Raw genomic sequence first — 112,310 nt, 5'->3', positions numbered from 1 at the left:
CCGGCGAAGCGGTTTTCGAGCGTGCCGACCAGGCGCTGTATCGAGCCAAGCGCGCCGGCCGGGACCGCCTGGAAGTGGCCTGAAGGGCGACCAGCGCACATTCCGACGACTCGGGACGGGCTCGCCTGCAGGTGTTGCCGCGGCTCGCTAGAATGGTCCCGCCCGGTAGAATGACCGGCTGTCCCGCTCTGGAAACTCCCATGGATATGTTCGGCGTCGCCGTCCTGATCTTTCTGGTCACCGACCCCTTCGGCAACATCGCCGTGTTCCTCGCCGCGCTGAAAGGCGTCGCACCTGGGCGCCGCCTGCGCGTGGCGTTTCGCGAGCTGGCTTTCGCCCTGGGCCTGCTGCTGCTCTTCCTCACCCTCGGCGAGCACATCCTCAGCGGCCTCGGCCTGTCCCGCGAGGCGACCGGGATCGCGGGTGGCATCATCCTGTTCGTGATCGCCATGCGCCTGATCTTCCCGTCGCCACAAGGGCTGCTCGGCGAAGTGCCCGACGGCGAGCCGCTGCTGGTACCCCTGGCCACCCCGGCGGTGGCCGGGCCCTCGGCGCTGGCGATGCTGATCACCCTGCGCACCACCTTCGACGGTCCGCTGTGGGAGCTTTACCTGGCGGTGGTGCTGGCCTGGGCCGCTACTGCGCTGATCCTGCTGCAGGCGGCGTTCCTCCAGCGTTTCCTCGGCCCGCGCGGGCTGACCGCCATCGAGCGGCTGGCCGGCATGCTGCTGATCATGCTCAGCGTCGATATGCTGTTGGACAACCTGCGCAGCGTGTTGCACATCGCCGCCTGACCGCGCTGCCCATTTTTTTCGGAGTCATCATGCGTTCGTTCGTTCTACTGGCTTTCACCCTGTCGCTGCTGGCCGGCTGCTCCAGCGGCCCGCGCCTGAACACCGACTACACCTCGGCGAACCAGGACAGCCGCGTCCAGTTCATCGTCCTCCACTACACCTCCACCGATCTGCCGCATTCGCTGGGCATCCTCACCCACGGCGGCGTCAGCGCGCACTACCTGATCGGCGACGACGAGCCGGCCACCGTCTACCGCCTGGTGGATGAGAACCGCCGCGCCTGGCACGCCGGGGTCAGTGAATGGCAGGGCCGGACCTGGCTGAACGCCACCTCGATCGGCATCGAGATCGTCAACCAGGGCTATCGCGATACACCCCAGGGGCGGGTCTGGTATCCGTTCAGCGAAGCACAGATCCAGGCGCTGATCCCCCTGCTGAAGGACATCGCCAAGCGCCACGGCATCACCCCGGACCGGATCATCGGACACAGCGATATCGCGCCGGGCCGCAAGGTCGATCCGGGTCCGCTGTTCCCCTGGAAGCGCCTCGCCGACGCCGGCCTGGTGCCCTGGCCGAAGCCCGGCGAATTGGCGCGCCGGCTCGCCGAACTGAACGGCCAGCTGCCGGATGTGCGCTGGTTCCAGCAGCAGTTGGCGCGGCACGGTTACCTGGTGCCGCAGACCGGCGAGCTGGAGAAGGACACCCGCGACGTCATCGGCGCTTTCCAGATGAAATACCGTCCGGCCCGCTTCGATGGCGAGCCGGACCTGGAAACCGCCGCCCTGCTGCTGGCGGTGCCGACTTCCTGAGGCCTGTGGAAAAGCCTGCCGGGAGCGGCCCCGGTCACACCGGCAGCAGCATGTAGAAGCGCGCGCCCTGGCCCGGTTGCGAGCGCACCGCGATGCGCCCGCCATGCAGCTGGATGATTTCCTTGCACAGCGCCAGGCCGAGGCCGGCGCCGCCCTTCTTGCGTCCGACCTGGACGAAAGGCTCGAAGATCCGTCCTTGCTGGCTGAAGGGAATGCCTTCGCCATTGTCTTCCACCGCGATCAGCACCCGGTCGCCCTGGCGCCGGGCCTGCAGGTGGATCTGCCCGCCTTCGCTGCTATGGCGCAGGGCGTTTTCCAGCAGGTTGTCGATCACCCGCTCGATCTGCAGGCGATCGAGCTGCAGGCGCGGCAGCTCATCGCCCAGCTCCAGTTGCAGCGAGACCCGGCGGGCCTCGCCCTTGGGAATGAAACGCTGCTGCGCCTGGGTGAGCAGGTCGACGAGGTCGCAGGAAGCCAGTTCGAGCTTCTGCATGCCGGTCTGGTAGCGCGAGAAGTTCAACAGGTCGTTGATCAGCAGGACCAGCCGCGACATCTCTTCGTCCACCGTCTGGATCAGGTCCGCTTCCCGTGACTCCGCGGGGAAGTCCAGGCGTTCGCGGAGCAGGCTGAAGGCCATCTGCATGCCGGTCACCGGCGTACGCAGTTCGTGGGAGGCGCGCAGGACGAATTCGCTGCGGACCCGTTCGAAGGCGCGCTGCTCGGTCACGTCGCGGACCACCAGCACCGCGCCGACGCTATGCCCGCCGGGATGGGTGACCGGATACAGCGACCAGGCCAGCAGGCGCGACTCGCCGGCGACGTCCACCACCAGGTCGGGCATCGCCTCGTCCTGGACTTCGCCGAGCAGGGCCTTTTCCACCGCCTCCTGGACATCGACATCGCTGAGTATTTCGTCGATCCGCTTGCCATGGGGGTCGTTGGAGACGAACAGCTGGCGGATTGCGACCGGGTTGGCGTGTTCGATGCGTCCCTGGTTGTCGAAGATCACCAGGCCGTCGTCGATGCTGTCGAGTACCGCCTGCAGGCGCCGCTCGCCGGAAAGCACCTCTTCGACGCTGGTCTTGCGATACTGCCGCAGGGCCTCGGCCATCAGGCCGAAACGCCGGGTCAACTGGCCGACCTCGGCGACGTTGGTCATCGGCAGGGTCACGTCGAAATCGCCTTCGCCGATCCTGTCCGCCGCCCGCGCCAGGGTTTCGATCGGCGCGCCGAAGCGCCGGGCGATGCTGTGGGCGGTGACGAAACCGATCAGCAGGATGGCGACGCCCACCAGGCCAAGCAGGCCGGCGACCAGGTAGGCACGATGGCGGGCGCTGGTCTCGGCTTCGCTGATGCCGGCCAGCGCCAGTTGCTGCAGGTCCTGCAGGCGCAGGCGCAGGCCATTGAAGGCTTCGCTGAAGCCGTCGTTGTCGGCCATGGGCGCTTCGAGCAGGGCCGGGGTGTGCGCCTGCAGTTGCAGGTAGGCGTTGCGGACGCCATCCAGGGCGGCCTGCTCGGCGCTGTCGACGGTATTCGCCCGGCCCTGTTCCAGGACTCGTCGGAAGTCGTTTTGCGAGCGCTCCAGGGCCTGCCCGTCGGGGGTTTCGCGGAGCAGTATGACCAACTGGTCGCCGAGCAACTGGCGCAGTTGCTGGCTCACCTCGATGGTCGCGTAGTGGTGCGACATCCGTTGTTCCTGGGCGCGGCCGAGCTGCATCACGCTGAACAGCCCGAGCAGCAGGCCGAACAGCGAGACGGTGATCAGCGCGGAAATGCTGAGGAACAACCGGGTCCGGAGCTTCATCGGCAGCGGCATGCTCATAGGCCGTACTGCTTGCGCTTCCGGTACAGGGTCGAGGCATCGATACCGAGGGTCTTGGCGGCCTGGTCGAGGGTCGCGCTGGAGGCCATCACCGCCGTGATATGGGCTTTCTCCAGGTCTTCCAGGCTCAGCGATTCGCCGATCCGCGGCGCGCTGCTGGCAGATTGCGCAGCGCTGAAACCGAGGTGGTCGACATCCACCAGTTCCTGGTTGCAGATGATGCTGGCGCGTTCGATCACGTTGCGTAGCTCGCGTACGTTGCCCGGCCAGGGGTATTGCCGCATGGCCTCGCGGGCGGCTTCGCTGAAGCCGCGGGCGGGGCGGCCGTAGTCCTTGACGAAGCGGGCGAGGAAACGTTCGGCCAGGCCGAGGATATCCTCGGCGCGTTCGCGCAGGGGAGGCAGGTTGAGCACGATCACGTTGAGGCGGTAGAGCAGGTCCTCGCGGAACTGGCCCTGGGCGACCATCGCGCCCAGGTCGCGGTTGGTCGCGGCAAGGATGCGTACGTCGGCGCGGCGGGTCACCGGATCGCCGACGCGTTCGTATTCCTTGTCCTGGATGAAGCGCAGCAGCTTGGGTTGCAAGGTCAGCGGGAAGTCGCCGATCTCGTCGAGGAACAGGGTGCCGCCGTCAGCCTGGCTGACCCTGCCCAGGGTGCTTTCGGTGGCACCGGTGAAGGCGCCGCGACTGTGCCCGAACAGTTCGCTTTCCATCAGTTCGGCGGTCAGCGACGGGCAGTTGATGGTGACCTGGGGCTTCTTCGCGCGTTTGCTCCAGGTGTGGATGGCGCGTGCCAGTTCGCCCTTGCCGGAGCCGGATTCGCCGAGGATGAGGATGTTGGCGTCGGTCGCCGCTACCTGGCGCGCGGTCTCCAGTACCGCGGCCATGGCCGGGCTGTGCGATTCCAGGCCGTCGCCCTGGCGGCGCACTTCGTCCTCCAGGGCCTCCAGGCGCGCGGTCAGTTGGCGCACCTCCAGTTGCTTGGCGGCGGCCAGGCGCAGTTGGTCCGGGCTGCAGGGCTTGACCAGGTAATCCACCGCGCCGGCCTGCATGGCGTCGACCGCGGTATCCACCGCCGAATGCGCGGTGACGATCACCACGCGCATCCATGGCGCCTGGACGCGCATCTGGGCGAGAACGTCGAGCCCGTTGTCTTCGCCCAGGCGCAGGTCGAGGAAGCACAGGTCGAATACCTGGCGCTGCAACAGGGCCTCCGCCTGCGGCGCGCTGCTGGCGGTGGCCACGCTGTAGCCTTCGTCTTCGAGGCAATAACGGAAAGTGCGCAGGATCGCCGACTCGTCATCGACCAGCAGGATGCGCCCCTGTTTTTCGGAAGTGGTTTCCATCGTTGCTTTTTATCCTCTAGGGAATTCACTGCCATTCGGCTTCTGGGTTAGTCCCCGGAAAGCCCATGCAAGTTGCAGAGCGCCCCGCCGCCCATCCGGGCGGCCAGGGCGGCGTGCAACCTGCCGATGTCTGTTCTTGGGTTTTCGGGAAGCCGTGGCGGCTCCACGGATGGCTCCGGGTAGCAGGTGCCGGGTCGCTTCCCTGTTGCATGTGACAGCGTACCGCGCCGATCGTGCAAAACGCCCGGAATAATTTGTCGCGTCGTGCAGGATGAACTGCGCAGACTACCTGGGTTGTTTTATAACTTATTGAATTAAAAGTGTTTTTATTTTTCAGAAAGGCTGGCATGCGGCGTGCAATGAGGTAGTCACGGTCTCCCTGAAGAAAAAATGGACACAGGCCGGTTCGCTACCCCGATGGGCCTGGCCCCGAGGCGGTACCGACAGTTCCGAAGGCACACAGGAGAAAACATCATGCTTAGTTGGGCTATCACCTTTCTGATCATCGCCATCATCGCTGCCGTCCTCGGGTTTGGTGGCATCGCAGGTGCCGCCACCGGAATCGCGAAGATCCTCTTCGTGCTGTTCCTGGTGCTCTTCGTGGTCTCGTTCTTCTTCGGACGCCGTCGCGGCTAACCGGATGCCAAGGAGAAAGCGATGCGACTCATGCGTAACCTGATGAACGCACTGCTGCTCGGTGCCGCCGCCAGTTCGCTGGCGGTGGCGGCCGACAGGGACGGCGAATACCGCTTGAACGAACTGCAGAGCACCGATGCCGGATACCGCAAGGCCTGGCAGAACCTGGTGGAAGACGAGAGCCGCTTGCCCGACTGGGTGATGAATCTCTCGGGAACCGCTACGCCGATGCATGCCGTCGACGACCAGGGCGACAAGTATCTGGTTGGCGGTCTCTGCGAGAAGTCCGATTGCAAGGGCCAGCGCCTGCTGGTCGCCTTCGATTGGGACAAGAGTCATGCCTACGGGCTCTACGTGCAGGTGCCCGAAGGGCTGCCGCAGGACAAGTCGCCGAGCAAGCACGCCAGCTTCCGCTGGCTGGGCAAGCCGGAACCGGCGGTACAGAAGATCCTCGACGAACAACTCAAGGCCGATCCGAACTGGTACTGAGGCGGAACGGGCTTGCGTGACACCGCCCCGCCCGCAGCGGGGCATGGCCAGGGGACCGGGATGCGCTGGGTGAGGTCGATCCGGCGGGTTCCAGGGGTACAGGGAGTACCTCCTTCGGGGTCGGGCCAGGCGAAAACGCGCCGGAGGGGAGCCACCGATGTCTCGCTGCCTTCCGGCGCGCTTCTATATATAGAAGGGGTACGATGCTCCGCCGTCCGGCGGAGCGTCGGCTTCCGCAGCGATACTCCGCGAACTTCCCTGATATCGATCAATGCCTGTGGATGGCGGAGTCGTTTTACAATCGACCGCCCGCGCGTTCCGAGGCGCCCTCCCAGAAGGGCTTTACCGCGCGGTTATCCACAGAATGCCGCTTATCCACAGCCGGCGATGGCGTGCCGGACGGCCTTGCGTGTCCTGCGACCATGCATCGCAGCGATGATGAGCGACTTTCAACTTCCCAGGATGGGCACGAGGCTCCCGGGCCTTGCACGGAGTGCCTTCCGCTCCCTGTTCTTGTACGAAAATCAAGGGCAATTTCCTGTGGGACGGACGTTTCATTAGTGATTTCTCATGCCGATTCGGCATGGGGCAGTCACTTACGGCATTAGACGGGGTAGGGGAGCGCATGAATCATTGCGCCCTTTCGCCTGTCGGGAGCGACTCTCCCGTTGGAGCGACTCCCGACTTCCACAAGAATTAAGGGTGACGAAACATGGGTAAAGCCAAGCTAAGCCTCGCCTGGCAGATCGTGATCGGTCTGGCACTCGGTATCGCCGTCGGCGCAGTGCTCAACCATTTCAGCGCCGAAAAGGCCTGGTGGATCGCCAACGTGCTGCAACCGGCCGGCGACATCTTCATCCGTCTGATCAAGATGATCGTGGTGCCGATCGTGATTTCCTCGCTGGTGGTCGGCATCGCCGGCGTCGGCGACGCGAAGAAGCTTGGCCGCATCGGCCTGAAGACCATCATCTACTTCGAGATCGTCACCACCGTCGCCATCGTCGTCGGCCTGCTGCTGGCCAACCTGTTCCAGCCCGGCACCGGCATCGACATGAGCACCCTGGGTACCGTGGACATTTCCCAGTACCAGAAGACCACCCAGGAAGTGCAGCATGACCATGCGTTCATCGCGACCATCCTCAACCTGATTCCCTCCAACGTCTTCGCCGCCATCGCCCGTGGCGAGATGCTGCCGATCATCTTCTTCTCGGTGATGTTCGGCCTCGGCCTGTCGAGCCTGCCCAACGACCTGCGCGAGCCGCTGGTGAAGGTGTTCCAGGGCGTTTCCGAGACCATGTTCAAGGTCACCCACATGATCATGAAGTACGCCCCTATCGGTGTCTTCGCCCTGATCGCGGTGACCGTCGCCAACTTCGGCTTCGCCTCGCTGCTGCCGCTGGCCAAGCTGGTGATCCTGGTCTACGTGGCCATCGTCTTCTTCGCCCTGGTGGTGCTGGGCCTGATCGCGCGGATGTTCGGCTTCTCGATCATGCGCCTGATCCGCATCTTCAAGGACGACCTGGTCCTCGCCTATTCCACCGCCAGCTCGGAAACCGTGCTGCCGCGCATCATCGAGAAAATGGAAGCCTACGGCGCGCCGAAGGCGATCAGCAGCTTCGTGGTGCCCACCGGCTACTCCTTCAACCTCGATGGCTCGACCCTGTACCAGAGCATCGCGGCGATCTTCATCGCGCAGCTCTACGGCATCGACCTGTCCATCGGCCAGCAGATCATGCTGGTGCTGACCCTGATGGTGACCTCCAAGGGTATCGCCGGCGTGCCGGGCGTATCCTTCGTGGTGCTGCTCGCCACCCTGGGCAGCGTCGGCATCCCGCTCGAGGGCCTGGCCTTCATCGCCGGCGTGGACCGCATCATGGACATGGCGCGCACCGCCCTCAACGTGATCGGCAATGCCCTCGCGGTGCTGGTCATCTCCAAGTGGGAAGGCATGTACGACGCGGCCAAGGGCCAGCGCTACTGGGATTCGCTGCCGCACCTGCGGCAGGCGGTCGGCGAAGCCAAGGGCAAGCAGGCCACCCTCGAATAAGGCGGCTTCCCGCCCAGGAGGCCCCGGCATCGTCCGGGGCCTCGGCGTTTCTGGCGCCGGCACCGCCTGCGCCGCTATCATCCGCGCAACGCGGGGGATTCTGAATGCTGAACGGCTTGTGGTTGGGTTTTTTCCTGGTGGCGGCGGCGAGTGCGCTGGCGCGCTGGTTGATCGGCGGCGATGCGACGGTGTTCGCGGCGATGGTGGAGAGCCTGTTCGCCATGGCCAAGCTGGCGGTCGAGGTGATGGTCCTGCTGTTCGGCACCCTGACGCTCTGGCTCGGTTTCCTGCGCATCGCCGAGAAGGCCGGGCTGGTGGAGCGCCTGGCGGTGCTGCTCGGACCGCTGTTCCGCCGGCTGATGCCGGAAGTGCCGCCGGGGCATCCGGCGATCGGCCTGATCACCCTGAACTTCGCCGCCAATGGCCTGGGTCTGGACAACGCCGCCACGCCGATCGGCCTGAAGGCGATGAAGGCGTTGCAGGAGCTCAATCCCAGCAGCACCACCGCGAGCAATGCGCAGATCCTCTTCCTGGTGCTCAACGCCTCGTCCCTGACCCTGCTGCCGGTGACTATCTTCATGTACCGCGCGCAGCAGGGCGCGGCCGATCCGACCCTGGTATTCCTGCCGATCCTCCTGGCCACCAGCGCCTCGACCCTGGCCGGCCTGTTGTCGGTGGCGCTGATGCAGCGCCTGCGCTTGTGGGACCCGGTGGTGCTGGCCTACCTGATCCCCGGCGCGTTGCTGCTGGCCGGCTTCATGGCGGTGCTCGGCACGCTCTCGGCCACCGCGCTGGCGCAGCTGTCCTCGCTGCTGGGCAACCTGACGCTGTTCAGCCTGATCGTGCTGTTCCTGATCGTCGGCGCGCTGAAGAAGGTGCCGGTCTACGAGAGCTTCGTGGAGGGGGCGAAGGAAGGTTTCGACGTCGCCAGGAACCTGTTGCCGTACCTGGTCGCAATGCTTTGCGCGGTTGGCGTGTTGCGCGCCTCCGGGGCGCTGGAAGTGGTACTCGGCGGGATACGCTGGGCGGTCGAGGGGCTGGGCTGGGACAGCCGCTTCGTCGAGGCGCTGCCCACCGCGCTGGTCAAGCCGTTCTCCGGCAGCGCGGCGCGGGCGATGCTGCTGGAGACCATGCAGACCCACGGCGTCGACAGTTTCCCGGCGCTGGTCGCCGCCACCGTGCAGGGCAGTACCGAGACCACCTTCTACGTGCTCGCCGTCTATTTCGGCTCGGTCGGCCTGCAGCGCGCGCGCCACGCGGTGGGCTGCGCGCTGACCGCGGACCTGGCCGGGGTCATCGCCTCCATCGGCGTGTGCTACTGGTTCTTCGCCTGAAGTCGCCAGGCTTCGACGTCACTGGGTGACGTCGAAGCGCAGGGTACCGATCATCTGTCCGGCCTCGGTGAGTACCTTCACCTGCCAGTGGCCGACCGGGTCGCCGGGGAAGTTCTGCTTGTGGGTCCAGGCCCGGTAGCCCTCCTTGCGGCCGCCGTGGATATCCAGGGCGATGCGGTCGAACTCCTTCCCGTTGAACATCCACACGTGATAGATGCGCTCGTCGAGGCCGCGCGGCGCGTTGATCGCGGTATAGGCGAACAGGCCCTGGCTGCGCAACTGGCTGGCGCCGACCTGCTCCAGGCTGTCGCCGGGCGTGCGGCTCTGGTCGTCGAACTGGCTGCTCACCGCCACTTCGGTCAGCCACAGGGTGGCCGGCGGCACCCAGGTACGGCCGAACCAGCCGGCCAGGCCCACTGCCAGGGTCAGGCCGAGAAGCAGGAAGCCGCGCCACCAGTGCTGTAGCGGGAAGGTCACGAGCAGGCTGGGGAAGGACAGCACGACGGCGATGCCCAGCGACAACCGGTAGCTTTCCGGGGTGGTCAGGTGCAGCAGGATCGGCAGCGAGGTCAGCAACACCGCGAACAGGGTCAGGGTGTGGTAGGCGAGGAACACCCAGCGACGCCTGGACAGCCAGCGATAGTAGAGCGGATCGGTGATGGAGATCAGCGCCGCGGCGGCCAGCGTCCCTGTGAACAGCGCCTGGCCGCTGTTCCAGGTGGTGGTGATGAGAAAGAACGGCAGGACGAAGAACAGGCTTTCCTGGTGGATCAGTTGGGTCGCGTAGCGCAGCAGCGGTGCCGGGATCTCCCAGCCGAAGCGGCGGGCGAAGGTCTCCCGCAGGAGGTTCTCGAGGATCAACCAGACCCAACTGACCAGCATGATGATCGCCAGCACCTGGGCGAAGCCCTTCTGCCGGTCGACCATGATGAAACTGAACACGCCCGAACAGAAGCCGAACAGGGCGATGGTGCGCGGATAGCGGGCCATCAGGCCGCCGACCAGGGCGATCAGTTGCTCCAGGCGGGCCTTGAGGACGGGGCGTTGTTGGTTGGGCATGGGGACCAGCGGGTTCTCGATCGGAGCTGCTCGGCCAGCCGGCCGGGGCGCGCAGCATAACCCCGGCCGGGTTTCCTGGGTATGAACGAAGGACAGCTGCCGCGTGGCGAATGTTTCCTTCGCCCGACAGAGGCTCCGCTCTCCTTTCTGGAGGTCGACCAGGGAAAAAGGCGTCGCTTTCCCGACCGATGGTCGCGAAGCTTTCGACAGTCTTTCAAACCCCTTCCATTCGCACCTTTCGGGCAATTTTAGATTGTTCGACAGGAGTTTTTACACATATGGTTACAACTCGGTCGATGGATGACGTACCCGCCTGCGTGGCCATCGACGCCGCCATGGACCGCTTCCCCGTGTCTGCCTGAGTGTGTGTCCCATGGCCTCTAATAAATCCAAAGGTGTCGCCATTTTCCGTGTGGTCAGTGGCAACTTCCTCGAGATGTACGACTTCATGGTGTATGGCTTCTACGCCACCGCCATCGCCAAGACCTTCTTCCCCGGCGACAACCCGTTCGCCTCCCTGATGCTGTCCCTCGCCACCTTTGGCGCCGGCTTCCTGATGCGGCCGCTGGGTGCGGTGTTCCTGGGCGCCTACATCGATCGCCACGGCCGCCGCCAGGGCCTGATCATCACCCTCGGCCTGATGGCCATGGGGACCCTGCTGATCGCCTTCGTTCCCGGCTATGCCACGCTGGGCGTGGCGGCGCCGTTGCTGGTGCTGTTCGGCCGGCTCCTGCAGGGTTTTTCCGCCGGCGTCGAGCTGGGAGGGGTTTCGGTCTACCTGTCGGAGATCGCCACGCCAGGACGCAAAGGCTTCTTCGTCAGTTGGCAGTCGGCCAGCCAGCAGGTCGCGGTGGTCTTCGCCGGCCTGCTCGGCGTGCTCCTCAACCAGTGGCTGAGCCCGCAGGACATGGGCGAATGGGGCTGGCGCGTGCCGTTCTTCATCGGCTGCCTGATCGTTCCGGCGCTGTTCGTCATCCGTCGCTCGCTGGAGGAAACGCCGGAGTTCGAGGCGCGCACCCACCGACCGTCGCTGTCGCAGGTGCTGCGCTCCATCGGGCAGAACTTCGGCGTAGTGCTGGCCGGTACCGCGATGGTGGTGATGACCACCGTATCGTTCTACCTGATCACCGCCTACACGCCGACCTTCGGCAAGAACGAACTGCAACTGTCGGACCTCGACAGCCTGCTGGTGACCATGTGCATCGGCCTGTCCAACTTCATCTGGCTGCCGGTGATGGGCGCGTTCTCCGACCGCATCGGGCGCAAGCCATTGTTGCTGGGTGCCTCCGCGCTGGCACTGCTGACCGCCTACCCGGCGCTGTCCTGGCTGGTCCGCGAGCCGAGTTTCGCCGGCCTGCTCGGCGTCGAGTTGTGGCTGTCGTTCCTCTACAGCAGCTACAACGGCGCGATGGTGGTGGCGTTGACCGAGGTGATGCCGGCGGACGTGCGCACTACCGGTTTCTCCCTCGCCTACAGCCTGGCTACGGCGACCTTCGGTGGTTTCACCCCGGCGGTCTGCACCTGGCTGATCCACACCCTGGACAACCGCGCGGCCCCGGGCATCTGGCTCAGTGGCGCGGCGCTGCTGGGGCTGCTCGCCACCCTGGTGCTGTTCCGCCGGCGCGGCAAGGAGATCGCCGAGGCCGAGCTGGCCAACGCCTGAGGCGTTTCGCCGCATGCCGTGCGTCGGCTCCCGCCGGGGCTGCGGCGGCGGCGTTGATGTCGATCAACCGGAGCTGCGCCAAACCGCGTAGACAGGAAGGAAGTGGTTGTACCGACTTCCTTCCCTTCCTGGAGATCGCATCATGTCCAATGTACAAAATGCCAGCCGGTCTTCCGCGTTCGCGGCGGTAGAGGGCGACCATTGGGTCGAGTCCCTCGACGATGGCCGCCACGTGCTGATCCGTCCCCTGCGCGAGGAGGACCGGGAGCGCGAACGCCAGTTCATCAACCGGCTGTCCCCGGCGACCCGCCACTTCCGCTTCCTCGGCGAGATCAAGGAAGCCAGCCCGGCGCTGCTCGATCAACTGATGGACATCGACTACCAGCAGAGTATGGCCTTCGTTGCCCTGGTGCACGAGGACGGTGAGCTGCGCGAGGTCGGGATCAGCCGCTACGCCGCCTGCTGCGAGGAAGGGCAGTGCGAATGCGCGGTAACCATCGCCGACGACTACCAGGGTCTGGGCCTCGACGCCGTGCTGATGCGCCATCTGATCGACGTGGCGCGGCGCAACGGCTTCCGCCAGATGTATTCGGTGGACTCGGCGGCCAACCGGGCGATGCGCGACCTTTGTTGCGCACTGGGCTTCGTCGGCCAGCGCGACCCGGACGACTCGACCCAGGTCATCCACCGCCTGGCCCTGTAGCCCGGTCAGGCGCGCCGGCGGCGCAGGCCGAACCAGAGCAGGCCGCTGGCCAGGAGACCGGCGGCGAGCAGCAATGGGTAGAGCATGTCGTCGTCGAATAGCGGCTTTTCGATGCGCAGGTAGCCTTCGCCGTCGAACAGCCGCTTCGCCAGCGCGTTCGCCTGTTGCAGGCTGACCTTCGCCAGGCGGCGCTCCTCATTGGGGAAATGGCCGTCCTCGTAGTCGGCCAGCGAGCCCCAGTAATAGTCCGCCAGCGCCGCGTTGCCCTGGGTGCTCCAGGCCAGCCTGGCGCGCTCGGCGAATTGCACCCGCTTGAAACGCCCCGGGTCCAGGCCATGCTGGCGGATGCCGCCGAGCAACTCGCGCAGGGCGGCCTCGGTGGCGGGTAGGTCGCTGCGCTCGACATCCGCGTCGAGGCTGAAGAAGCCCTGGTTGGCGAACACCTGGCGATCGGTCGATGGCCCGTAGGTGAGTCCGCGACGCACACGCAGGTCGGCGTACAGCGCGTCGTTCATATAGGCCTGGAGCAGGACCATGGCGTCCGGGTCGGCGTCGTCCGGCTCCGGATAGATCCAGTGCAGCATCGCACCCTCGCCGAATGGCCGGGTGATCAGGGTGCGCCTGGCCTCGGCATGCCCGTTGGCCGCCGGCAGCTCGCGGCGCTCGGGGAGCTCGTGGTCTTCCAAGGTGCCGAAGGTCCGGGTCAGATAGGCCGGCAGGCGCGGATCGAGGTCACCGACCAGGATCAGGGTCATGTTGCCCGGTACGTACCAGTCGCTGCGCAGCCGCTCCAGCTGCTCCGCGCCAAGCGGCGCCAGCGGCGCGCGCTGGGAGCAGGCCAGGCCCAGTTCCACCGCCAGTTGGTCCATGGCGCCACGGCCCAGGTTCTCGCGGTCGAGCCAGCGCTGCAGGTGCGAGTAATGGCCGCCGCCTTCGCGCTCGATCACTCGCTTGGCGGCGGCGATGCGCGGCTCGTCCAGTTCGGTGCGGGTGATGGTGTCCAGCAGCAGGTCTAGGACCTGCCGCTGGGTGGCGGCAGGTGCCTCGATGACGAAGGTGGTGTCGCCTTCGCTGGTGTAGGCGTTCCATTGTCCGCCGAGGGCCTGCATGCGGGCTTCCAGGTCGGCCTCGTCGCCGCCGTCCAGGCCGCTGAAGAACAGGTGCTCGAGCAGGTGCGGCAGCTGCTTTTCACGGCACGAGAAGTCGGCGAAACCGACCCCCACCACCAGCCGGATCGAGACGTGTCGGTGCTGCTCGGTGGGCTTGAGCAGCACGCCCATGCCGTTTTCCAGCTGGAAGGCTTCGACCTCGCTGCGCTGGTCGGCGTACGACCAGGGGCAGAGCAGGCAGAACAGCAGCAGGGTGGACAACGAACGCATGGGCCGAGCCTGGAACTAAAAATACCGAGAATAGCGGATGCTTCATGACGAACCTACCCGCAGAACGGCTAATGTCGCGAACGGCGCGTTTCCGCTCGCTCCTCGGCGAGCGCTGGCTCGGCCAGCGGCGCCGAGGTCATGTCGTCGACTTCGTCGGCCCAGTCGTCCTCGTCCCGCCGAGTGCCCTCGTCGGCCGCGCTGCTCGGCGCGTCTGGATTGTCCAGCACGGCGTAGGCGATGGCGCAGAACAGCGAGTTGAGACGCTTCATGTCGCTGATCAGGTCCAGGTGCAGCGAGCTGGTCTCGATGCTCTGTACCACCTGCTGGTGCAGGCGGTCGACATGGGCATGGGCGTAGCGCCGTTCCTGCAGACGGAAGCGCTGCTTGGCCCGGCGCAGGCGCTTGGCGCTGTCGAGGTCGCCGTTGAGGAACACCGAGAGACCCAGGCGCAGGTTGGAGACCAACTGCTGGTACAAGGTGCCGATCTCTTCCAGGCCGGTGTCGGAGAACGAGCGGCTGCGCGAGGTCTTCTTGTCCTGCACGGCGGCGAGCATGTGCTCGATGATGTCGCCGGCCTGCTCCAGGTTGATCGCCAGCTCGATGATCTCCGCCCAGCGCCGGCTGTCGCGTTCGGACAGGTCCTCGCGCGGCATCCTTGCCAGATACAGCTTGATCGCGGTGTAGAGGGCGTCGACGTCGTCGTCGAGCTTGCGGATGTCCTTGCCGAGCAGCGGATCGCCGCCGCGGATGATCTGCATCAGATTGTTCAGCATCTGCTCGACGGTGTCGCCCATGCGCAGGGTCTCGCGCACCGCGTTGGCCAGCGCCAGGCTCGGCGTGTCGAGGGCGGCGGGGTCGAGATGGCGCGGCCGGGCGACGTCGTCGGGAAGGGCACGGTCGGGCATCACACGGGTGCAGAAGCTGGCCATGGCGTTGGTCAGCGGCAGGCAGGCGAGGCAGCGCGCGGCGTTGTAGAGCACGTGGAAGGCGATCACCAGTTCGGCTGTGCTGAACTGCCAGTGATCCATCCAGTCCGCCAGCGGCCCCACCAGGGGCAGCACCAGCAGGCAGCCGGCGACCTTGAACAACAGGCTGCCGAGGGCCACCCGGCGACCGGCGGCGTTTTGCGCGGTGGCGCTGAGCATGGCCAGGATGCCGCTGCCGAGGTTGGCGCCGACCACCAGGCACAGCGCGACTTTCAGCGAGATCACCTTGGATGCGGCGAGGGTCGCGGTAAGCAGCACGGCGGCCAGGCTGGAATAGGAAATCATGGCGAACAACGCGCCGGTCAGCGCGTCGAGCATGATGTCGCCGGTCAGGCTGGAGAACAGTACCTTGACGCCCTTGGCTTGGGTCATCGGCTCGGCGGCGGCGACGATCAGCTGGAGCGCCAGGATGATCAGGCCGAGGCCGATGAATACCCGGCCGAGCTGGCCGAGGCGGGTCTGTTTGCGGCTGAGGAAGAAAATCACGCCGAAGAAGATCAGCAATGGCGAAAGCCACGACAGGTCGAGGGTCAGCACCCGCGCCATCAGCGCGGTGCCGACATCGGCGCCGAGCATGATCGCCAGGGCCGGCGCCAGTGCCATCAGGCCCTGGGCGACGAAGGAGGTGGCCAGCAGGGCGGTGGCGTTGCTGCTTTGCACCAGGGCGGTGACGCCGATGCCGGCGGCGAACGCCAGCGGGCGTTTTTCCACGCTGCGACTGAGGATGCGCCGCAGGTCGGCGCCGTAGACCCGGAGGATTCCGGTGCGGACGATATGCGTGCCCCACACCAGCAGGGCGACGGCAGAGAGCAGGTCGAGCAGTTTCAGCATGGCGTGGCCCCCCTGGCACTACGACGAATGGCCAACCTCGCGCCAGGTTCCGCGTGCGTTGCGCCGCGGAGCCCGGACAACGGCGCCAACGGCCACGATGGAAAGGCAGCGTTCAGGCGAGTTGTAACACGAACGTCATATTTGGACAGGCGCCCCCCGCGGGAGTTCGTCTCGGCAGCCCGAGCGGCAGGGCGCCTACCCTTCATTCAAGCGTGCGCGCCGCGAAACGGCGAGGATTTTTTCGCCTTCCGTTCGATGCATGCGTTTGCGCCACAGGCCATGGAATTAGCCGACAGGAAGGGTATCCTTTGCACCTTTTAAAAAGCCCCGGTCTAGAGGGATACAGAGGAGTGGTGCGGATGCGATTTTCGGGGATCAGTGGCTGCCTCTCGGCAGCGGTGTTGGCGCTCGGGGTAGGGGGAGCGCCGGTGGTTCAGGCCGATGCGCTGGGCGATAGCCTGGAGCAGGCGCACATCCGCAAGGCGACCTTCGCCGCGCCGGCCTGGGAAGGCTATACCAACGCCGACGGCAGCGGTCTGTACTGGGACCTGCTGAAGCAGGTCTATGCGCCCTACGGGCTCGACGTGAAATTCATCAACATGCCCTGGAACCGCGCCAACAAGCTGATGACCGCGGGCTCCATGGTCGATGGCGTGCCGGGCGAGATCCCCGGCGTTGAGGGCAAGCTGTACGCCCAGTTGCCGATCGACATCGAGTACCACGGCGTGATGCATGCGGCGAAGACGCCCTTTTCCGGCCGCGCCAGCCTCACCGGCAAGCGCGTCGGCTGGCGCCACAGCTACAACCTGATCCCCGCGGAGCAGCGCGACTTCACCCTGGTCGAGTGCGTCCGCCCCGAGCGTTGCACCGAGCAGGTCCAGAACGGCGAGCTGGATTTCTTCCTCGACGAGCCGGACGAACTGGAAAAGCAGCGCAGCGAAGCGCATCTGCCGGCCGACGCCTACCCGATCGCGCAACTGCCGCCCGGCAAGGAGTCCTTCATGACCTTCGCCGACAGCGCCAGCGGCCGGCTCCTGCGCGAGGTCTACGACGCGCGGGTACGGCAGATGGCGGCGTCCGGCGAGCTGCGGGCGCTCTACCAGCGCTGGAACAGCGAGGTGCCCGGCGCCGTGCAGGCTCTTTCGGCGCAGTGATGCGCCGCTCATTTCCATCGCGAAGCCTTTCCGGGGCTTGCGCGGTGGGAATGAAACGCCTAGGATTCGCCCTTCATTTCCCCCACTTACGCACCGCAAAGGAGGTTACATCGATGATTCAGTTCTCTACCCTTTGCAGGCTGCGCCTGGCCTAACGGCCACCGAAACCTACCGCTCGACCCCCTGCACCGCTGAACGATTCCCGCCCTTGCGTCCGCGCAAGCTTCCGGCGAGAGGTCATCGGCTGCCGCGGTCACCGCTCCCCAGGTTTTCACTTCTCCGTTAGACGCCCTTCGCCCTTCCGCGAGTGCCCGCTCGGCTTCGGTCTGCCCCCCGGATCTACCGTTTCAATCACATGGATTGGATTATGGGCAACTACATCAAGCCTTTGTCCGCGGGCGTCGCACTGATCGCCTCGGACAGCACCTGGATCGAAGGCAAGGCGATCCAGCAACTGCAAACCACCGCCGAACTGGACGGCATGTGCCGCGTCGTCGGTCTCCCGGACCTGCATCCCGGCCGCGGCTATCCGGTCGGCGCGGCGTTCTTCTCCGTCGGTCGCTTCTATCCGGCGCTGGTCGGCAACGACATCGGCTGTGGCATGGCCCTGTGGGAAACCGGCCTGGCCCCCGGCAAGCTGTCGGCGGACAAACTGGAAAAGCGCCTGGGCAATCTCGACCTGCCGCTGGACGAGACCTGGAGCGACTGCATCGAAGCCCTGGATCTACCGGCCCGCGAGCACTGGCGCGCGCTCGGCACGATCGGTGGCGGCAACCACTTCGCCGAGCTACAGCAGGTCGAGACCGTGTTCGACCAGGCCGCCCTGCACGCCCTCGGCCTCGATGCCGGCCGCCTGCAACTGCTGGTGCACAGTGGCTCGCGCGGTCTCGGCCAGGCGATCCTGCAAGAGCAGGTCAGCCTGCATGGCCACGCCGGCCTGCTCGACGGCAGCCTGGAAGCTTCCGCCTACCTGGCGCGCCACGCCGATGCGCTGCGCTTCGCCGAGGGTAACCGCCAGCTCATCGCCCGGCGCATTCTCGAACGCTTGCGCTGCGACGGCCTGGAACTGCTCGACATCAACCACAACCTGGTGGCGCCGGCACAGGTCGATGGCGTCGACGGCTGGCTGCACCGCAAGGGCGCCACCCCGGCCGACCAGGGCGTGCTGGTGATCCCCGGCTCGCGCGGCGACTACAGCTACCTGGTGGAGCCTGTGCCGAGCGCGCAGAGCCTGTTCTCCCTGGCCCACGGCGCCGGTCGCAAATGGCAGCGCGGCGAGTGTCGGGAGCGTCTGGCGGCGCGCTTCAGCGTCGACCAGTTGGGCCGTACGCGCCTTGGCAGCAGGGTGATCTGTGGCGACCGCCAACTGATCTACGAGGAAGCGCCGGAAGCCTACAAGGGTATCGACTCGGTGGTCGGCGCGCTGCTCGAAGCCGGCCTGCTGCGCCTGGTCGCCCGCCTGAAGCCGGTGCTGACCTACAAGACCCGTGGGGAGTGCTGCCGATGATCCTGCTGCAACTCTCCGCGGCCCAGGGGCCGGCGGAATGCTGCCTGGCGGTGGCGAAGGCGTTCGAGCGGCTGTGCCTCAAGGCGGCGCAAGCCGGCGTCGAGGTCGAGGTAATCGAGGAGGTGGCCGGCGAGCGTCCGCGCACCTGGCGTTCGCTGCTCCTGGGGCTGCGCGGCACTGCCGCCGAAGCGCTCGCCGAGCGCTGGTGCGGCGGTATCCAGTGGATCTGCCCCAGCCCCTACCGGGCAAGGCATGCGCGCAAGAACTGGTTCATCGGCGCGGAGCGCTTCGCCGCGCCGCCGGCCAGTCTGGAGGGCGAGATCCGTTTCGAGACCCTGCGCTCTTCCGGCCCCGGCGGCCAGCATGTCAACACCAGCGACTCGGCGGTGCGCGCCACCCACCTGGCCAGCGGCATCAGCGTCAGGGTGCAGAGCCAGCGTAGCCAGCACGCCAACAAACGCCTGGCGATCCTGCTGATCGCCCGGCGCCTCGCGGACCAGGCGAGCAGCGCGGCCGACGCGCTGCGCGCGGAGCGCCGCCGGGCCCACGGTCGGATCAGTCGCGGCGCGGCTCGCCGGGTATTCCGCGGCGAGCGTTTCGAGCCGGCCTGAGCGGCTCAGTCGCCGAGCACTTCCTTGCGCAGCTTCACTGGCTCTTCGCCCCGCTTGCGCGCGGCAGCGCCGCGCATGCGGATGTTCAGCGCCTCCACGGCCAGGGAGAAGGCCATGGCGAAGTAGACGTAGCCCTTCGGCACATGGACTTCGAAGGCTTCGGCGATCAGCACCGTGCCGACCACGATGAGGAACGACAGGGCGAGCATCTTCAGCGACGGGTGCTTGTCGATGAAGTCGCTGATGGCGCCGGCGCAGAGCATCATCACCAGTACCGCGACGATGATCGCCGCGACCATCACCGGCACGTGGGAGACCATGCCGACGGCGGTGATCACCGAGTCCAGGGAAAAGACGATGTCGATGATCGCGATCTGGATGATGGTGCCGATGAAGCCGCCCGCCGACCCCTTCGGTTCATCGCCGCTTTCTTCCTCGCCTTCCAGGCCCTGGTAGATCTCCGAGCTGCTTTTCCAGAGCAGGAACAGGCCGCCGAAGAACAGGATCAGGTCGCGTCCGGAGATGCCCTGGCCGAACAGGTGGAAGAGGTCGGCGGTCAGGCGCATGACCCAGGTGATCGACAGCAACAGCAGGATCCGCGTCACCATCGCCAGGGCCAGGCCGAAGAAGCGGGTGCGTGGCTGCAGGTGCTTCGGCATGCGCCCGACCAGGATCGAGATCATGATGATGTTGTCGATGCCGAGGACGATCTCCAGGGCGGTCAGGGTGAAGAACGCAATCCAGATTTCCGGGCTGGTCAGCCATTCCATGAAGCGGTCACTCGTCTCGGTCAGTTACTGAACAGGGGGAACAGGCCCAGCAGCAGGGCCATGGCGAGGATTGCCAGGCACACCAGCACGGCCCATTTCAGGGTGAAGCGCTGGTGGTCGCCGAAGTCGATCTTGGCCAGCCCCACCAGCAGGTAGGTGGAGGGCACCAGCGGGCTGAGCAGGTGCACCGGCTGGCCGACGATCGAGGCGCGGGCCATTTCCACCGGGGTGATGCCGTATTCGGCGGCGGCCTGGGTGAGGATCGGCAGGACGCCGTAGTAGAAGGCGTCGTTGGACATGAAGAAGGTGAACGGCATGCTCACCAGCGCGGTGATGGTCGCCAGGTATGGGCCCAGCGCCGGCGGGATCACCGCCAGCAGGCTCTTGGACATGGCGTCGACCATCCCGGTGCCGGAGAGGATGCCGGTGAACACCCCGGCGGCGAAGATCAGCGAGACCACTGCGAGAATGTTCTCGGCGTGTGCGCCGATGCGCTTCTTCTGCTCCTGGATGCACGGGTAGTTGACGATCATGGCGATGCCGAAGGCGATCATGAACAGCACCGGCATCGGCAGCAGGCCGGCGATCAGGGTCGCCATCAGGACCACGGTGAGAATAGCGTTGAACCACAGCAGCTTGGGCCGGCGCGCCTCCGGATACTGCGACACGCTGATCTCCGCCAGGTCCTCATGGTCGGTGGGCAGGTGCAGCTCGCCGAGGCGGGCGCGCTCGCGCTTGCCGTAGATCCAGGCGATGGCGAAGATCGCCAGCAGCCCGGCGATCATCGCCGGGATCATCGGCACGAAGATATCCGCCGGGTCGACGTGCAGGGCACTCGCCGCGCGGGCGGTGGGGCCACCCCAGGGGGTCATGTTGAGCACGCCGCTGGAGAGCATGATCAGGCAGGCCATCACCAGCGGGCTCATGCCCAGGCGGCTGTACAACGGCAGTACGGCGGCCACGCAGATCATGTAGGTGGTCGAGCCGTCGCCGTCGAGGGAGACGATCATCGCCAGCGCCGCGGTGCCCAGCGAGACCTTCAGCGGGTCGCCCTTGACCAGCCGGAGGATCTTGCGCACCGCCGGGTCGAACAGCCCGGAGTCGATCATGATGGCGAAGTAGAGGATCGCGAACATCAGCATCACGCCGGTCGGCGCCAGGGTGCGGATGCCGTCGAGCATCATCGGGCCGAGGCCGGCGGCGAAACCGCCGATCAGGGCGAAGGCGATCGGGACCAGGATCAGCGCGATCAGCGCGGACAGGCGCTTGGTCATGATCAGGAACATGAAGGTCGCCACCATGGCGAAGGCGAGCAGGGTCAGCATGGGTTCACTCCGGGGAAGACGGCGGACGGGCGTGCGGCGTGCGGTCAGCAGGCGGCGGGCGGGTGGCGTCGCGCGGACGGAGTGCGGCTGTAGGCGTGTGCGGAACGGGGCATGGCAATCACCATTGTTGTTTTTGTACGGGTAAGCGGGCGTCTCGTGGGCGCGCCGTCGTGTCCGGTCTTCTGCCGGTGGTGGGCGGATGCTACGGCGGGAAGCTTTCAGGCAGCTTTCGCTGGATAACGGCGGGAAACGTGCGGGTAATTTCGGATATATGGTCGATCAGGGCTGCCGCGCGAGGAGCGCCGCGGCCAGTTGCAGGTCGCTGTACCCGGCGTATTCCGGGGCTTGGCGCAGGACCTGCAAGGCTGCCTGGAGGTACGCGCCACGGATCGCACCGTCGCTGGCGACGAAGCTGGCGGCGTCGTCCCGCGCCTGGACGAGCTTGTCGCCCTCGTCAGCGCTGGACTCCTGTGCGCTGACGGTGCTGCCGATGAACGGGCCGACGGTGGTGACGGCCGCCCAGAAGAAGGTGGCGGCGCCGGGTTCGTCGTCGAATTCGGGAAACACCTTGATGAAACCGAAGGCCGGTTGGCAGAGCAGGCAGAGCGCCGTGAGGGCGGCGGCGACGCGTCCTGTCGTCATGGGCTTCCTTGCAGCACGAGGAGTACGCCGACCAGAGTGGCGCCGGAAAGCAGCGTTTGCAAGGTAATGATGCCCGCCATCAGGTGGCCGTCGCCGCCCAGTTGGCGGGTCAGCACATAGGCGGTGGGCGCCGTCGGCAGGGCGAAGAACAGTACCAGCACGGCGCTTTCCATGCTCGGCAGGCCCAGCCCGCGAGCGATGGCGAAGGCCAGCAGGGGCATCGCCAGCAGCCGCGCCGCGCAGTTCCAGCCAAGGGCCGCGACTTCGCCGCCGAGTTCCTGGGGTTTCAGCGCCGCGCCGACGCACAGCAGGCCCAGCGGCAGGCTGGCCACCGCCAGCAGGTTGAGCAGGCGATCGCTGCCGCCGGGCAGGCCGACGCCGGCCAGGTTGACCAGTGCGCCGGCGAGGCAGGCGAGGATCAGCGGGTTCTTCAGGATCGGCAGCAGCAGCGCGCGCAGGCTGATGCCGCGCTCGGCGGTCAGCGCCCAGACCGACATCACGTTCACCGTCGGCACCATCAGCGCCAGCATCAGCGCGGCCAGGGTCAGGCCCGGCTTGCCGTACAGGCTGCCGACCGCGGCCAGGCCGAGATAGGTGTTGAAGCGCAATACGCCCTGGGCGATGGCGCCGAAGCGCCCGGCGTCCCAGCCGCGCCAGCGCTTGCAGAGCAGCAGGGCGAGCCAGGCGACGCCGAGCCCGAGCAGTACGGCCAGGGCCTGGCGGGCCAGGCCGGGGTCGTCCAGCGGCGCGGTCGCCAGGTTGCTGAACAGCAGCGCGGGAAACAGGATGAAGTAGTTCAGGCGTTCTGCGGCAGGCCAGAAGGCTTCGCCGGGAAAGTCCCAGCGGCGCAGGGCGTAACCGCCGACGATGAGGGCGAACAGCGGCCAGAGGGAGTAGAGCAGAGCGGTCACGGGCACCCCCGGATAGTGGAATCCGCTCATCTTGCGAGGTGGCTGCGGCACAGGGCAAGTCCGGCTTATGCTGGCACTCCCGCGAGGAGGATTCGCCATGCCCGAGACCCATACCGGCGGTTGCCATTGCGGCTATCTGCGCTACGCCGTCGCCGCGCCGCTGGACGATGTCGCTCACTGCCACTGCTCGATCTGCCGGCGCACCACAGGCGGCATCGTCACCACCTGGGCCACGGTGCCGCGCGCGGCGTTCCGCTGGCTGGCGGGCGAACCGGCGGAATATGCCTCGTCGGCCAGCTGCACGCGCTACTTCTGCCCGCGTTGCGGGGCCAACCTGGCGTTGTTCACCCGGCTCAGCGCCGATACCCTGGACTTCACCGTGGCCAGCCTCGACCATCCCGAGCGCGCCCCCGCCAACCGGCACATCTGGGTCGGCAGCCGCCTGCCATGGCTACACCTCGACCCGCAGTTGCCCGAAGAGGACGAGGAGTTCATCGCCGGAGCGGACGACCCGTGAGCGAAGACCGGAGGTGGCACCTGTAGGGCGAATAACGCAGAGCGTTATCCGCCGTCTGCGAGGCGCTGAAAGAGCGCTCGGGACCATGCGTCCTGCAGGCGCCTCCCTCAGGGCAGCATCAGCCCGCCGGCCGCCTTGTGCAGCTCGCGCAGGTGCGCGCCGACCTCCTTGATGTTGGCCTCGTTGGCTTCCAGCTCGGCGCGGCGCTCGGGATCGAGCAGGGCGCGGACCTCGCGGTCGAGGTCGTCGCTGAGCCGGCGCAGGCGCGCCTGGCGTTCGCGGGTCTGCTCTTCCAGGTGCTTCCACTCGGCGGCCTGCGGCAGGCCGTAGCCGCCCTCCAGGAGTTCCGCCGGACGACTGAGGAAGCCGCTGTCGTCGAGGATCTGCTGGAAGGTCTTGCCGGCCACTTCCAGGCGCTGGTCGCCGGCCGGCTTGTCCAGGTGGCCGAGGTACAGGCGCTTCAACTCGTCCTGGGCGAGCAGCAGCTGGCGCCGCAGCGAGGCCTGCTCGAGCAGCAGCAGCGCCGCGCTGGCGCGCAGGTCGGCCTTGGCGAACCAGGGCTGGCGCTCCCTGGCCGGCAGCGCCAGCCAGTCCTCGACCTTGTCCTGGGGAATGTGCAGGCGCTGCTTGAGCACGTCGAACATCGCCTGGTAGCGGTCGCGGAAGGAGTCGAAGCGGTAGCCCAGGCGCAGGGCTTCCTTGGGGTCGTCGAGCACACTGGGATCGGCCAGCTTGCGGTTCTCCAGCATCTCGAGCACGCCGTAGGGGGTGATGCTGTCCAGGCTTTGCAGCGGTCGCCGGGGGATGCCGCTGCGCAGAAGCTTGAGGGTTTCCACCGCGCAATTGTTGGAGATGAAGTAGTACTGGCCGTCGTAGCTCCAGTGACTCTGCGCGGCGCGCTCGACCAGGCTGGCGACCTCCTCGCGGTCCAGCTTCAGCGGCACCGAGGCGAGGCTGCGCAGCTCGACCTTGGTGTATTCCTCGATCACCTGCGACAGCGGCAGGACGAACAGGCGCGACGGATAGGCGCCGGTCAGGCCGTCCCAGCTGGACAATTGCAGGTCGCCGACGAAGGCGCGGTAGGACAGCACGAGATGCTGGTCGAGGTCCAGCCGGCAGTCCGGACCACGCGGCCGGCCGGGGGCGCAGATCACCAGGCGGAGCATGGTGTGGCCCCAGCGGCTGACCAGGTTGTCGTTGGCCTCGGCCAGCAGGTAGTCGACCTCGTAGACCCGCTCGGGGTCGAGCTGGCCCAGCGGCTGCTGGCCGAAGTCGCGGCCGGCGTTGAGGTAGGCGAAGCTCTGCGCACAGGCACTGTGTTCCGGCGCCCAGCCGAAGCGTTGCTGGTAGTAGCGGTAGAGCGCCGGGCGGCGGCAGGCGTAGCTGGGATCGAGGAGGAAGTACTCCATGTTCACCGCGACGAACTCGCGCGGATTGCTCAGCTCGTAGACGTCCGGGCTGCGCAGTACGAAGCCATTGTGCGCCTCGCGCCGCCCGCGCTGGCCGGCGCGCTGCGGCCAGCCGGCGAGATCGAGCAGGCGCGGGTCGTCGGAGAGCGTGAAGCGGCGACCGCTCTGCCCGCGGCAATCGGTGGGCTGGGCGATCCGGCCGAGGGTTTCTTCCTGGCGCGTGCAGCGGCGGATCTCGCGTTTTTCCTCCGCCGACCACAGGCGCGCGCGATCGTAGACGTGGGTCAGCTCGTGCAGCAGGGTCGCCAGCAGCTCGCGCCGCTCGGTGCCGTGCACGCGCCCGGTCTGGCGGCTGGCGGCGCTGCCGTCGGTGAGATCGGCCAGGTACTTGCGGTTCAGCGCGATGCGCTGCGGGCCACGGGCCTGGCCCATGCCGTTGGCGGGCAGGTCGTCGCGCCACTCGACCTCGATCTCGCGGTCCAGGCGTTCGCGGAAGGCCGGCGGCAGCTTGTCCGCGGCATCGTCCAAGAGTTGCTGGCTGGCCTCGCGCTGCGCAGGGTCCAGCCCAGGCGCGTCGAGTTTCAGGCGCAGGGCCGCCGTCGCGTTGCCGGCTCCGCAGAGGGCCAGCGCCAGCAGCCAGGCGCAGGCCTTCCTCACAGGGCGAGAATGGCTTCGGCAAGTACCTGGTCGGAGGCTTCACGGGCTTCCGGCAGACGGCTGCGCAGGGTCCGCATCGCGGCTTCCAGCTGGGCGCCGCGAATGGCGCCGTCGCTGGCGACGAAACTGGCGGCGTCGTCGCGCGCCTCGGTGACCACTTTCATGTCGCGCACGGAAGTGGTGGTGTCGGAAGTGAAGTCGATGCTGCGGTCGAGGGCGCGGACGATGATATTGCTGGTCGCGACCACCGAGCGTGCTTCCGCGGCCGTGGCGCAGAGCGCCAGCAGCAGGGCGGCGAACAGGGGGCTATGACGCATGGAGCTACGGCGCATGGAGGTTCTCCGGAACGGTGGTGATCGCCTATTGGGCAAGAATTGCTTCGGCCAGTTCCTGATCGCTGGCCGCCAGCTCGGGGTGCGCGACACGCAACCAGCGCAGCGCCGCTTCCAGGCGCGCACCACGGATGCTGCCATCGCTGGCGACGAAGCTGGCCGCATCGCCCCGGGCATCGCGTAACAATTTGTTCTCGAACGGCGTGCTGGTCAGCTTGCTGGTGACGTAAAGGGACTTCGCGGTGAACGCCGTCGTGGTATCGAAGGCGTGCGCAGCGGGCGCCAGCAGGCAACAGAAGAGCAACGAGAACCGGTAACGCATGGGGTTGGGCGGAATAGGACTGGAACAGCCGCCAAGGCTAACGGAATGTGCGGCGCGGAGCCAGTGTGGCCGGTCGGCCAGGTCATCGCCGCAGCCGGGCGGCTGCGGCGGCGGGGCGGGCGACTCAGATGGTCAGGATCGCCTGGGCCAGTTGCATGTCGTTGGCGGCCAGGCTCGGCAGCTTGCCACGGATGTGGCGCAGTGCGGCTTCCAGGTGCGAACCGCGGATGTCGCCCTGGCTGGCGACGAAGCTGGCGGCGTCGTCGCGCGCTTCGAGGACGATCTTGTCGTCGCGGAAGGAATTGGTGATGTCCGAAGTGGCATTGGAGGTCATGCCGGTGGCGCGGACCAGAGTATCCGTGGTGACCACGAAGCTGCTGGCGAACGCGCTGGAGGCGCAGGCGAGCAGGGCAGCGGCACCGATCAGGCGCAGACGTTTCATGTGAGTTGCTCCGAACGAAGTCAGCGTAGACGGCCGCATCCGCGCGGCCGTGTCAACGCTGAGACTAACCAACTGTGCGCCACGTCACCAGCGGCTCAGCGCCAGAAAGGTTTCGAAATCTCTACGTAGCGTTCGCTCGGGCTGATCGCCAGGTCGGCGAGGTCGTGTTCGGACATTTGCGCAAGATGCTTGCGCGATTGAGCGTTTTGTCGCCAGGAATTCAATTTTTCCAACAGGGCGGCGAGATGTGGATGGGCGGCCGGGAGACCGCTGGAACTCCCGGCGTGCGGGTGCGGGGATGTCCTCATCGTGCGTTCCTTCCCATCCCGGGGATGGGGGCGGGGTGTGGAACCTCATGATGCGCCGGGACCGCTGGCTTGCTCAGGGGCAACCACGCGGGAGTTGGACGGAACAGTTCGGTGGCCCCGGCAACTGTTCCGCCCGGCTGTAGCGGAACTGTTCCGGTGGTTCTACGCCTGGGCGGGCTTGCGCGCGATGATCATCTGGCTCTTGGCGACCACGGCGTCCAGGGCCTGCTTGATGGCCGGGCCGCGCGGCGAGTCGAGCAGCGCCTGCCAGGTCCTGGCCCAGTGTTCGAGGAGGGGATGGTCGGGATTGCCGAAATCGACCTTGGCCTCCCAGAACAGCAGCATCCACAGCGACCAGTAGAAGCCGTAGCGGCTGTGGCTGAGGATTTCCAGGCCGGCTTCGCGCACCAGTGCGGCGAACTGCTCCTCGCCGAGCACGCGGATGTGGTTGGGCTTGCGGAAGTATTCGTCGGCGGCGAAGTCTTTCTGCAGGTCTTCCGACGTGGGATGCGGCACGCTGAGCAGATAGAGTGCGCCGGGCTGGCCGACCCGCACCAGCTCGGCGAGGAACTGCCGCGGATCGTCGACGTGCTCGATGACCTCGGTGGAGACCACCCGGGTGGCCGTGGCGTCAGCCAGGGGCAACGGGTCGCAGTCGCTGACCAGGCATTCCAGTTCGCGGGCCGGGGTATCGGCCAGGCGCTCGCGGGTCCTGGCGATCTTTTCCGCGTCGATGTCGGCGATGATGATGCGAGCGCCGCGCATGGCGCAGAAATGAACGTTGCCGCCGTCGCCGCACCCCACGTCGAGCACGGTGTCCTCGGCGGAAATCGGAAAGCCGCTGAACAGCTCGTCGGTCTCCTGGTTGAACCAGCCGCTGAGCACCGCGTCGCGCAACCCGAGCATGTACGGGTCGACCGGCGCGGGTGCGGGTGGCGCGGCGACGGGCTCGGTGGCGGGGCTGGGCGGCGAGACGATCTTCTTGAGGAAGTTCAGCATGAGGTGGCTCCGGAAGTGGTGGCGACGCGGCGGGCGGCGCTCAGGCGCTTGACCAGGCGGGAGCCCAGGTCGCGGCAGGGGCTCTCGACGAAGCGGTAGTTGAGCTCGCTGAGTACGACGATCAGGACCAGGCTGATGGCGAGCAGCGACAGGGGCCGCTCGCCGGCGTCCCAGCCCAGGCGGAAGCAGAGTTCGCGACTGAGATAGAACGCCGGGATGTGGATCAGGTAGATCGCATAGGAGCGCGCGCCGACCCAGACCAGCAAGCGCTTCAGCGGCCCGTTGGAGAGCAGGTAGTCGCGGTCGTAGGAGGCTATCCACACCAGCAGTCCGCACAATAGCGCGATGGCGCCGATCCGCACGGTGACCAGGCTGTACGCTTCGCTGGCCAGCACGCCCAGGGCCGCGGCCACGGCGGCCAGCAGCAACGGCCCGCTCCAGGCGCGGCCCAGCAGGGTGGGGTTCCAGCGGGCATAGCCAGGCTGCAGGGAGGCGAGGGCGAGCAGTACGCCGATGGCCAGGGCGTCGGTGCGCAATACCATCAGCAGCGGCGTGCGCAGGCTGAAGAACTGGACCAGCACCAGCGCCAGGAGGGCCCAGCCCAGGTAGCGACGCAGGCAGAGGATCAGCAGCGGCAGCAGGAGGTAGAACTGTTCCTCCAGGGAAAGGCTCCAGTAGACGAAGCTGGCACCGTATTCGTAGCGGTAGAAACTGTCGGCGAAGCGGAAGTTGGCGACCTGGAGGAAACCGGCGAGGCTCGCCGCGAGGTTGGCCGACAGGCTGCCGAAGGCTCCGGAGCGGTTCAGCAGCAGGCAACAGGCCAGGATCAGCGCCAGCCACAGCCAGGCCGAGGGCAGCAGGCGGAAGGCGCGGCGGATCCAGAAGTACCGCGCCTGTTCCCAGAATGCCTGGCGTGTGGGCGCCTCGCGCAGTTGCGGGATGAGGGTGCGGGCGATGACGAAGCCGGAGATGGCGAAGAACAGGTCCACGCCCCACCAGAACTGGACGCGCTGGTTGATGCCGTCCAGCAGTGCCGGGGAGCCGCTGAACAGGTTGCCGTGCAGATGGTGGAATACCACGCCGAGCACGGCCAGCCCGCGCAACAGTTCGATGTCGAGGATGCGTTTGCCGCTCATGTCCGCGACGATCCGGGGTCGAGCGGCTTGCGCGCGATGATCACCTGGCTCTTGGGCATGAAATGGTCGAGCAGGTGCTTGATCTCCAGACCGTCGGGACGGGCCAGGAGGTTTTCCCAGAGCCGTGCCCAGTCTTCCATCAGCGCCGGGTAGGGCGGCTGGATACGGTCGCGGACGGCGCCGCCGAGCTCACGGCCGGCGGCCCGTTCGCTGGCCCAGAAGAAGATCATGCCCATCACCCAGAAGAAGCCGCTGGCCTGGCGGTGCTCGATGACCAGCCCGGCGTCCTGCACCAGGCGCGCGAAGTCGTCACGGGAAAAGATGTGGATGTGGTTGGGCGCCCGGAAGTAGTCGGCCGGGGCGATGCCCTGCTGCAGGTGTTCGCCGACCGGGTCCGGCACGCTCAGCAGGTACTGCGCGCCAGGGCGGCCGAGACGCACGAGTTCGGCCATCACCCGCGCTGGGTTGGCCACGTGTTCGAGCACTTCCATGCACACCAGCTTGTCGGCGCAGGCGTCGCGCAGCGGCAGCGGGTCGCTGTCGCTGACCAGGCCGGTGAAGGGCCGCCGGGCCACCGCCTCGACCTGCTGCGCCAGGCTCCGCACCTTGTCCTCCTCGCTGTCGGTGAAGATCACCGAAGCGCCCTGGCGGGCGGCGAAGAGGGTGGCGACGCCTTCGCCGCAGCCGAGATCGAGCAGGGTGTCCTGGGCGCCGATGGCGAAGCCGGCGAGCAGTTCGCCGGTTTCGCTGCGGAACCAGCCATCCAGCACCGCATCGCGCAGACCGCACATGCGTGGCGACACCGGTTCGCTCGCCGCAGCGGGACGGGAACGCCAGCGTTGGAGCAGGGCGCGGATCATGCCGGGATGCTTTGCAAGGCGGAGGGGTCGCCTTGTGCCGCTTCGTCGAGGAAGCGACGCAGGCGCTCCACGGCCAGCTTGCGGCTGCAGAAGCGTTCGAGGCTGGCGCTGGCATGCGCGGACATGCGTGCGTAGCGCTCCGGCTCCTGGCGAGCGACCTCGAAACTGGCCCGGTAGGCCCGGCACAGCGACTCCCAGTCGGTGATGTAGCGCAGCGTGCGGTAGGCCGCGCGCGGGTCGTGGGGCCAGGCGGTGGCTTCTTCCGAGGAGTCGACGATGAAGGCGTTGTCGGCGTCGATGTAGTCGATCATCGCGGTATTGCGCGGAGCCACGGCCGGCTTGCCGCTGGACATGAATTCCATCAGCGGCAGGCATTGGCCTTCGCCGTAGGAGGTGTTCACCACGTAGCTGGTGGCCTCGACCAGCCGCTCGTAGTCCGGGTCGGCGAGGTAGCCGTGGATCAGCACGATGCGGCAGCGGTAGGACTGGTTCTTGTACAGGTGGTGAAGCATGTCGGCCAGCGCTTCGCCGACGTTGTGGTGGGTCAGTTTCAGCACCAGGGTGGCGTCGGGCTCGTCGCGGAAGGTGGCGCAGAACGCGCTGATCATGTCCTGCCAGTTCTTGCGCCCGTCGTAGGGGTTGAACACCGAGGTGTAGATGACCCCGTCGAGGCTCAGCTCGACCTGTTTCGCCGCGCGGTCCGGCAGGGCCAGGACCTCCGCCGACGGCTCGGGGTCGGCATGGACGGCCAGGTCCAGCTGGCGGCTGTCCACCAGCAGGCCGTCCAGGCGCAGGCGCACATCCCGGGCTTCGGGACGGCCCGCCTGCTGCGAGGCGCGGTTGGCGAAGCGATCCCAGACCGGCGCCGGCACGCTCAGTACCGGGTAGTCGCGACCCATGGCGGCGCGCACCACGTCGACCGTGAAGCTGGAGTGGGTGATGGCCCGTCCGCTGTGGCGCAGCACATGTCGCCAGTCGTGGCGCGGTTCGCCGTGCCAGGTTTCGCTGGGGAGGGTGCTGAACTCCCAGGCGAACACCGGGATGGTCGGGCAGGCATGGTGGATCGGCGTGCGATGGGGCGGCGAGAAGGAGAGGAAGACGCAGGGTTCGCCGCGCTTGCGGCAGTCGTGGTAGAGGCGGTCCACCAGTTCGTCGGGATCGCTGACTTCGACCACCTGGCCGATCTCTTCCAGCAGCGGACGGAATTCCTTGAGGACGAAGTAATAGCTGTACTCCGGGCGCCCGAGGTTCTGCCGGATGGTGGTCTTGTTGGTCTCGGAGTGGATGATGATCAGCATGGAACGTTGCCTGTGGCGGTGGCCGCCAGTTCGACGCCGGGCGCAGGGGTTGCCTTGCGGGCGGAAAGGAAGGGTTCCAGGCGCTGGCGGACCACGTCGCCGGCGCAGTAGCCGCGCATGCGTTGGTTGGCCGCGGCGGACAGTTGCCGATAGCGCTCCGGCTGTTCCCGGGCTACCCGGTAGCTCTCCAGGTAGGCCTCCTTCAGGGACTCCCAGCTCGGCCGGTAGCGCCGGGTGCTGTACAACCGGCGCGAATCCTGCGGCCAGGCCGCGGGCTCCTGGCTGGAGCGGACCACGAAGCCCACCTGGGCGTCCATGTAGTCGGCCATCGCCGAATGGTCCGGAGCGATCGCCGGAGTGCCGCAGGACATGAATTCCATCAGCGGCAGGCACAGGCCCTCGCAGCGCGAGGCGTTCACGTAGTAGCTGGCGGCTCCGTACAGGCGGGCGTACTCCGCGGCATCGAGATAGCCGTGCAGGGCGATGACCCGGCAGGCGAATGGCGACAGTTGGGAAAGCAGGGTGAGCAGTTCGACGTGGTAGGTCGTCAGGTCGCTCTGGGTCATCTTCAGCACCAGCGTGGCATCGCTGGTGTCGCGGAATGCCCAGCAGAAGGCGGTGATCAGGTGATGCCAGTTCTTGCGCCCGTCCAGCGGATTGAACACCGAGACGTAGACCACCCCGTCCACGACGACCTGCTGGTGCTGGTCGACGTCCGGCAGCAGCGCCGGCGGATGCTCGGGCTCGGCGGGCGGTATCGGCTCGATGGCCTGGGGCAATGGCTCCGGCAGCGTTTCCAGCGCCGTTGGCGGGGGCGGCAGCGGCCGGCGCAGGTGACGGAACAGCCAGCGGCGTACCGGTATGGGTAGCAGGTCGCTGACGGCTTCCCGGTACCACAGCAGCAGGTAGTGCTTGCTGATGACCAGTCGGCGCCTCCAGTCGAGAGGAACCGGCTCTGGCTCTGGTTCTGGCTCAGGGACCGGTTCGGGCTCGGGCTCGGCGGGCGTCTCGGGGAGGACCTCGAAGATCTCATCCTCGGTCTCTTCCCTGATCGGTGCGATGAGGCCGTCGGCGGAAAGGCCCAGCAGGCGGCTGTCGATGACGCAGCCCTTGAGTTGCAGGGTCTCGCCGGACTTGACCGGATTCCGTTCGCCTTGCTGGCGGATCGCGGCGAAGTCCTCCCAGATCGGCGTCGGCAGCGCCAGCACCGGAAAATCTTCGCCCAGCACCCGGCGAACCGCGCGGGCAGTCTGCTCGGAGAGGGTGATGGCTGCGCCATGGCCGGCCAGGACCTGGCTCCAGTCCTGCGCCGGATCGCCGTCCCACGCCACGTCGGGAATCGACTCGAACTCCCAGGCGACCACGCACAGCATCGGGCATTGCAGGCCCCGCGCCGCCTTGTGCGGCGGGGTGAAGGAGAGGAACAGGCAGTCTTCGCCCTGTTCATGCAGTTGCCGGTAGAGCGGGTCGACTTCGTCCGTGCTCTGTACCAGGTGGACCTGTCCCAGCGATTCGAGGATTGGCCGGTAGGCCTTGAGGACGAAGTAGTAGCTGTATTCGGGGCGACCGAGGTTGTGGCCGATCGAGCGCTCGTTGATATCCGAGTAAAGGATGAAATTCATGGCATCTCGTGATGAAACTGCCCGTTCGACAGCTTGGTGGTGATGAGCGAGGCCAGGCGCTGCTTCGTTGTCCGGAAGCCTTCCCGGCGGACTGGTCGACCCATCGTGTTCTTGTTCTGTTATCGCGACCGCGACCTCTTCGATCAACAGAACAGGAGGCAGTCAAGCACGAAATCGAGAGGCATTCTAAACATACCTTTCGCAAAAACGTGAAGGCTGACGGAGAAAACGTCATGCCGTTCGAATGAGAACCTACCGGTCACGAATAAGCGGTTGAAATCGGCGCATTCTTGGCACAGATTGGAGCGCGATAATCAGAACAACACGCTATCCGGCATGACCTCTTGAACGTCGTATTCCTAGGAAGAGCGTCGCCGAGCGTAGCATCAGATAAAAGGCCCGCTTCCTTGACTCAGCGTCTGTTCGTCACCGGGCTCTCCGGTTTCGTAGGCAAGCATCTTCAAGCTTATCTGGCAGCGGCCCACACGCCGTGGGCGCTCCTTCCCGTACCGCATCGTTACGACCTGCTGGAGCCGGATTCGCTGGGCGACCTCTGGCCGGAGCTGCCGGATGCGGTCATCCACCTGGCCGGGCAGACCTACGTGCCGGAGGCCTTCCGCGATCCTGCGCGGACCCTGCAGATCAACCTCCTTGGCACCCTGAACCTGCTCCAGGCGCTTAAGGCGCGGGGTTTCTCCGGTACCTTCCTGTACATCAGCTCCGGCGACGTCTACGGCCAGGTGGCCGAGGCGGCGTTGCCGATCCACGAGGAACTCATCCCCCACCCGCGCAATCCCTATGCGGTCAGCAAGCTGGCGGCCGAGTCGCTGTGCCTGCAGTGGGGTATCACCGAAGGCTGGCGGGTGCTGGTGGCGCGACCGTTCAACCATATAGGGCCGGGGCAGAAGGACAGCTTCGTGATCGCCAGCGCCGCGCGGCAGATCGCCCGGATGAAGCAGGGCTTGCAGGCCAATCGGCTGGAAGTGGGGGACATCGACGTCAGCCGTGATTTCCTCGATGTCCAGGACGTGCTGTCAGCCTATCTGCGCCTGCTCTCCCACGGCGAGGCGGGCGCCGTCTATAACGTCTGTTCCGGGCAGGAGCAGAAGATTCGCGAGCTGATCGAACTGCTGGCGGACATCGCCCAGGTCGAGCTGGAAATCGTTCAGGACCCTGCCAGGATGCGCCGGGCGGAACAGCGGCGGGTTCGCGGCAGCCATGCGCGACTGCACGACACCACGGGCTGGAAGCCTGAAATAACCATAAAACAGTCCCTGCGGGCGATCCTGTCCGACTGGGAGTCACGGGTACGAGAAGAATGACAAGAAGTGCACTGGTAACTGGGATCACCGGTCAGGACGGAGCGTACCTGGCCAAGCTGCTGCTGGAGAAGGGCTACCGGGTCCACGGCCTGGTGGCGCGGCGCAGCAGCGACACGCGCTGGCGCCTGCGCGAACTGGGGATCGAAGGCGATATCCAGTACGAGGACGGCGACATGGCCGATGCCTGTTCGGTGCAGCGCGCGGTGATCAAGGCGCAGCCGCAGGAGGTCTACAACCTGGCGGCACAGAGCTTCGTCGGGGCCTCCTGGAACCAGCCGGTGACCACCGGCGTCGTCGACGGCCTGGGCGTGACCCACCTGCTCGAGGCGATCCGCCAGTTCAGCCCGGAAACGCGCTTCTACCAGGCTTCCACCAGCGAGATGTTCGGCCTGATCCAGGCCGAGCGCCAGGACGAGAACACGCCCTTCTACCCGCGCAGCCCCTACGGCGTGGCCAAGCTCTATGGCCACTGGATCACCGTCAACTATCGCGAGAGCTTCGGCCTGCACGCCTCCAGCGGCATCCTGTTCAACCACGAATCGCCGCTGCGCGGCATCGAGTTCGTCACGCGCAAGGTTACCGACGCGGTGGCCCGCATCAAGCTCGGCAAGCAGCAGGAATTGCGCCTGGGCAACGTCGACGCCAAGCGCGACTGGGGCTTTGCCGGGGACTACGTCGAAGCCATGTGGCTGATGTTGCAGCAGGACAAGGCCGACGACTACGTGGTGGCCACCGGTGTCACTACCACCGTGCGCGACATGTGCCAGATCGCTTTCGAGCATGTGGGCCTGGACTACCGCGACTTCCTCAAGATCGACCCGGCGTTCTTCCGGCCCGCCGAGGTCGACGTGCTGCTGGGTAATCCGGCCAAGGCCCAGCGTGTGCTCGGCTGGAAGCCCAGGACCAGCCTGGACGAGCTGATCCGGATGATGGTCGAGGCGGACCTGCGACGCGTTTCCCGGGAGTAAGCCATGCTGATTCCCGTGGTGCTTTCCGGCGGCGCCGGTACCCGCCTTTGGCCGGTGTCGCGTGAAGGACAGCCGAAGCCGTTCATGCGCCTGCCCGATGGCCAGACCCTGCTGGGCAAGACCTACCGACGTGCCGCCGGGCTCCTGGCCGGGCATGGCGAAATCGTCACGGTGACCAACCGCGAGCATTACTTCCAGAGCAAGGACCAGTTCCAGGCGGCCCGCCTGGGGCGGCATCGGGGACATTTCATCCTCGAACCGACCGGACGCAACACCGCTCCGGCGATTGCCGTCGCCGCCCTGGCGCTGCAAGCCGAACATGGCGACGCGGCGGTACTGGTGGTGATGCCGGCGGATCACCTGATCCGCAACGAGGAGGCCTTCCGCGAGGCGGTGGGGCATGCCGCGCGTCTCGCCGTCGCCGGGCACCTGGTTACCTTCGGCGTGGTGCCGGACGCAGCGGAAACCGGTTTCGGCTATATCGAGCTGGGCGACCGGCTGGACGAGCAGGGGGCGGCCAAGGTGCGCCGCTTCGTCGAGAAACCCGATGAGGAAACCGCCCGTCGCTACGTGGAAAGTGGCGGTTTCCTGTGGAACTCCGGGATGTTCTGTTTCACGGCCTCGACCCTGGTCGACGAGCTGGCGCAGCATGCCCCGGCCCTGCTGGAGCAGGCCAGGGCCTGCCTGGCCGCCAGTGCGGCGGTGAAGATGGCCGATGGCATCCAGCATGAGCTGGCGTGCGAAGCCTTCGCCGCGCTGCCGGACATTTCCATCGACTATGCGCTGATGGAGCGCTCCGCGCGGGTCGCCGTGGTGCCGGCGGCCTTCGACTGGAGCGATATCGGTTCCTGGGGCGCGATGAGCGCGCTGCTCGACGCGGACGCAGAGGGCAATCGCGGCAGCGGCGACACCCTGTTCGTCGACACCCGTAACACCTTCGTGCAGAGCGACGGGCGCCTGGTCGCCACGGTCGGGGTCGACGACCTGGTCGTGGTGGATACTTCCGATGCGCTGCTGATCGCCCGCGCCGACCGGGTCCAGGAGGTGCGCAGGGTGGTGCAGCGGCTGAAGGACGAGCGGCACGAGGCCTATCGGCTGCATCGGACCGTCAACCGTCCCTGGGGCAGCTATACCGTCCTCGAGGAGGGGCCGCGCTTCAAGATCAAGCGAATCGTGGTCAGGCCGGGAGAGCGCTTGTCGCTGCAGATGCACCATCACCGCAGCGAGCACTGGATCGTGGTGCAAGGCATGGCCAGGGTCACCAATGGCGATGGCGCGCGGCTGGTCAACAGCAACGAGTCGACCTACATTCCCGCGGGCCACCGGCATCGCCTGGAAAACCCGGGGGTCATCGACCTGGTGATGATCGAGGTGCAGAGCGGCGAATACCTGGGAGAGGACGACATCGTCCGCTTCGAGGACCAGTACGGCAGGGTGGTCTGATGCTTCTTGGCTTGTCTCGTTCCTTGTGGGGCTATCGTGGCTTCGTTCTCGGCAGCGTCAAGCGCGAGTTCCAGTCGCGCTACCGCGGGTCGTTGTTCGGCGCGTTGTGGACGGTGCTCAATCCGCTGTCGATGATCGTCGTCTACACGGTGATCTTCTCCCAGGTGATGCGCGCGCGCCTGCCGGGGGTCGACGACGGCCTGGCCTACAGCGTCTATCTCTGCGCCGGCCTGCTGACCTGGGGCCTGTTCGCGGAAATCACCTCGCGCAGCCAGAGCATGTTCATCGAGAACGCCAACCTGCTGAAGAAGATCAGCTTCCCGCGCATCTGCCTGCCGGTCATCGTACTGCTCAACGCCGGGGTCAATTTCGCCATCATCCTCGCCTTGTTCCTCGGCTTTCTCGCCCTCAGCGGGCGCCTGCCGGGCGCGGCATTGCTCGCGCTGGTGCCGCTGCTGGCGATCCAGGTGCTGTTCGCGGCGGGACTGGGGATGATCCTCGGGGTGCTCAACGTGTTCTTCCGCGACGTCGGCCAGTTGTTCGGCATCTGCCTGCAGTTCTGGTTCTGGCTGACGCCGATCGTCTATCCGATCGGCATCCTGCCCGAGGGTATCCGCTCGCTGATCGAACTCAACCCGATGACCGCGCTGATGCGCAGCTACCAGCAGCTGTTCCTCCACGGGCAATGGCCGGACTGGCCTTCATTGCTGCCGATCACCCTGCTGGCGCTGCTGCTGTGCGCGCTCGGCCTGCGTCTGTTCCGCCAGCGGGTCGGCGAAATGGTGGATGAACTCTGATGGGACAGATACGCGTATCCGGCCTCGGCAAGGCCTACAAGCAGTATCCCAATCGCTGGAGCCGGTTGTTCGAATGGCTGGTGCCTTTCAGTCCTTCGCGCCACCACCTGCACTGGATCCTGCGCGAGGTCGAGTTCACCATCGAGCCGGGCGAAGCGGTCGGCATCGTCGGGGTCAACGGCGCCGGCAAGAGCACCTTGCTGAAGATGATCGCCGGCACCACCCAGCCGACCTGCGGCGAGATCCGCGTGGCCGGCCGGGTCGCCGCGCTGCTCGAGCTGGGCATGGGCTTCCACCCGGACTTCACCGGCCGGCAGAACGTCTTCATGGCCGGGCAACTGCTGGGCATGCAGGTCGAGGAAATCCAGGCGCTGATGCCGGATATCGAGGCCTTCGCCGAAATCGGCGAGGCCATCGAGCAACCGGTGCGCACCTACTCCAGCGGCATGCAGATGCGCCTGGCGTTCAGCGTGGCGACTGCCCGGCGGCCGGACATCCTGATCGTCGACGAGGCCCTGTCGGTCGGCGATGCCTATTTCCAGCACAAGAGCTTCGAGCGCATCCGCAGTTTCCGCAAGGCCGGCACCACCCTGCTGATCGTCTCCCACGACCGCTCGGCGATCCAGTCCATCTGCGACTCCGCGATCCTCCTGGAGCAGGGACGGATGGCCATGCGCGGGCGGCCGGAAGAGGTGATGGACTACTACAACGCCCTGCTCGCCGAGCGCGAGGGGCAGACCGTGCGCCAGGAAATGCTCGCCGACGGCCAGGTGCGGACGATTTCCGGCACCGGCGAGGCAGCGATCCTCGACGTACGGATGGTCGACCAGCGGCAGCGTGCGCTGGAGGTGGTCGAGGTAGGCCAGGCGGTGACGCTGGAAGTCGAAGTCGAGGTTCGCCAGGACATCGAGCGGCTGATCCTCGGCTTCATGATCAAGGACCGCCTCGGCCAGCCGATGTACGGGATCAATACCCACCGCCTGGACAAGGCCCTCACCGACCTGAAGGCCGGCGAGCGCATCACCTACCGCTTCGCCTTCGACATGCGCCTGGGCAAGGGGCACTACTCGGTGGCGCTGAGCCTGTCGCGGCTGGACTCGCACCTGGACCGCAACTTCGAATGGCGCGACTACGGCCTGGTCTTCCATGTCATCAACAACCGCCAGGAAGACTTCGTCGGTTGCTCCTGGCTGGGCGCCGAAACCCATATCAGCCGCTCCGGCGAGGCGGCTCTGGACCCCACTTCCGCGGAGAGCACTCCATGACGCGTCTGTTGGTCGAATGCACCTATGTGTTCGAGCATCCCAAGGTCAATTCCGGTATTCAGCGGGTGGTGCGCAACGTCATCCGCGAGTTGCCGGAAGCCGACGAGACGGTGGAGTGCATCCCGGTGGCAATGCTCGACGGCACCCTGTATCAGGTCCACAGCCTGGCGCCGCTGGACCCACGGCCGCATTCGCCGCTGGTACGCCTGCGCATCCTGGTGGAGCGAGCCGCCAACTACTTCTGGCTGGGCCAGCGCACCCTGGAACAGCGCCGCCCGTTCCGTTCCTCGCCGTGGGCCCGGCGCCTTCTCTATGTAGCCTGCCGCCTGTTCGCCTTCGCCTTCCTCAGCATTCCGCTGCGCCTGCTCGACCGCATCCTCGGCAAGCAGCAGCCTGCACCCGTGCGCGCGACCCCGCTCGAACATCGGGCCGGCGACCAACTGGTCTTGCTGGACTCCTCCTGGCACGCCGATTTCTTCCCGCTGGCGGAACGCCTCAAGAGCGAGGGCGTGGGCATCGTCTCGGTGATCTACGACCTGATTCCCCTGACCCATCCGCAATTCTGCGATGCCGGCCTGGTCAAGGTGTTCAACCACTGGTTCGACTGGATCGCGGCCACCGCCGACGGCTACGTCGCGATTTCCGAGACCATCCGCGACGAAGTGCGCGCGGAGATGCTGCGGCGCATCGGCCCGGAGAAGGTCGCGCAACGCTGGTTCGATTATTTCCACCTGGGTTCGGAGCTGGACCTGGTGGAGGACGGCGCCTCCGTCGAGCCCGATCTGCTGCGCATGTTCAAGGCCAAGGCGCCGGTATTCCTGATGGTCAGCACCATCGAGCCGCGGAAGAACCACGGTTACCTGCTGGATGCCTTCGAGCGTGCCTGGGCCCAGGGTTCGCAGGCGCGGTTGTGCATCGCCGGACGCATCGGCTGGAAGTGCGAGGCGCTGGTGGAACGGGTGCGGCAGCATCCGGAGCTGAACAAGCGCCTGTTCATGTTCAACGACCTCTCCGACAAGAGCCTGGAGTACGCATACTCCCATGCCGCATCGCTGGTCTTCCCGTCCTATGTGGAAGGTTTCGGCCTGCCGCTGGTGGAGGCCATGCAGCGCGGCCTGCCGGCGATGGGCAGCGACATCCCGGTGTTCCGCGAGATCGGCGGCGAATTCATGGCCTACTTCGACCTCGCCGATCCGCAGACCCTGGCGAACCTGGTCACCCGCTTCGAAGCCACGGGCGAGTTCCCGGCCGAGCGACCGGTCGGCGAATGGCGCTGGATCGGCTGGCACGAAGCGAGTCGGCAACTGATCGCGCGGATCCTGCTCGCCCTCGGCAAGGCCCCGACGCATGGCGAGGCAGTACATGCGGATTGCGGTTAACGCGCGGATTCTCCAGGCGCCGCGGACCGGCATCGGACATTACCTGGTCGAGTTGTTGGGCGCGTTGCAGGCGCACGCGGACTTCGAGTTTTCCCTGTTCCATGGCTGGGGCTGGAGCGGCGACCTGCCGGCGGCGGCGCTGCCCGGCTATTCGCGTCTGTCGCCCTGGCTGCGCAACCTGCCTGGAGCCTACCGGGCACGACGCTGGCTGGAGCAGCGGCGTTTCGATAGCGGTCGGCCGCCGGTCGATCTCTACCATGAGCCCAGTCTCTGGCCGCTGGACTTCGACGGGCCGATGCTGATGACCCTGCACGACCTGACCCACCTGCATTATCCGGCGACGCAACCCGCCGCCCGCTTGCGCGAAATAGAACGCCGGCTGGCGCGCGGGATGGAAAAGGCGCGGTTGATCCTGACCGACTCGCAGGCGATCGCCGACGAGGCGCAGGCGTATTTCGGCCTGCCGCGCGAGCGCTTCGTGGTGGCGCCCCTCGGCCATGCCGCGCGGTTCCGTCCGCGGGACCGGGAGTCCCTGCGCGAGCCCTTGCGCGCGCATGGCCTGGTGCCGCGCGGGTATTTCCTCTGCGTAGGAACCCTCGAACCGCGCAAGAACCTGTCGCTGGCCCTGCGCGCCCATGGGCAACTGCCGGCGGCGGTCCGCCAGCGTTTTCCGCTGATGATCGTCGGCATGCCGGGATGGGAAAGTCGCTCGCTCGACGACGAACTGCGCCAGGCGCTGGCTTCGGGAACGGTGCGGCTGCTCGGCTACCTGCCGGACGAGCGGGTCGCCGAGTTGATGTCGGGCGCTCGGGCGCTGGTCTTCCCCTCGATCTACGAAGGCTTCGGCCTGCCTGTGCTGGAAGCCATGGCCAGCGGCACGCCAGTATTGCTCACGCGACTCTCCGCAATGCCGGAGGTGGCCGGCGAGGCGGGCAGCTATATTGACCCGGATGATGCCAATGGGCTATCTGACATGCTGGTCCGCATGACCGAGGATACCGTCTACTGGGAGTGCTGCCGGGAAGCCGGCCTGCGACGGGCGGAGCAGTTTTCCTGGAAGCGTTGCGCGAATCTCACCGCTGCAGCCTATCGTCGTGCCGTGGAGGGCTGAATGCGGGTACTGCACTTCTACAAGACCTACCTGAGCGAAACGGTAGGCGGGATCGAACAGGTGATCTTCCAGCTTTGCGAGAGCAGCGGGTCGTGGGGGATCGACAACCACGTCCTGACCCTGAGCAGCGACCCGCATCCGCCTGTCGTGCCCTTCGGCGGACATGTGGTGCATCGCGCCAGGCTCGACCTGCAGCTCGCTTCCACCGGGTTTTCCCTGAGCGTGTTCAAGCAGTTCCGCGAGCTGGCGGCGGAGGCGGACGTGGTCAACTACCACTTCCCCTGGCCGTTCATGGACCTGGTGCATTTCCTCACCGGTATGAACAAGCCGAGCGTGGTCACCTACCATTCGGACATCATCCGCCAGCGCGTCCTGTTGAAACTGTACCGGCCGCTGATGGGGCGCTTCCTTCATAGCGTCGATCGGATCGCGGTGGCGTCGCCCAACTACTTCAGCACCAGCGACGTGCTCCGCCAGTACCGGGAAAAGACCCGGGTGATCACCTACGGCCTGGACAAGGCCTGCTACCCGAAGCCTGCGGCACAGCGTCTGGAGCACTGGCGAGAGAAACTCGGGCCGCGGTTCTTCCTGTTCGTCGGGGTGATGCGCTACTACAAGGGCCTGCATATCCTGCTGGATGCGTTGCAGGGCACCGATTACCCGGTGGTGATCGTCGGTGCCGGGCCGTTGCAGGCCGAGCTGTATGCCCAGGCCGCGGCGCTGGGGTTGCGCAACGTGCACTTCCTCGGGCGGGTGGACGACGAGGACAAGGTCGCCCTGCTGCAACTCAGCTACGCCATGGTCTTTCCGTCGCACCTGCGTTCCGAGGCGTTCGGCATTTCCCTGCTGGAGGGTGCGATGTACGGCAAGCCGATGATCTCCAGCGAGATCGGCACCGGCACCAGCTACATCAATATCCATGGCGAGACCGGCCTGGTCGTGCCGCCCAGCCAGCCGGCCGCGTTTCGCCAAGCGATGCGCTGGCTCTGGGAGCATCCGCAGCAGGCGGAGGATATGGGCAGGAACGCGGAGGCCCGCTATCGGCAACTGTTCACCGCCGAAGAGATGGGGCGTCGCTGGAGCGAGCTGTACCGTGAACTGCTGGAGGAAAAGGCTTCTTCCAGATACGTGAAGGCCGCTCGGTAAGGAGCGGCCTACGGTACAGTTCAGGCTGGGCCGAACCGGGGCGTTACAGTATCGCTTAGCGCCAGAACGGCTTGTTCAGCTCGGCGTAGCGCTGGGCTTCGCTGATGCCGGCGTCGGCGAGCAGGCGGGAGTCCAGACGGGCCAGCTGGCGACGGCTCTGGATGCGGCGCTGCCACAGTTTCATGGTGCCCAGCAGGCTGCTGCTGCGGCGGTTGGAGCGAGCGATGTCGAAAGTGTTGGAACCGAGGGTACGTTCCATGATGTGTCGATCCTTCCCACTTGTGGTGGGTAGTCAGGTTGCTAGTGATTAACTGAGCAATATGATCTGACTAACAGGTCAACAAGAATAGGAACAGTTGCGGAGAATTGCGTTGGATCACCGGGGTGTGTTTCCGAACTGTATGGGTTGTTTCGGTGCGTAACTGTACCGCTCTGCACCGTCATGGTGCGTTACCGAAAGAAACAACGAAGTGTTACAGCAGGAAAAGCGGAAGGGCTGGGTAGGCGTGTTGCGATGGCGGCAAGAGAAAAGGCCGCCGAAATATGTTTTTACGTGGTTTTTTCTGCCCTGTCCAGACGCCCGGAAGAATTAGTCGTCCGGGCGCTGGGAATAGTTGCGGATGAAACGGTTCAGCCTCAGCCGGCCAGCATGTGTCCGCGTTCTTCCAGGTTCAGGTGCCAGGCCAGCGCCTCGCGCAACAGATGCGGCGTGTGGCCGCCTTTCGCGCAAGCCGCCTCGAAGTAGTCCAGCAGCGGTGCCTGGTAGGACGGGTGGACACAGTTCTCGATGATCACCCGGGCCCGTTCGCGAGGCGCCAGGCCGCGCAAGTCGGCGAGGCCCTGCTCGGTGACGAGGATGTCGACGTCGTGCTCGGTGTGGTCGACGTGGCTGACCATCGGCACCACGCTGGAAATGTTGCCGCCCTTGGCGATCGACTTGGTGACGAAGATCGCCAGGTGCGCGTTGCGGGCGAAGTCGCCGGAGCCGCCGATGCCGTTCATCATCTTGGTGCCGCCGACGTGGGTCGAGTTGACGTTGCCGTAGATGTCGAACTCCAGCGCCGTATTGATGCCGATGATGCCCAGGCGACGGACCACCTCGGGGTGGTTGGAGATTTCCTGCGGGCGCAGCACCAGCTTGTCCTTGTAGCGCTCCAGGTTACCGAACACGTCGGCGTTGCGCCGCGGCGACAGGGTGATCGAGCTGCCCGAGGCGAAGCGCAGCTTGCCGGCGTCGATCAGGTCGAAGGTCGAGTCCTGCAGCACTTCGGAGTACATGGTCAGGTTCTCGAACGGCGACTCGATCAGGCCGCACATCACCGCGTTGGCGATGCTGCCGATACCGGCCTGCAGCGGGCCGAGGCTGTTGCTCATGCGCCCGGCGTCGACCTCGCGCTTGAAGAAATCGATCAGGTGGTTGGCGATGGCCTGGGTCTCGCCGTCCGGCGGCAGCACGGTGGATGGCGAGTCCGGCTGGTCGTTGATGACGATGGCGACGATCTTCTCCGGCGGGATCGGGATCGCCGTGCTGCCGATGCGGTCGTCGACGCGGGTCAGCGGGATCGGCGTGCGGGTCGGCCGGTAGGTCGGGATATAGATGTCGTGCAGGCCTTCCAGGTTGGTGCTGTGGGCCAGGTTGATCTCGACGATGACCTGCTTGGCGAAGATCGCGAAGCTCGCCGAGTTGCCCACCGAGGTGGTCGGCACGATGTGGCCCTGCTCGGTGATCGCGGCGGCTTCGATGACGGCGATGTCCGGCAGCTTCAGCTGGTGGTTGCGCAACTGCTCGACGGTTTCCGAGAGGTGCTGGTCGATGAACATCACTTCGCCGGCGTTGATCGCCTTGCGCAGGGTGCTGTCGACCTGGAACGGCATGCGCCGGGCGAGCACGCCGGCCTCGGTGAGCTGCTTGTCGAGGTCGTTGCCGAGGCTGGCGCCGGTCATCAGGCTGATACGCAGCGGACGTTCCTTGGCGCGCATGGCCAGCGCCTGGGGTACGGCCTTGGCCTCGCCGGCGCGGGTGAAACCGCTCATGCCGACGGTCATGCCGTCCTGGATCAGGTCGGCGGCTTCGGCCGCACTCATCACCTTGTCGAGCAGGGAGGGCAGGCGCACGCGATCACGGTACATGGAACGAACCTCAGACGACGAATTATTAGAGGCCGCCAGTCTAGGGTTTCCGCGATTTTTCGCCTTTATACCAAGGTCGAAGCGCCATTCAGCGGGCTTATGGGCGGATTGCCAGGACCACCACGCCCGCTGTCACCAGGGCTACGCCGAGCCATTGGCGCAGGTCCAGGCGTTCGCCGAGGAAGGCCACGCCGAGCAGTGCCACCAGCACCACGCTGAACTTGTCCAGCGGCGCCACCAGCGACGCCGGGCCGAGCTTGAGGGCGCGGAAATAGCAGATCCAGGAGGCACCGGTGGCCAGCCCGGAGAGCACCAGGAACAGCCAGCTGCGCGGCAGGATGCTGCCCGGGGCCTGGAACTTGCCCAGGACCGCGAGGATGCCGCCGAGGGTGACGAGGATCACCAGGGTGCGGATGAAGGTGGCGAAGTCCGAATCGACCCGGTCGAGGCCGATCTTGGCGAAGATCGCGGTCAGCGCGGCGAACAGCGCCGAAAGCAGTGCCCAGAAGGCCCAGGATGCCAGCATGTCGTCCTCCTCCGGGCCTTCTCCACGGGCTGCGCCGCTACAGGGCTTCCAGCTTGGCGTAGCCGAGCATCAGCCACTTGCTGCCTTCGCTCTCGAAATTCACCTGCACCCGGGCCTGGGCGCCGGCGCCTTCGAAGTTGAGGATAGTCCCTTCGCCGAACAGCGCGTGGCGCACCCGCTGGCCGAGGGAGAAGGGCGTCTCCGGCACCCCGGCGCCGCTGAAGAGGTTGCCGCCGGCACTGCGCGAGGTGCCGCCGTAGGGGCGGCTGACGGTATTGGACAGGCGCACTTCCTGGATCAGCGCCGGCGGGATCTCGCGGATGAAGCGCGAAACCTTGTTGTAGGTCTCGCTACCGTAGAGCCGGCGGGTCTCCGCGTAGGTCAGGACCAGTCGCTGCATGGCGCGGGTGACGCCGACGTAGGCCAGGCGGCGTTCCTCTTCCAGGCGGCCGGATTCCTCCAGGCTCATCTTGTGCGGGAACAGCCCTTCCTCCATGCCGACCAGGAACACCAGCGGGAACTCCAGGCCCTTGGCGCTGTGCAGGGTCATCAGCTGGACACTGTCCTCGTGGGCGTCGGCCTGGGTTTCCCCGGCCTCCAGGGAGGCGTGGCTGAGGAAGGCCTGCAGCGGGGTGAGGTCTTCCTCTTCCTCGCTGTTCTCGAAGGCGCGGGCGGCGCTGACCAGTTCCTCGAGGTTCTCCACCCGGGCCTGGCCTTTCTCGCCTTTTTCTTCCTTGTGGTAGCTGATCAGTCCGGACTGCTCGATCACCGTCTGGGTCATCAGGTGCAGCGGCATGTCCATGACCTTCGCCGAAAGATTCTCGATCAGCTCGACGAAGCCGGTCAGGGCGCTGGCGGCGCGGCCGGGCAGGACCTTGTTGGCGATCATCAGGCGGATCGCCTCCCACATCGACACATCGTTGCCGCGGGCGAATTCGCGGATGCTCTCCACGGTCTTCTCGCCGATGCCGCGTGCCGGCACGTTGACCACCCGTTCCAGCGCCGCGTCGTTGCCGCGGCCGTCGAGCAGGCGCAGGTAGGCCATGGCGTTCTTGATTTCGGCACGCTCGAAGAAGCGCTGGCCGCCGTAGATGCGGTAGGGAATCTTCTCCCGCAGCAGGGCTTCCTCCAGCACCCGCGACTGGGCGTTGGAGCGGTAGAGGATGGCGATCTCGCTGCGCGCCAGGCCGCCCTTGAGCGCGCTCTCGATCGATTCGACCACGTAGCGCGCCTCGTCGTGCTCGTTGAACGCGGCGTACAGGCTCAGCGACTCGCCGTCCTCGCCGTCGGTCCACAACTCCTTGCCCAGGCGTCCCTGGTTGTTGGCGATCAGGGCGTTGGCGGCCTTGAGGATCGACGCGGTGGAACGGTAGTTCTGCTCCAGGCGGATCACCTCGGCGTCGGCGAAGTCGTCGCTGAACTGTTGGATGTTCTCGATCCGTGCGCCACGCCAGCCGTAGATCGACTGGTCGTCGTCACCGACCACCATCAGGCTGTCGCCGCCCTTGGCAAGAATCCGCAGCCAGGCGTATTGCACGGCGTTGGTGTCCTGGAACTCGTCCACCAGGATATGGCGGAAGCGCCGCTGGTAGTGCTCGAGCACGCCGGGATGGTCGCGCCAGAGGTCCAGGGCGCGCAGCAGCAGCTCGGAGAAGTCGATCACCCCGGCGCGGGCGCAGGCCGCCTCGTAGGCTTCGTAGATCTTCAGCATGGTGGCGAGGAACAGGTCGCCGCCGGGCTGGATGTGTTGCGGCCGCAGGCCCTCGTCCTTCTGCCCGTTGATGAACCACTGGGCCTGGCGCGCCGGCCAGCGCTGCTCGTCGAGGCCGAGTTCGCGGATCACCCGCTTGACCAGGCGTTGCTGGTCGTCGCTGTCGAGGATCTGGAAGTTCTCGCTCAGCCCGGCCTCGCGCCAGTGCGCGCGCAGCAGGCGATGGGCGAGGCCGTGGAAGGTGCCGACCCACATGCCCGCCGGATTGATCCCGAGCAACTGCTCGATGCGGTGGCGCATCTCCGCCGCCGCCTTGTTGGTGAAGGTCACCGACAGGATGCTGTAGGGCGAGGCGTGCTCGACCTGGATCAGCCAGGCGATCCGGTGCACCAGCACGCGGGTCTTGCCCGAGCCGGCGCCGGCGAGGACCAGTTGGCGGCCCAGCGGCGCGGCCACGGCCTGGCGCTGCGGGTCGTTGAGGGAGTTCAGCAGGAGGGAGAGGTCGTCGTTCATCGCGGCATTCTACCGGGGCGGGGAAAAGCCGGGCAAACCGGGCCGCCATTCGGCGCAGGCCGGCGCAGCGTCGGGCCTGGCTGCGGAAAAATGCTCTATCCCGGCCTTGGGCAGCCTGCCCCTGCTCGGTTATGCTCCGGCCACTTCAAGGCAAACCACTACAAGAACAAGCGCCTATGACCGTCCATGTCGAGCCCTTGGCGCTGCCGGGCGGCAGCACCGATGTACTGCGGCTCTACGCCCGCGAAATCGCCATCGAGCGTACCCGGCTCCTTTATCTCGGCTCGCGCACGCCGACCCTGCTCATGCTGCTCGGCGGCGTGACCAGCGCCTGCCTGGTGTGGGGCAAGGTCAGCAGCTGGCTGCTCGGCGGCTGGCTGGTCTGGCTGGTGTTGCTCGCCGTCCTGCGCCTGCTGCAGGTCGCCGCCTTCCAGCAGGCCGACAGCCGTCGCCAGGCCAGCCGCCACTGGCGGCGGACCTTCCTGTGCGGCGCCGGCGCCTCGGGCCTGACCCTGGCGTTCGCGGTGATCATGCTGGTCCCGGCCGATGCCTTCCTCCAGCAGGTGCTGGTGTTCGGCCTGGTGGCGGCGGCGATCCTCTCCGCCAGCGTCGCCTATGCGGTGAGCCTGCCGGCCTTCCTCACCTTCGCCTTGCCGGGCCTGCTGCCATCCATCGTTTTCCTGCTGTTGCAGCCGCATAGCCTGTTGCAGGGCTGGGGCGTGCTCGGCCTGATCCTGCTGGTGGCGCTGCTGGTGGTCGCCGGGCAGATCCACCGGCTGGTGCAGGGCGCGCTGCTGCGACGCTTCCAGACCCAGGCGCTGAACCTGCACCTGGAACGCGTCAACGCCGAGGCCGAAGCGCTCAATCGCAAGCTCGCCCAGGAGGTCGGCCAGCGGCGCCTGGTCGAACGCGAGCTGCGCGCCGCCCGCGACGCCTTGCAGCGCCGGGTGGAGGCGCGCACCGAGGAGCTTGGCGCGACCAGCCAGGCGCTCAGCCAGAGCGAGGCGCGCCTGGCCATGGCCCTGGAGGCCAGCGAACTGGGGTTGTGGGACTGGGACCTGGAGAGCGGCCGGGTCCAGCATTCCTATCTCGAGGCGGTCTTCAGCGACGCCGGGGACGGTCCCGAGGACTATCGCAGGCTGATCGAAAGCATCCACCCCGGCGACCTGCCGCGCATCCGTCGCGCCCTCGCCGAACATCTCAAGGGGCGCAGCGAGCTATACCGGGTGGAGTACCGCGTGCGCGACCGGGAGGGCGGCTGGCGCTGGCTGGAGGATCGTGGCCGGGCCATGGCTCGCGACCCGCGGGGACGGGTGACGCGGATGCTCGGCACGCGCAGCGACATCAGCGCGCGCAAGCGCCTGGAAGAGCAGCAGCAACTGGCCGCGACAGTGTTCGAGGCGGCCAGCGAGAGCATCGTGATCCTCGATCCGGCCTACAACCTGCTGGCGGTCAACCAGGCCTTCAGTCGCATCACCGGCTATCGCCGCGAGGACGTGGTCGGGCGCAACGCCAGCCTGCTGGTGAATACCCCCGAGGCCCAGCGCCACTACCGGCAGATCCGCGCCGAGCTGCGCCAGCACGGGCAGTGGCAGGGCGAACTGGTGGATACGCGGAAGAATGGCGATCCCTATCCCCAATGGCTGCAGCTCAACCTGCTGCGCGACGGCAATGGCGAGGCGACCCACATCGTCGGTTTCTTCACCGATCTCAGTGCCCGCCGCGACGTCGAGGAGCGCCTGCGTCACCTGCTGCACTACGACGAACTGACCGGCCTGGCCAACCGCCGGTTGTTCCGCGAGCGGCTGCACGAGGCGGCCCAGCGGGCGCGCCAGGAGGAGGGCGGGCTGGCCCTGCTGCTGATCGACCTGGACCGCTTCAAGCTGCTCAACGACAGCCTCGGCCACGAGGTCGCCGACCAGTTGCTCAGGGAGATGGCCCAGCGCCTGCGGCGCACCGCGCCGGAAGCCAACACCCTGGCGCGTCTGGCCGGCGACGAGTTCGCCATTCTCCTCGATGGCGGCACCGGCACCGCGGCCCTGTCGCGCCTGGCTGAACGCCTGCTGGTCCAGTTGCGCCAGCCGGTGAGCGTGCTCGGCCACGAGCTGATCCTCGGCGCCTCGCTGGGGATCAGCCTGTTTTCCGAGCAGGCACGGGAAATCTCCGTGCTGATGAGCCAGGCGAACCTGGCGATGCAACATGCCAAGCAACTCGGCGGCAATACCTTCCAGTTCTTCCGCGACAACCTGCAGGACAGCACCCTCGAACGCCTGCGCCTGGAAACCCGGTTGCGCAAGGCGGTCGAGGAGGGCCAGCTGGACGTGCATTACCAGCCCAAGCTGTGCCTGGCCAGCGGCTGCGCGGACTCGGTCGAGGCGCTGGTGCGCTGGCACCATCCGGAGGAGGGCATGATCCCGCCGTCGACCTTCATCGGCCTCGCCGAGGAGTGCGGGTTGATCGGCGAGATCGGTGAATTCGTCCTGCGCCGGGCCTGCCTGCAGGCCGCCGAGTGGAGCCAGCGGGGCCTGAACCTGCGGGTCTCGGTGAACCTCTCGGTCCACCAGTTGCGCCAGGGCGACCTGCTCGACGTAGTGCGCTCGGCGCTGGCCGACAGCGGCCTGCCGGCGGCGCAACTGGAGCTGGAGTTGACCGAAAGCCAGTGGCTGGACGCCCTCGATAGTGTCCTGGCGACCTTCCGCCAGTTGCGCGAGATGGGGGTGAAGCTATCGGTCGACGACTTCGGCACCGGCTATTCCTCGCTCAGCTACCTGAAGCGCCTGCCGCTGGACTACCTGAAGATCGACCAGTCGTTCGTCCGCGACCTGACCCAGAACAGCGAGGATGCGGCGATCATCCGGGCGATCATCGCCATGGCCCACAGCCTCGACCTGAAGGTGGTCGCCGAAGGCGTGGAAACCATCGAACAGCGGGACTTCCTGGTGGCCCAGCGTTGCGACGAGCTGCAGGGCTACCTGATCGGCCGGCCGTTGCCGGCCCATGCCCTGGAGGAAGGTTTGCGCCAGGCTCGTTGAACGCGATCCGGCGGAGTATGCTGTAGCACTTTCGACTCCCACGAATTAAGGACGATTCATGCGCTCGAAGCCGCTTCTTCCCGCCCTCCTGCTGGTGGGCGCCGGTCTCTCCCCGCTGGCCCAGGCCAGCAGCGACGACTCCTGCTATCCCGATTGGTCGCTGGTCGGCGGCGGTGTCTGCGATACCCTGCCGTTCCTCGCCCCGGGCAACGACACCCGCGCCAACCTGCGCCTGCTGCTGGCCGACGCCGGCCACTGGCGGCTGGTGGAGGCGCCGCCGTCGGAGGAAGAGAAGCTCGAAGGCTACGGCCTGGTACCGTTCGGCCTGTTCCGCCTGCTGCCCGGCGACGGCAGCCAGCCGCCCGCGCTGCCGGCGGCGAGCGAGGCCGAGACACCGCCGCCTGCGCCAGCGCCCTCGCCGCTCGCCGAACTGGCCCGGCAGATGGGCGCCGAAGCGCTACCGGAAAAGATCGCCGGCGCCGAATTCTTCGAGGGCGAGGGCAGCCGCTGCCGCAGCAACGACCAGGACAGCGCGCTGGCGTTTCTTCGCCAGGTGCGTGACGCCGGGCTGGGCGAGGCGGAGACCAAGGCCCTGGCCAACAGCCGCCTGGACCTGCTCGGTGCCTGCGGCTGGGAACAAGAGGAACTGGGCGGTGTGCTCGCGCAAGGCGTCGAGTCGGCCGCAGGCAAGGCCTTCGCCACGTACCTGGAGGCTGCGGCCAACTTCTACAGCGGTCGCTTCGACGAAGCCGAACAGGGCTTCAAGGCGTTGCAGGACGTGTCGCAGCCCTGGCTGAAGGAAACCGCCCTGTACCTGCAGGCGCGCACCCTGCTCAACGCCGCCCAGCAGAACGCCTTCGACGACATGGGCTTCCCCGAGCTGCAGAATGTCGACAAGGCTCGCCTGGAACAGACCCGCAGCGCCCTCGAGGCCTACCTGCAGGCGTATCCGAAGGGGCTCTACGCCGCCTCGGCCAAGGGCTTGCAACGGCGCGTGCATTGGCTGGCCGGCGACCAGAAGCTGCTGGCCCAGGACTATGCCGCGCAATTCGCCGAAGCCGAGCAAGGGCAGCGCAACATGGCCCTGGAAGACCTGGTCCAGGAGGTCGACAACAAGCTCCTGACCGGTATCCAGCTCGGCGACATCCAGACTCCGCTGCTGCTGGCGGTGGCCGACCTGGTGCAGATGCGCGCCCACGATCCGTCGACCCCGCGCAGCTTCACCTGGGAAACGCTGCAGGCCCAACAGGCCAGCTTCGCCGCGCATCCCGAACTGTTCGCCTACCTGCAGGCGGCCTATCGCTTCTATGTCGACCAGGATCCGGCGAAGACCCTCGAAGCGCTGCCGCAAAAGGTCGGCAGCCTCGACTACGTCGGCTTCAGCCAGCAGACCCTGCGCGGGCTGGCGCTGGAGCAGCAGAAGGACTGGAAAGCCGCCGAGGCGCTCTGGCTGGAACTGTTGCCGCAGGCCGCGCAGCCGTACCAGAAGGGCCAGTTGCAGCTGGCCCTGGCGCTCAACTACGAGCGCAGCGGCCAGTTGGAAAAGGTCTTCGCCGAAGGTTCGCCGGTCCAGGAGCCGCTGCTGCGCAGCATCCTCCTGCGCAACGTCGCCGACGCCGCGCTGTTGCGCCGCCAGGCCAAGCAGGGCGCGACGGCGGAAGAGCGCGATACCGCGCTGTTCACTCTCCTTTACAAGGACCTGCGCCGCAGCCGCTTCGCCGACTTCGGCAAGGACTTCGCGCTGCTCGGCGAAACCCCCTCGCAGACCAAGCTGGGCACCAGCCTCGGCTATGTCTACGGCGCCGGCAACAGCCTGGAGCTGTTCCGCTGGAAGGGCGACAAGGCCGAGTCCGGCTACGTTTGCCCGGCCATCGCCGAGTCGGCCGCGGCGCTGGCCGCCGATGACAAGGACCCGAAGGGCCTGAACTGCCTGGGCGAATTCATCCTGCGCAACGGTCTCGACGGCATGCCGCTGGACAGCCAGCCCGAGGCCAACGAGCTGGGCGGCACCCCGAGCGGCTTCAAGGGCGAGGTGTACTCCCGGCTGGATGGCTATCGCCTGGTCATGGACAACCCCAAGGCTCCGCGCGAAGACAAGGCCTACGCGCTGTTCCGCGCGATCAACTGCTTCGCCCCGGCCGGCTACAACACCTGCGGCCAGCAGGACATCCCGCAGGCCGAGCGCAAGCAATGGTTCCGTACGCTCAAGTCGACCTACGCCGACAGCTCCTGGGCCAAGGAACTGAAGTACTACTGGTGAGGCGCTGGCGAGCCTGGCTGGCGGGCCTGTTGCTGGGCCTGCCGCTGTTGCCGTCCGTCGAGGCCGCGGTGCGCGCCGAGGACTACGGCGCCTTCTGGCTGTGGAGCGGCGTCGCGCCGCAGCCGGTGCTGGCGCGGGCCGAGACGCTGTACATCCTGCAGGGACAGATCAGCCAGTCGCGCCGGCGCCCCGGCGAGGGCGTGCGGCTGATCGCCCAGGGCATCTCGGTGCCGCGCCTGGCGCGGGGTGAGGTCTGGGTGGTGTACCGCGCCCATACCCTGCGCTGGACGCCGCAGATCTACCAGGCCGTGCTGAACCAGGTGCAGCGCTGGAAGCGTGCCGGCAACCCGGTGGTCGGCATCCAGATCGACTTCGATGCGCGTACCCGCTACCTCGACGAGTACGTCGATTTCCTCCGCGACCTGCGCCGGCGCCTGCCCCGCGAATACCGCTTGAGCATCACCGGGTTGCTCGACTGGGGCAGCAACGCCGAGCCGGCGGCGATCAACCGGCTCAAGGGCGTGGTCGACGAAGTGGTGGTGCAGACCTACCAGGGGCGCCACAGCATTCCCAACCACGCCGCCTACCTCCCGCGGGTCAGCCGCCTGCAACTGCCGTACCGGATCGGCCTGGTCCAGGGCGGCGACTGGCAAGCCCCCGACTACCTGGAAAAGAGCCCCTGGTTCAGGGGCTACGTGGTGTTCCTGCTCAACCCTCAGTGAGCGCAGCCGCAAGCGCCCTTGCCGGCACACCCGCCGCTGCGTTCGGCCTGCGGCTGGCGGGTATCCTGGCCGGGCTGGAGATCGCGCATCAGTAGCGCGTAGCACAGGTCCAGGCCTTCCGGCAGCGCCAGGTAGACCACGTGGCCATTGCCCGGCGCCACCTCGATGGCCTCGCCGGCGGCGTTGCGCAGGTCCTCCACGCGCAGGCTCAGGTTGCCTCGCGGAGTCATCAGTTCGACGCTGTCGCCGCGCTGGAAGCGGTTCTTCACCTCCACCTCGGCCAGTCCGTCGCGGCGTTCGCCGGTGAGTTCGCCGACGAACTGCTGGCGCTCGGACAACGAATGGCCGTGCTGGTAGTTCTGGTACTCGTCGTGCACGTGGCGGCGCAGGAAGCCCTCGGTGTAGCCGCGGTGGGCGAGGGACTCCAGGGTGTCCATCAGGCCGCGGTCGAACGGCTTGCCGGCCGCCGCGTCGTCGATCGCCTGGCGGTAGACCTGGGCGGTGCGCGCCACGTAGTAGTGGGATTTGGTGCGGCCCTCGATCTTCAGCGAGTGCACGCCGATCCGCGCCAGCCGCTCGACGTGCTGCACGGCGCGGAGGTCCTTGGAATTCATGATGTAGGTGCCGTGTTCGTCCTCGAAGGCGGCCATCGGTTCGCCGGGACGGTTGCCTTCCTCGAGGAGGAACACCTGCTCGGTCGGCGCGCCGCGTCCCAGGGTCGGCTCCCGCGCCACCACGTTGCCCAGCTCGTCCTCGCGGCCCTCCACCGCCTTGTATTCCCAGCGGCAGGCATTGGTGCAGGTGCCCTGGTTGGGGTCGCGGCGGTTGATGTAGCCGGACAGCAGGCAGCGCCCGGAATAGGCCATGCACAAGGCGCCGTGGACGAACACTTCCAGCTCCATGTCCGGCACCTGCTGGCGGATTTCCTCGATCTCCTCCAGCGACAGCTCGCGGGAAAGGATCACCCGGGTCAGGCCCTGCTGCCGCCAGAATTGCACCGCGGCCCAGTTCACCGCGTTGGCCTGCACCGACAGGTGGATGGGCATCTGCGGGAAATGCTGGCGAACCAGCATGATCAGGCCGGGATCGGACATGATCAGCGCATCCGGACCCATGGCGACCACCGGCTCCAGGTCGCGCAGGAAGGTTTTCAGCTTGGCGTTGTGCGGGGCGATGTTGACCACCACGTAGAAGCGCTTGCCAAGTGCGTGGGCCTCGGCGATGCCTTCGGCCAGTTGGGCGTGGTCGAAATCGTTGTTGCGCACCCGCAGGCTGTAGCGCGGCTGCCCGGCGTAGACGGCATCGGCGCCGTAGGCGAAGGCATAGCGCATGCTTTTCAGGGTGCCGGCGGGGCACAGCAGTTCGGGGCGGAGGGTGGTGGCGGTCATGGTTCGGGCTCGCAACGACGTGGGCGCGCGACTCTAGCCGAGCGCGCGCCGGGCGATCCTGAGCCGGATCAATGTCCGCGTCATTCCAGCCAGCGTCGACCCTGCAGTTCCAGCAGCAGTTGCGCCTGTTCCGGGCCGTTGCTGCCGGCCGGGTAGGGCCGCGGGCTCTGGTAGTGCTCGCGCCAGCCGGCGAGGATCGGGTCGACCCAGCCCCAGGCGGCCTCTACCTCGTCGCGGCGCATGAACAGCGTCGAGTCGCCCTCGATCACGTCCAGCAGCAGGCGCTCGTAGGCGTCCCAGCGCCGCTTGTTGCGGCTGAGGGCCTCGGCCAGGTTGAGGTCCAGCTCCACCGGTTCCAGTTGCATGCCCTTGCCCGGGGTCTTGGCCATCAGTTGCACGCTGATCCGCTCCTCCGGCTGCAACCTTATCCACAGGCGGTTGGCCGGCCCGCCGCCGCCGTCGATCAGGCTGTGCGGCACCGGCTTGAACTGGATGACGATTTCCGAGCACTTGCGCGCCATGCGCTTGCCGGTGCGCAGGTAGAACGGCACCCCGGCCCAGCGCCAGTTCTCGACCTCGGCCTGGAGCGCGACGAAGGTCTCGGTATCGCTGTCGTTGTCGACGTTCTTCTCGAAGTAGTACGCCGGCACCTCCTGGCCGCCGATCCTGCCGGCGGCGTACTGGCCGCGTACCGTCTTGTCCTGCACGTCGAGCCCGGAGATCGGCTTCAGCGCCTGCAGCACCTTGAGCTTCTCGTTGCGCACAGCCTCGGCGTCGAAACGCACCGGCGCCTCCATCGCCACCAGGCAGAGCAACTGGAGCAGATGGTTCTGCACCATGTCGCGCATCGCCCCGGCGTGGTCGTAGTAGCCGCCACGGTTCTCCACGCCAAGGGTCTCGTTGACGCTGATCTGCACATGGTCGATGTGCGCCGCGCGCCAGACCGGCTCGAACAACGCATTGGCGAAGCGCAGGGCCATCAGGTTCTGCACGGTTTCCTTGCCCAGGTAGTGGTCGATGCGGAACACCCGCGACTCGTCGAACACCCGGCCGATGGACTGGTTGATCGCCCTCGCCGAGTCCAGCGAATGGCCCAGCGGTTTTTCCAGCACGATGCGCGCTTGCGGCCCGGCGAGGCCGGCGATGGAGAGGTTCTGCGCGATCGGCGCGAACAGGCTCGGCGAGGTCGCCAGGTAGTGCACCAGCACCCGGCCCTCGCTGCTCTTCAGGTGCCGCGCGAGACGGCCGAAGTCGGCGCTCTGCGAGGCGTCCATGGCCAGGTAGTCGAGGCGCGCGGCGAAGCCTTTCCATTGTTCGGCGGCGAACTCGCTGCGCGCCACCACCGCGCGGACGTTGCGCTCGGCGAGGGCGAGGAAGGCGGCGTTGTCCAGCGCGCTGCGGGCGAGGGCGAAGATCCGTGTATCGGCCGGCAGGCGGTCCTCCCGGTGCAGGCGATAGAGCGCCGGCAGCAGCTTGTGCAGGGCCAGGTCGCCGGTACCGCCGAAGACCAGGATGTCGCAGGACGTTGGAGTGGCTGGTGTACTCAAGGCAAGCTCCCGACGGCGTTGGCTGGGCGTGGCTGACTGTTTGTAGTATAACTACAAGGTTACTACAGAGAATCGAGCCCAGCCTGTGAACCTGCTGCAGCACATAGCCCAGTCCCGCCAACAGCTCCGCAAGTCGGAACTCAAGGTCGCCGATCACGTTCTCAACGATCCGGCGTCGGTCATGCACAGCTCCATGGCCGAACTGGCCCATGGGGTCGGGGTCAGCGAGCCGACCATCGTGCGCTTCTGCCGCGCCATCGGCTGCAGCGGCTTCCAGGACCTCAAGCTGAAGCTGGCGCAGAGCCTGGCGGCCGGCGCCAGCTTCGGCCAGTTCTCGATCCATGAGAGCGACTCGGTGGCCGACTTCAGCCTGAAGATCTTCGACACCACGCTGCACAGCCTGATGGAAGTCCGCGAGCACCTGGACACCCACGCCCTGGAGCGCGCCATCGCCGCCATCGCCCACGCCCAGCGCGTGGAGTTCTACGGCTTCGGCGCTTCCGGCGCGGTGGCCTCGGATGCCCAGCACAAGTTCTTCCGCCTGCTGCTGTCGGCGGCGGCCTACTCCGACCCGCACATGCAGGCGATGTCGGCGGTGACCCTCAAGCCCAGCGACGTGGCCATCTGCATTTCCCAGTCGGGTCGCTCGAAGGACCTGCTGATCACCGCCAACCTGGTGCGCGAGGCCGGCGCCACGCTGATCACCCTGTGCCCGAGCCAGACCCCGCTGGCCGACCTGGCCACGGTCAACCTGGCGATCGACGTGCACGAGGACACCGACATCTACACCCCGCTGACCTCGCGCATCGCCCACCTGGTGGTGATCGACGTGCTGGCGATGGGCGTGGCCATGGCCCGCGGCCCGGACCTGGTCAACCACCTCAAGAGCGTCAAGCGCAGCCTGCGCAGCCTGCGCCTGTCGCCGAAGGTGATGAAGAACCAGGAAGAGCGCGGCGAGCCGTCCTGAGGCGCCGCCGGGAAGGCATAACGCAGTCTTCACCGGCTTGCCGCCAAACCGTCACATTGCTGCGCGATGCTCGCGACTCCAGCCAGTCGGCCATGGGAGACGCGAGATGCCCCGTCATAGCGATGCCAATGCCCAGCACGTGGATTCGAAAACCCGCCGCAAGCTCGAAGACCAGCGGCGCATGCAATTCCGCCGGGCGATCGAGGACCACTGCGAAGAACTGCGCCTGCGCCAGGAACTGGCCGACTACCCCGAGCTGGTAGCCGCCGCCTACCTCAGCTCGAACCGCCAGGGCCGGCGAAGCGCCCAGCGAGCTGGCTGATCAGCGCCCGCTCCTCGCGGACGAAGGCGACGAACGCCTGGGCCACCGGGCTCAGGCGCTTGCCCTTGGCGTGCACCAGGCACCAGCTGCGATAGAGCGGCAATTCCTCCACCGGTAGTTCGCGCAGCAGGCCGTTGGCCAGTTCCTGGTGCGCCGCATGGCGCGGCAGCAGGGCCAGGCCGAGGCCGGCGATCACCCCTTCGCGCAGGGACTCCAGCGAGGCGATCTCCTGGATCTGCGAGAAGTGCGCGCGGCGTTGCTGGAAGAACTCCTCGCAAGCCTTGCGGGTGCCGGAGCCCGGTTCGCGGACCAGTAGCGGGAAGGGCTCCAGGTCCTTCAGGGCCAGCTTCGCGGCGTTGCACAGCGGATGGTCCGGCGGCGCCACGGCGATGATCGGGTTGTTCAGGAAGGGCAGGAACTCCAGGGCCATGTCCTGCGGTACCAGGGACATGATCACCAGGTCGTCGCGGTTGTCGGCCAGGCGCTTGATCACCTGGGTGCGGTTGACCACCGTCAGGCTCAGGCTGACTTCCGGATGCAGGTTCTGGAACGCCTTGAACAGGTGCGGGGTGATGTACTTGGCGCTGGACTCCACCGCCAGGCGCAACTGGCCCTGCAGCGAGCCCTTCAGGTCCGAGAGCTGCATGTCCAGGCTTTCCAGGCGCTGGAACAGGTCGGTGCTGGTCTTCAGCAGGGCTTCGGCGGCATCGGTCAGGTAGAGCTTCTTGCCGACGTACTCGAACAGCGGCTGGCCGACCAGCTCTTCCAGTTGGCGGATCTGCAGGCTGACCGCCGGCTGGGTCAGGGCCATTTCCTCCGCCGCCCGGCTGTAGGAGCGGCTCTCGCATACGGCACGAAAAACCTGAAGCTGCCGTAATGTCATACGCATCAACGACTTACGCATTCCAGTCACACTCTGACCGAGATCGGTCGGGCGACTATAAAGCTTTTCTAATGGCTATCCCAATAATTATTGATTTTTGTTAATCACCCTCACGGGGGTAGGGTAAAAGCGCGACCGGGAGCTGCCTGCCGGTCATGCAGCGACCGGAATATCCGGATCGACCGTACCAGGTTCCCAACCCCGAAGAGGGAGACCTCCGTGATCAAGAAGATCCTGATCGCCAACCGCGGCGAGATTGCCGTCCGCATCGTGCGCGCCTGCGCCGAGATGGGCATCCGCTCGGTGGCCGTCTACTCCGAGGCCGATCGCCACGCGCTGCACGTCAAGCGCGCCGACGAAGCCCACAGCATCGGCGCGGACCCGCTGGCCGGCTACCTCAACCCGCGCGCCCTGGTGAACCTGGCGGTGGAAAGTGGCTGCGACGCCCTGCACCCCGGCTATGGCTTCCTCTCGGAAAATGCCGAGCTGGCGGAAATCTGCGCCGAGCGCGGTATCAAGTTCATCGGCCCGTCGGCGCAAGTGATCCGCCGCATGGGCGACAAGACCGAAGCCCGCCGCAGCATGATCGCCGCCGGCGTGCCCTGCACCCCCGGCACCGAAGGCAACGTCGCCGATCTCGCCGAGGCCCTGCGCGAAGCCGAGCGGATCGGCTACCCGGTGATGCTCAAGGCCACCTCCGGCGGCGGCGGTCGCGGCATCCGTCGCTGCAACAGCCGCGAGGAGCTGGAACAGGCGTTCCCGCGGGTGATCTCCGAGGCGACCAAGGCCTTCGGCAGCGCCGAGGTATTCCTCGAGAAGTGCATCGTCAATCCCAAGCACATCGAGGCGCAGATCCTCGCCGATTCCTTCGGCAACACCGTGCACCTGTTCGAGCGCGACTGCTCGATCCAGCGCCGCAACCAGAAGCTCATCGAGATCGCCCCGAGCCCGCAGCTCACCCCCGAGCAGCGCGCCTATATCGGCGACCTGGCGGTGCGCGCGGCCAAGGCGGTGGGCTACGAGAACGCCGGCACCGTGGAGTTCCTGCTCGCCGACGGCGAGGTGTACTTCATGGAGATGAACACCCGGGTCCAGGTGGAGCACACCATCACCGAGGAGATCACCGGCATCGACGTGGTCCGCGAGCAGATCCGCATCGCTTCCGGGCTGGAGCTGTCGGTCAAGCAGGACGACATCGTCCATCGCGGCTACGCCCTGCAGTTCCGCATCAACGCCGAGGACCCGAAGAACAACTTCCTGCCCTCGTTCGGCAAGATCACCCGCTACTACGCCCCCGGCGGCCCCGGCGTGCGTACCGACACGGCGATCTACACCGGCTACACCATCCCGCCGTACTACGACTCGATGTGCCTGAAGCTGATCGTCTGGGCGCTGACCTGGGAAGAGGCCCTCGATCGCGGCCTGCGCGCCCTCGACGACATGCGCGTGCAGGGGGTCAAGACCACCGCGCCGTACTACCAGGAAATCCTCCGCAACCCGGAATTCCGCAGCGGCCAGTTCAACACCAGCTTCGTCGAAAGCCACCCGGAACTGACCCAGTACTCGATCAAGCGCAACCCGTCGCACCTGGCCATCGCCATCGCCACCGCCATCGCGGCCCACGCCGGCCTGTAAGGGAAGGAGCAGAACATGAGCAACACCATCCAAGCGAAGAAGACCGGCGTCACCGATACCATCCTGCGCGATGCCCACCAGTCGCTGCTGGCGACCCGCATGCGCACCGAGGACATGCTGCCGATTTGCGACAAGCTCGACCGCGTCGGCTACTGGTCGCTGGAAGTCTGGGGCGGCGCCACCTTCGACGCCTGCGTGCGCTTCCTCAAGGAAGACCCGTGGGAACGCCTGCGCAAGCTCAAGGCGGCGCTGCCCAACACCCGCCTGCAGATGCTCCTGCGCGGGCAGAACCTGCTCGGCTACCGCCACTACAGCGACGATGTGGTGCGCGCCTTCGTCGCCAAGGCGGCGGTCAACGGCATCGACGTGTTCCGCATCTTCGACGCGATGAACGACGTGCGTAACCTGCGCGTCTCCATCGAGGCGGTGAAGGCCGCCGGCAAGCACGCCCAGGGCACCATCTGCTACACCACCAGCCCGGTGCACACCATCGAGGCCTTCGTCGCCCAGGGCAAGGCGATGGCCGACATGGGCGTCGACTCCATCGCCATCAAGGACATGGCCGGCCTGCTCACCCCCTATGCCACCGGCGACCTGGTCAAGGCCCTGAAGGACGCCCTGCCGCTGGACGTGGTGGTGCATTCCCATGACACCGCCGGTGTCGCCAGCATGTGCCAGCTCAAGGCCGTGGAAAACGGCGCCGACCGTATCGACACGGCGATCTCCAGCATGGCCTGGGGCACCAGCCACCCGGGCACCGAGTCGATGGTCGCGGCGCTGCGCGGTACCCCCTACGACACCGGCCTGGACCTGGAGCTGATCCAGGAGATCGGCATGTACTTCCACGCGGTGCGCAAGAAGTACCACCAGTTCGAGAGCGAATTCACCGGCGTGGATACCCGCGTGCAGGTCAACCAGGTGCCGGGCGGGATGATTTCCAACCTGGCCAACCAGCTCAAGGAGCAGGGCGCGCTGAACCGTATGGGCGAGGTGCTCGAGGAAATCCCGCGGGTCCGCGCCGACCTCGGTTTCCCGCCGCTGGTGACGCCGACTTCGCAGATCGTCGGCACCCAGGCGTTCTTCAACGTGCTCGCCGGCGAGCGCTACAAGACCATCACCAACGAAGTGAAGCTGTACCTGCAGGGCCGTTATGGCAAGGCCCCCGGCGAGGTCAACGAGCAACTGCGGCGCCAGGCCATCGGCAGCGAGGAAGTCATCGACGTGCGCCCGGCCGACCTGATCAAGCCGGAGCTGAACAAGCTGCGCAGCGAGATCGGCAACCTGGCCAAGTCCGAGGAAGACGTACTCACCTACGCGATGTTCCCGGACATCGGGCGCAAGTTCCTCGAAGAGCGTGAGGCCGGCACCCTGAAGCCCGAGGAACTGCTGCCGATTCCCACCGGCAAGGGCGTCGCCGCCGCTGGCGCGGAAGGCACCCCGACCGAGTTCGTCATCGACGTGCACGGCGAGACCTACCGCGTCGACATCACCGGGGTCGGCGTGAAGAGCGACAACAAGCGGCACTTCTACCTGTCCATCGACGGCATGCCGGAAGAAGTGGTGTTCGAGCCGCTCAACGAATATGTCGCCGGCTCCGCCAGCGGCCGCAAGCATGCCAGCGAGCCGGGCCACGTCAGCACCACCATGCCGGGCAACATCGTCGACGTGCTGGTGAAGGAAGGCGATAGCGTCAAGGCCGGCCAGGCGGTGTTGATCACCGAGGCGATGAAGATGGAAACCGAGGTCCAGGCCGGCATCGCCGGTACGGTCAAGGCGATCCACGTGGCCAAGGGCGACCGGGTCAACCCGGGCGAGATCCTGATCGAGATTGCGGGCTGACCGCGACAGACGGTTAAAGTCCCTGGGGGAGCATGATGCTCCCCTTTTTTTATCGGCATCGGTTGCCGCGTCGGCCGGCTGTTCGCCCTGCCAGGGTGCGCCCGGCGCGCGCGCCGCCTAGAATGCCGCCTCTGCCCAACGGCGCGTCGCGCCGCAGGCGCTGACTATCGGGAAGTCCAGGTGTCGTCCTCTCCAGCTCAAACGCCCAGCCGCCGGCCCTCGCTGCTCGGCGGTTCGATGATCATCGCCGGCACCGCCGTCGGCGCCGGAATGTTCTCCCTGCCCATCGCCATGTCCGGCATCTGGTTCGGCTGGTCGGTGGCGGTGTTCCTGCTCACCTGGTTCTGCATGCTGCTGTCGGGGATGATGATCCTCGAGGCCAACCTCAACTACCCGGTGGGCTCGAGCTTCTCGACCATCACCCGTGACCTGCTCGGCCAGGGCTGGAATGTGGTCAACGGGCTGAGCATCGCCTTCGTCCTCTATATCCTCACCTATGCCTATATCTCCGGCGGCGGCTCGATCATCGGCTACACCCTGTCCAGCGGCCTCGGCGTGACCCTGCCGGAAAAGCTCGCCGGGCTGCTGTTCGCCCTGGCGGTGGCGCTGGTGGTGTGGTGGAGCACCCGCGCGGTGGACCGCATCACCACGCTGATGCTCGGCGGCATGATCATTACCTTCGGCCTCTCCATCAGCGGCCTGCTCGGGCGCATCCAGCCGGCGATCCTGTTCAACAGCGGCGAGCCGGACGCGGTCTACTGGCCCTACCTGCTGGCGACCCTGCCGTTCTGCCTGACTTCCTTCGGTTACCACGGCAACGTGCCGAGCCTGATGAAGTACTACGGCAAGGACCCGCAGCGGATCAGCCGTTCGCTGTGGATCGGCACCCTGATCGCCCTGGCCATCTACCTGCTGTGGCAGGCCAGCACCCTGGGCACCATCCCGCGCGAGCAGTTCAAGGGCATCATCGCCGGCGGCAGCAACGTCGGCACCCTGGTGGAATATCTGCACCGGATCACCGCGTCGGATTCGCTGAACGCGTTGCTCACCACCTTCTCCAACCTGGCGGTGGCCAGCTCCTTCCTCGGCGTGACCCTCGGCCTGTTCGACTACCTGGCCGACCTGTGCAGGTTCGACGACAGCCACTTCGGGCGCTTCAAGACCGCGTTGCTGACCTTCGTCCCACCGACCATCGGCGGGCTGCTGTTCCCCAACGGCTTCATCTACGCCATCGGTTTCGCCGGGCTGGCCGCGGCGTTCTGGGCGGTGATCGTTCCGGCGCTGATGGCGCGGGCCTCGCGCAAGCGCTTCGGCAGCCCGCTGTTCCGCGCCTGGGGCGGCACGCCGGCGATCGTGCTGGTGCTGCTGTTCGGCGTGGCCAACGCGGTCGCGCACATCCTGGCCAGCCTGCACTGGCTGCCGGAGTACCGTTGAGCGACCGGCAGTCCCTGCCAGGGGCTAGTCGCGCAGCGCCTCCAGCGTCTGCCGCTGGCGGCCTTCGGCGTCGAAGTTGGAAGGATCGAGCCAGCGCTCGAACGCCGCCTGTCGCGCCGGCCATTCGCTGTCGAGCAGGGAGAACCAGGCGGTGTCGCGGTTGCGCTGCTTGACCACCATGTGCTGGCGGAAGGTGCCTTCGTAGGTGAAGCCCAGGCGCTCGGCGGCGCGCATCGAACGGGCGTTGCCGGCATTGCACTTCCACTCCAGGCGGCGGTAGCCGAGGCGGCCGAGGGCGAGTTCGGCGAGCAGGTAGACCGCCTCGGTAGACCCCGGTGTGCGCTGCATAGGCGCGCCGAAGGCGATATGGCCGATTTCGATGACGCCATCCTTCGGCGTGATCCGCAGGTAGCTGAGCAGGCCGACGGCGCGCTGCGTGCGCCGCTCGCGCACGGCGAAGAACAGCGGGTCGCGGCTGGCCGCCTGGCCGGCCAGCCAGGCGTCGAACGCCGGGCGCTCGGCGAACGGGCCGTAGGCCAGGTATTCCCACAGCAACGGGTCGGCGCCAGGCCCTTGCAGGGCGTCCCACAGGTCGTCGCCGTGGCGTTGCGGATCGAGCGGTTCGAGCTTGACGAAGCGGCCGTCGAGCGGGGCGTGGGGTGGAGTGGCGACGGGGCGCCAGTTCAAGGGTTCGCGCATGGTGGGCCTCAGAGAATCCTGCGGTACTGAAGGAAACCGGACTTGTCGGCGATGCGCTCGTACAGCTTCATCGCGTCGCTGTTGCTCTCGTGGGTCAGCCAGTGCACCCGCGAACAGCCAGCGGCGCCGGCCTCGGCGTAGACATGCTCGATCAGCCGGCGCCCTATGCCTTCGCCGCGCAGGCCCTCGGCGACGAACAGGTCCTGCAGGTAGCAGTAGTCGCCGACGGTCCAGCAGGAGCGGTGGTAGATCCAGTGCACCAGGCCCACGGCGCGCTCGTCGAGCCAGGCGAGGGCGGCGTTCATCGGTTCGTCGGCGTCGAGGAAGCGCTGCCAGGTGGCGTCGCTGGTAGCGGCGGCGATCTCGGTCTTGTAGAAGCGCTGGTAGCCCTCCCACAGCGGCAGCCAGGCGGCGTGGTCGCCGGCGCCGACGGGACGAATCTGCAGGGATGTGCTCATGGCTCGGTTCCATGTCCGGGTAAAGGTGCCTCCAGACTAGGCCGGGAAATGGTCCGCTAGAAGATCCATTGCTGGTCAATTCCACAGGTCCAATCCACACTGGCGCTTTCTTCCCTCCGAGACCGCCATGGCCACCGTACTGCCCTTCGACGCCGCCGGCATCCACCTCGACCCCGCCCAGGGCCTGGCCCGCCAGCTCTACGCCGCGCTGCGCGAACGGATCCTCGACGGCCGCCTCGGCAGCCGCACGCGGATGCCCGCCAGCCGCGAGCTGGCCCAGGCCCTGAAGGTCTCGCGCAACACCGTGGTGCGGGCCTATGAACAGTTGCACGCCGAGGGCTATATCGACGGGCGCACAGGCGACGGCACCTACGTTGCCGAGTTGCAGGAAATCCCAGGCAGGGCCCCCGCCGTCGCCCCGAGCGCTCCCGCGCCGCGCGGCCCGGCGGCCCTGGCGCCGCCACCGGAAGGCGCGCCGCGAGCGTTCCGCGTCGGCGTGCCGGCCTTCGACCTGTTCCCCTTCGACACCTGGGCGCGGCTACAGGCGCGCTTCTGGCGCAACCCGCCGGCGGACTGCCTGGGCTACGGCGACCCGGCCGGCGAGGCGCGCCTGCGCGAGCTGATCGCCGCCTACCTGCGCAGCGCGCGCGGCCTGCGCTGCGAGGCGGAACAGGTGATCGTCACCCATGGCGCGCAGCAGGCCATCCGTCTGTGCGCCCAGGTGTTGCTCGAGAACGGCGATCCGGTGGCTGTGGAAAACCCTGGCTACCGCGCGGCGCGCCTGGCCTTCGCCGCGACCGGCGCGGTACCGCACGGGATCGACCTCGACGCCGAGGGGCTGCGCAGCGACCGGCTCGCGGGCATTGCCGGCTGCCGCCTGGCCTATGTCACGCCGTCACACCAGTACCCCACCGGCGTCACCCTGTCGCTGGCGCGGCGCCTGGAGCTGCTGGAGTGGGCCGAGCGCGCCGACGGTTGGATCGTCGAGGACGACTACGACGGCGAGTATCGCTACAGCGGTACGCCGCTGGCGCCGCTGGCCGCGCTGGACCGACAGGGCCGGGTGCTCTACGTCGGGACCTTCTGCAAGATCGCCTTCCCGGCGTTGCGCCTGGGCTATCTGGTGGTCCCGCCGGCGCTGGTCGAGCGCTTCCGCCAGCGGCGGGCCATCGAGGTACGCCATTCGGAGGTGGGCACCCAGCGGGTCATGGCCGACTTCATCGCCGAGGGGCATTTCCAGCGCCACGTCCGCCGCATGCGCCGCGCCGCCCGCGCCCGCCGCGACGCCTTGCTGCGGGGCTGGCCAGAGGCGCCGGGTTGCCAGCCGTTGCCGGCGGTGGAGGCGGGGCTGCACCTGTGCGTGCGGGTCGACAGCCTGGCGCGGGAGCGGGCCCTGATCGCCGCGGCGGCAGCCGCCGGGGTGGAAGTCAGCGCCTTGAGCGACTACTGGATGGACGACTCCAGCGTTGCGCCAGACGACCGCGCGGGCCTGGTGCTGGGCTTCGCGGCAGTACCCGAGGCGCGTATCGATGAGGCGCTGCGGGCGTTGCGCAAGGCCTGGCGGCGGGAGGCCCTGGTTGGACCCGTCGTCGCGACTGACTAGAATGCCCCCGGATCACCCTCGCGCCCAGGAGTAGCCATGAGTGTCGCCCTTTCCGCCGCGCCCGAGCGCAAGCTCGCCGCCCCCCTGATCGCCTTCGCCCTGCTGGTGCTCGGCGGGCTGTTCCTGTTCAACGCGGTCAGCGCGCGCCAGGCCATCCTCTTCATCGTCGGCGGCGCCCTGGGCCTGACCCTCTACCATGCCGCCTTCGGCTTCACCTCCGCCTGGCGGGTATTCATCCGCGAACGGCGCGGCGCCGGGCTGCGTGCGCAGATGGTGATGCTGGCGCTGGCGGTGCTGCTGTTCTTCCCGGCGCTGGCGGCGGGCAGCCTGTTCGGCCAGCCGGTGAGCGGTTTCGTCTCGCCGGTTGGCACTTCGGTGATCGTCGGCGCCTTCATTTTCGGCATCGGCATGCAACTGGGCGGCGGCTGCGCCTCCGGCACCCTGTTCACCGTCGGCGGCGGCAACGCGCGGATGCTGGTGACCCTGCTGTTCTTCATCCTCGGCTCGCTGATCGCCACCCAGCATGTCGGCTGGTGGTTCGCCCTGCCGTCGCTGCCGCCGATCTCGCTGGTCGCCGAACTGGGCCTGGCACCGGCGCTGGTGTTGAGCCTGGCGGTGTTCATCGGCATCGCCGGGGTCACGGTACGCATGGAGAAGGCCCGCCACGGCACCCTGGAAACCCCGCCGAGCGCCGAATGGCGGGGTTGGCGGCGCTTCCTCCGCGGCCCCTGGCCGCTGGTCTGGGGCGCGTTGGCGCTGGCGCTGCTCAACTTCCTCACCCTGTACCTCGCCGGACGCCCCTGGGGCATCACGTCGGCCTTCGCCCTGTGGGGCGCGAAGATCGCCCAGGGCGTGGGCCTGGACGTCGGCGCCTGGGCCTTCTGGCAGACGCCGGCGAACGCCAAGGCGCTGGCCGCGCCGCTGTGGGAAGACATCACCAGCGTGATGGACATCGGCATCGTCCTCGGCGCGCTGCTCGCCGCCGGCCTGGCCGGACGCTTCGCGCCGAACCTGGACATCCCGCGCCGTTCGCTGGCGGCGGCGGTGATCGGCGGGCTGCTGCTCGGCTACGGCGCGCGCCTGGCCTATGGCTGCAACATCGGCGCGTATTTCAGCGGGATCGCGTCCGGCAGCCTGCATGGCTGGTTGTGGTTGGTGGCGGCGTTTGCCGGCAACAGCGTCGGGGTACGGGTATTGAGGCCCTATTTCTTCCCGGAGGAGCGGCGGGAGCAAGGGTTGACGGGGTGTTGAGAGGGGATATGCCTTCGTAGGACGTATGACGCGGACGTTATCCACAGGTGAGCGCAGCCACACAACACCTCGGCAACGGGGAAGATCTGCGGGCCGTCTTGAGCGGTGAAAAAAAGAAGGGACACCGCAGGTCGCCGTGTCCCTCAGAGTGTAGAGAGGGAAAGTTGGTATCCCTCTCGACCGGTGAGCGTGGCGCCGCGGCTGGGCCGGGGCGCCGGGTATAAAAGAAGGGATGAAGGGTATCCATCCCTAAAGGTCGAGGGGGTAGTACTCCCCCTCTACCGGTGAGCCTTCTTCGATCGGCTGCGCTGCGGCCCGGCTGCGTCGATAGCCGGACCTGGGCGCGCTCGATCTCGTATCGGATCAGGCGCGCAGTGGAATCAGGCGCGGCGCGATCATGTTTTCCGGCAGCAGGATGTCGGCCAGGGTGGCTTCGTCCAGCAGCTTTTCCTCGCGTACCAGTTCCAGTACGCCGCGGCCGCTCTCAAGGGCGGTCTTGGCGATCCGCGTGGAGTTCTCGTAGCCGATGTACGGGTTCAGCGCGGTGACCAGGCCGATGCTGTGCTCGACCAGTTCGTGGCAGCGCTCGACGTTGGCGGTGATGCCGGTGATGCAGTGCTCGCGGAGCATGTCCATGGCGCGTTGCAGCAGGCGGATCGAGTCGAAGATCTTGTAGGCGATCAGCGGCTCCATCACGTTCAGTTGCAACTGGCCGCCTTCGGCCGCCAGGGTCAGGGCGAGGTCGTTGCCGATCACTTCGAAGGCGACCTGGTTGACCGCTTCCGGGATCACCGGGTTGACCTTGCCCGGCATGATCGAACTGCCCGGCTGGCGCGGCGGCAGGTTGATCTCGTTGATGCCGGTGCGCGGGCCGCTGGAGAGCAGGCGCAGGTCGTTGCAGATCTTCGACAGCTTGACCGCGGTGCGCTTGAGCATGCCGGAGAACAGCACGAAGGCGCCCATGTCGGAGGTGGCTTCGATCAGGTCGGCGGCCGGCTTCAGCGGCTGCCCGCTGATGGCGGCCAGGCGCTCGACGGCGAGCTTCTGGTAGCCGGGGTCGGCGTTGATGCCGGTGCCGATGGCGGTGCCACCGAGGTTCACTTCGGTGAGCAGCTCCGGCGCCAGGCGACGCAGGCGGTCGAGGTCTTCGCCGAGGGTGGTGGCGAAAGCGTGGAATTCCTGGCCGAGGGTCATCGGCACGGCGTCCTGCAACTGGGTGCGGCCCATCTTCAGTACGCCGGCGAATTCGACGCCCTTGGCGGCGAAGGCCTGGATCAGGCTGTCGAGGCTGGCCAGCAGGGTGTCGTGGCCGAGCAGCAGGCCCAGGCGGATGGCGGTCGGGTAGGCGTCGTTGGTCGACTGCGCCATGTTCACATCGTTGTTCGGGTGCAGGTACTTGTACTCACCCTTGGTGTGGCCCATGGCTTCCAGCGCGATGTTCGCGATCACTTCGTTCGCGTTCATGTTGGTGGAGGTGCCGGCGCCGCCCTGGATCATGTCCACCACGAACTGCTCGTGGAAATCGCCGCGGATCAGGCGGGCGCAGGCCTCGCTGATGGCGGCGTGCTTGTCTTCCGGGAGATGGCCGAGCTGACGGTTGGCGTCGGCGGCGGCCTGCTTGACCATGGCCAGGGCAACGACCAGCTTCGGGTAGTGCGACAGCGGCACCCCGGAGAGGCGGAAGTTGTTCACGGCGCGCAGGGTCTGGATGCCGTAGTAGGCGTCAGCGGGCACTTCGAGGGTGCCGAGCAGGTCTTTCTCGATACGGGAAGATGCAACGGGGGACATGACGGGATTTGTCTCAGAGGGACACGGCCAGTGCCGCGATGCCCACTAGACTAAGGATGTGACGATTTCGTGGCCAATGCTGTTAAACGCTGCCTCATGCACAAACGGCATAATGTTGGATGTGACGCTGGTATGATGGCGGACGTGTCATCGCATTACCGGAGCCTTTCCCGTCGTGAACCTCGAACTGAAGTGGCTGGAGGATTTCATCGCCCTGGCCGGCACCCGCAGCTTTTCCCAGGCGGCGGAGAAACGCTTCGTCACCCAGCCGGCCTTCAGCCGGCGCATTCGCAGCCTGGAGGACGCCCTCGGCCTGACCCTGGTGAATCGCCAGCGCACGCCGGTGGAACTGACCGAGGCCGGGCAGTTGTTCCTGGTCACCGCGCGCAGCGTGGTCGAGCAGCTCGGCCAGGTGGTGCGCCACCTGCACCACCTGGAAGGCGGGCAGGGCGAGGTGCTGCAGTTCGCCGCCGCCCACTCGCTGGCGCTGGGCTTCTTCCCGCAGTGGATCGCGCGGCTGCGCAACGAGGGGCTGAACATCGCCAGCCGGCTGATCGCCACCAACGTCGGCGAGGCGGTGCATTCCCTGCGCGAGGGTAGCTGCGACCTGATGCTGGCGTTCTACGACCCTGACGCCGCGTTGCAGATGGACCCGGAGATCTTCCCCTCGCTGCACCTGGGGCGCACCGAGATGCTGCCGGTTTGCGCGGTGAACGCCGAGGGCCAGCCGCTGTTCGACCTGGAGAACGGCCAGAGCGTGCCGCTGCTCGCCTACAGCGCCAGCGCCTTCCTCGGCCGCGGGGTCAACCTGCTGCTGCGCCAGCGCAACCTGCGCTACACCACGGTCTACGAGACGGCGATGGCCGACAGCCTGAAGAGCATGGCGCTGCAAGGCATGGGCGTGGCCTGGGTGCCACGGCTGAGCGTGGTCAACGAACTGGAGCGCGGTGAGCTGGCGATCTGTGGCGGGCCGCAATGGTTCGTGCCGCAGGAAATCCGCCTGTACCGCTGCGCGCTGGTACGCAAGGCGGCGATCCGCCTGCTCTGGCGCAAGCTGGAAGGCGGGCTGGGCAGCGTCGAGTAGACAGGCAAGGGCGGCGCCGGGACGCCGCCCCGCAGGTCACATCTCGAGGACGATGCGCCCCTCGATCTGCCCGGCGCGCATCTGGTCGAGGATCTGGTTGATGTCGTCCAGCTTGCCCGGATGGATGGTCGCCTTGACCAGGCCTTCGCCGGCAAAGTCGAGGGCTTCCTGAAGGTCCGCGCGGGTGCCGACGATTGAGCCGGCGATGTGCAGGCCCTTGAGCACCACGTCGAAGATCGGCGTCGGGAAGTCACCCGGCGGCAGGCCGACCAGGGCGATGGTGCCGCCGCGGCGCGCCATGCCGATGGCCTGGCCGAAGGCGCTGTTGGATACCGCGGTGACCAGCACCCCGTGGGCGCCGCCGATGTCGCGCTGGAGCACCTCCACCGGGTCTTCCTGCCGGGCGTTGACCGTCAGGCTGGCACCGAGCTTGCGCGCCAGTTCCAGCTTGGCGTCGTCGATGTCGATGGCGGCGACGTGCAGGCCCATGGCCCTGGCGTACTGCACGGCGACGTGGCCGAGGCCACCGATGCCGGAGATCGCCACCCACTGGCCGGGGCGCGCGTTGGTCTGCTTGAGCCCCTTGTAGACGGTGACGCCGGCGCAGAGGATCGGCGCGATTTCAGCGAATTCGACGTTTTTCGGCAGAATTCCGACGTAGTTCGGGTCGGCCAATACGTATTCGGCATAGCCGCCGTTCACCGAGTAGCCGGTGTTCTGCTGGCTCTCGCAGAGGGTCTCCCAGCCGGTCAGGCAGTGCTCGCAGCAGCCGCAGGCGGTGTACAGCCAGGGGATGCCGACCCGGTCGCCTTCCTTCACCCGGGTCACTCCGCTGCCCACCGCGGCGACGTAGCCGACGCCTTCGTGACCGGGAATGAACGGCAACGGCGGCTTCACCGGCCAGTCGCCCTCGGCGGCGTGCAGGTCGGTGTGGCAGACGCCGGAGGCTTCGATCTTCACCAGTACCTGCCCGGGGCCGGGCAGCGGAACCTTGACTTCCTCGATCCGCAGCGGCGCGCCGTAGGCGTGCACGACTGCGGCTTTCATGGTCTGTGGCAGGGTCATGGTCATCTCCTTGGACGGGGCTGAGCGCCTGTCGCGGCGCCTTTGACGGGCACCGCGACAGGCTGCGGAACCGGCGCGGCCGCCGCTCCCTCGGAGCGCGCCGCGACAACCAGTCTGGCCGCTCGTGGCAGGCGCGCATTGAGTTGCGGCAAGTTTCCCGCCATGGCGCGAAAAAACGGGACGGACGGTAGCCCCCGGCGCGCGCCCGGCCTGCCTTTGCGGTATACTGCGCCGCCTTCGAACCGGCACTGCCCGCCGGCTCGGCCCAGTACAAGCCACGCCCCTCGACGAAGCGTGGCTTGTTGGTTTCTGACGCGCCGGACGGCGCATTTGAGAGAGGCACGACGATGAGCGCACTGGTTGGCGTGATCATGGGTTCCAAATCGGACTGGAGCACCCTCAGTCACACCGCGGACATGCTGGACAAGCTGGGCATCCCCTACGAAGTGAAGGTGGTTTCCGCCCACCGCACCCCGGACCTGCTCTTCCAGTACGCCGAGGAAGCCGAAGGCCGCGGCCTCGAAGTGATCATCGCCGGCGCTGGCGGCGCCGCCCACCTGCCGGGCATGTGCGCGGCCAAGACCCACCTGCCGGTACTCGGCGTGCCTGTACAGTCGTCGATGCTGTCGGGTGTCGACTCGCTGCTCTCCATCGTGCAGATGCCCGCCGGCGTACCGGTCGCCACCCTGGCCATCGGCAAGGCCGGCGCGGTCAACGCGGCGCTGCTCTCGGCGAGCATCCTCGGCGCCAAGCACCCGCAGTACCACGAGGCGCTGAAGCAGTTCCGCGCCAACCAGACCGAAACCGTGCTGGACAATCCCGACCCGCGCGATGCGTGAGACAGGCTCTGAGAAGGTAAGGCTCGAACCATGAAAATCGGTGTCATCGGTGGCGGCCAGCTGGGCCGCATGCTGGCCCTGGCGGGAACCCCGCTGGGCATGAACTTCGCTTTCCTCGACCCGGCGCCGGACGCCTGCGCGGCCTCCCTGGGCGAGCACATCCGCGCCGACTACGGCGACCAGGAGCACCTGCGGCAACTGGCCGACGAGGTCGACCTGGTGACCTTCGAGTTCGAGAGCGTGCCGGCGGAAACCGTGGCCTTCCTCTCCCAGTTCGTGCCGGTCTACCCGAACGCCGAGTCGCTGCGCATCGCCCGCGACCGCTGGTTCGAGAAGTCGATGTTCAAGGACCTCGGCATTCCCACTCCGGACTTCGCCGACGTCCAGTCCCAGGCCGACCTCGATGCCGCCGCAGCCGCCATCGGCCTGCCGGCGGTGCTCAAGACCCGCACCCTGGGCTACGACGGCAAGGGCCAGAAGGTCCTGCGCCAGCCGGCCGACGTGCAGGGCGCGTTCGCCGAACTGGGCAGCGTGCCGTGCATCCTCGAGGGCTTCGTGCCGTTCACCGGGGAAGTCTCGCTGGTGGCGGTGCGCGCTCGCGATGGCGAGACGCGTTTCTACCCGCTGGTGCACAACACCCACGACAGCGGCATCCTCAAGCTCTCCGTGGCCAGCAGCGGGCATCCGTTGCAGGCGCTGGCCGAGGACTACGTCGGCCGCGTGCTGGCCCGGCTCGACTACGTCGGCGTGCTGGCCTTCGAGTTCTTCGAGGTGGACGGCGGCCTGAAGGCCAACGAGATCGCCCCGCGCGTGCACAACTCCGGGCACTGGACCATCGAAGGCGCCGAGTGCAGCCAGTTCGAGAACCACTTGCGCGCCGTCGCCGGCCTGCCGCTGGGCTCGACCGCCAAGGTCGGCGAGAGCGCGATGCTCAATTTCATCGGCGCGGTCCCCCCGGTGGCTCAGGTGGTCGCTGTCGCCGACTGCCACCTGCATCACTACGGCAAGGCCTTCAAGAACGGCCGCAAGGTCGGCCACGCGACCCTGCGTTGTGCCGACCGTGCGACGCTGCAGGCGCGCATCGCCGAGGTCGAGGCGCTGATCGAGGCGTGAGCGATTGCCGTCCGCCCATCCTTGGGTTGGCGGGCGGCACTGAACCCAAGGCTTTTCTACACTGTCCCATGGCAGGCGCAATACATGCGCATACACCCGTAAGGAGGGACTGTCATGGGATTAATCGGAACCATCATCGTCGGACTGATCGTTGGTCTCGTTGCACGCTTTCTGAAGCCAGGTGACGACAGCATGGGCTGGATCATGACCATCCTGCTCGGCATCGGCGGTTCGCTGCTGGCCACCTACGGCGGCCAGGCGATCGGCTTCTACCAGGCCGGTCAGGCGGCCGGTTTCATCGGCGCGGTGGTCGGCGCCGTCGTACTGCTGGTCATTTACGGCCTGATCAAGAAGAATTGATGGCTCTGGCCGGCCCCCGCGGGGGCCGGCGTTTCCTCACTTCGCCGGTATTCCCGCCATCATGCGCCGCTTCCCGTTCGCCCGCCTGTTGCTGCTCGCCCTGTTGTCCTCACCCCTGGCCCACGCCGAACTGCCCGAGACCGACTGGCTGGAACTGATGCCGCCGGCCGACCGCAAGGCGCTGGAAGAAATGCCCGACATCGTTCACGACACCCCGGAGGCCGCCGGCACCTTCACCAGCAAAGGGGGCCTGAAGCAGTCGGACCGGAAGATGCCGGCGGTGATGTATTCGGCCAAGACCGTCGCCAGCCTGGATGGCAAGGCGATCCGCCTCGGCGGCTACCCGGTGCCGCTGGAGAACGACGCCAAGGGCCGCGTCACCGAATTCTTCCTGGTGCCCTATCCGGGCGCCTGCATCCACGTGCCGCCGCCGCCGCCGAACCAGATCGTCCTGGTGCGTTATCCACAGGGGCTGAAGCTGACCGATATCTACACCCCGCTGTGGGTCAGCGGCACGCTGAAGATCGAGCAGGTGAGCAATGACCTGGCCGATGCCGCCTACGCCATCGACAAGGCGCGGGTGAAGGTGGTGGAGGAAGCGGACCTGTAGGGCCGGCACCTGCGCAACGGTCCATGGCGGACGATGCGAGCCGCGCCGTCCGCTCGCCGACCCGCTCAGGGTCGTTTCAGCGGCTCGCTCCAGATCTGCACGCCAAAGCTTTCGCTGCGCCCGGGGGCGACCACCATGAGGTCGTCCCAGACCCGCCCGGTCTCGATGCAGAGCATCTGCTGCCAGGCGTCGTCGGCGAACTGTGAGAGACGCCGGGACTTGTCCACCCAGGGGTTCCAGACCACCGCCGAGCGCGAGTCGAGGGCGTGCAGGTGGATGCTGCGTTCCCAGCGCGGGTCCTTGATCAGCAGGTCGCGTTCGAGACCGAGGTAGATGCGATCCAGTTCGCCCTTGACCCGTACCGCGCCGTGCTGAGTGCGTTCTTCCCAGTTCTCCAGGGTCTCGATGTAGCGCGCGCCTTCCAGGCCCTCGATGGCGATCTCGCGGCTGTCGCTGACCGCGAAGTAGGTGTGCAGTGCCTGGCTGAGCACCAGCGGCTTGCTGCCGAGGTTCTCGCTGGTGAGTCGCAGGGTCAGGCGCTCGCCGAAGCGGAACAGCATGCGCAGCGCCGCCGGGTGCGGCCAGCCGGGGAGGCCATCGGGGGCGTCGAGGCGGAAGCTGACGCAGAGGTCGCCGTCCTCCTCGGCGATGTCGTCGATTTCCCAGTCGACTGCCCGGACCAGCCCGTGGGCGGGCGCCTTCAGGCCATCTTCCACCTGGCCGCGGACTTCCTGCGGGTTGCGCTCCAGCGGACCGAACCACGGCCAGCACACCGGCACCCCGCCGCGTACCGACTGCCCGCGCCGGTAGCCGGCCTCGTCGCTGAGCCAGACCAGCGGCGGCTGTTCGTGGGGCTGGTAGCTGAGCAGTTGCGCGCCCTGCTGGGCGATCAGCGCCTCGCCATGGGCGGTGTGGATGCGCCAGCAGGCCAGGTCGTCGACCTGTACCTGTTCGACGCGGTTGATCGGGCTATCGGTGTTCATGGCGGTCTCCGGGAGGCGAATGGATGGCAGCAGTATCACCGATCCATTTTATCGCCGGCAGTTCCCCCGGATAGCGCCAACGACGACGCGGCCCGTGGGCCGCGTCGGTTGTTGCCGGAGGTTCAGGCCGCGCGGAACAGGTTGTGTGGGTCGATGACGAATTTCTTCGGCACCCCGGCGTCGAACTCGCCATAGCCTTTCGGCGCATCGTCGAGGGTGATGACTTCCACCCCGACGATGTCGGCGATCTTGATCCGGTCCCACATGATCGCCTGCATCAGCTGGCGGTTGTACTTCATCACCGGGGTCTGGCCGGTATGGAAGCTGTGCGACTTGGCCCAGCCCAGGCCGAAGCGGATGCTCAGGGCGCCGTGCTTGGCGGCCGCGTCCACCGCGCCCGGGTCTTCGGTGACGTACAGGCCGGGAATGCCGATCTTGCCGGCGACCCGGGTGATGCCCATCAGCGAGTTGAGCACGGTGGCCGGGGCTTCCTGCTGCGAGCCCGAATGGCCGTGGCCGCGCGCCTCGAAACCGACCGCATCGACCGCGCAGTCGACCTCCGGCTCGCCCAGCAGAGCGGCGATCTGTTCGTGCAGCGGGGTGTCCTTGGACAGGTCGGCGATCTCGAAGCCCTGTTTCTTGGCGTGGGCCAGGCGGGTCGGGTTGACGTCGCCGACGATCACCACCGCCGCGCCGAGCAGGCGTGCCGAGGCCGCCGCGGCCAGGCCGACCGGACCGGCGCCGGCGATGTAGACCGTGCTGCCCGGGCCGACGCCGGCGGTGACCGCGCCGTGGTAGCCGGTGGGGAGGATGTCCGAAAGGCAGGTCAGGTCGCGGATCTTCTCCATCGCCGCTTCGCGGTTGGGCAGTTTCAGCAGGTTGAAGTCGGCGTAGGGCACCAGCACGTATTCGGCCTGGCCGCCGACCCAGCCACCCATGTCGACGTAGCCGTAGGCGCCGCCGGCACGCGCCGGATTGACCGTCAGGCAGACGCCGGTGTGCTGTTCCTTGCAGGTACGGCAGTGGCCGCAGGCGACGTTGAACGGTACCGAGACCAGGTCGCCGATCTTCATGGTTTCCACGCCACGCCCGATCTCCACCACCTCGCCGGTGATCTCGTGGCCCAGCACCAGGCCTTCCGGCGCGGTGGTACGGCCGCGCACCATGTGCTGGTCGGAGCCGCAGATGTTGGTGGAGACCACCCGCAGGATCACCCCGTGGTCGATCTGCCGGCCCTGCGGGTCCTGCATCTTCGGATAGGGAATGTTCTGCACCTCGACCTTGCCCGGGCCGAGATAGACCACACCACGATTGCCAGACATACGCGTTTCCTCTTTGTCGTTGTGGGTACAAATGCGCGGCGTCCACGGCCGCGCGGCTTTGCACTGGAAAGTCGTCTGTTGCGCGACAGGGCCGGAGAATGCTGGCAGCCGGCGGGCTGTCGGTGTTGCTCGGGACGCGAGGCCGTGGGAAGCGCCCCTCTCCCTGGCCCTCTTCCTTCAGCGAGGGTTGGGAAGAGAGGGCGCGCTTACAGCACCACGGTCCGATTGGCGTTGAGGAATACCCTCCGCTCGATGTGGTAGCCCACCGCCCGCGCCAGGGTCAGGCACTCGATGTCGCGGCCCTTGGCGATCAGGTCCTCGGGGTAGTGGGCGTGGTCGACCGTCTCGACGCCCTGGGCGATGATCGGCCCTTCGTCGAGGTCGTTGTTGATGTAGTGGGCGGTGGCGCCGACCAGCTTCACGCCCTTCTGGTAGGCCTGGTGGTACGGCTTGGCGCCCTTGAAGCCGGGCAGCAGGGAGTGATGGATGTTGATCGCCCAGCCGTCCAGGCGCCGGCACAGTTCCGGCGACAGCACCTGCATGTAGCGAGCGAGGATCACCAGCTCGGCGCCACTCTCTTCGAGCACCTGCCAGACCCTGGCTTCCTGGGCCGGCTTGTCGTTCGGGTCGAGCGGGAAGTGGTGGTAGGGAATGCCGTGCCAGCGCGCCAGCGGCTCCAGGTCCGGGTGATTGGAAATCACCGCCACCACGTCCATCGGCAACTGGCCGATGCGCTGGCGGTAGAGCAGGTCGTTCAGGCAGTGGTCGGCCTTGGAAACCATGATCGCCACCTGGCTGCGGTAGCCCGGCGCGGTCAGCTCGGTACGCATGCCGAACGGTGCCACCCGTTCGGCCAGTCCGGCGCGGAAGGAGGCTTCGTCGAAGCCGTCGCCGGCGCGGAACTCCACGCGGATGAAGAAGCGTTGCGCCAGGCGGTCGTCGAACGAGTGGTGCTCGGTGACGTAGCAGCGCTGCTCGAAGAGGTAGCGCGTCACCACGTCGACGGTGCCCAGCAGGCTGGGACTGTCGGCGGTGAGGATCCAGGTGTCGGGGGTACGGCTCATCGCGAGGCTCCGGGTCCGGTATCCCCTCTCGGGGAGAGGGGAAGGCTGCTCATGCCGCTACCTGCAGGCCGTATTCGGCGCTGGCGTCCTGCAACCAGAGCCAGAAGTAGTCGGCGAAGCTGCGGCGCACGACCAGCTCCCAGGTGTCCTCGCCGGTATGGCGGATCACGCATTGCGACTTGGCGAAGATGCTGCCGACCGCCTTGCCCACCGGGAAGTTGCTCGGATGCACGTCGTAGCTGGTGGATTTCATCAGCAGTTCGCGGACGTTCGCTCCGCTCAGTTCGAGCAGCGTCTGCCCGCCGCTGACGTTGACCACCGCGTAGTGCAGCTCCTCGCCCAGGGCCTGGCGCAGGCGCTGTTCGACGGCGTATTCCTCGCCGCCGGGGACGATCAGCAACCATTCGTCCGGGGCCAGCCATTGCAGCGAGGTCTCGCCGCTGGCGACCAGGGTCAGGGCCACCGGCAGTTCCAGGCCGAGGGCCTGGTGCACGGCGGCGGCGAAGGCCGGGTCGGCGGCATCGCCGCGCAGCACCAGGTGGCCGAGCAGCTTCTTCTCGCGCAGGACGATACCGGCCTTCGCGGCGGTCTTGCCGGCGAGCTTGTGCAGCTCGGCATGGTGCAGCGGCGATTCGGCGTGGACGCCGGGTTCGGGGCGTTGCTGGTAGACGTTTGCCTTGCTCATTCGTTTTCACCTTGGGGCGCCGCGCGCCTTGGTAGCCTGTCTGCCTTCTCCCTTCGGGAAGAGGGCCGGGGAGAGGAGCGCATCCCTCTCCGGTCAATCCACGTTCTGCCGCTCCCCTTTGGGGTCGTAGAACACCGAGGAGCAGATCTCCGCCTCGATGAAGCGGCCGTCCGCCAGCGGCGCGTAGACCTTCTGGCCCATGCGCTTGAGGCCGCCTTTCACCACCGCCAGGGCGAAGCCGTGGCCGAGGCTGGCGCTCATGTAGCTGGAGGTGACGTGGCCGACCATCTTCATCGGGATCGCCTGCTGGGTGTCGAACACCAGTTGCGCGCCTTCGGGCAGTACCTCCTGCGGGTTGCTCGGCCTGAGTCCGACCAGTTGCTTGCGATCCTCGCGCAGGCAGTCGGCGCGGTTCATGCCGCGCCAGCCGATCCAGGAGAACGGCTTGCTGCGGCCCACCGCCCAGCCCATGTTGAGATCGTCCGGGGTGACCGAGGCATCGGTGTCCTGGCCGACGATGATGAAGCCCTTCTCGGCGCGCAGGACGTGCATGGTCTCGGTGCCGTAGGGCGTCAGGCCGTACTTCGTGCCGTGCTCGGCGAGCGCTTCGAGCACGCCCATGGCGTAGTCGGCCTGGACGTTCACCTCGTAGCTCAGCTCGCCGGTGAAGGAGATGCGGAACACCCGCGCCGGCACCCCGGCGACCTTGCCTTCCTTCCAGGTCATGAAGGGGAAGGCATCCTTGTCCAGGTCGATGTCGGTGACTTCGGCGAGCAGCTTGCGGCTGTTCGGGCCGGACAGGGTGAGGGTCGCGTAGTGGTCGGTGACCGAGGTGAAGTACACCTTCAGCTCCGGCCATTCGGTCTGGTGGTACAGCTCCAGCCACTCCAGTACGCGGGCGGCGCCGCCGGTGGTGGTGGTCATGACGAAGTGGTTGTCGGCCAGGCAGGCGGTCACGCCGTCGTCGAAGACCATCCCGTCTTCCTTGCACATCAGGCCGTAGCGCGCCTTGCCGACGTCGAGCTTGGTCCAGGCGTTGGTGTAGACCCGGTTGAGGAACTCCCGCGCGTCCGGGCCCTGGATGTCGATCTTGCCCAGGGTCGAGGCGTCGAGCAGGCCGACCGCCTCGCGCACCGCGCGGCATTCGCGGGCCACGGCGGCGTGCATGTCCTCGCCGCGGCGCGGGAAGTACCACGGCCGCTTCCACTGGCCGACGTCTTCGAACTCGGCGCCGTTCTTCACGTGCCAGGCGTGCAGGGCGGTGAAGCGCACCGGTTCGAACAGGTGCCCGCAGTGGCGGCCGGCGACGGCGCCGAAGGTCACCGGGGTGTAGTTCGGACGGAACATGGTGGTGCCGGTGTCGGCGATGCTCTTGCCCTGGGCCCGCGCGGCGATCGCCAGGCCGTTGATGTTGCCCAGCTTGCCCTGGTCGGTGCCGAAGCCCAGCGCGGTGTAGCGCTTGACGTGCTCGATGGACTCGAAGCCCTCGCGGCAGGCCAGTTCGATGGCGGCGGCGGTGACGTCGTTCTGCGGATCGACGAACTGCTTCGGCGCGCGCGCCGTGGGCTTTTCGTGGGGCACCTGGAACAGCGCGACGGGTGCTTCCTCGCGGCGCGGCTGGACCTTCGGCAGGCTGCCGGCGGCGGTCTTGTAGCCGGCGTCGAGGGCGGCGCGGCTCCCGGCCTGGTAGCCGTCGGCGAGCACCTCGGCGAGCCCGAACACGCCGTTCACGGCGCCGGCGCAGATGCGTTTCTGCAGGCCGTCGCCGGGGACGAAGGCGAGGATTTCCTCGCGCCATTCCGGCTTGCCGCCCAGGTGCGAGGCCAGGTGCACGACCGGGCTGTAGCCGCCGGAGCTGGCGATCAGGTCGCAGTCCAGCCATTCGCCGCCGCTGGCGCGCATGGCCTGCAGGTCGATCCGGGCGACCTTGGCGCCGCTGACCCGCTTGCCGCCGCGAGCCTCGATCACCGAACTGCCGGTGATCACCCGCATACCGCGTTGGCGTGCTTCCTCGACCCACTCGCCGCGCGGATTGGCCCGGGCGTCGGCGATGGCCACCACTTGCAGGCCGGCTTCCTGCCAGTCGAGGGCGACGCGGTAGGCGTAGTCGTTGTTGGTGGCCAGCACCAGTTTCTTGCCCGGTGCCACGCCGTAGCGCCGTACATAGGTGGAAACCGCGCCGGCGAGCATGTTGCCGGGCAGGTCGTTGTTGCCGTAGACCAGCGGCCGCTCATGGGCGCCGGCGGCCAGTACCACGCGCTTGGCGCGCACGCGGTGCACACGCTGGCGGACCTGGCCGAGCGGGGCGACCTCGCCGAGGTGGTCGGTGCGCCGCTCGTGGATGGTGAGGAAGTTGTGGTCGTGGTAGCCGTTGACCGTGGAGCGCGGTAGCAGGATGACTTCCGGCAGGCCTTGCAGCTCGGCCACGGCGTCCGCGACCCACTCGGCGGCGGGCTTGCCGTCGAGGGTCTCGCGGGTGTCCAGCAGGCTGCCGCCGAACTCTTCCTGCTCGTCGGCGAGGATCACCCGCGCGCCGCTGCGGGCGGCGGCGAGGGCGGCGGCCAGGCCGGCCGGGCCGGCGCCGACCACCAGCACGTCGCAGTGGTGGTTCATCCAGTCATAGCTGTCCGGATCGACCTCGGTCGGCGCGCGGCCCAGGCCGGCGGCCTTGCGGATGTACTTCTCGTAGGTCATCCACATCGACTGCGGGTACATGAAGGTCTTGTAGTAGAAACCGGGCGGCATCAGCTTGCCGCCGACCTTGCCGAAGATTCCCATCAGGTCGTTCTGCACGTTCGGCCAGCCGTTGGTACTGGTGGCCACCAGGCCGCCGTAGAGCGCCTGCTGGGTGGCGCGTACGTTGGGGATCTGGGTGGCTTCGCGGGAGCCGATCTGCAGGATCGCGTTGGGCTCCTCGGCGCCGGCGGCGACGATGCCGCGCGCCCGCGAGTACTTGAAGCTGCGGCCGACGATGTCGACGCCGTTGGCCAGCAGCGCGGCGGCCAGGGTGTCGCCGGCATAGCCCTGGTAGTGCTGGCCGTTGAAGCTGAAGGTCAGCGGGCGGTTGCGGTCGATGCGGCCGCCGCTGGACAGGCGATTGATCTGGCTCATGCCGGTTCCCCTTGTACGGCGGGTTTCTTCTCACCGTCGGCGACGACGCTGGGCTGCTCGCCGATCAGGTAGGTCTCGAGGATCTCGTAGGTCACCGTATGGCGGGTGACGTTGAAGTACTTGCGGCAGCCGGCGGCATGCACCCACAGCTCGTGATGGAGGCCGCGCGGGTTGTCGCGGAAGAACATGTAGTCTCCCCATTCCTCGTCGCTGCAGGCGTTCGGGTCGAGCGGGCGCGGGATGTGGGCCTGACCCTTGGCGTGGAATTCCTCTTCGGAACGCAGTTCGCCGCAGTGGGGGCAGAAGATATTCAGCATTTTGTAGCCTCCGGAAACTGTTCTTGCCGGTTGACCGGCACCCTCTCCCTGAAGGGCGAGGGGCAGCGGATTTCGCCCTTCGGGCGGCTTTTGTCAGTGCGCCACTGCCGCCGCGCCGTGCTCGTCGATCAGCGCACCGCTGTGGAAGCGTTCGATGGAGAAGGGCGCGGCCAGCGGATGCGGTTCGCCCTTGGCCAGGGTGGCGGCGAAGACGTTTCCGGAGCCGGGAGTGGCCTTGAAGCCGCCGGTGCCCCAGCCGCAGTTGAAGAACAGGTTCTGCACCGGAGTCTTGCCGATGATCGGGCAGGCGTCCGGGGTGGTGTCGACGATGCCGCCCCATTGGCGGTTCATGCGTACCCGCGAGAGCACCGGGAACATCTCGACGATGGCTTGCAGGGTGTGCTCGATCACCGGGTAAGAGCCGCGCTGGCCGTAGCCGTTGTAGCCGTCGATGCCGGCGCCGATGACCAGGTCGCCCTTGTCCGACTGGCTGATGTAGCCATGCACGGCGTTGGACATGATCACGCTGTCGATGATCGGCTTCAGTGGCTCGGAGACCAGCGCCTGCAACGGGTGCGACTCCAGCGGCAGGCGGAAGCCGGCGAGCCTGGCCATGTGCCCGGAGTTGCCGGCGGTGACCACTCCGACACGGCGCGCGCCGATGAAGCCGCGGTTGGTCTCGACGCCGATCACCGCGCCGTCCTGCTTGCGGAAGCCGGTGACTTCGGTCTGCTGGATCAGGTCCACGCCGAGGGCATCGGCGGCGCGGGCGAAGCCCCAGGCCACCGCGTCATGGCGGGCGACGCCGCCGCGACGCTGGATGGTCGCGCCCATGATCGGGTAGCGGGTGTTCTTGCTGCAGTCCAGGTAGGGAATCTCCTCCGCCACCTGCTGCGCGTTCAACAATTCGCCGTCGACGCCGTTGAGGCGGTTGGCGCTGACCCGGCGCTCGCCGTCGCGCATGTCCTGGAGGGTGTGGCAGAGGTTGTAGACCCCGCGCTGGGAGAACATCACGTTGTAGTTGAGGTCCTGGGACAGGCCCTCCCACAGCTTCATCGCGTGTTCGTAGAGCAGCGCGGACTCGTCCCACAGGTAGTTGGAGCGCACGATGGTGGTGTTGCGCGCGGTGTTGCCGCCGCCCAGCCAACCTTTCTCGACTACCGCCACGTTGCTGATGCCGTGTTCCTTGGCCAGGTAGTAGGCGGTGGCCAGGCCGTGCCCGCCGCCGCCGACGATGACCACGTCGTAGACCGGCTTCGGCGTGGGCGTGCGCCACATGCGTTGCCAGTTCTCGTGATGGCTCAGTGAATGCTTTAACAGGCCGAAGCCGGAGTAGCGTTGCATGTGGATGCTCCTGAACTGTTGCTCCCTCTCCCGCGGAGAGGGTTGGGCCGGGGCGCGTCGGGCTCCCCGACCGTCTTCGGGGGGCTCAGCGATAGACCGGGAAGTCCGCGCAGAGACCGGCGACCTGGGTGGCGACCTTGGCTTCCACGTCGGCATCGCCGAGGTGGTCGAGGATGTCGCAGATCCAGCCGGCCAGCTCGCGGCTTTGCGCTTCCTGCAGCCCGCGGGTGGTGATGGCCGGGGTGCCGATGCGGATGCCGGAGGTGACGAACGGGCTCTGCGGATCGTTCGGCACGGCGTTCTTGTTCACCGTGATGCCGACCCGGCCGAGGGCGGCGTCGGCTTCCTTGCCGGTCAGGCCCTGGCGAACCAGGCTGATCAGCATCAGGTGGTTGTCGGTGCCGCCGGAAACCACGTCGTAGCCGCGGCCGATGAACACCTCGGCCATCGCCTTGGCGTTGCGGATCACCTGCGCCTGGTAGTCCTTGAAGCCCGGCTCCAGCGCTTCCTTGAAGCACACCGCCTTGGCCGCGATCACGTGCATCAGCGGGCCGCCCTGGGCGCCGGGGAATACCGCGGAGTTGAGCTTCTTCTCGATCTCCTCGTTGGCGCGCGCCAGGATCAGGCCGCCGCGCGGGCCGCGCAGGGTCTTGTGGGTGGTGGTGGTGACCACGTCGGCGAAGGGGATCGGGTTCGGGTAGAGGCCGGCGGCGACCAGCCCGGCGACGTGGGCCATGTCGACGAACAGCAGCGCGCCGACCTTGTCGGCGATGGCGCGGAAGCGCGGGAAGTCGAGGGTCTTGGAGTAGGCGGAGAAGCCGGCGACGATCATCTTCGGCTTATGCTCCACGGCCAGGCGCTCGACTTCGTCGTAGTCGATCAGCCCGGTAGCGGTGTCCAGGCCGTACTGCACGGCGTTGTACAGCTTGCCGGAGGAGGACACCTTGGCGCCGTGGGTGAGATGACCGCCGTGGGCCAGGCTCATGCCGAGGATGGTGTCGCCGGCGTTGAGCAGCGCCAGGTACACCGCGGCGTTGGCCGAGGAACCGGAATGCGGCTGGACGTTGGCGTAGTCGGCGCCGAACAGCTGCCTGGCGCGGTCGATGGCCAACTGCTCGACCTTGTCGACGTGTTCGCAGCCGCCGTAGTAGCGCTTGCCCGGATAGCCCTCGGCATACTTGTTGGTCAGGCCGCTGCCCTGCGCCTGCATGACCCGCTTGCTGGTGTAGTTCTCCGAGGCGATCAGTTCGATGTGGTCTTCCTGGCGGGCCTCTTCGGCGTCCATCGCGGCGAGCAGTTCGTCGTCGTAGCCGCGGATCTGGTCATGCTTGCTGAACATCGCTGGGTCTCCCTGCGGCGCCGGAACCGCGCCGGAATGGCTGCAACGGGACACGCGGTCCCTTTGCCAGCGATGGTATGACCGGCCCTGCCGGCCCAGATGCCTATGCACGCCACGGGGAGGTGCGTTTGCGACATGGCGGTGGGAATCGGCAACCGATGCGGAACGCCCCGGGCTGGCGCTAAACTGCGTGCTCTTCGTCCTGCGAGAACACCATGAAACGCCCGCTGATCTTCCTTTCCGCCGTGCTGCTCGGCGCATCCCTGCAAGGGTGCGGGGGCGGCGATGAAAAGCAGGCCGCCGCGCCTGCGCTGCCGGCCGATTCCTGCACCGGCCATGAACTCGAAGTGGCCTTGCCGCCGGCCGGCAAGCCACTGTTCGGCTACGACTTCCTCTCCCGCCAGTGCGGCTACAACGACGCCACCGTGGTCTTCGGCGCTGCCGACGGCAGCAAGCGCCTGGAGATCGTCCTCACCGACACCGGCCTGCCGGCGCCGCCGACCGAGGGCGACGCGGTGGCCTATCGGGCGGCGCAGGACAAGCTGCGCGAGATGACCCAGACCAACCTGACCCTGCTCCACAAGACCCGCGAGACCGCCCTTAAGAACGGCACCGCCGAGCGCTTCGGCGGCGAGGACTACCTGCCGCTGATCGATACCACGCGGATGGGCGACCCGCTGGGAGTGATGGTCCCGGCCAAGGGCGAGGAGGGCGTCTCGACCCTCAGCGGAGTGATCAAGAACCGCTACGTACTGACCCTCAGCACCCGCGACACGCCCAATGGCGGCAGCGCCACGGCGATGCGCCAGGTGCTGGTGCCGTTCGTCGAGCAGATGAAGCTGACCAAGCTACCCTGACAGACTGTGCCGGCACGTACCCGTGCCGGCACGACCGCATGGAGCCCCACAAGGGCTCGGCAACCGTTCCAGAGGCCCACATGACCGATCACACCCAACAGTTCGCCAGCGACAACTATTCCGGCATCTGCCCCGAAGCCTGGGCGGCGATGGCCGAAGCCAACCGCGGCCACGAACGCGCCTATGGCGACGACCAGTGGACCGCGCGTGCTTCGGACTACTTCCGCCAGTTGTTCGAGACCGATTGCGAAGTGTTCTTCGCCTTCAACGGCACCGCCGCCAACTCCCTGGCCCTGGCTGCGCTGTGCCAGAGCTACCACAGCGTGATCTGCTCGGAGACCGCCCACGTCGAGACCGACGAGTGCGGCGCGCCGGAGTTCTTCTCCAATGGCTCCAAGCTGCTGCTGGCGCAGACCGAGGTCGGCAAGCTGACCCCGGCGTCGATCCGCGACATCGCTCTCAAGCGCCAGGATATCCACTATCCGAAGCCGCGCGTGGTGACTCTCACCCAGGCCACCGAGGTCGGCACGGTGTACCGCCCGGACGAGCTGAAGGCGATCAGCGCCACCTGCAAGGAGCTCGGCCTGCACCTGCACATGGACGGCGCGCGCTTCTCCAACGCCTGCGCCTTCCTCGGCTGCTCGCCTGCGGAGCTGAGCTGGAAGGCCGGGGTCGATGTGCTCTGCTTCGGCGGCACCAAGAACGGCATGGCGGTGGGCGAGGCGATCCTGTTCTTCAACCGCGACCTGGCCGAGGACTTCGACTACCGCTGCAAGCAGGCCGGCCAACTGGCCTCGAAGATGCGCTTCCTCGCCGCGCCCTGGGTCGGCGTACTGCAGGACGATGCCTGGCTGCGCTACGCCGATCACGCCAACCGCTGCGCGCGCCTGCTGGCCGAGCTGGTGGCCGACGTTCCCGGCGTCAGCCTGATGTTCCCGGTAGAAGCCAACGGCGTGTTCCTACAGCTTTCCGAGCCGGCGATCGAAGCCTTGCGCGCGCGCGGCTGGCGCTTCTACACCTTCATCGGTGAAGGTGGCGCGCGTTTCATGTGTTCCTGGGATACCGATATCGAGCGGGTCCGCGAACTGGCGCGGGACATCCGCCTGGTGATGGGCGCCTGAGTCCGCTCTCGGTCGCCCCCATGGCGCGGGGCGGCCGCTCTTTCCTCAAATCCTGTGGATAACTCTGTGGGCTAACTGTTCGGGAGCTATGCAAAAGTGCCCCCGGCAACACCCTCCCTATCTCCGCCGGGGGTGTTGAAAGCCTTTATCCACGCGGTTCCACTCCCATGCCAGGAGAACCTGGCCAATCCACAAACACTGTGGAGTCGAATGTGAATAACGTGTTCGCAGTCGCTTCCGCGCGGCGCCCTGCCGGGCTCTTCGGAGGTTGGTCGGTTTTTGAGCGAAAACAGCCGTTTGTGAAAGGACGATGAAGGTTCAGGTGAAAAGCGCTGACGAAACGGTGACGGGCATTGTCCCTGCGGGACCCAGACAGGCCTGTGGATAGAAAAGCAAGGAGCGAAGTGGGGGCAAATGCCGCAAACCCCCTGCGCGGACGTAACGGCTTGAGGAAAAAGACAAAATTCTCCCGCTCCGATGGCGCTGGAACAGCGGTTGCGGCCGCCGCCGGGAATTTCCCCCAATTCCTGTTGAGGTCAGTGTGCAGAGCCTGTTTATAGAATGCTGGGAGCCAGAGGGCCCGCGCCTTCCAGGCTATTGGTCAAGAATTGAGCGGATTTTCTGTCAACAGGCTGCCGGCTTGCTTTAGGGGGCATGTGCACAAACGCAGGGTTGCTCACAAAAGGCCTGGAAAGCCTTGTGGACAACCTGTATGGATAGTTCTGTAAGCCTTATAAGGTAAGGCCTGCATGGAGTTGGTCAATAAATGGTCAGGCCGGGCGGGAAGGGATGAAGAGCCAGAATAGGCCAGGTTTTTTCTTCATCCTGTGAATATTTTTCTGGTTTTCCCCAAGGGGAGTGTAAAGCCCTGTGGAAAAATTGTTCGCTCACGCTTGGGGCGGCCGGACGGCGGGGTCTCTGGCGGATTGATCGTTAAATGAGCAGGAGACTGCGCCTAGCGCGAGCGGAGGAGAAGCGCGATTTACCCGGAGGGGTAGCCGGATGTGTTGGCGGAGCCCATGCGCCAGGGCGAGTGGACATCGTCGGTATAGCGATCGTTAACCCGCGGGGTATCAGGGGGGTCTCATGGACCACACGGTCTGTGGATAAGTCTGTGATCAACCTACCCTCGAAAGGCCTCTCCAGAGATCGGCAAGGGCTTTGTTCCTGGAGCCTGAAGCCAACTTGAAGTTGTCGTTTTTACCTTTAACTTCAAATGCTTACAATCGATCGTCGAGAACGCCAAGGTGGCGAGAAGACACCTGTATGGAATTCCAGTCCGAATGTGGACAACCTTGGCGCCCTGGTGTTTTCAAGTATGAGAAGGTCAGCTTCGCCGTGGCTCTGGTGGTTGGCCGGAGCCTTGATTACCCTTGGCTTTTGCCAGGAAAGTGGGATGGATCATGGATGATCGGATGTCAGACAAGCCGCTCGGCCGCTTGTTGCTCGAAGGCCTCGGCGAGATCGCCTGGATCGCCGTGCTGGTGGCCCTTGGCGTCCTCCTTCCGTTGCCGCTGGTAGCGCTGGGTTGGGTGCTGCTGCTGGGCGCCGAGTGGGCCACGGATCGTTGGCGCGGCAAGGTGCCGTATCGCCTGCAACAGGCGCTGTTCTTCTGGGTTCTGGGTGGCGGCATCGCCCTGGGCCAGGCACTGCCGGGCTTCTGGCTGGGACTGGGCGGTGGCTTGCTGGCGGTGATCGGCGGCGTGCTGTTGCAGATCCGCTTCGAGCGCGGCCTGCGCCTGGAGCGCCAGGCTCCGCAAGCGCTGGACGTACCCCTGCCGGCCGGAGGTAGCGCATGGGGCGGCGAAGCGCCCGAGCGGACCCCCGAGGGCGAGGCGATCCGCCTGTTCGACGGCGGCGAGATCGCCATGGGCGGCCCGCTGGTATGCCACTACCTGATGCCCGACGGCTGTTTCATCCCCGACTGCAATCCTTCGGCACGCTTTTCCAGCGATGGCCGCCACTTCGTTTCGCCGATACCGAGCCGAGGCGCGTGGGGCCTGGCGATCTTCGACCGGCAGGAGCGGTTGCTCTACCGCTGTGCCGTGGACAACTTCTGGGAGCTGGACAGCGTCACCGAGCGCGAGGTGATCGGCCGGCACAGTCCGCTGACGTCCAACGCACCGCAGCGCCTCGAGCTACAGATGCTCAAGGCCGGTAGCGAGGCCGAGTCCTTCGTTGCCATCGGCGACCTCTGGCTGCCCGAGAGCGAATGGCAGCGCTGGAGCAGGGATCTGCGCGCGCAACCGTTACCGACCCCGCTTGGCGGACCCGCGCTGGAAATCCGCCCCTGGCTGCCGGACAGCCTGCTGGCCCTGGACGATCCTTTCGCGCCGCTGCGCGCCAACCGCGGCGAGCTGTGGATAAACGACGAGGCCAGCGGCCTCTACCTGTCCCGTGAAGCGCCGCCATTGGCTTGGAACGATGACGGCCGGGCGCTGGCGCTGCAGGCAGCAGGCGAGCCGCTGGGGCAGGATGCCTACTGGCTTTGGCGAGAGGACGGCGGTCTGCGTGCGCTGGGCGCGCCGTGGTCGGCGTTGCCCGCCGAGCCCCATGCCGGCGGGCCCGAACTGCTCGGGCTGGAGGATGGCTGGCTGCGTTTCGGCCTGGACCTGGCGCAACCCTGCCTGACCTACGAACGCTACGGCACGCTGGGTTCGTACAGCCATTCCAGCCTCTACCTTCTGCACGCTCGCGATGCGGACGACCGGCCGCGCTGGCGCGAGGCCGACATGCCGCGCCTGGACCTGTTGCTGCCCCTGGATGGCGCGGCCGGCAGGCCGGGATGCCTGTTGCAGAGCGCACCGCTGGCCGATGGCAGCCGGGCCGTCTGGGAGTGGTTGCGCGACGATCAGGAGGCGGAGCGCGGCGCCTATGCCTTGCGCCTGGGCGACTGGCGCCTGGATGGCGAGTGGACGCTCGACCACCGCGTGTCCGATTGCGGTCGCTACCTGGCCGTGGTGGCCTTCGCCGAGGCGCCGACCCTGCCGCAGCGCCTGGCCATACTCGATAGCCGGGAGCGGCGCCTGGAGTGGCTCGCCGAGCCGCTGGCCGATCTACACCTGCAAGGTTTCATCGATGGCCAGGTGCATTTGCTCCACCTGCTCGGCCGCAACGCCTACCAGCCGCCGGGCGGGCCGGGCGAAGGCGACCCCGGCCTGTTGCGCCGCTTCGACGAAGGCTTGCCCGAGCCCGGCGCCTGGCACGCATTCGGCCGCTTCCACGACGACTGGCGGCATTACTACGAGCAGGCGCGGGTGGCGTTCGATGGCACGGCCTGGCGGCTGTGCCCCACGTCGCGCTGGCTGGACGCAGCGCCGCGGCCCTGGAGCGACGGCGACTTCGTCTTGCCGTCGGTGGGCGCGGAGGACGCCGCCTGGGGCTTCGGTTTCCACTACGAGGGCATGCACCGCGACGAGGACGTGCGCGCCGGGTTCAGCCGCGACGGCTACCTGCTGACCGCGTCGGGCATCGGCTTGGGCAACCTGGCGGCGCCAATGATCTGGTCGGCGGACGGTCGCTACCTGGCGCTGACCCGGCACGTCCAGCGCTACGAGGAAAGCGACCTGGAACGGGACCAGTGGCGCCTGCTGCTGCTCGACGTGCAAGAGCGGACGTTGCGTCGCTACCGCGACGACCTCGGCGAGTACCCGTGCTTCGACAGCTTCGACGACGACCTGTGCTTCCGCTGCGCGGGGACGGGGCGCTACGTGCTGGCCCTGGACTCGCTGCTGAAGGCTCCCGCCGAGCCGCTGCAGGCCTGCGCCGGACGCTGGCTGCCGGCCGAGGAACTGCCGCGGCGGCGCTACTGGGAGCGCCTGGCGTTTCCCTCGCGCCCTCAGTAGTCGATGACCACGTCGCCCTTGGGCACGCTGCAGCAGGAGAGGATGTAGCCTTCGGCGACATCCTCGTCGGTGATCCCGCCGTTGTGCTCCATCTCCACCTCGCCGGCGGTCTTCATTACCTTGCAGGTGCCGCATATGCCCATCCCGCAGGCCTTCGGAATGTGCAGGCCGAGCTTGGCGGCGGCGGCGTGCACGGTTTCCCCGGGGCTGACGCGGATGCTCTTGCCGGTGGCGGTGAATTCCACCTGGTGCTGGTCGGCGACCGGTACCTCCGGCGCCTCGGCGGCTTCCGCGGCCAGTTCCCTGACGTCGGCGCGGACCTCCGGCGGAGTCGGCCCGAAGGCTTCCTCGTGGTAGCGGCTCATGTCGTAGCCGTGGCCCTGCAGCAGGTGCTTCACCGCGCTCATATAGGGCGTCGGGCCGCAGCAGAAGATTTCCCGCTCGAGGAAGTCCGGGGCGATCAGTTCCAGCATGCGCAGGTTCAGGTAGCCACGGTAGCCGGCCCAGGCTTCGCCGAGGCCGTGGCGCTCGCAGATGATGTGCAGGCTGAAGTTGTCGATCCGCGAGGCCATGTGCTCCAGCTCGCGGTGGTAGATGATGTCCTTCGGCGAACGGGCGCTGTGGACGAAGACCATGTCGACGTTGGCGTTGGTGTCGAAGAACCAGCGCGCCATGGACATTACCGGGGTGATGCCGACCCCGCCGGAGAGGAACAGCACCTTGTCGGCCGGGAAGTCGATGGCGTTGAACAGGCCGACCGGACCGTGCACCGGTAGCTCCTGGCCTTCCTTGAGGTTGTCGTGCAGCCAGTTGGAAACCCGCCCGCCCGGCACCCGCTTGATGGTGATGGAGAAGCTGTAGGGCACCGAGGGCGAGCTGGAGATGGTGTAGGAGCGCATCACCGGCTCGCCGTCGATCTCCAGCTCCAGGGTGACGAACTGGCCCGGCTTGAAGAAGAACAGGATCGGCTGGTCGGCCATGAAGCAGAAGGTGCGCACGTCCCAGGTTTCCTGGATGACCTTGACGCAGCGCACGAGGTGCCGGCCGTTGGCCCAGGTCTGGGTGGTGACCGGATTGAGGAAGTTGCTCGACATGATGATCTCTCCGTGCGCACGGGGCCGAACGATGGCCTGATGGGGCGGATTGTGCGCATCGCCGTGGCCGCTCATTTACCTGCCAGCGACATTTACATGCTTATCGCGACCTGCCTGCTGGGACGCGGCCCGGAGCGTCGGAAACGGATGCGGTCATGTCGCCCATGGATAAGGTCGGCGGCGGGCGCGGGCCCACACTCCAGACCAGCCGAGACGAGGGTTTGCATGAACCCCGGGAGGGTAGAGCCCGGACGTGTAGAGCGACTGACCTTCATTCCCGCCACGGCGGGGCCCGTCCATCGGCAGGGCGGGATTCCGGACGCCGCGCCGGGATGAGGAAGGCTGTGAACGCCACCTTGCGTAGCAACCGTATCAGCCACTTTTTCCGCCGCCACCCGCGCGGGGGCGGCATGAGGAGTTACCGATGGACGTCACTTCCACCCTGAGTCTCGGCGATCCCCTGGAACCGGCCCGCAAGGTCACCGCCGACATGCTGCGCAGCCGCGACCACAGCTTCTCGCTGCCGCAGCCCTTCTACTGCGACCAGCGCCTGTTCGAGATCGACATGCAGGAGATCTTCCACAAGGAATGGCTGATCGCCGGCATGACCTGCGAGATTCCCGCCAAGGGCAATTTTCTCACCCTGCAGATCGGTAAGAACCCGGTCCTGGTGATCCGTGGCGCCGAAGGCCAGGTGCATGCCTTCCACAATGTCTGCCGGCACCGCGGCTCGCGCCTGTGCGTGAGCGAGAAAGGCAAGGTGGCCAAGCTGGTCTGCCCCTACCACCAGTGGACCTACGAGCTGGATGGCCGCCTGCTGTTCGCCGGCACCGAGATGGGCGCCGACTTCGACATGAAGGAGTACGGCCTGAAGCCGATCCAGGTGAAGACCGCCGGCGGCTACATCTTCATCAGCCTGGCGGAGAACCCGCCGGCCATCGACGACTTCCTGGCGACGCTCGAGCACTACATGGAGCCGTACGACATGGAGAACGCCAAGGTGGCGGTGCAGACCACCATCCGCGAAGCCGCCAACTGGAAGCTGGTGATCGAGAACAACCGCGAGTGCTACCACTGCAACGGCTCCCACCCGGAACTGCTGAAGACCCTGCTGGAGTGGGACGACGTCACCGACCCGCGCGCCAGCCAGGCGTTCAAGGACCAGGTGGCGGCCTGCACCAGCGCCTGGGACGCCGAGAAGATCCCGTACGCCCATGCCAGCTTCGGCCTGCGCAATCGCATCGTGCGCATGCCGCTGCTGGACGGCACGGTGTCGATGACCATGGACGGCAAGCAAGGCAGCAAGAAGCTCATGGGCCGGATCAAGAACCCCGACCTCGGCTCGATGCGCATCCTGCACCTGCCGCACTCCTGGAACCACTGCATGGGCGACCACCTGATCGTCTTCACCGTGTGGCCGATCAGCGCCCAGGAAACCCTGGTCACCACCAAATGGCTGGTGCACAAGGACGCGGTGGAAGGCGTCGACTACGACGTGGCGCGCCTGCGCGAGGTATGGGACGCGACCAACGACCAGGATCGTCGGCTGGCCGAGGAGAACCAGCGCGGGATCAACTCCGACGCCTACCAGCCTGGTCCATACTCGAAGACCTACGAGTTCGGTGTGATCAATTTCCTCGACTGGTACAGCGAGCGCATGCTGAACAACCTCGGCGAGGAGTCCGCCCACGTGCGCAAGGTGGCCGGCAGCTGAGCCGGACGAGGCGCCCCCTGGCGGGGCGCCGCTGCGGAGGAAAGGTCATGGACAACCTGCTGTTCTACGTCAGTTCCGCTTTCGTCAGCCTGCTGCTGGCCTGGAACCTGTTCGCCTGCTGGCGCCGCCAGCGGCCGCCGGAGAAGTCCCGGCCCTGAGCCCGCGCACACGCCTTGCCTCCCGCCTCCGCCCCCTGACAGCCTCCCGGCAAAAGGACTAAGGTGGGAGGACTCAACCTGAACGGGCCGCTCAAGGGCGGCCTCTGGAGGCAAGCGTGGAAAACAATCCCCTGTGGGCCGAACTGGGCAAGCACTGGAAACTGGTGGCCCTGCGCGGCGTGGCGGCGCTGGTGTTCGGCGTCCTGACCCTGCTCTCGCCGGCCCTGGCGCTGACCGTGCTGGTGCTGTTCTGGGGCGCCTACGCGCTGGTGGACGGAGCGTTCGCCCTGATCGCCGCGTTCAACATGCGCAGCGATGGGCAGTTCAACTGGCCGCTGGCGCTGGTCGGGGTGATCGGCGTGGCGGCCGGCCTGGTTGCGTTCTTCTGGCCGCAACTGACCGCCATCGGCCTGCTCCTGATCATCGCCGGCTGGGCGCTGGCGATGGGCATCTTCCAGATCGTCGCGGCGATCCGCCTGCGCAAGTCGATCCAGAACGAATGGTGGATGATCCTCTCTGGTGCCATCTCGGTGCTGTTCGGCGTGCTGATGATCGCCAACCCCGGCGCCGGGGCGCTGGCGGTGGTCTGGGTGATCGGCGCCTACGCGGTGTTCTTCGGCGTGTTGCTGGTCATGCTCGCGCTGCGCTTGCGCAAGACTTCGACCCTGAAGGCCTGACGCGGTGGCGGCGAAGCCGGCGGAGGAAACGCGCTGGTGCCTGTGGCGCCAGGACGACAACGGTAATGCCTTCGTCATGCGCCGCGACCTGACGCGCGACGAGGCCTGCGCGCTGGTCAAGGACTACCAGGCGCGCGGGCATCGGCAGCTGTATTGGGCGAGTCCGCAGGCGCGCGACTAGCCGGATGCCCCGGCGATCCGCTCGACCAGCGCCTCCAGGCGCTGCTCCACCGCCCGCAGGCGCGGCGACTCGCCGTCGTTCGCGCCGAGCTGGCGGGCGCAGAGATTGAGCGCGGAGAGCACCACCAGCTCGTTGCTGGTGACGTAGGGAAACTTGCGCTTGTTGGCGTCCACTTCCGCTTGCAGCAACGCGGCGGCGTCCGCTAGGGCACTCTCCTCGCCGGCCGGCACGCGGATCGAATAGTCCCGACCGAGGATCGACAGGACCTGGACGCCGTCGCGGCTCATGCGCTAACCGGTTGCTGCGCGCTGAGGCGCTCGACCAGGGCTTCCAGGCGGGCCTGGGTGCCGCTCTGCTTTTCTTCCTGCTCGAGCATGGAGAGTTGCAGGGTTTCGTTTTCCTCGGTGGCCTGGCGCAGCTGCTGCTGAAGCTGGTCGTGGCTGTCGCGCAGGGCCTGGTTCTGTTGCAGCAGCTCGGCTACCAGGGTTTCCAGGCGTTCCAGGGTGTTCTCCAGCATGATCTCGTCCCAGTCGTTCAAAGGGCGCGCAGGATAAAGAAAAGCGCCTGCCGAAGCCAGGTCCGTGGTCGGTTGCCAGGCTTCGGCACCCGGCTTCACCAGTGAAAGCTGCCGCCCAGCGAGTAGTGCCCGGGGTCGGCGACGAAGGGATCGCGATCGGTGGCTGGCGGGCAGTTGCGCCGTTTCAGGCAGTCTTCGGCGCGCTCGGCGTAGCTGCGTTCGTCGCCGCTGACGCGGACGTCCGGAAGGATGCCGGAGAAGGAGGGATAGCCCTGGGCGCAGCCGACCAGGAACAGGAACGGCAGGAGAGGGAAGAGGCGTCGGCTCATGGGGATACTCCGATCATTGAGGTTGCTCGACGATGCGGCGGATGGTGCCGCCGCAGATGTCGGTGAAGCAGCGGTCGTAGTCGGAACTGCAGTTGAAGTTGCCGGAGCCGCCGAAGCCGTTGTAGCCGAACGAGGAGGAATAGCCTGGCGCCAGGCATTCCTTGCGCGCCTGCTTCTTGCTCTTGCCCTGGCTGCAATAGTGGTAGCTGCGCCGTTCCGCTTCGCGCAGGCGGTTTTCGTTCTGCCATTCCAGGCGCGCGAGGCTTTCGCACTGGCTCTGTTGCGTGCGGCACTGGGCGACGCAGGTGCGTCCCGCTTCGCTCGGCGGCATCACGTACTGGTAGCGGACGGAGGGGCCGCAGCCCGAGATCAGGGCGAGCGCGAGCGCAACGCCCGAGAGGTTCAGGTGTCTGTTCATGGTTTCTGGTTGGGAAAGGGTGGAGCGGGGATCAGTCGTCCGCGACGTATTCCAGGATGTCGCCCGGCTGGCAGTCCAGGAAGGCGCAGATCTTCTCCAGGGTGTCGAGGCGGATGCCCTTGACCTTGCCGTTCTTCAGCAGGGACAGGTTCTGTTCGGTGATACCGATGGCTTCCGCCAGCTCCTTGGAGCGGACCTTGTTCTTCGCCAGGATGACGTCTAGTCGGATGATGATCATGAGGTCGTCATATGAAGGCTCTTACTTCTTCGTCCAGTTTCCTGGCTTCGCTCATCATCAGGCCGAACGAGCAGAGAAAGATCGCCTTGAGAAACTCGTAGGCCGCTTCGGAAGTGAGTCCTATCGAAACGCTCAGGACACGCTCGCCGTCGGGCAGGTCGAGAGATAGTACAAGACCTTGCAGCGTATTGATAAATGGCTGGAGCAAGAGTGCCAGGAAGGACAGCAGGCCGATGTGCACCAGGGTCCTGGCGTTGCGCTGCGACCAGCGTTCGCCCTTGGCCAGGCGGCGGAAGAACAGGCCGGTGAGCGCCAGGCCGAACGCGGAAAGCAGGGTCGGCAGGTAGTCCAGCAGCATCAGCAGCGCCCGGCTGCTCCAGGACAGGACGAAGCCGTCGCTGGCCAGGCGCGGCATTTCATCGCTCCAGGCCTGCAGGTAGCCCTGCTCGCTGAGGCCGGAGAACCAGAGGTGGGTGTTCGCTCCGAGTTCGATGCAGGCCATGCCCCAGGCCAGGATGGCGCAGAGCATGCCGAGCAGATAGAGCTTGTGGTTGCTGAGATGCGTGGACAGCGCCATGCCGGGTTCCCCTGTGTGTTTCGCGTCTGGATGGCGAAACTAGGGAATAAATTATCGTAATACAATAATTTATCGTCACCACGTCATAACTTGTGATCTGGCGCACAGTGCGTTCTGACCCGCTTCAGCGGATCACGCCTTCCTCGCGCAGGAGCTTGAAGATGGCTTCGGCGCCGGCTTCCGCCGAAAGATCCTTGAGTACCTGCCCGGTACCGCCGGAGGCCTTGGCGGTGGCGGCTTTCATTCGCTCGGCGCCGGTCTTCGCCTTGATTACCTTGAGCCGCTTCGGTCGCGGCCGGGCCGGTTGCAGGCTGTCTTCGGCGAGCAGCGGGTCGTCGACCACCTCCACCTCATGGGCCTCGATCTCGCCACGCCTAGCCGGGCCGAAGGCGCTCTGCCGGGCCACCGGCGCGGCATTGTCGACGCTGGCGACGAACGGCAGGCGTACCCGCAGTCGGCGTCGCTGGCCGCGAGGCAGAGCCTGGAGGACCTGAGCGCTGCCGTCTTCGACCTTCTCGACCTCGGCCAGGCCGACCACCAGTGGCCAGCCCAGGCGCTCGGCGAGGAGGAAGGGCAGCATCCCGGAGCCTTCCCCGGTTTCCGCCTGGCTGCCGGTGAGCACCAGTTGCGCGCGAGAGTCGCGCAGGTGCTCGGCCAGTGCGGGCAGGGCGTCGGCGCCGGCCGGCTGTTCCAGCACGGACAAGCGTTCCAGGCCCATGCCGAGATAGCCGCGCAGCGCCTCGGCGTGCGGGTCGCCGGCGTGCAGCACCTGTAGGCGTGGGCCGCTCAGGCGCAGGCCGAGTTCCACCGCGCGGGCGTCCTGTTCGGCACGGCGCGGGCGTCCGGAGGCGGGATGGGCGCCGATGGAGACCAGCGCGACGATGTTCAGCTCAGTCATGGTTCGATACCGATGAAAGGTACGTGGAAGCGGGTTCAGGCCGCATCGCGGGCGGCGCCGTTGCGGTGTGCCTCGGCCAGGCGGATCAGCGCGCGGAGGATTTCCGTCGAGTCGCCGATCACCGAGAGATCGGCGCGCTTGATCATGTCGCAGCCGGCGTCGCGGTTCACCGCCACCACCTTGTCGCAGGCGCCTATGCCCTGCAGGTGCTGGATCGCCCCGGAGATGCCCACCGCCAGGTAGACCCGCGCGGTGACCCAGGTACCGGTGGCGCCGACCTGGCGGTTGCGCGGCATGTGCCCGTCGTCCACCGCCACCCGCGAGGCGCCCTCGGTGGCGCCGAGGACGGCGGCGGCCTGGTGGAACAGCGTCCAGTCCTGCACGCCGTTGCCGCCGGAGAGAATGAATTCGGCCTCGGCCATGGGAATCCGCGCCGGGTCCACGGCCACCGGGCCGAGGTCCTCGATGCGTGGCAGGTTGCGCGCCACCTGCTCGGCCATGTGCAGTTCGCGAACCTCATGGCGGGTCTCGCTGACCGGCTCGGCGCATTCCGCCGCGGCCAGCAGCAGGCGCGGCAGGGCGCGCTGGATGTCCTCGCGGCCGGCGCCGGCGCGGCCGATGCAGCGGCCGTCCTCGACCTGCCAGACGCGACCGGCCGGCCGCTCGCCGAGCGCGGCGGCCAGGCGCCGGCCCAGTTCGCCGCCGCCGTTGCGACTGTCCGGGAACAGCCAGTGGCGCGGGGCGAGCTGGTTCTCCAGGTTGCGCAGGGCGAGTATTCGCTGCTCGGGCGCGTAGCCGTCGTACTCGCCGCCGGAGAGGTGCAGCAGGCGGTCGACGCCGGCGCTGTCGAAGGCGCTTTCCTTGTGTTCGCCGAACACCACGGCGAGCACCGCGCCGTCGTTGCCGGCGAGCTTGCGGGCCAGTCCGAGGAGGTCCTTGTCGTGGCTGGAGAGACGGCCGCCGACCATGTCCGGGACCACCGCGACGAGGAATGCCGGTTGCTCGACCACATGCAGCGGCAACTGCGCTTCCTGCGCTACGCTGGCGCGGCGCACGCCGCTGCCCTGCTGGCCGCCGGAGCGATCGATGCGGCGGATGCCGTTGGGGCCGAGGAAGCCGACGGCGTGCGGGTTCTTGCGGATCACGCCGTGGGGGCCCATCCAGCGCACCTCGCCGCCTTGGGCGGACTGCATGGCCGCATGCAGCGGATGCAGGCGGTTGCGGGCGATCCATTCGGCGCGTGGATCGCGACGGACGATATCGTTCATGCGGAATGCTTCCTGTGGCTGCGGCTACCCGATCCTGCGGCCCCCTCCCTGGAGGGAGAGGCCGCTATCCGTGCTGCCCCGGTTAGCAGCGGGTTCGATGTGAAGCTCGACACTCTCATCAATGCACCTCCGCCACGGCTTCACGCCGCAACGGCTTTTTTGCCGGCGCTTCCGCCTGTTCTATCAGCGCTTCCGCTACCAGCTCGGCGATGTCCTTGATCTCCGGCCGCGGCGCCACTACGCCTTCGAGCATCGCGGTGCACTGCGGGCAGCCGACGGCCACCAGCTCGGCGCCGGTCTCGCGGATGTCGGCCATGCGCATGTCGGGAATCCGTTGCTTGCCGGGGATGTCGGTGATCGGCGCGCCGCCACCGCCGCCGCAACAGCGCGAGCGGAAGCCGGAGCGTTGCATTTCCTTGACCTCGATGCCGAGTGCGCGCAGCACGTTGCGCGGCGCCTCGTACTCGCCGTTGTAGCGGCCCAGGTAGCAGGGGTCGTGGTAGGTGACGCTGCCGGCCTTGCTGCGGCCCGGTTGCAGCGTGCCGGCGCGCAGCAGTTCGTCGATGAAGGTGCTGTGGTGCAGTACCTGGTAGTCGCCGCCGAGGGCGCCGTATTCGTTCTTCAGCACATGGAAGCTGTGCGGGTCGCAGCTGACGATGCGGGTGAAGCGGTATTTCGCCAGGGTCGCGATATTGCGCCTGGCCAGGTTCTGGAAGGTCGCCTCGTCGCCCAGCCGGCGCGCCACGTCGCCGCTGTCGCGCTCCTCCAGGCCGAGCACGGCGAAGTCCACCGCGGCTGCCTTGAGGATCTTCACGAAGGCGCGCAGGGTGCGCTGGTTGCGCATGTCGAAGGCGCCATCGCCGACCCAGAACAGCACGTCGGCGCTCTTCTTCTCGCTCATCAGCGGCAGGTTCAGGTCGGCCGCCCAGTTCAACCGGCCGCCGGGGGCGAAGCCGCCGGGGTTGTCGGTGGCGATCAGGTTGTCCAGCACCTCGGCGCCCTTGTTCGGCGTGGCGCCTTTCTCCAGGGTCAGGTGGCGGCGCATGTCGACGATGGCGTCGACGTGCTCGATCATCATCGGGCACTCCTCGACGCAGGCCCGGCAGGTGGTGCAGGACCACAGGGTGTCGGCGTCGACCAGGGCCTTGCCATCCAGCGCGACGATCGGCTGGTGCGGGCCGCCGCCGTGCTCGCCCAGCGGTTTGCCTGGATAGGGGCTGCCGGCGAACTTCGCGTCGTTGCCTCCGGCCAGGCCGATGACCATGTCCTGGATCAGCTTCTTCGGGTTCAGCGGCTGGCCGGCGGCGAACGCCGGGCACATCGCCTCGCACTTGCCGCACTGCACGCAGGCGTCGAACCCGAGCAACTGGTTCCAGGTGAAGTCGCTGGGCTTTTCCACGCCCAGCGGCGCCTGCGGATCGGCCAGGTCGAGCGCCTTGAGGCCGGTGGAGCGGCCGCCGCCGAAGCGTTCGGCGCGGCGGTGCCAGGCCAGGTGCAGGGCACCGGCGAAGGCGTGCTTCATCGGCCCGCCCCAGGTCATGCCGAGGAACAGCTCGGACACGCCCCAGGCCACGCCAATGGCGAGGAGGCCGGCGAGGAACCAGCCGCCGAAGCCTTCCGGCAGGATCCCGGCCACCGGCAGGGTGGCGAGGAAGAAGCTCGCGGCGAACGCCAGCAGGCTCTTCGGCAGGCGCATCCAGGGGCCCTTCGACAGCCGCGACGGTGGGTCGAGGCGGCGGCGGGCGACGAACAGCGCGCCGACGAACATCAGCGCCGTGGCCGCCAGCAGGGCGAAGCCGAGGATCCGGCCGTGCAGCCCGAAACCGTGTACCAGGATCGCCAGCAGCGCCGCCAGGACGAAGCCGCCGGCGGTGGCGACGTGGGTCCTGGACATGTACCTGTCGCGCTCTACCACATGGTGCAGGTCCACCAGGTAGCGACGCGGCATCTGCATGAGGCCGCCGATCCAGTCGACCTTGGCGGGTCGGCCGCGGCGCCACATGAGGAAGCGCTTCGCGGCGCCGAGCACGGCAAGTGCCAGGGCGGCGAAGAGCAGGACGGGGAGGAGGGTGTCGAGCATTTCTGGTCTCCCTGCGGGACGTCAGGCGGCGCTGGATCGGCCTCCTCTCCCGCTTGCGGGAGAGGGGGGCCGGCCGTGCCGGTCGGATGCCACGAGGCGTGTCTTAGAAATCCTTGCACAAGCGCAGCGCGTCATAGATCGCCGCATGGGTGTTGCGCTGGGCCACGCAGTCGCCGATGCGGAACAGCAGGTAGCCTTCTCCGGACTGGCTGAGGCAGGGCTGCGGCTGGATCGCGAACAGCGCCTCGACGTCGATCTGGCCCTTGTTCCGCGAGCCCTGCTTGAGCGCGTAGTAGAGGCTCTCGTCGGGGCGCACGCCGTTTTCCACCACCACCTGGTCGACCACCCGCTCTTCCCGCGCGCCGGTGTATTCGTTCTCCAGCACCGCCACCAGCTTGTCGCCCTCGCGGTAGACCTTCTCCAGCATGAGGTCGCCGGTCATGATCACTTCCTTGGGATACATGCTGCGGTAGTAGGTGGGGAAGGTGGTGCCGCCGATGGCCACGCCCGGCTTGATGTCGTCGGTGACGATCTCCACCTGGGCGCCCTTGTCGGCGAGGAAGTCCGCCACCGACATGCCGCTGAACTCGCAGATGGTGTCGTAGACCAGCACGTTCTTGCCTGGCTCGACCGTGCCGTCGAGCACGTCCCAGCTGCTCACCACCAGGCCTTCGGCGGCGCCCCAGTGTTCGTTCTGCTCGAGGAACGGATGTCCGCCGTTGGCCAGCACCACCACGTCCGGGCGCAGGTCGAGGATGGTCTCGGGGTCGGCCGCGGTGCCCAGGCGCAGGTCGATGCCCAGGCGCGCCAGCTCCAGCTGGTACCAACGGGTGATGCCGGCGATCTGGTCGCGTTGCGGCGCCTTGGCGGCGGTGGTGATCTGGCCGCCGAGCTGCTCCTTCTTCTCGAACAGGGTCACGTCGTGGCCACGCTCGGCCGCCACGCGGGCCGCTTCCATCCCGGCCGGCCCGCCGCCGACCACCACCACCTTGCGCTTCGGTCCGGCGGACTTCTCGATGATGTGCGGCACGCCCATGTATTCGCGGGAGGTCGCGGCGTTCTGGATGCACAGCACGTCCAGGCCCTGGTACTGGCGGTCGATGCAGTAGTTGGCGCCGACGCACTGCTTGATCTGGTCGACCTGGCCCATCTTGATCTTGGCGATCAGGTGCGGGTCGGCGATGTGCGCGCGAGTCATGCCGACCATGTCCACGTAGCCGCCTTCGAGGATGCGCGTGGCCTGGTTCGGGTCCTTGATGTTCTGCGCGTGTAGCACCGGCACGTCGACCACTTCCTTGATGCCGGCCGCCAGGTGCAGGAACGGCTCCGGCGGGAAGGTCATGTTGGGGATGACGTTGGCCAGGGTATTGTGGGTGTCGCAGCCGGAGCCGACCACGCCGATGAAGTCGAGCATGCCGGTATCGCTGTAGTACTTGGCGATCTGCTTCATGTCCTCGTGGGACAGGCCGTCCGGGTGGAACTCGTCGCCGCAGATGCGCATGCCGACGCAGAAGTCCTCGCCGACCTCGGCGCGCACCGCCTTGAGCACCTCGAGGCCGAACTTCATGCGCCCCTCGAAGCTACCGCCCCATTCGTCGGTGCGCTTGTTGACCCGTGGGCTCCAGAACTGGTCGATCATGTGCTGGTGCACGGCGGACAGCTCGACGCCGTCCAGGCCGCCTTCCTTGGCGCGGCGGGCGGCCTGCGCGTAGTTGCCGATGACCCGCCAGATCTCCTCCACCTCGATGGTCTTGCAGGTGGCGCGGTGCACCGGCTCGCGGATACCCGACGGCGACATCAGGGTCGGCCAGTGGTAGCCGTCCCAGCGCGAACGGCGCCCCATGTGGGTAATCTGGATCATGATCTTGGCGCCGTGCTTGTGCATGGCGTCCGCCAGGTTCTGGAAGTGCGGGATGATCCGGTCGGTGGACAGGTTCACCGAACTCCACCACTGCTGCGGGCTGTCGATGGCGACCACCGAGGAGCCGCCACAGATGGCCAGGCCGATGCCGCCCTTGGCCTTTTCCTCGTAGTACTTCACGTAGCGCTCGGTGGTCATCCCGCCGTCGGTGGCGTAGACCTCGGCGTGGGCGGTGGAGAGCACGCGGTTGCGGATGGTCAGCTTGCCGATCTGGATCGGCTGGAACATTGCTTCGAAGGCCATGACCCTTTCCTCGGCTTACAGGGGTTTGACGACGAACAGGCCGTCTTCGTGACCGTCCTCGGCGCCGCTGTAGACCTGTTCGGCCACGGTGCGCAGGCTGCTGCCACGGGCGGCGAGGATCTGGTCCATGGCGCCGGCGAACCAGCCGGTGAACATGTAATCGACCTTGCGATTGACCTTGCCGTAGACGTAGACGAAGGCGGAGTGCCGCAGGCGGACCTCGGCGGTGCCTTCCTCGAGGTTGATCCGCTCGATCTCGAACAGGCCCCAGCCGCGCTGGGACAGGCGCTTCATGTAGTGCTCGAACACCGCCACGCCCTCCAGGCCGTGACATTCGGCTTCCTTCTCGCACCAGTGCCAGGCGGACTTGTAGCCGGCCTTGTAGAGGATCTCGGCGTAGGCGTCGGCGCCCAGCACTTCCTCGATGCCCATGTGGTTGTTGACGAAGAAATGTCGCGGTACGTAGAGCATCGGCAGGGCGTCAGTGGTCCAGACGCCGGTCTCGCTGTCGACCTCGATGGGCAGTTGGGGGGCATGTTTGGCCATGGTGTAAGCTCCGATTCTTTTGACTCCCTCTCTCCCTTCAGGGAGAGAGGCGGGGAGAGGGAAGGTGGGTGCGATGCAATGCCGCTCCCTTGAGGAAGAGGCGACGAGTCGGGAGTGGGCCGGGAGTTACTCGCCCCAGACGTCGCGCAGGACCCTTACCCAGTTCTCGCCCATCACCTTGCGCACCACGCGCTCGGGCATGCCGCGCTCGAGCAGGGTCTCGGTGAGGTTGGGGAATTCGCCGACGGTGCGGATGCCCAGCGGGTTGACGATCTTGCCGAAGTTGGTCAGGCGCCGGGCGTAGCCCTTGTCGTGGGTCAGCCACTCGAAGAAGTCGTGGCCGTGGCCCTGGGTGAAATCGGTGCCGATGCCGATGGCGTCCTCGCCGACGATGTTCATCACGTACTCGATGGCCTCGGCGTAGTCGTCGATGGTCGAGTCGATGCCTTTCTTGAGGAACGGCGCGAACATGGTCACACCGACGAAGCCGCCATGATCGGCGATGAACTTCAGCTCCTCGTCGGACTTGTTGCGCGGGTGTTCCTTGAGGCCGGACGGCAGGCAGTGGGAGTAGCAGACCGGCTTCTTCGATTCGAGGATGACCTCTTCGGAAGTCTTGCTGCCGACGTGGGAGAGGTCGCACATGATGCCGACCCGGTTCATCTCCGCGACGATCTCCCGACCGAAGCCGGAGAGCCCGCCGTCACGCTCGTAGCAGCCGGTGCCGACCAGGTTCTGGGTGTTGTAGCACATCTGCACGATGCCCACGCCGAGCTGCTTGAACACCTCGACGTAGCCGATCTGGTCCTCGAATGCGTGGGCATTCTGGAAACCGTAGAGGATGCCGGTCTTGCCCTGCTCCTTGGCCTTGCGGATGTCCGCGGTGCTGCGCACCGGGATCACCAGGTCGCTGTTGTCGCGGATCAGCTTGTTGCTGGCGACGATATTGTTCACCGTCGCCTGGAAGCCTTCCCATACCGATACGGTGCAATTGGCGGCGGTCAGGCCGCCCTTGCGCATGTCCTCGAACAGTTCGCGGTTCCACTTGGCGATGATCAGACCGTCGATGACGATGCTGTCGGCGTGCAATTCGGCTGGGCTCATCTGGCATACCCCTTTCAGGCTGGGCGCGCCGGGACTTGTGCCGACGCTTTGGGGGCAGCATATCGTCGGGGCCCGGCGCGACCCGGCCCGAAAACGACCAGGGTCGTGCCGAAAGCGTCAAGCGTGCGACCGCAACGACGGAGGGCAATGTCGCGGATGGAACAGGCGCTGGCCGCCCGGGGCCGGCAACGGGGAGTGCGCGCGCCCCTGCCGGCGCGGGTTCAGAGGCCGAGTTCGCCGAGCGACGGATGGTTGTCCGGCCGGCGCCCCAGCGGCCAGCGGAACAGCCGCTGGTCCTCGCGGATCGGCAGGTCGTTGATGCTGGCGTGACGTTCGTACATCAATCCCTGCTCGTCGAACGCCCAGTTCTCGTTGCCGTAGGAGCGGAACCAGTTGCCCGAGTCGTCGTGCCATTCATAGGCGAAGCGCACGGCGATGCGGTTGCCGGTAAACGCCCAGAGTTCCTTGATCAGCCGGTACTCCTGCTCGCGCTGCCACTTGCCGCTGAGGAATTCGACGATCCGCTCGCGGCCGCGGACGAAGGTCGAGCGATTGCGCCAGACGCTGTCGGGACTGTAGGCCAGCGAGACGCGCTGCGGGTCGCGGCTGTTCCAGCCGTCCTCGGCGGCGCGGACCTTCTGCGCGGCGGTTTCGGCGGTGAAGGGGGGAAGCGGGGGACGGACGTCGCTCATGGCGGGCTCCTCGGTCTGCGGTGGTTTTCGATGGGAACAGCGTAGGGCAGGGCGAGCGCGGCCGAATGACGTCGATCCCACGGATCCTGCCAATCCCGCCTCGCCCCCCTGGCTGTTTGCCAGGCTGGCCAGACCTACCCCGGAGAGGGCTATGATGGCCGCCACCGGAGTGGACAAGGATCGACCTCGCGCAATGACCTCCACCACCTACCTCGGCCTGCTGCTGGTCGGTATCCAGGTACTCGGCTTCGTCGCCGCCATCCATGCCGTGCTCACCGTGCGCACCGCCCAGGGCGCGATCGCCTGGGCCACCTCGTTGGTATTCATGCCGTACCTGACCCTGCTGCCGTACCTGGTGTTCGGTCGCAGCCGTTTCGACGCCTACATCGAGGCGCGGCGCCAGGCCAACCGCGAGATGCACCTGGCGGCCGCCGAGCTGGACTGGCGTCCCTGGGTCGAGGAGGCCCTGGCGGCCCGCCAGGTCAGCGGCTACAAGGGGCTCAAGGCGCTGGTGCGGATGACCCGCACGCCGACCCTGGCGAACAACCGGGTGCGCCTGCTGGTCAACGGCGAGGCCAGCTTCGAGGCGATGTTCAAGGCGATTTCCGCCGCCCGCCAGGTGATCCTGGTGCAGTTCTTCATCGTCCGCGACGACGCCCTCGGCCAGCGCCTCCAGCAACTGCTGCTGGAACGTGCGGCCAACGGCGTCGAGGTGTTCTTCCTCTATGACGCCATCGGCAGCCACGCGCTGCCGCACCGCTATGTCGAGCGGCTGCGCCAGGGCGGCGTGCAGATGCATGGCTTCAGCACCGGCAGCGGCATGCTCAACCGCTTCCAGGTGAATTTCCGCAACCACCGCAAGGTCGTGGTGGTGGATGGCGAGTGCGGTTTCGTCGGCGGGCACAACGTCGGCGTCGAGTACCTCGGCGAGAAGCCGCCGCTGGCGCCCTGGCGCGACACCCACATGGAACTGCGCGGGCCGGCGGTGGCGTGCCTGCAGGAAAGCTTCGCCGAGGACTGGTACTGGGCGACCCACAGCCTGCCGCCGCTGATCCTGCCGCCGCAGTACGACAGCGAGGGCGCGCTCTGCCAGGTAGTCGCCAGCGGTCCGGCGGATGCCCAGGAAACCTGCTCGCTGTTCTTCGTCGAGATGATCAACGCCGCCCACGAGCGGGTCTGGATCACCTCGCCGTATTTCGTTCCCGACGAAGCGGTGATGGCCGCCCTGCGCCTGGCGGTGCTGCGCGGCGTCGACGTGCGCCTGCTGATACCCTCGCGCCCGGACCACCGCACGGTGTATGCCGCGTCCAGCCTCTACGCGCTGGAGGCGATCCGTGCCGGGGTCAAGGTGTTCCGCTACCAGCCCGGCTTCCTCCACCAGAAGGTGGTGCTGGTGGACCGCGACACCGCCGCCGTCGGCAGCGCCAACCTGGACAACCGTTCGTTCCGGCTGAATTTCGAGGTGATGGTGGTGACCGTCGACGAGGGCTTCGCCGGCGAGGTGGAGGCGATGCTCGAGGCGGACTTCGCCGAGTCGCTCGAATTCACTCCGGAAGACCGCCGCAGCGTGCGCCGCCTGCAGCAACTGGGGATGCGCGTGGCGCGGCTGGTCTCGCCGATCCTCTGAAAACCTTCGCGAACTCTGTACGTCGGCAAAACCGCGTTGGAAACGGCTTCGGAAAGCTCGGTTGCCGTTCGGGGACTCCGCTTCCCCGTCCGCTTTCGCCCGGTTTCTCCAGCTCGCCAGATCGTCGGCAGGTCCTGAGCGACGCCTCTGCCGCCCGCCGACCGCGCGGGCGTGCAGCTTTTCCCTAGCCAGCGACTACAAAAATCATAATTTCGCTATTCCCCGGCTCTGAACAGAATGCGGCCATCACGCAACCGCAGAACAAGAACGACCAGAGTCCGAGGAACCGAGCCATGACCGACCTGAATCGCACCGCCTTGCCCTCGCGCACGGACGGGACCGTGGAAAAGACCGACACCCTCGTCGTCGGCGCCGGCCAGGCCGGCGTGGCGATGAGCGAGCACCTGAGCCGGCTCGGCGTGCCGCACCTGGTCCTGGAGCGCAACCGCATCGCCGAGGCCTGGCGCAGCGGACGCTGGGATTCGCTGGTGGCCAACGGCCCGGCCTGGCACGACCGCTTCCCGGGAATGGAATTCGACATCGATCCCGACGGTTTCCCCGGCAAGGACCAGGTGGCGGCCTATTTCGAGGCCTACGCGAAGAAATTCGACGCGCCGATCCGTACCGGCGTCGAGGTGAGGAAGGTGGTGCGCAATGTCGGCCGCCCCGGCTTCACCGTGGAAACCTCCGCCGGGACCATCGAGGCCAACCGCGTGGTCGCTGCCACCGGCCCGTTCCAGCGTCCGGTGATCCCGCCGATCGCGCCGCGCGACGAGCGTATCCGGCAGATCCACTCGGCCCACTACTACAACCCGCAGCAGCTGCCCGAAGGTGCGGTACTGGTGGTCGGCGCCGGTTCGTCGGGGGTACAGATCGCCGACGAGCTGCAACGTGCCGGGCGCCAGGTCTACCTCTCGGTGGGCGCTCATGACCGTCCGCCGCGTTCCTACCGCAACCGCGACTTCTGCTGGTGGCTGGGCGTGCTCGGCGAATGGGATGCGGAAGTCGCCAAGCCCGGGCGCGAGCATGTGACCATCGCCGTGAGCGGTGCCCGCGGCGGACATACCGTGGACTTCCGCGCCCTGGCGCATCAGGGCGTGACCCTGGTCGGACTGACCGAATCCTTCGTCGACGGCGTCGCGACCTTCCGGCCGGACCTGGCGGAGAACCTGGCGCGCGGCGACGAGAACTACCTGGCGTTGCTCGACGCCGCCGACGCCTATATCGCCCGCAACGGCCTTGACCTGCCGGAAGAGCCCGAGGCGCGCCGCCGGCTGCCGGACCCGCAGTGCGTGACCGATCCGATCCTCGAACTGGACCTGGCCGAGGCCGGGGTGGGCAGCATCATCTGGGCCACCGGCTATGCCGTCGACTTCGGCTGGCTGCAGGTCGATGCCTTCGACCGCGACGGCAAGCCGCGCCACCAGCGTGGCGTGTCCAGCGAACCCGGCGTGTATTTCATCGGCCTGCCCTGGCTGTCGCGGCGCGGCTCCTCGTTCATCTGGGGCGTCTGGCACGACGCGCGCCATGTCGCCGACCACATCGCCATCCAGCGCAAGTACCTCGCATACCGCGACGCTGCCCAGCGCCAGGAACAGGACCGCGCCTCGCAAGCTCCGCAAACCAGCCTCCAGGAAGTCAGCTGATGCCTACCCATACCCGCATTCGCATGTTCAACACCAAGGACACCTACCCCAACCAGTCCCTGGACAACGATCTCTGCCAGGCCGTGCGCGCCGGCAACACGGTGTACGTGCGCGGCCAGGTCGGCACCGACTTCGACGGCAACCTGGTCGGCCTCGGCGACCCGCGCGCCCAGGCCGAGCAGGCGATGAAGAACGTCAAGCAACTGCTGGAGGAAGCCGGCAGCGACCTCTCGCACATCGTCAAGACCACCACCTACCTGATCGATCCGCGCTACCGCGAGCCGGTCTATCGCGAGGTCGGCAAGTGGCTCAAAGGGGTGTTCCCGATCTCCACCGGACTGGTGGTCTCGGCCCTCGGCCAGCCGCAGTGGCTGATGGAGATTGACGTGATCGCGGTGATTCCCGACGACTGGCAGCAATGAGGAGGCGCGCGCCATGACCTTTTCCATCGTCGGCCGCTGCGCCGAAACCGGCCAGCTGGGCATCGCCATCAGCTCGTCGAGCATCGCCGTCGGCGCCCGTTGTCCCTGGCTGCGCGCCGGCACCGGCGCGGTGGCTACGCAGAACATCACCCTGCCGGCGCTCGGCCCGCAGATCCTCGACCGCCTCGACCAGGGCCTGGCCCCTGGCGAAGCGCTGGACCAGGCGCTGAGCAGCAACGGCTATGGCCAGTATCGCCAGGTCACGGTGATCGACCAGCACGGCCGCACCGCGTTGTTCACCGGCCGCGAGGCGCTCGGCGTCCACCATGCGCGGGCCGGCGAACAATGCGTGGCGGCCGGCAACCTGCTGGCCGCGCCGGAAGTGATCGAGGCGATGGTGGATGCCTTCGAGAACGCCGAAGGCCTGCTCGCCGAGCGCCTGCTGGCGGCGATGCGTGCCGCGCTGGCCGCTGGTGGCGAAGCCGGGCCGGTGCATTCGGCGGCGCTGTCGGTGGTCGGCGACCTGCTCTGGCCGGTGGTCGACCTGCGCGTCGACTGGGCCGAGCACGACCCCATCGGCCAGCTCGAGCGACTGTGGCTCGCCTACAAGCCGCAGATGCAGGACTATGTGACCCGCGCCCTCGACCCGACCCGTGCGCCGAGCTACGGCGTGCCCGGCGACGAGTGAGCGGGTCGTTCCCTTCCTCGACGGCGCAGCGCGAGACCTGCGCCCTGGAGCCCGACATGCCCGGCAGCCGCGACATCCTCGCCGACCTGGTGGCCTTCGACACCGTCAGCCGCGAGTCCAACCTGGCGCTGATCGACTACGTCCGCGACTACCTGGCGGGTTTCGGCGTCGACAGCGAACTGTTCTTCGACGCCGACGGCCGCAAGGCCAATCTCTATGCCACCATCGGCCCCAGCGACCGTGGCGGCGTCTGCCTTTCCGGGCATACCGACGTGGTGCCGGCGGACGGCCAGGCCTGGAGCGTGCCGCCGTTCCGGCTCAGCGAGCGCGATGGCCGCCTCTACGGGCGTGGCACGGCGGACATGAAGGGCTACCTGGCCTGCGTGCTGGCGGCCGTCCCGGCGTTCCTCGCCGCGCCGTTGCGCCTGCCGGTGCACCTGGCGTTCTCCTACGACGAGGAAGTCGGCTGCCTGGGCGTCCGTTCGCTGCTCGCGGCGCTGGAGCGGCGTCCGCACAAGCCGTTGCTGTGCATCATCGGCGAGCCCACCGAGCTGAAGCCGGTGCTCGGCCACAAGGGCAAGCTGGCCATGCGCTGCGAGGTGCACGGCGCGGCCTGCCATTCGGCCTACGCGCCGCAGGGGGTGAATGCCATCGAATACGCCGCGCGGCTGATCGGCCGCCTCGGCGAGATCGGCGCGCGCCTGGCGGTGCCGGAGCGCCACGACCGGCGTTTCGACCCGCCCTATTCGACGGTGCAGACCGGACTGATCCAGGGCGGCCGGGCGCTGAACATCGTGCCCGCCGAGTGCCGCTTCGACTTCGAGGTCCGCGCGCTGCCGGCGGACGACCCGCGGCAGGTCGCCGAGGAACTCCGCGACTATGCCGAAAGCGAACTGCTGCCGCGGATGCGCGCGGTGGAGCGAAGTACCGATATCCGCTTCACGCCGCTATCGGCCTATCCCGGCCTGCTCACCGCAGACGACAGCCAGGCGGCGGAGCTGATCGGCCTGCTCAGCGGTTCGACGGATTTCTCCACCGTGGCCTTCGGCACCGAGGGCGGGCTGTTCCACCAGGCCGGTATCCCGGCGGTGATCTGCGGTCCCGGCAGCATGGACCAGGGCCACAAGCCGGACGAGTTCGTCAGCCTCGCTCAGCTCGAGGCGTGCGATGCCCTGCTGGCGCGCCTGGCGGCGTGGCTGCGGGAGCCTTGAGCGGCAGCACCGCGCGATCCTGGCTGGGACTGGCGGCGAAGCGCGCGCGGTAGCTGCGGGAGAAGTACGACGGCGACTCGAAGCCGCAGGCCAGGCTCACCTGTAGCACGCTGAGGTCGGTCTGGCGCAGCAACTGGCGGGCCTTGTCCAGGCGCAGGCCGAGGTAGAAGTTCGAGGGCGTGTCGTCCAGGTGCACGCGGAACAGCCGTTCCAGCTGGCGGCGGGTGACCTGGATGCGCTCGGCCAGCTCCAGGGTGGTCAGTGGCGGCTCGGTATGCCGCTCCATCTCGCCGATCACCTGCACCAGCTTGCGGTTGCTCACGCCATAGCGGGTCGCCACCTGCAGGCGCTGGTGGTCCTGGCGCGGGCGGATGCGGCCGAGCACGAACTGCTCGGAAACCTGCACCGCCAGTTGCGGACCGTGGGCCTGGGCGATCAGGTCGAGCATCAGGTCGATGGAGGCGGTGCCGCCGGCCGAGGTGATGCGCGGACCGTCGATCTCGAACAGCTCCTGGGTCACGCTCAGTTGCGGGTAGGACTCCTGGAAGGCGTCGATGGCTTCCCAGTGCAGGGTCGCGCGGCGCCCGTCGAGCAGACCGGCCTCGGCCAGCACCACGCTGCCGGTATCGATGCCACCGAGGGTCACGCCGTTGCGATCGAGCTTGCGCAGCCACTGCACCAGTGCCGGGGTGACCGCCCGCAGCGGCTCGAAACCGGCCACCACGAACAGCAGGTCGCCTTTCTTCAACGGCTCCAGCGCGCCGTCGCTGTTCACCGACATGCCATTGCTGGCCAGCACCGGACCGCCGTCGGCGCTGAGCACGTGCCAGCGGTAGAGGTCGGCGTGGAAGCGGTTGGCCACTCGCAGTGGCTCCACGGCGGAAACGAAGCCCATTACCGAGAAGCCGGGCAGCAGGAGAAACCAGAAGTCCTGGGACATGGGGCGCTCCGGGGTTGAGGTTGCGCAGCCTGTGTGTAGCGCAGGCCCGCCGCGCTTGGCAATGGCCAGGTCGCTGCAGTGCAAGAGCTGGTCGCCGCAGTGCGCTTCGCCGCCGTCCCGGCTGCGTACCTTGGTCGCCAGGGTCGGTCTCGCAAGGGGCCGGCGCCCACCTCGCAGAAAAACAATCAATAGCCGCACGAGGGGAGACCGATGAAGACGACGATTCGCCAGCTGGGCTGCGCCCTGCTGATCCTGGCCAGTGGCGCCGCCCTGGCCGCCGAACCCGAGCAGTGCCGCACGGTGCGCCTGGGCACGGTGAACTGGACCGACGTGGTCGCCAGCAGCGCCGTGGCCGAAGCCTTGCTCGACGGCCTGGGCTACCAGGTGAAGCAGACCAGCGCCTCGCAACAGATCGTCCTGGCCGGCCTGGCCGACAAGCAGCTGGACCTGTTCCTCGGCTACTGGCAACCGACCATGCAGCCGGTCGCCAGGCCTTACCTGGACAAAGGCCGGATCGAAGTGATCGAGCCGCCGACCCTGGCCGACGCGCAGTCCACCTATGCGGTGCCGAGCTACGTCGCCGAGGGCGGGCTGAAGACCTTCGCCGACATCGCCCGCTTCAAGGACAAGCTTGGCGGCCGCATCTACGCCATCGAGCCGGGCAGCGGCTCGAACCGCATCACCCGGAAGATGATCGACGACAACCGTTTCGGCCTGAAGGGCTTCCAGCTGGTGGAGTCCAGCGAGGCCGGGATGCTCACGGCGGTGAAGCGGGCGATCAAGCGCAAGCAGTGGGTGGTGTTCTTCGGCTGGAAGCCGCATCCGATGAACCTGCAGATCGACATGACCTACCTCACCGGCAGCGAGGATGTGTTCGGTCCCGACGAAGGCGCGGCCACCGTCTCCACCATGACCGCCGCCGGCTACCAGGCGCAGTGCGGCAACGTCGCCCGGCTGCTGCACAACCTGCGCTTCAGCAGCGCCCAGGTCAGCCAGGTGATGGCGCCGATCCTCGATCGCACCCAGCCCCTCGACGCCGCGCGGCAGTGGCTGAAGGCCAACCCCGAGCCGCTGAAGGCCTGGCTGGATGGCGTGAGCACCTTCGACGGCAAGGACGGCCTGGCCGCGCTCCAGGCCTCGCTGAAGTAACCCGCACCTATCCGTTCCGCCCGGCGCGGCCGGGCGGGGCTTCGTACACCCCGA

101 protein-coding genes (1 of these 101 only partly in view) are annotated in these 112,310 nt (G+C 67.1%); 48 read left to right on the top strand and 53 right to left on the bottom strand.

The genetic code is table 11. The annotated features are described in order from the left end of the window. The 3 genes from dgcP to ampDh2 form a co-directional block, all read left to right on the top strand. A protein-coding gene (gene dgcP, locus AC1RB9_RS28755) for a diguanylate cyclase DgcP (RefSeq protein ID WP_003458305.1) crosses the window boundary here: on the top strand, nt 1-83 show its 3' portion. 1,933 nt of this gene lie to the left of the window's left edge; the window shows 83 of its 2,016 coding nt (coding positions 1,934-2,016); its start codon lies beyond the left edge, outside the window; the stop codon is at nt 81-83. A gap of 117 nt (nt 84-200) precedes the next feature. Next, the gene (locus AC1RB9_RS28750) at nt 201-794 is read left to right on the top strand and encodes a MarC family protein (protein WP_003102836.1); all 594 of its coding nucleotides are present in this window, start codon (nt 201-203) and stop codon (nt 792-794) included. Nucleotides 795-823: 29 nt separating this feature from the next. After that, entirely contained in the window at nt 824-1,603 is a 780-nt protein-coding gene (ampDh2, locus tag AC1RB9_RS28745) for an N-acetylmuramoyl-L-alanine amidase AmpDh2 (RefSeq protein ID WP_003096970.1), read from the top strand. Nucleotides 1,604-1,637: 34 nt separating this feature from the next. Here ampDh2 and AC1RB9_RS28740 read toward each other — a convergent pair whose 3' ends face one another. Then, nucleotides 1,638-3,425, bottom strand: a complete 1,788-nt coding sequence (locus tag AC1RB9_RS28740; protein ID WP_003458303.1) for a KinB sensor domain-containing domain — start codon at nt 3,423-3,425, stop codon at nt 1,638-1,640. Continuing rightward, nucleotides 3,422-4,771: a sigma-54-dependent response regulator transcription factor AlgB gene (algB, locus tag AC1RB9_RS28735; protein WP_003102840.1), complete on the bottom strand. Its 1,350-nt coding sequence runs from the start codon at nt 4,769-4,771 to the stop codon at nt 3,422-3,424. Before algB ends, AC1RB9_RS28740 begins: the two co-directional genes overlap by 4 nt. 474 nt (nt 4,772-5,245) lie before the next feature. Here algB and AC1RB9_RS28730 point away from each other — a divergent pair, with 474 nt between their 5' ends. The 4 genes from AC1RB9_RS28730 to AC1RB9_RS28715 all read left to right on the top strand — a co-directional run bounded on the left by AC1RB9_RS28730 (nt 5,246) and on the right by AC1RB9_RS28715 (nt 9,277). Further along, nucleotides 5,246-5,407, top strand: a complete 162-nt coding sequence (locus tag AC1RB9_RS28730; protein ID WP_003096961.1) for a DUF1328 domain-containing protein — start codon at nt 5,246-5,248, stop codon at nt 5,405-5,407. 21 nt (nt 5,408-5,428) lie between these two features. Further along, nucleotides 5,429-5,896, top strand: coding sequence for an inhibitor of vertebrate lysozyme family protein (locus AC1RB9_RS28725; protein ID WP_003114119.1), 468 nt, complete (start codon nt 5,429-5,431; stop codon nt 5,894-5,896). Nucleotides 5,897-6,608: 712 nt separating this feature from the next. Next, nucleotides 6,609-7,943 (top strand): glutamate/aspartate:proton symporter GltP, encoded by a 1,335-nt coding sequence (gene gltP, locus AC1RB9_RS28720; protein ID WP_003096956.1) that lies wholly within the window; start codon nt 6,609-6,611, stop codon nt 7,941-7,943. Between the two features lie 104 nt (nt 7,944-8,047). Continuing rightward, complete coding sequence (locus AC1RB9_RS28715) at nt 8,048-9,277, top strand: nucleoside recognition domain-containing protein (protein WP_003096953.1); 1,230 nt, start codon at nt 8,048-8,050, stop codon at nt 9,275-9,277. 18 nt (nt 9,278-9,295) lie between these two features. On the opposite strand, the gene AC1RB9_RS28710 is transcribed toward AC1RB9_RS28715, so the two are convergent. Beyond that, nucleotides 9,296-10,336, bottom strand: coding sequence for a DUF5924 family protein (locus AC1RB9_RS28710; RefSeq protein WP_003458299.1), 1,041 nt, complete (start codon nt 10,334-10,336; stop codon nt 9,296-9,298). A 373-nt stretch (nt 10,337-10,709) separates the two neighbouring features. Here AC1RB9_RS28710 and tcuC point away from each other — a divergent pair, with 373 nt between their 5' ends. Both tcuC and AC1RB9_RS28700 read left to right on the top strand, forming a co-directional pair. Continuing rightward, complete coding sequence (gene tcuC, locus AC1RB9_RS28705) at nt 10,710-11,999, top strand: MFS transporter (RefSeq protein ID WP_003096941.1); 1,290 nt, start codon at nt 10,710-10,712, stop codon at nt 11,997-11,999. Nucleotides 12,000-12,141: 142 nt separating this feature from the next. Then, entirely contained in the window at nt 12,142-12,702 is a 561-nt protein-coding gene (locus AC1RB9_RS28700) for a GNAT family N-acetyltransferase (protein ID WP_003096934.1), read from the top strand. A gap of 5 nt (nt 12,703-12,707) precedes the next feature. Here the strand turns inward: AC1RB9_RS28700 and AC1RB9_RS28695 are convergent, their stop codons facing one another. Continuing rightward, a complete protein-coding gene (locus AC1RB9_RS28695) occupies nt 12,708-14,081 on the bottom strand; it encodes a M16 family metallopeptidase (protein ID WP_003121371.1) in 1,374 nt (457 codons plus the stop codon). A gap of 68 nt (nt 14,082-14,149) precedes the next feature. Next, on the bottom strand, nt 14,150-15,898 hold the full coding sequence (locus tag AC1RB9_RS28690) for a Na/Pi cotransporter family protein (protein ID WP_003096931.1): 1,749 nt from the start codon (nt 15,896-15,898) through the stop codon (nt 14,150-14,152). A gap of 353 nt (nt 15,899-16,251) precedes the next feature. On the opposite strand from AC1RB9_RS28690, the gene AC1RB9_RS28685 reads away from it, so the two are divergent. The 3 genes from AC1RB9_RS28685 (at nt 16,252) to prfH (ending at nt 19,170) form a co-directional block, all read left to right on the top strand. After that, nucleotides 16,252-17,052 carry a substrate-binding periplasmic protein gene (locus AC1RB9_RS28685; protein WP_003121370.1) on the top strand — a complete coding sequence of 267 codons (801 nt, stop codon included), beginning with the start codon at nt 16,252-16,254 and terminating at the stop codon, nt 17,050-17,052. Between the two features lie 367 nt (nt 17,053-17,419). Further along, nucleotides 17,420-18,559, top strand: coding sequence for an RNA ligase RtcB family protein (locus AC1RB9_RS28680; protein WP_003121369.1), 1,140 nt, complete (start codon nt 17,420-17,422; stop codon nt 18,557-18,559). Further along, the gene (gene prfH / locus AC1RB9_RS28675) at nt 18,556-19,170 is read left to right on the top strand and encodes a peptide chain release factor H (protein WP_003458295.1); all 615 of its coding nucleotides are present in this window, start codon (nt 18,556-18,558) and stop codon (nt 19,168-19,170) included. Before AC1RB9_RS28680 ends, prfH begins: the two co-directional genes overlap by 4 nt. Nucleotides 19,171-19,175: 5 nt before the next feature. On the opposite strand, the gene AC1RB9_RS28670 is transcribed toward prfH, so the two are convergent. The 4 genes from AC1RB9_RS28670 to AC1RB9_RS28655 all read right to left on the bottom strand — a co-directional run bounded on the left by AC1RB9_RS28670 (nt 19,176) and on the right by AC1RB9_RS28655 (nt 22,848). Beyond that, nucleotides 19,176-19,940, bottom strand: coding sequence for a TerC family protein (locus AC1RB9_RS28670; RefSeq protein WP_003096920.1), 765 nt, complete (start codon nt 19,938-19,940; stop codon nt 19,176-19,178). A 20-nt stretch (nt 19,941-19,960) separates the two neighbouring features. Then, nucleotides 19,961-21,265: a CitMHS family transporter gene (locus AC1RB9_RS28665; protein WP_003096918.1), complete on the bottom strand. Its 1,305-nt coding sequence runs from the start codon at nt 21,263-21,265 to the stop codon at nt 19,961-19,963. Between the two features lie 279 nt (nt 21,266-21,544). Next, complete coding sequence (locus AC1RB9_RS28660; protein WP_003102543.1) at nt 21,545-21,907, bottom strand: DUF2388 domain-containing protein; 363 nt, start codon at nt 21,905-21,907, stop codon at nt 21,545-21,547. Next, nucleotides 21,904-22,848, bottom strand: coding sequence for an AEC family transporter (locus tag AC1RB9_RS28655; protein ID WP_003096914.1), 945 nt, complete (start codon nt 22,846-22,848; stop codon nt 21,904-21,906). The genes AC1RB9_RS28660 and AC1RB9_RS28655 overlap by 4 nt, the downstream gene beginning before the upstream one ends. 67 nt (nt 22,849-22,915) lie before the next feature. On the opposite strand from AC1RB9_RS28655, the gene AC1RB9_RS28650 reads away from it, so the two are divergent. After that, the gene (locus AC1RB9_RS28650) at nt 22,916-23,335 is read left to right on the top strand and encodes a GFA family protein (protein ID WP_003102545.1); all 420 of its coding nucleotides are present in this window, start codon (nt 22,916-22,918) and stop codon (nt 23,333-23,335) included. Between the two features lie 107 nt (nt 23,336-23,442). Here the strand turns inward: AC1RB9_RS28650 and AC1RB9_RS28645 are convergent, their stop codons facing one another. The 10 genes from AC1RB9_RS28645 to AC1RB9_RS28600 all read right to left on the bottom strand — a co-directional run bounded on the left by AC1RB9_RS28645 (nt 23,443) and on the right by AC1RB9_RS28600 (nt 32,720). After that, nucleotides 23,443-25,401 carry a DUF7844 domain-containing protein gene (locus tag AC1RB9_RS28645; protein ID WP_003458292.1) on the bottom strand — a complete coding sequence of 653 codons (1,959 nt, stop codon included), beginning with the start codon at nt 25,399-25,401 and terminating at the stop codon, nt 23,443-23,445. Beyond that, nucleotides 25,398-25,718: a DUF2388 domain-containing protein gene (locus tag AC1RB9_RS28640; protein ID WP_003114112.1), complete on the bottom strand. Its 321-nt coding sequence runs from the start codon at nt 25,716-25,718 to the stop codon at nt 25,398-25,400. The genes AC1RB9_RS28645 and AC1RB9_RS28640 overlap by 4 nt, the downstream gene beginning before the upstream one ends. 43 nt (nt 25,719-25,761) lie before the next feature. Next, nucleotides 25,762-26,055, bottom strand: coding sequence for a DUF2388 domain-containing protein (locus tag AC1RB9_RS28635; protein WP_003096909.1), 294 nt, complete (start codon nt 26,053-26,055; stop codon nt 25,762-25,764). Between the two features lie 124 nt (nt 26,056-26,179). Then, the gene (locus AC1RB9_RS28630) at nt 26,180-26,497 is read right to left on the bottom strand and encodes a DUF2388 domain-containing protein (RefSeq protein ID WP_003096907.1); all 318 of its coding nucleotides are present in this window, start codon (nt 26,495-26,497) and stop codon (nt 26,180-26,182) included. A 95-nt stretch (nt 26,498-26,592) separates the two neighbouring features. Continuing rightward, on the bottom strand, nt 26,593-26,805 hold the full coding sequence (locus AC1RB9_RS28625) for a DUF1127 domain-containing protein (protein ID WP_003121364.1): 213 nt from the start codon (nt 26,803-26,805) through the stop codon (nt 26,593-26,595). Nucleotides 26,806-26,967: 162 nt separating this feature from the next. Next, on the bottom strand, nt 26,968-27,804 hold the full coding sequence (locus AC1RB9_RS28620; protein ID WP_003458287.1) for a class I SAM-dependent methyltransferase: 837 nt from the start codon (nt 27,802-27,804) through the stop codon (nt 26,968-26,970). Then, nucleotides 27,798-28,940: an acyltransferase family protein gene (locus AC1RB9_RS28615; RefSeq protein WP_003146824.1), complete on the bottom strand. Its 1,143-nt coding sequence runs from the start codon at nt 28,938-28,940 to the stop codon at nt 27,798-27,800. The genes AC1RB9_RS28620 and AC1RB9_RS28615 overlap by 7 nt, the downstream gene beginning before the upstream one ends. Next, on the bottom strand, nt 28,937-29,800 hold the full coding sequence (locus AC1RB9_RS28610; protein ID WP_003114110.1) for a class I SAM-dependent methyltransferase: 864 nt from the start codon (nt 29,798-29,800) through the stop codon (nt 28,937-28,939). Before AC1RB9_RS28610 ends, AC1RB9_RS28615 begins: the two co-directional genes overlap by 4 nt. After that, nucleotides 29,797-31,098 carry a glycosyltransferase gene (locus tag AC1RB9_RS28605; RefSeq protein ID WP_003161107.1) on the bottom strand — a complete coding sequence of 434 codons (1,302 nt, stop codon included), beginning with the start codon at nt 31,096-31,098 and terminating at the stop codon, nt 29,797-29,799. The genes AC1RB9_RS28610 and AC1RB9_RS28605 overlap by 4 nt, the downstream gene beginning before the upstream one ends. Beyond that, a complete protein-coding gene (locus AC1RB9_RS28600) occupies nt 31,092-32,720 on the bottom strand; it encodes a glycosyltransferase (protein ID WP_003458274.1) in 1,629 nt (542 codons plus the stop codon). Before AC1RB9_RS28600 ends, AC1RB9_RS28605 begins: the two co-directional genes overlap by 7 nt. A gap of 407 nt (nt 32,721-33,127) precedes the next feature. On the opposite strand from AC1RB9_RS28600, the gene rmd reads away from it, so the two are divergent. From rmd to wbpZ, 8 genes are read left to right on the top strand one after another with little or no spacing between them, the layout of a single operon-like run. Beyond that, complete coding sequence (gene rmd / locus AC1RB9_RS28595; protein ID WP_003114107.1) at nt 33,128-34,042, top strand: GDP-6-deoxy-D-mannose reductase; 915 nt, start codon at nt 33,128-33,130, stop codon at nt 34,040-34,042. Then, nucleotides 34,039-35,010: a GDP-mannose 4,6-dehydratase gene (gmd, locus tag AC1RB9_RS28590; RefSeq protein WP_003096890.1), complete on the top strand. Its 972-nt coding sequence runs from the start codon at nt 34,039-34,041 to the stop codon at nt 35,008-35,010. Before rmd ends, gmd begins: the two co-directional genes overlap by 4 nt. Before the next feature lie 3 nt (nt 35,011-35,013). Continuing rightward, complete coding sequence (locus AC1RB9_RS28585) at nt 35,014-36,453, top strand: mannose-1-phosphate guanylyltransferase/mannose-6-phosphate isomerase (RefSeq protein ID WP_003458272.1); 1,440 nt, start codon at nt 35,014-35,016, stop codon at nt 36,451-36,453. Continuing rightward, nucleotides 36,453-37,250, top strand: a complete 798-nt coding sequence (locus tag AC1RB9_RS28580; protein ID WP_003096887.1) for an ABC transporter permease — start codon at nt 36,453-36,455, stop codon at nt 37,248-37,250. Before AC1RB9_RS28585 ends, AC1RB9_RS28580 begins: the two co-directional genes overlap by 1 nt. Then, a complete protein-coding gene (locus tag AC1RB9_RS28575) occupies nt 37,250-38,515 on the top strand; it encodes an ABC transporter ATP-binding protein (protein ID WP_003102571.1) in 1,266 nt (421 codons plus the stop codon). The genes AC1RB9_RS28580 and AC1RB9_RS28575 overlap by 1 nt, the downstream gene beginning before the upstream one ends. After that, on the top strand, nt 38,512-39,894 hold the full coding sequence (locus AC1RB9_RS28570) for a glycosyltransferase family 4 protein (RefSeq protein ID WP_003458268.1): 1,383 nt from the start codon (nt 38,512-38,514) through the stop codon (nt 39,892-39,894). Before AC1RB9_RS28575 ends, AC1RB9_RS28570 begins: the two co-directional genes overlap by 4 nt. Further along, nucleotides 39,878-41,005 carry a glycosyltransferase family 4 protein gene (locus AC1RB9_RS28565; RefSeq protein ID WP_003102573.1) on the top strand — a complete coding sequence of 376 codons (1,128 nt, stop codon included), beginning with the start codon at nt 39,878-39,880 and terminating at the stop codon, nt 41,003-41,005. Before AC1RB9_RS28570 ends, AC1RB9_RS28565 begins: the two co-directional genes overlap by 17 nt. Then, the gene (gene wbpZ, locus AC1RB9_RS28560) at nt 41,006-42,151 is read left to right on the top strand and encodes a D-rhamnosyltransferase WbpZ (protein ID WP_003458263.1); all 1,146 of its coding nucleotides are present in this window, start codon (nt 41,006-41,008) and stop codon (nt 42,149-42,151) included. It abuts the gene before it with no gap. Nucleotides 42,152-42,206: 55 nt separating this feature from the next. On the opposite strand, the gene AC1RB9_RS28555 is transcribed toward wbpZ, so the two are convergent. From AC1RB9_RS28555 to uvrD, 4 genes are all read right to left on the bottom strand, one after another. Then, on the bottom strand, nt 42,207-42,410 hold the full coding sequence (locus AC1RB9_RS28555; protein WP_003096877.1) for a DUF1127 domain-containing protein: 204 nt from the start codon (nt 42,408-42,410) through the stop codon (nt 42,207-42,209). Between the two features lie 377 nt (nt 42,411-42,787). After that, the gene (locus tag AC1RB9_RS28550; RefSeq protein WP_003096875.1) at nt 42,788-44,281 is read right to left on the bottom strand and encodes an acetyl-CoA hydrolase/transferase family protein; all 1,494 of its coding nucleotides are present in this window, start codon (nt 44,279-44,281) and stop codon (nt 42,788-42,790) included. 97 nt (nt 44,282-44,378) lie between these two features. After that, entirely contained in the window at nt 44,379-44,807 is a 429-nt protein-coding gene (locus AC1RB9_RS28545) for an EamA family transporter (RefSeq protein WP_003114104.1), read from the bottom strand. A 37-nt stretch (nt 44,808-44,844) separates the two neighbouring features. Beyond that, nucleotides 44,845-47,031, bottom strand: coding sequence for a DNA helicase II (gene uvrD / locus AC1RB9_RS28540; RefSeq protein ID WP_003096872.1), 2,187 nt, complete (start codon nt 47,029-47,031; stop codon nt 44,845-44,847). 176 nt (nt 47,032-47,207) lie between these two features. On the opposite strand from uvrD, the gene AC1RB9_RS28535 reads away from it, so the two are divergent. Genes AC1RB9_RS28535 through AC1RB9_RS28525 form a run of 3 tightly spaced genes read left to right on the top strand, consistent with a single transcriptional unit; the run spans nt 47,208 to nt 53,045 of the window. Continuing rightward, nucleotides 47,208-50,063, top strand: a complete 2,856-nt coding sequence (locus AC1RB9_RS28535; RefSeq protein WP_003458259.1) for a putative bifunctional diguanylate cyclase/phosphodiesterase — start codon at nt 47,208-47,210, stop codon at nt 50,061-50,063. 58 nt (nt 50,064-50,121) lie between these two features. After that, a complete protein-coding gene (locus AC1RB9_RS28530; protein ID WP_003162695.1) occupies nt 50,122-52,323 on the top strand; it encodes a PA5441 family protein in 2,202 nt (733 codons plus the stop codon). Beyond that, on the top strand, nt 52,320-53,045 hold the full coding sequence (locus AC1RB9_RS28525; protein ID WP_003096864.1) for a DUF3142 domain-containing protein: 726 nt from the start codon (nt 52,320-52,322) through the stop codon (nt 53,043-53,045). The genes AC1RB9_RS28530 and AC1RB9_RS28525 overlap by 4 nt, the downstream gene beginning before the upstream one ends. On the opposite strand, the gene trhP is transcribed toward AC1RB9_RS28525, so the two are convergent. Together trhP and zwf are read right to left on the bottom strand one after the other, a co-directional pair. Beyond that, nucleotides 53,039-54,433, bottom strand: a complete 1,395-nt coding sequence (trhP, locus tag AC1RB9_RS28520; RefSeq protein ID WP_003105560.1) for a prephenate-dependent tRNA uridine(34) hydroxylase TrhP — start codon at nt 54,431-54,433, stop codon at nt 53,039-53,041. The two genes, AC1RB9_RS28525 and trhP, sit on opposite strands and share 7 nt — an antisense overlap. A gap of 80 nt (nt 54,434-54,513) precedes the next feature. After that, nucleotides 54,514-55,980, bottom strand: coding sequence for a glucose-6-phosphate dehydrogenase (gene zwf, locus AC1RB9_RS28515; RefSeq protein ID WP_003096859.1), 1,467 nt, complete (start codon nt 55,978-55,980; stop codon nt 54,514-54,516). Between the two features lie 85 nt (nt 55,981-56,065). On the opposite strand from zwf, the gene hexR reads away from it, so the two are divergent. After that, on the top strand, nt 56,066-56,947 hold the full coding sequence (hexR, locus tag AC1RB9_RS28510; RefSeq protein WP_003096857.1) for a transcriptional regulator HexR: 882 nt from the start codon (nt 56,066-56,068) through the stop codon (nt 56,945-56,947). 106 nt (nt 56,948-57,053) lie between these two features. Then, on the top strand, nt 57,054-57,269 hold the full coding sequence (locus AC1RB9_RS28505; RefSeq protein ID WP_003105559.1) for a PA3496 family putative envelope integrity protein: 216 nt from the start codon (nt 57,054-57,056) through the stop codon (nt 57,267-57,269). Here AC1RB9_RS28505 and pycR read toward each other — a convergent pair. After that, complete coding sequence (gene pycR, locus AC1RB9_RS28500; protein ID WP_003121355.1) at nt 57,223-58,158, bottom strand: LysR family transcriptional regulator PycR; 936 nt, start codon at nt 58,156-58,158, stop codon at nt 57,223-57,225. The genes AC1RB9_RS28505 and pycR overlap by 47 nt on opposite strands. Nucleotides 58,159-58,371: 213 nt before the next feature. On the opposite strand from pycR, the gene AC1RB9_RS28495 reads away from it, so the two are divergent. The 3 genes from AC1RB9_RS28495 (at nt 58,372) to mtr (ending at nt 63,060) form a co-directional block, all read left to right on the top strand. After that, the gene (locus AC1RB9_RS28495) at nt 58,372-59,787 is read left to right on the top strand and encodes an acetyl-CoA carboxylase biotin carboxylase subunit (protein WP_003096848.1); all 1,416 of its coding nucleotides are present in this window, start codon (nt 58,372-58,374) and stop codon (nt 59,785-59,787) included. 15 nt (nt 59,788-59,802) lie between these two features. Further along, nucleotides 59,803-61,626, top strand: a complete 1,824-nt coding sequence (oadA, locus tag AC1RB9_RS28490; RefSeq protein ID WP_003105555.1) for a sodium-extruding oxaloacetate decarboxylase subunit alpha — start codon at nt 59,803-59,805, stop codon at nt 61,624-61,626. Nucleotides 61,627-61,806: 180 nt separating this feature from the next. Further along, a complete protein-coding gene (gene mtr / locus AC1RB9_RS28485) occupies nt 61,807-63,060 on the top strand; it encodes a tryptophan permease (protein WP_003096841.1) in 1,254 nt (417 codons plus the stop codon). A 24-nt stretch (nt 63,061-63,084) separates the two neighbouring features. On the opposite strand, the gene AC1RB9_RS28480 is transcribed toward mtr, so the two are convergent. Beyond that, on the bottom strand, nt 63,085-63,759 hold the full coding sequence (locus AC1RB9_RS28480) for a GNAT family N-acetyltransferase (protein ID WP_003096837.1): 675 nt from the start codon (nt 63,757-63,759) through the stop codon (nt 63,085-63,087). Between the two features lie 8 nt (nt 63,760-63,767). Then, a complete protein-coding gene (locus tag AC1RB9_RS28475) occupies nt 63,768-64,217 on the bottom strand; it encodes a GNAT family N-acetyltransferase (protein WP_003096834.1) in 450 nt (149 codons plus the stop codon). A 127-nt stretch (nt 64,218-64,344) separates the two neighbouring features. On the opposite strand from AC1RB9_RS28475, the gene pdxR reads away from it, so the two are divergent. Beyond that, nucleotides 64,345-65,820 (top strand): MocR-like pyridoxine biosynthesis transcription factor PdxR, encoded by a 1,476-nt coding sequence (pdxR, locus tag AC1RB9_RS28470; protein ID WP_003136388.1) that lies wholly within the window; start codon nt 64,345-64,347, stop codon nt 65,818-65,820. A 36-nt stretch (nt 65,821-65,856) separates the two neighbouring features. After that, nucleotides 65,857-67,071 (top strand): YeeE/YedE family protein, encoded by a 1,215-nt coding sequence (locus tag AC1RB9_RS28465; RefSeq protein ID WP_003106317.1) that lies wholly within the window; start codon nt 65,857-65,859, stop codon nt 67,069-67,071. Between the two features lie 363 nt (nt 67,072-67,434). Here the strand turns inward: AC1RB9_RS28465 and aspA are convergent, their stop codons facing one another. Further along, a complete protein-coding gene (aspA, locus tag AC1RB9_RS28460; RefSeq protein ID WP_003096822.1) occupies nt 67,435-68,859 on the bottom strand; it encodes an aspartate ammonia-lyase in 1,425 nt (474 codons plus the stop codon). Between the two features lie 175 nt (nt 68,860-69,034). On the opposite strand from aspA, the gene AC1RB9_RS28455 reads away from it, so the two are divergent. Further along, nucleotides 69,035-69,943 carry a LysR substrate-binding domain-containing protein gene (locus AC1RB9_RS28455; RefSeq protein WP_003096819.1) on the top strand — a complete coding sequence of 303 codons (909 nt, stop codon included), beginning with the start codon at nt 69,035-69,037 and terminating at the stop codon, nt 69,941-69,943. 36 nt (nt 69,944-69,979) lie between these two features. On the opposite strand, the gene adhP is transcribed toward AC1RB9_RS28455, so the two are convergent. Further along, nucleotides 69,980-71,008, bottom strand: a complete 1,029-nt coding sequence (adhP, locus tag AC1RB9_RS28450) for an alcohol dehydrogenase AdhP (RefSeq protein ID WP_003096816.1) — start codon at nt 71,006-71,008, stop codon at nt 69,980-69,982. Nucleotides 71,009-71,355: 347 nt separating this feature from the next. On the opposite strand from adhP, the gene purE reads away from it, so the two are divergent. The 4 genes from purE (at nt 71,356) to AC1RB9_RS28430 (ending at nt 73,930) form a co-directional block, all read left to right on the top strand. Then, nucleotides 71,356-71,847, top strand: coding sequence for a 5-(carboxyamino)imidazole ribonucleotide mutase (gene purE / locus AC1RB9_RS28445; protein ID WP_003106314.1), 492 nt, complete (start codon nt 71,356-71,358; stop codon nt 71,845-71,847). 30 nt (nt 71,848-71,877) lie between these two features. Then, nucleotides 71,878-72,960 carry a 5-(carboxyamino)imidazole ribonucleotide synthase gene (locus AC1RB9_RS28440; protein ID WP_003096798.1) on the top strand — a complete coding sequence of 361 codons (1,083 nt, stop codon included), beginning with the start codon at nt 71,878-71,880 and terminating at the stop codon, nt 72,958-72,960. Nucleotides 72,961-73,074: 114 nt separating this feature from the next. Then, entirely contained in the window at nt 73,075-73,320 is a 246-nt protein-coding gene (locus AC1RB9_RS28435; RefSeq protein WP_003096795.1) for a GlsB/YeaQ/YmgE family stress response membrane protein, read from the top strand. Nucleotides 73,321-73,381: 61 nt separating this feature from the next. After that, entirely contained in the window at nt 73,382-73,930 is a 549-nt protein-coding gene (locus tag AC1RB9_RS28430) for a DUF3299 domain-containing protein (protein ID WP_003136384.1), read from the top strand. A gap of 65 nt (nt 73,931-73,995) precedes the next feature. Here the strand turns inward: AC1RB9_RS28430 and AC1RB9_RS28425 are convergent, their stop codons facing one another. From AC1RB9_RS28425 to glyA, 8 genes are all read right to left on the bottom strand, one after another. After that, nucleotides 73,996-74,952, bottom strand: a complete 957-nt coding sequence (locus AC1RB9_RS28425) for a D-hexose-6-phosphate mutarotase (protein ID WP_003122353.1) — start codon at nt 74,950-74,952, stop codon at nt 73,996-73,998. Between the two features lie 83 nt (nt 74,953-75,035). After that, complete coding sequence (fdhA, locus tag AC1RB9_RS28420) at nt 75,036-76,235, bottom strand: formaldehyde dehydrogenase, glutathione-independent (RefSeq protein WP_003096788.1); 1,200 nt, start codon at nt 76,233-76,235, stop codon at nt 75,036-75,038. Nucleotides 76,236-76,441: 206 nt separating this feature from the next. Then, on the bottom strand, nt 76,442-77,299 hold the full coding sequence (locus AC1RB9_RS28415) for a formyltetrahydrofolate deformylase (RefSeq protein WP_003096786.1): 858 nt from the start codon (nt 77,297-77,299) through the stop codon (nt 76,442-76,444). Between the two features lie 49 nt (nt 77,300-77,348). Further along, entirely contained in the window at nt 77,349-77,984 is a 636-nt protein-coding gene (gene soxG, locus AC1RB9_RS28410) for a sarcosine oxidase subunit gamma (RefSeq protein WP_003096784.1), read from the bottom strand. 93 nt (nt 77,985-78,077) lie between these two features. Further along, the gene (locus AC1RB9_RS28405) at nt 78,078-81,095 is read right to left on the bottom strand and encodes a sarcosine oxidase subunit alpha (RefSeq protein WP_003458173.1); all 3,018 of its coding nucleotides are present in this window, start codon (nt 81,093-81,095) and stop codon (nt 78,078-78,080) included. Then, nucleotides 81,092-81,412 carry a sarcosine oxidase subunit delta gene (locus AC1RB9_RS28400; RefSeq protein WP_003096781.1) on the bottom strand — a complete coding sequence of 107 codons (321 nt, stop codon included), beginning with the start codon at nt 81,410-81,412 and terminating at the stop codon, nt 81,092-81,094. Before AC1RB9_RS28400 ends, AC1RB9_RS28405 begins: the two co-directional genes overlap by 4 nt. 93 nt (nt 81,413-81,505) lie before the next feature. After that, nucleotides 81,506-82,756, bottom strand: a complete 1,251-nt coding sequence (locus AC1RB9_RS28395) for a sarcosine oxidase subunit beta (RefSeq protein ID WP_003096779.1) — start codon at nt 82,754-82,756, stop codon at nt 81,506-81,508. Nucleotides 82,757-82,841: 85 nt separating this feature from the next. Then, nucleotides 82,842-84,095 (bottom strand): serine hydroxymethyltransferase, encoded by a 1,254-nt coding sequence (glyA, locus tag AC1RB9_RS28390; protein WP_003458170.1) that lies wholly within the window; start codon nt 84,093-84,095, stop codon nt 82,842-82,844. Nucleotides 84,096-84,310: 215 nt separating this feature from the next. Here glyA and AC1RB9_RS28385 point away from each other — a divergent pair, with 215 nt between their 5' ends. From AC1RB9_RS28385 to AC1RB9_RS28375, 3 genes are all read left to right on the top strand, one after another. After that, nucleotides 84,311-84,952, top strand: coding sequence for a hypothetical protein (locus AC1RB9_RS28385; RefSeq protein WP_003114452.1), 642 nt, complete (start codon nt 84,311-84,313; stop codon nt 84,950-84,952). Nucleotides 84,953-85,032: 80 nt separating this feature from the next. Beyond that, on the top strand, nt 85,033-86,073 hold the full coding sequence (locus AC1RB9_RS28380) for a threonine aldolase family protein (RefSeq protein WP_003105702.1): 1,041 nt from the start codon (nt 85,033-85,035) through the stop codon (nt 86,071-86,073). 1,415 nt (nt 86,074-87,488) lie between these two features. Beyond that, complete coding sequence (locus tag AC1RB9_RS28375) at nt 87,489-89,918, top strand: hypothetical protein (RefSeq protein ID WP_033873900.1); 2,430 nt, start codon at nt 87,489-87,491, stop codon at nt 89,916-89,918. On the opposite strand, the gene gbcB is transcribed toward AC1RB9_RS28375, so the two are convergent. Continuing rightward, the gene (gene gbcB / locus AC1RB9_RS28370) at nt 89,912-91,012 is read right to left on the bottom strand and encodes a glycine-betaine demethylase subunit GbcB (RefSeq protein WP_003096769.1); all 1,101 of its coding nucleotides are present in this window, start codon (nt 91,010-91,012) and stop codon (nt 89,912-89,914) included. The genes AC1RB9_RS28375 and gbcB overlap by 7 nt on opposite strands. Before the next feature lie 424 nt (nt 91,013-91,436). On the opposite strand from gbcB, the gene gbcA reads away from it, so the two are divergent. The 3 genes from gbcA to AC1RB9_RS28355 all read left to right on the top strand — a co-directional run bounded on the left by gbcA (nt 91,437) and on the right by AC1RB9_RS28355 (nt 93,742). Continuing rightward, nucleotides 91,437-92,726: a glycine-betaine demethylase subunit GbcA gene (gbcA, locus tag AC1RB9_RS28365; protein WP_003458164.1), complete on the top strand. Its 1,290-nt coding sequence runs from the start codon at nt 91,437-91,439 to the stop codon at nt 92,724-92,726. 274 nt (nt 92,727-93,000) lie between these two features. Then, the gene (locus AC1RB9_RS28360) at nt 93,001-93,561 is read left to right on the top strand and encodes an HdeD family acid-resistance protein (RefSeq protein ID WP_003096765.1); all 561 of its coding nucleotides are present in this window, start codon (nt 93,001-93,003) and stop codon (nt 93,559-93,561) included. A 4-nt stretch (nt 93,562-93,565) separates the two neighbouring features. Then, the gene (locus AC1RB9_RS28355; RefSeq protein WP_003096763.1) at nt 93,566-93,742 is read left to right on the top strand and encodes a hypothetical protein; all 177 of its coding nucleotides are present in this window, start codon (nt 93,566-93,568) and stop codon (nt 93,740-93,742) included. Here the strand turns inward: AC1RB9_RS28355 and AC1RB9_RS28350 are convergent. The 13 genes from AC1RB9_RS28350 to AC1RB9_RS28290 all read right to left on the bottom strand — a co-directional run bounded on the left by AC1RB9_RS28350 (nt 93,739) and on the right by AC1RB9_RS28290 (nt 104,573). After that, nucleotides 93,739-94,029: a cell division protein ZapA gene (locus AC1RB9_RS28350; RefSeq protein WP_003119390.1), complete on the bottom strand. Its 291-nt coding sequence runs from the start codon at nt 94,027-94,029 to the stop codon at nt 93,739-93,741. The two genes, AC1RB9_RS28355 and AC1RB9_RS28350, sit on opposite strands and share 4 nt — an antisense overlap. Next, nucleotides 94,026-94,259: a hypothetical protein gene (locus AC1RB9_RS28345; RefSeq protein ID WP_003105710.1), complete on the bottom strand. Its 234-nt coding sequence runs from the start codon at nt 94,257-94,259 to the stop codon at nt 94,026-94,028. Before AC1RB9_RS28345 ends, AC1RB9_RS28350 begins: the two co-directional genes overlap by 4 nt. A 95-nt stretch (nt 94,260-94,354) precedes the next feature. Beyond that, a complete protein-coding gene (locus tag AC1RB9_RS28340) occupies nt 94,355-94,588 on the bottom strand; it encodes a hypothetical protein (RefSeq protein ID WP_003105712.1) in 234 nt (77 codons plus the stop codon). 13 nt (nt 94,589-94,601) lie between these two features. Then, nucleotides 94,602-95,006 carry a hypothetical protein gene (locus tag AC1RB9_RS28335; protein ID WP_003114450.1) on the bottom strand — a complete coding sequence of 135 codons (405 nt, stop codon included), beginning with the start codon at nt 95,004-95,006 and terminating at the stop codon, nt 94,602-94,604. Nucleotides 95,007-95,037: 31 nt separating this feature from the next. After that, nucleotides 95,038-95,244, bottom strand: a complete 207-nt coding sequence (locus AC1RB9_RS28330) for a helix-turn-helix domain-containing protein (RefSeq protein ID WP_003096753.1) — start codon at nt 95,242-95,244, stop codon at nt 95,038-95,040. 7 nt (nt 95,245-95,251) lie between these two features. After that, the gene (locus tag AC1RB9_RS28325; RefSeq protein WP_003096751.1) at nt 95,252-95,821 is read right to left on the bottom strand and encodes a hypothetical protein; all 570 of its coding nucleotides are present in this window, start codon (nt 95,819-95,821) and stop codon (nt 95,252-95,254) included. A gap of 124 nt (nt 95,822-95,945) precedes the next feature. Then, on the bottom strand, nt 95,946-96,719 hold the full coding sequence (gene etfB / locus AC1RB9_RS28320; protein WP_003105716.1) for an electron transfer flavoprotein subunit beta: 774 nt from the start codon (nt 96,717-96,719) through the stop codon (nt 95,946-95,948). Nucleotides 96,720-96,754: 35 nt separating this feature from the next. Further along, on the bottom strand, nt 96,755-97,987 hold the full coding sequence (gene etfA / locus AC1RB9_RS28315) for an electron transfer flavoprotein subunit alpha (protein WP_019372302.1): 1,233 nt from the start codon (nt 97,985-97,987) through the stop codon (nt 96,755-96,757). Between the two features lie 118 nt (nt 97,988-98,105). Continuing rightward, entirely contained in the window at nt 98,106-100,067 is a 1,962-nt protein-coding gene (gene dgcB / locus AC1RB9_RS28310) for a dimethylglycine demethylation protein DgcB (protein ID WP_003107277.1), read from the bottom strand. Nucleotides 100,068-100,170: 103 nt separating this feature from the next. Beyond that, nucleotides 100,171-102,231 (bottom strand): dimethylglycine demethylation protein DgcA, encoded by a 2,061-nt coding sequence (gene dgcA / locus AC1RB9_RS28305; protein ID WP_003107280.1) that lies wholly within the window; start codon nt 102,229-102,231, stop codon nt 100,171-100,173. Nucleotides 102,232-102,246: 15 nt separating this feature from the next. Continuing rightward, nucleotides 102,247-102,777, bottom strand: coding sequence for a DUF5943 domain-containing protein (locus AC1RB9_RS28300; RefSeq protein WP_003107282.1), 531 nt, complete (start codon nt 102,775-102,777; stop codon nt 102,247-102,249). 126 nt (nt 102,778-102,903) lie between these two features. Beyond that, nucleotides 102,904-103,881 (bottom strand): dipeptidase, encoded by a 978-nt coding sequence (locus tag AC1RB9_RS28295; protein ID WP_003106042.1) that lies wholly within the window; start codon nt 103,879-103,881, stop codon nt 102,904-102,906. 221 nt (nt 103,882-104,102) lie between these two features. Then, complete coding sequence (locus tag AC1RB9_RS28290; RefSeq protein WP_003106041.1) at nt 104,103-104,573, bottom strand: nuclear transport factor 2 family protein; 471 nt, start codon at nt 104,571-104,573, stop codon at nt 104,103-104,105. 154 nt (nt 104,574-104,727) lie between these two features. On the opposite strand from AC1RB9_RS28290, the gene cls reads away from it, so the two are divergent. From cls to argE, 5 genes are all read left to right on the top strand, one after another. After that, nucleotides 104,728-106,200, top strand: a complete 1,473-nt coding sequence (gene cls, locus AC1RB9_RS28285) for a cardiolipin synthase (RefSeq protein ID WP_003121332.1) — start codon at nt 104,728-104,730, stop codon at nt 106,198-106,200. 293 nt (nt 106,201-106,493) lie between these two features. Beyond that, nucleotides 106,494-107,846 carry a flavin-containing monooxygenase gene (locus AC1RB9_RS28280; protein ID WP_003096737.1) on the top strand — a complete coding sequence of 451 codons (1,353 nt, stop codon included), beginning with the start codon at nt 106,494-106,496 and terminating at the stop codon, nt 107,844-107,846. Beyond that, nucleotides 107,846-108,268, top strand: coding sequence for a RidA family protein (locus AC1RB9_RS28275; RefSeq protein ID WP_003096732.1), 423 nt, complete (start codon nt 107,846-107,848; stop codon nt 108,266-108,268). The genes AC1RB9_RS28280 and AC1RB9_RS28275 overlap by 1 nt, the downstream gene beginning before the upstream one ends. Before the next feature lie 13 nt (nt 108,269-108,281). Beyond that, the gene (locus tag AC1RB9_RS28270) at nt 108,282-108,956 is read left to right on the top strand and encodes a DUF1028 domain-containing protein (protein WP_003106037.1); all 675 of its coding nucleotides are present in this window, start codon (nt 108,282-108,284) and stop codon (nt 108,954-108,956) included. 56 nt (nt 108,957-109,012) lie between these two features. Then, entirely contained in the window at nt 109,013-110,167 is a 1,155-nt protein-coding gene (gene argE / locus AC1RB9_RS28265) for an acetylornithine deacetylase (protein ID WP_003106035.1), read from the top strand. Here argE and cdhR read toward each other — a convergent pair. Continuing rightward, entirely contained in the window at nt 110,097-111,107 is a 1,011-nt protein-coding gene (gene cdhR, locus AC1RB9_RS28260) for an HTH-type transcriptional regulator CdhR (RefSeq protein ID WP_003114442.1), read from the bottom strand. The genes argE and cdhR overlap by 71 nt on opposite strands. Nucleotides 111,108-111,317: 210 nt before the next feature. Between cdhR and AC1RB9_RS28255 the strand changes: the two genes are divergently transcribed. After that, nucleotides 111,318-112,256, top strand: coding sequence for a choline ABC transporter substrate-binding protein (locus AC1RB9_RS28255; protein ID WP_003096718.1), 939 nt, complete (start codon nt 111,318-111,320; stop codon nt 112,254-112,256). The last annotated feature ends 54 nt before the right edge of the window (nt 112,257-112,310 follow it).

The sequence above is a fragment of the Pseudomonas sp. 20-5 genome (genome assembly GCF_056782835.1).
Note: the sequence above shows the minus strand (reverse complement) of the source record. Positions and strands in the feature narration are given on the sequence as shown.

What these genes read in the sequence shown, in the direction of transcription:
- AC1RB9_RS28750 (WP_003102836.1), top strand. Translation starts at nt 201, where the DNA reads ATGGATATGTTCGGCGTCGCCGTCCTGATCTTTCTGGTCACCGACCCC.
- ampDh2 (WP_003096970.1), top strand. Translation starts at nt 824, where the DNA reads ATGCGTTCGTTCGTTCTACTGGCTTTCACCCTGTCGCTGCTGGCCGGC.
- AC1RB9_RS28740 (WP_003458303.1), bottom strand. Translation starts at nt 3,425, where the DNA reads ATGAGCATGCCGCTGCCGATGAAGCTCCGGACCCGGTTGTTCCTCAGC.
- algB (WP_003102840.1), bottom strand. Translation starts at nt 4,771, where the DNA reads ATGGAAACCACTTCCGAAAAACAGGGGCGCATCCTGCTGGTCGATGAC.
- AC1RB9_RS28730 (WP_003096961.1), top strand. Translation starts at nt 5,246, where the DNA reads ATGCTTAGTTGGGCTATCACCTTTCTGATCATCGCCATCATCGCTGCC.
- AC1RB9_RS28725 (WP_003114119.1), top strand. Translation starts at nt 5,429, where the DNA reads ATGCGACTCATGCGTAACCTGATGAACGCACTGCTGCTCGGTGCCGCC.
- gltP (WP_003096956.1), top strand. Translation starts at nt 6,609, where the DNA reads ATGGGTAAAGCCAAGCTAAGCCTCGCCTGGCAGATCGTGATCGGTCTG.
- AC1RB9_RS28715 (WP_003096953.1), top strand. Translation starts at nt 8,048, where the DNA reads ATGCTGAACGGCTTGTGGTTGGGTTTTTTCCTGGTGGCGGCGGCGAGT.
- AC1RB9_RS28710 (WP_003458299.1), bottom strand. Translation starts at nt 10,336, where the DNA reads ATGCCCAACCAACAACGCCCCGTCCTCAAGGCCCGCCTGGAGCAACTG.
- tcuC (WP_003096941.1), top strand. Translation starts at nt 10,710, where the DNA reads ATGGCCTCTAATAAATCCAAAGGTGTCGCCATTTTCCGTGTGGTCAGT.
- AC1RB9_RS28700 (WP_003096934.1), top strand. Translation starts at nt 12,142, where the DNA reads ATGTCCAATGTACAAAATGCCAGCCGGTCTTCCGCGTTCGCGGCGGTA.
- AC1RB9_RS28695 (WP_003121371.1), bottom strand. Translation starts at nt 14,081, where the DNA reads ATGCGTTCGTTGTCCACCCTGCTGCTGTTCTGCCTGCTCTGCCCCTGG.
- AC1RB9_RS28690 (WP_003096931.1), bottom strand. Translation starts at nt 15,898, where the DNA reads ATGCTGAAACTGCTCGACCTGCTCTCTGCCGTCGCCCTGCTGGTGTGG.
- AC1RB9_RS28680 (WP_003121369.1), top strand. Translation starts at nt 17,420, where the DNA reads ATGGGCAACTACATCAAGCCTTTGTCCGCGGGCGTCGCACTGATCGCC.
- prfH (WP_003458295.1), top strand. Translation starts at nt 18,556, where the DNA reads ATGATCCTGCTGCAACTCTCCGCGGCCCAGGGGCCGGCGGAATGCTGC.
- AC1RB9_RS28670 (WP_003096920.1), bottom strand. Translation starts at nt 19,940, where the DNA reads ATGGAATGGCTGACCAGCCCGGAAATCTGGATTGCGTTCTTCACCCTG.
- AC1RB9_RS28665 (WP_003096918.1), bottom strand. Translation starts at nt 21,265, where the DNA reads ATGCTGACCCTGCTCGCCTTCGCCATGGTGGCGACCTTCATGTTCCTG.
- AC1RB9_RS28660 (WP_003102543.1), bottom strand. Translation starts at nt 21,907, where the DNA reads ATGACGACAGGACGCGTCGCCGCCGCCCTCACGGCGCTCTGCCTGCTC.
- AC1RB9_RS28655 (WP_003096914.1), bottom strand. Translation starts at nt 22,848, where the DNA reads ATGAGCGGATTCCACTATCCGGGGGTGCCCGTGACCGCTCTGCTCTAC.
- AC1RB9_RS28650 (WP_003102545.1), top strand. Translation starts at nt 22,916, where the DNA reads ATGCCCGAGACCCATACCGGCGGTTGCCATTGCGGCTATCTGCGCTAC.
- AC1RB9_RS28640 (WP_003114112.1), bottom strand. Translation starts at nt 25,718, where the DNA reads ATGCGTCATAGCCCCCTGTTCGCCGCCCTGCTGCTGGCGCTCTGCGCC.
- AC1RB9_RS28635 (WP_003096909.1), bottom strand. Translation starts at nt 26,055, where the DNA reads ATGCGTTACCGGTTCTCGTTGCTCTTCTGTTGCCTGCTGGCGCCCGCT.
- AC1RB9_RS28630 (WP_003096907.1), bottom strand. Translation starts at nt 26,497, where the DNA reads ATGAAACGTCTGCGCCTGATCGGTGCCGCTGCCCTGCTCGCCTGCGCC.
- AC1RB9_RS28625 (WP_003121364.1), bottom strand. Translation starts at nt 26,805, where the DNA reads ATGAGGACATCCCCGCACCCGCACGCCGGGAGTTCCAGCGGTCTCCCG.
- AC1RB9_RS28620 (WP_003458287.1), bottom strand. Translation starts at nt 27,804, where the DNA reads ATGCTGAACTTCCTCAAGAAGATCGTCTCGCCGCCCAGCCCCGCCACC.
- AC1RB9_RS28615 (WP_003146824.1), bottom strand. Translation starts at nt 28,940, where the DNA reads ATGAGCGGCAAACGCATCCTCGACATCGAACTGTTGCGCGGGCTGGCC.
- AC1RB9_RS28610 (WP_003114110.1), bottom strand. Translation starts at nt 29,800, where the DNA reads ATGATCCGCGCCCTGCTCCAACGCTGGCGTTCCCGTCCCGCTGCGGCG.
- AC1RB9_RS28605 (WP_003161107.1), bottom strand. Translation starts at nt 31,098, where the DNA reads ATGCTGATCATCATCCACTCCGAGACCAACAAGACCACCATCCGGCAG.
- AC1RB9_RS28600 (WP_003458274.1), bottom strand. Translation starts at nt 32,720, where the DNA reads ATGAATTTCATCCTTTACTCGGATATCAACGAGCGCTCGATCGGCCAC.
- gmd (WP_003096890.1), top strand. Translation starts at nt 34,039, where the DNA reads ATGACAAGAAGTGCACTGGTAACTGGGATCACCGGTCAGGACGGAGCG.
- AC1RB9_RS28585 (WP_003458272.1), top strand. Translation starts at nt 35,014, where the DNA reads ATGCTGATTCCCGTGGTGCTTTCCGGCGGCGCCGGTACCCGCCTTTGG.
- AC1RB9_RS28580 (WP_003096887.1), top strand. Translation starts at nt 36,453, where the DNA reads ATGCTTCTTGGCTTGTCTCGTTCCTTGTGGGGCTATCGTGGCTTCGTT.
- AC1RB9_RS28575 (WP_003102571.1), top strand. Translation starts at nt 37,250, where the DNA reads ATGGGACAGATACGCGTATCCGGCCTCGGCAAGGCCTACAAGCAGTAT.
- AC1RB9_RS28570 (WP_003458268.1), top strand. Translation starts at nt 38,512, where the DNA reads ATGACGCGTCTGTTGGTCGAATGCACCTATGTGTTCGAGCATCCCAAG.
- AC1RB9_RS28565 (WP_003102573.1), top strand. Translation starts at nt 39,878, where the DNA reads ATGCGGATTGCGGTTAACGCGCGGATTCTCCAGGCGCCGCGGACCGGC.
- wbpZ (WP_003458263.1), top strand. Translation starts at nt 41,006, where the DNA reads ATGCGGGTACTGCACTTCTACAAGACCTACCTGAGCGAAACGGTAGGC.
- AC1RB9_RS28555 (WP_003096877.1), bottom strand. Translation starts at nt 42,410, where the DNA reads ATGGAACGTACCCTCGGTTCCAACACTTTCGACATCGCTCGCTCCAAC.
- AC1RB9_RS28550 (WP_003096875.1), bottom strand. Translation starts at nt 44,281, where the DNA reads ATGTACCGTGATCGCGTGCGCCTGCCCTCCCTGCTCGACAAGGTGATG.
- AC1RB9_RS28545 (WP_003114104.1), bottom strand. Translation starts at nt 44,807, where the DNA reads ATGCTGGCATCCTGGGCCTTCTGGGCACTGCTTTCGGCGCTGTTCGCC.
- uvrD (WP_003096872.1), bottom strand. Translation starts at nt 47,031, where the DNA reads ATGAACGACGACCTCTCCCTCCTGCTGAACTCCCTCAACGACCCGCAG.
- AC1RB9_RS28535 (WP_003458259.1), top strand. Translation starts at nt 47,208, where the DNA reads ATGACCGTCCATGTCGAGCCCTTGGCGCTGCCGGGCGGCAGCACCGAT.
- AC1RB9_RS28530 (WP_003162695.1), top strand. Translation starts at nt 50,122, where the DNA reads ATGCGCTCGAAGCCGCTTCTTCCCGCCCTCCTGCTGGTGGGCGCCGGT.
- trhP (WP_003105560.1), bottom strand. Translation starts at nt 54,433, where the DNA reads ATGACCGCCACCACCCTCCGCCCCGAACTGCTGTGCCCCGCCGGCACC.
- AC1RB9_RS28505 (WP_003105559.1), top strand. Translation starts at nt 57,054, where the DNA reads ATGCCCCGTCATAGCGATGCCAATGCCCAGCACGTGGATTCGAAAACC.
- pycR (WP_003121355.1), bottom strand. Translation starts at nt 58,158, where the DNA reads ATGCGTATGACATTACGGCAGCTTCAGGTTTTTCGTGCCGTATGCGAG.
- oadA (WP_003105555.1), top strand. Translation starts at nt 59,803, where the DNA reads ATGAGCAACACCATCCAAGCGAAGAAGACCGGCGTCACCGATACCATC.
- AC1RB9_RS28480 (WP_003096837.1), bottom strand. Translation starts at nt 63,759, where the DNA reads ATGCGCGAACCCTTGAACTGGCGCCCCGTCGCCACTCCACCCCACGCC.
- AC1RB9_RS28475 (WP_003096834.1), bottom strand. Translation starts at nt 64,217, where the DNA reads ATGAGCACATCCCTGCAGATTCGTCCCGTCGGCGCCGGCGACCACGCC.
- pdxR (WP_003136388.1), top strand. Translation starts at nt 64,345, where the DNA reads ATGGCCACCGTACTGCCCTTCGACGCCGCCGGCATCCACCTCGACCCC.
- AC1RB9_RS28465 (WP_003106317.1), top strand. Translation starts at nt 65,857, where the DNA reads ATGAGTGTCGCCCTTTCCGCCGCGCCCGAGCGCAAGCTCGCCGCCCCC.
- aspA (WP_003096822.1), bottom strand. Translation starts at nt 68,859, where the DNA reads ATGTCCCCCGTTGCATCTTCCCGTATCGAGAAAGACCTGCTCGGCACC.
- adhP (WP_003096816.1), bottom strand. Translation starts at nt 71,008, where the DNA reads ATGACCCTGCCACAGACCATGAAAGCCGCAGTCGTGCACGCCTACGGC.
- purE (WP_003106314.1), top strand. Translation starts at nt 71,356, where the DNA reads ATGAGCGCACTGGTTGGCGTGATCATGGGTTCCAAATCGGACTGGAGC.
- AC1RB9_RS28440 (WP_003096798.1), top strand. Translation starts at nt 71,878, where the DNA reads ATGAAAATCGGTGTCATCGGTGGCGGCCAGCTGGGCCGCATGCTGGCC.
- AC1RB9_RS28435 (WP_003096795.1), top strand. Translation starts at nt 73,075, where the DNA reads ATGGGATTAATCGGAACCATCATCGTCGGACTGATCGTTGGTCTCGTT.
- AC1RB9_RS28430 (WP_003136384.1), top strand. Translation starts at nt 73,382, where the DNA reads ATGCGCCGCTTCCCGTTCGCCCGCCTGTTGCTGCTCGCCCTGTTGTCC.
- fdhA (WP_003096788.1), bottom strand. Translation starts at nt 76,235, where the DNA reads ATGTCTGGCAATCGTGGTGTGGTCTATCTCGGCCCGGGCAAGGTCGAG.
- AC1RB9_RS28415 (WP_003096786.1), bottom strand. Translation starts at nt 77,299, where the DNA reads ATGAGCCGTACCCCCGACACCTGGATCCTCACCGCCGACAGTCCCAGC.
- soxG (WP_003096784.1), bottom strand. Translation starts at nt 77,984, where the DNA reads ATGAGCAAGGCAAACGTCTACCAGCAACGCCCCGAACCCGGCGTCCAC.
- AC1RB9_RS28405 (WP_003458173.1), bottom strand. Translation starts at nt 81,095, where the DNA reads ATGAGCCAGATCAATCGCCTGTCCAGCGGCGGCCGCATCGACCGCAAC.
- AC1RB9_RS28400 (WP_003096781.1), bottom strand. Translation starts at nt 81,412, where the DNA reads ATGCTGAATATCTTCTGCCCCCACTGCGGCGAACTGCGTTCCGAAGAG.
- AC1RB9_RS28395 (WP_003096779.1), bottom strand. Translation starts at nt 82,756, where the DNA reads ATGCAACGCTACTCCGGCTTCGGCCTGTTAAAGCATTCACTGAGCCAT.
- glyA (WP_003458170.1), bottom strand. Translation starts at nt 84,095, where the DNA reads ATGTTCAGCAAGCATGACCAGATCCGCGGCTACGACGACGAACTGCTC.
- AC1RB9_RS28385 (WP_003114452.1), top strand. Translation starts at nt 84,311, where the DNA reads ATGAAACGCCCGCTGATCTTCCTTTCCGCCGTGCTGCTCGGCGCATCC.
- AC1RB9_RS28380 (WP_003105702.1), top strand. Translation starts at nt 85,033, where the DNA reads ATGACCGATCACACCCAACAGTTCGCCAGCGACAACTATTCCGGCATC.
- AC1RB9_RS28375 (WP_033873900.1), top strand. Translation starts at nt 87,489, where the DNA reads ATGTCAGACAAGCCGCTCGGCCGCTTGTTGCTCGAAGGCCTCGGCGAG.
- gbcB (WP_003096769.1), bottom strand. Translation starts at nt 91,012, where the DNA reads ATGTCGAGCAACTTCCTCAATCCGGTCACCACCCAGACCTGGGCCAAC.
- gbcA (WP_003458164.1), top strand. Translation starts at nt 91,437, where the DNA reads ATGGACGTCACTTCCACCCTGAGTCTCGGCGATCCCCTGGAACCGGCC.
- AC1RB9_RS28350 (WP_003119390.1), bottom strand. Translation starts at nt 94,029, where the DNA reads ATGAGCCGCGACGGCGTCCAGGTCCTGTCGATCCTCGGTCGGGACTAT.
- AC1RB9_RS28345 (WP_003105710.1), bottom strand. Translation starts at nt 94,259, where the DNA reads ATGCTGGAGAACACCCTGGAACGCCTGGAAACCCTGGTAGCCGAGCTG.
- AC1RB9_RS28340 (WP_003105712.1), bottom strand. Translation starts at nt 94,588, where the DNA reads ATGAGCCGACGCCTCTTCCCTCTCCTGCCGTTCCTGTTCCTGGTCGGC.
- AC1RB9_RS28335 (WP_003114450.1), bottom strand. Translation starts at nt 95,006, where the DNA reads ATGAACAGACACCTGAACCTCTCGGGCGTTGCGCTCGCGCTCGCCCTG.
- AC1RB9_RS28330 (WP_003096753.1), bottom strand. Translation starts at nt 95,244, where the DNA reads ATGATCATCATCCGACTAGACGTCATCCTGGCGAAGAACAAGGTCCGC.
- AC1RB9_RS28325 (WP_003096751.1), bottom strand. Translation starts at nt 95,821, where the DNA reads ATGGCGCTGTCCACGCATCTCAGCAACCACAAGCTCTATCTGCTCGGC.
- etfB (WP_003105716.1), bottom strand. Translation starts at nt 96,719, where the DNA reads ATGACTGAGCTGAACATCGTCGCGCTGGTCTCCATCGGCGCCCATCCC.
- etfA (WP_019372302.1), bottom strand. Translation starts at nt 97,987, where the DNA reads ATGAACGATATCGTCCGTCGCGATCCACGCGCCGAATGGATCGCCCGC.
- dgcB (WP_003107277.1), bottom strand. Translation starts at nt 100,067, where the DNA reads ATGCTCGACACCCTCCTCCCCGTCCTGCTCTTCGCCGCCCTGGCACTT.
- dgcA (WP_003107280.1), bottom strand. Translation starts at nt 102,231, where the DNA reads ATGGCCTTCGAAGCAATGTTCCAGCCGATCCAGATCGGCAAGCTGACC.
- AC1RB9_RS28300 (WP_003107282.1), bottom strand. Translation starts at nt 102,777, where the DNA reads ATGGCCAAACATGCCCCCCAACTGCCCATCGAGGTCGACAGCGAGACC.
- AC1RB9_RS28295 (WP_003106042.1), bottom strand. Translation starts at nt 103,881, where the DNA reads ATGAGCCCAGCCGAATTGCACGCCGACAGCATCGTCATCGACGGTCTG.
- AC1RB9_RS28290 (WP_003106041.1), bottom strand. Translation starts at nt 104,573, where the DNA reads ATGAGCGACGTCCGTCCCCCGCTTCCCCCCTTCACCGCCGAAACCGCC.
- cls (WP_003121332.1), top strand. Translation starts at nt 104,728, where the DNA reads ATGGCCGCCACCGGAGTGGACAAGGATCGACCTCGCGCAATGACCTCC.
- AC1RB9_RS28280 (WP_003096737.1), top strand. Translation starts at nt 106,494, where the DNA reads ATGACCGACCTGAATCGCACCGCCTTGCCCTCGCGCACGGACGGGACC.
- AC1RB9_RS28275 (WP_003096732.1), top strand. Translation starts at nt 107,846, where the DNA reads ATGCCTACCCATACCCGCATTCGCATGTTCAACACCAAGGACACCTAC.
- AC1RB9_RS28270 (WP_003106037.1), top strand. Translation starts at nt 108,282, where the DNA reads ATGACCTTTTCCATCGTCGGCCGCTGCGCCGAAACCGGCCAGCTGGGC.
- argE (WP_003106035.1), top strand. Translation starts at nt 109,013, where the DNA reads ATGCCCGGCAGCCGCGACATCCTCGCCGACCTGGTGGCCTTCGACACC.
- cdhR (WP_003114442.1), bottom strand. Translation starts at nt 111,107, where the DNA reads ATGTCCCAGGACTTCTGGTTTCTCCTGCTGCCCGGCTTCTCGGTAATG.
- AC1RB9_RS28255 (WP_003096718.1), top strand. Translation starts at nt 111,318, where the DNA reads ATGAAGACGACGATTCGCCAGCTGGGCTGCGCCCTGCTGATCCTGGCC.